Genomic DNA, 115,343 nt, shown 5'->3' on the forward strand with positions numbered 1-115,343 from the left:
CCTCGCCTTATTGGGCCGATTAATTATAAGACAGAAGGTTTAAAATTAGCTTATCAGATAAGCCAGCCTATTGGGTATAACTGGGAATTAACATCTTCAGGTAATATTGGCGGTTACGGGTTTAAAGAGTCGTTATCGGGTACTTTTAAGCTTGGAGTTACTTATAAATTAACGCCGCGGTGGGATGTCTCCGCACTTTATAAAAGTAGCTATTTGGAGTTTGATAGCCGTAATACTGTAGAAAACTACAATTATGAATACGAAGCACTCACCCATGGTCCTGTGATCAGTGCATCATTTCAATTTTAGATAAGTGGCTTTACCCAGCTCATTTTGTTGTTTGTGTCACGGCTTTGGATAATTGTATTATCTGAGCTTTCAACCCCACCTAACTTTGCAAGCCTATCGTATAGCACAACATTGCACGTTGCGGCCAAATTCATGCATCCAATTGTTGGTACATACACCACTTCATCACACCACTTAAGAACATCTTTGCTAATTGACCCATCTTCTGGCCCAAAAACATAAAACGCATTGTCAGGGTGCTTAAATTCAGGCAGCGGCGTTGCTCCTTCTATTAGCTCGATGACAACTACTTTAGCACCTGGAGGAATTGCACTTTTAAGATCATCAACGGGTGTCAGTGGAATACGCTCAACCACATTTTTTGTATCAGTGTGAAATTTTTGGGCATTTAAATAGCGTGTGCCAGTAAAAAAAACTTGTTTGGCGTCATAACAACCCGCGGCACGTAATACACCACCAACGTTAGTTGGGCTTTTAGGGTTAATTAATCCTATTGTTGATACTAACTGAGTCATTAGTCAAAGTCCTGTGTTGGCCATTGAGCAACATATAAATCAAAATCGTCCAACTCTACATCACAATCTTTAACAGTCTTATCACGCACTGATATACCCAGTTCGTGCATCAATTCTTTGCTACCGTTATTGTTTAAAGGATGCCATGAAGCCAAACCACGTCCTTCATGTAAACGCCGGTAACTACAGCTTTGCGGCATAAAGAAAATACTGTCGAGGTTTTCTTTGGTGAGTTTTACACATGAAGGTACAAGTGTTTGGCGGTTTTCGTACTCACTGCAGCCACATGTATTGTTATCTAGGTATTGGCATACTATATTTGTAAAAATAAGCTCTTCGCCTTCACGAAGTTGATCCGTAGCCGTGAACTCGTCTTCATCTTCACTGTCAATAAATGTATTCAAACAGCATTTACCACAACCATCACAAATGGCTTCCCATTCTGATGATGACATTTGCTCAAGTGATTTCTTAAGCCAAAATTGATTTTCTAACATGTTAAAACTCAGCGCCCCTAAGAGCGCGCAGTTTACCGTAAACAACGTCATCGCGCAAAGCCAGTAGCCTTGCGCATAATGTATATTACTGTTGAGAAACCCACCGTTTTATTTTAGCTTCAAGAATAGGCATCGGTAGCGCACCATCAATTAAAATTTGAGTATGGAATGCCTTAATATCAAATTTATTGCCCAATTCATTCTTCGCGTAATCCCTAAGCTCTTGAATTTTAAATTGTCCTAACTTATATGACAATGCTTGACCAGGCCATGCAATATAACGCTCGACCTCTGCGACAATATCACTTTTGGCCATCGATGAATTAGCTAACATATAGTCAATACCTTGCTGGCGAGTCCAGCCTTTAGCATGAAAACCAGTATCAAGCACTAAACGCATTGCACGTAACTGCTCATCAGCTAAACGTCCATACCACATGTAGGGGTCTGTAAATAAGCCCATTTCCTTACCTAGGCTTTCAGCGTATAAAGCCCAACCTTCAGCAAAAACCGTATAGCCGCCAAATTTACGAAATAATGGAAGTCCTTCAATTTCTTGCTGTAATGCGATTTGAAAGTGATGACCAGGTGCCGCTTCATGAATTGATAGCGTTTCAAGTAGAAATTTAGGCTGCGCTTTTAAGTTAAATGTATTGATATAAAAAATGCCTGGACGTGATCCATCTGGCGCAGGCGACTGATAAGATGCCCCCGCCGCTGACTCGGCTCTAAAATCTTCAACCGCTTTTACAACGTAATCAGCCTTCGGGGCAACATCAAATAACAAAGGAACTTGGGCATCTATTTTAACTTTAACTGCTTCATAGGCAGCAATTAACTCCTCAGGAGTGTCGTAATAAAACTCATCTGAGGTACGTAAATGGGTAAAAAATGCGCTTAAGTCACCTTCAAATCCCACCGTCTGTTTAACCTTTTTCATCTCATTTAATATACGTGAAACTTCATCTAAACCTATTTGGTGGATTTCATCAGCCTTTAATTCAAGCGTGGTGTGTTTTTTAATTTCATACTCATACCACGATTTACCATTTGGTAAGTCTGCATAGCCAATTGAATTGCGGCTATTTGGGATATACTCATTGGTTAAAAAGTCGCTCATTTGTTGGTAGGCAGGTACCAAGGTTTGCAAAATCATCGTGTTATAGGCAGCACTTATTTCAACTCGTTGTTGTTGAGTAAAGTCTTCTGGAAGGTTCTTTATTGGTCCCCAAAACAAAGAGTCGGTTGCTTTTGATACAATATGTACTTGGAACTGTGGAAGTAATTTTTGAGCTAGCGGCTTAGGTAATACAACCCCTTGTTTAATCCCTTGTCGCATCATATTTTCAACACTTTGCAACCACGCAGTGTATGCGTGTGCTCGTTCTATAAACGCAATGTAATCTTCTGGTGTATTAAAGGGTTGTGCGCTTTTACCTGAGCCAAAGCCAGCAAATGTGTTATGTGCTCCACCCATTTGGTTAATCGGCATTAAGTGCATAGGAAACTGAGCTCTTTGTAGCGCTAATGCCAAATCACGTTCAAGTATTTCATAGCTTAATAAGTCTTGCCCTTGTAGAGCTGACTTATCAATTTTACTCAATTTTTGTTGGTACAACTTATAAAAGTCACGTTGAGCATCGATATTACTTTGCGTCAATGGTGCGATAAATTGATTATTGTACTCAGCACGCCCTATAAATGTGCCGCCAATGGGGTTAAACGCTAGCCCATCATCAAAATAGTGCGTCAATAACTGGGTTAATTTTTTGCTCTCATTCATAACCTGCTCTGTGCTTGGAGGTGTTTCGTTATTAACACTGAGAGTATTTTCCTTATTTTGACCACTGCATGCACTCAGCGACAATACGATAGCAGCGCTTAACACGGTTAATTTTACTTTTTTCATAATTTATTCCTTGAATGAGAGAGAGTTGATTATGCGGTTTGAGTACATTGTATGGCAAGCTTTGTATTAGCTTTGACATTTTATTTACTTGTTTGGTGTGCATTGCTAAATTAAACGTACTAACAAGCGGCAAAAACTAAAATAATGAAAAATATAAAAGTAATCACACTTAGCTTAAGTGCGTTTTTATTGTGTAGTCCGATGGCACAAGCTACTACTTATATAACTGCTAAAGCAATGGTAGACGTGCAAACAGGCCAGTTAAAAAATCAACCTCTTTTAAGCATTGACGACGGCGTAATTACTCATGTTGAATATGCCAAACAGCCAAATTTAAAACCAGGCGATAATCATATTAAGCTTGATGAATTAACGCTGCTTCCAGGCTTAATGGATATGCATGTGCACTTAACCAGCGACCCTACCGTACCGCGCAGCGAGCGAATTGGTCAGTCAATTCCACGCAAAGCAATTAAAGCGGCCTATTTTGCCAAAAAAACTCTGCATGCTGGTTTTACTTCAGTTAGAAATGTAGGCGCTGACGGTTACAGTGTTATTGCCGTTAGAGATGGTATAAACGCAGGCGATATAATAGGACCACGAATATGGGCAGCAGGCCCCTCCTTAGGTGTTACTGGTGGCCACTGTGATAATAATCGGCTACCACCAGAACTAAAGTACACAGCAACAGGTGTTGCTGATGGCCCTTGGGCTGTTAGAGCAAAAGTACGCGAAAATATAAAATACGGTGCCAATGCTATAAAATTTTGCGCAACAGGCGGTGTTTTTTCTAAAGGCACAAAAGTGGGTATTCAACAATATAGCCAAGATGAAATGAATGCAATTGTTGATGAAGCCCATATGCGAGGTTTAACCGTTGCAGCACACGCACATGGAACCAGTGGCATTAAGGCCGCTATTGTAGCAGGAGTAGACAGTGTAGAGCACGTAAGTTACGTTGATGATGAAGCCATCGCCCTTGCTAAAAAACATGGTACGTGGTTTTCAATGGATATTTATAATACTGAGTATACCCTAACCTACGGTGAACAAAACGGTGTTGCAGAAGAAAACCTTGCCAAAGAGCGCTTAGTGTCTAAAAGACAACGCGACAGTTTTTCTCGAGCAGTTAAGGCGGGTGTAAACATGGTGTTTGGCACTGATGCAGCTATTTACCCGCATGGCGATAATGCAAAACAGTTTTCACGAATGGTAAAATTAGGCATGACTGAGTTACAGGCGATACAGTCTGCAACAATTAACAGTGCCAAATTATTAAAGGTTGAGCAATCTCTTGGTCAGATCAAGCCAAACTTTGCCGCCGATATAATCGCAGTGAAAGGAAACCCACTAGATGATATTACTTACTTAGAACACATTGAGTTCATTATGAAAGGCGGCGAACACATTAAGTAAACCAAAGTGCTATTTTCATTTAAACGTGGGGCCCCTCACCCCACGTAATAAACTATTCATCCCCTCTGCTCATAAAAAGTAAATATATATAAAACATGCCGTTATAAAAATGTAGACAGCCTATTTAATTTTGATAAAAGTTAATTTTTACTTGTAATGCAAATGCAACACATTATCATTGCGAAAAACTTTAATGGCGACTATGTATGACAACACATAAACTTTCTTTAATTACGCTCGCGTGCTTAACTTCATTCAATGCTTTATCAGCTCAAGAGTCTGAACTAGAACACATCACTGTTTATCAAAAGCAAAACCATGTTGTGCTAAATTCCGGCTTAGCAACAAAATCTAATATGTCTCTAATGGAAACGCCTGCCCCAATTGTGGTGGTGGATCAAGAATTAATAAATTCACAAGGGGTTGATAACCTTCAAGACTTAGCGCGTAATATCAGCGGTGTTACCCAAGCAGGTAATAACTATGGTATTGGTGATAACTTGGTTATTCGTGGCTTAGGTGCAAATTACACGTATGACGGTATGTACGGCGGTGCAGGTTTAGGCAATACCTTTAACCCAACTCGCTCGCTTACCAATGTTGAGGCCGTTGAAGTTCTTAAAGGTCCAGCCACGGGTTTATATGGTATGGGCAGTGCCGGTGGTGTTATAAACCTTATTGAAAAAAAACCACAGTTTGAAGCAAAGCATTCAGTGCAAGCTGAGGTTGGTCAATGGAACACTTACTCACTTGCAGTTGATAGTACAGATGCAATTACAGATAACCTAGCCTACCGAGTAAACGCTAAAACAGCACGCAGTGACGGCTATCGTGATTTAAAAGACGATCGTGATGAAATATATAGCTCACTAAAATATGTTCTCGATGACAAACAAGACATCATGCTCTCAGCGGCTTATATAAAAGATGCCATTGCTGTTGACTCTATCGGCCACCCTATCCGTATTTTTAATGCAGAGTCGGTTGGTGGCAAAACAGCGAGTCAGGTAACTGGCGATGATCTAGTAAATGACCAATCATTGGCTGGTTTACAGTTAACCCAAGCACAACGCCAACAACTCGCTGATTCATTAGCCAGTTCAGATGGTTTAACGCCTTATGCATTTGGCCACAACGGGATAATTTCCCCAATGGCGAAGGATAATAAAGGTGAAGAACTGCGTTTTAAATTAACGCATAATTATTACCTTACGGATGATTTATTTTTAAACCAACAACTGCAATATCGTAATTACGAATCTAGCTTTGCCCGTCAAACCGGCGCTTACAATTATGTGTATTGGAACCGCAGAGGTGTTATTAATGCAGACCCACGCGCCCCATTAGTTATTGATGATGTGCTCTATCCGTTTGCTGCACGTCGCCAAGAATATCGCCAAGTTGAAGCGGACGAAAAATCATGGCAGTACTTTGCTGATTTACGCTATGACTTTAGCCTAGGTGATATAGATAATGAGCTATTAGTTAATGCTAATTACGAAGACCGTGATGTCCGCTTCACACAATATTCTATTTGGGATAAAGACTATATTCTCAAAGATAAAAACGGTGATACTACATACCAAGGATCGTTACCTTATATTTTTGACATTCGCACACCAAACTGGGGCGAAGGTCAATTTAGTGATTACGACCCACTTAAAACCAGTAACTACAATAAGAAAGTTCAAGCATGGGGCGTAGGTTTACAACATGTGGCCTATATTCATGACACATTTACCACCCGTGTCGGTTTTGCCTATAACGAAATTACACAAAAATATGAACACTTTGGTGTAGACGCCCGTTATCGTGCAAGCGCTGCAGCTGCAACACCAGAAGCCAGCACCTCCGATAATGGTTTAACCTATAACTTAGGCGCTACTTATAAACCAAGTGATGACATCTCACTGTTTATAAATCACTCAAAAGGCCGCACAGCTTACAGTGTTCTAGGTTCAGTAAAAGGAAATGAAGCTGACCGTGAAGACGCGCAGTCGCTCAGTACTGATTTAGGGATTAGGATGAAGGGCTTTGATGATCAATTACTCGCTTCATTAGTCGTGTTTGATACCGCACGTACTAACTTAGAATATGCAAATCCTGACTATGATGAAGCTACATCGCCTGCATCGGTACCACAAAGTTATTTTGATGGTGAAGAACAAACCCGTGGTGTGGAACTTGATTTAAATGCGTATTTAAACGAGCAATGGAAAGTCAATATTAACGGTGTTTATCAAGATGCCCGCGATAAGAAAAACCCTAACTCAAGCTCATTTGATACTCGTCAAAAAGGCGTTCCCTATGTCACAGCAAGCACATGGGTTACCTATAGCGCTCAATGGTTTGAACTAACAGAGCCATTAAAAATTAGTGTCGGTGTTAAATATGTTGATGACAGAAGCACTAACTCGTCATCATTCGGTATTCCAGATGGCTACGTAGCGAGTTACACCGTTTATGATGCTGCACTGAGTTACAACACCGAACAATGGGGCATACAGTTAAACCTAAATAACCTCTTTAATGAAGTATATTATTCAAAAGCGATGTTTTTGGGTGGAATGCCTGGTGAAGAGCGAAATGCAAAATTAACGTTGAGTTATAAACTGTAAGTTATCAAAGTAGAGCGCACATCGTGTGCGCTCTGAATTATTTTCTATATAGTAACTACAATTCGACCGTTAATATCGCCTTTTAACATGTCGTCAAAAATTTCGTTAATGTCATCGAGGCGTTTTTCTTCAATAATGGCACGCACCTTACCTTGCGCTGCAAACTCTAAACATTCTTGTAAGTCTTTACGCGTGCCAACAATTGAACCCACAACTGAAACCCCATTTAAGACTGTATCAAATATTGGCAAAGGCATTTCCTCTGGTGGCAATCCAACTAAAACGCATTTACCACCGCGCCTTACACTTTTATACGCTTGCTCAAAACCTGGCTTTGAAACCGCCGTACACACTACGGCATGCGCGCCCCCTACTTTTTCAAAAATTGTTTCGCTTGGCACACACTCTTTAAAATCAAGGGTTATATCTGCGCCGAGCTTGGCAGCTAAAGCAAGCTTTTCACTCCCCGTATCAACTGCAATTACGTTAAACCCCATGGCCTTAGCGTACTGCACAGCTAAATGACCTAGGCCACCTACACCTACAATAGCAACCCATTGTCCCGGTTTTGCCTCTGATACCTTTAATGCTTTATAAGTGGTCACACCCGCGCAAAATAATGGGGCTGCTTCAGCAAAGCCAACATTATCAGGTATTTTTACCACGTAATCGCCATGAGCGAGACAATATTCAGCATAGCCGCCATCAATTGAATAACCTGTATTGTGCTGCGACAAACAAAGTGTTTCTTTTCCATCTAAACAAAATTCACAATGCCCACACGCACTGTAAAGCCACGGCACACCCACTCTATCACCCACTTTCAGATGATGTATATTACTGCCTACCTCTTCAATCACCCCAACACCTTCATGGCCTGGAACCAAAGGCATTTTAGGTTTAACAGGCCAATCGCCATGGCATGCATGTAAGTCCGTATGGCAAACACCACATGCTGCAATTTTTACCAGCACATCATTTATACCAACCGTTGGAATAGGTAAATCAGTAATTTCTAAGCGTCCTTTGAATTCAGTATTTATAGCAGCTTTCATATTTAATTCCTTGTGAGAGTTGTCATCGTTATGGGTATAGCTTACGCCAATATAAAGGAATGTGATTTAATCTAAATCAAACTTTGGTCGCACAAAAATCAGGCAGCTCATATTATCAATCACGGTAGTACTTGCTATACAGTTTAAGCGTGCTAGCATTAGTTTCATTGTTTATTGAAACTTAAAAAATATGACATTATCAGACAAAAACTACGCATTTGTAATGCACTGTGGCGAAATGGGCAGTCGTTGGGGGTTTAATCGTACAATTGGTCAAATGTGCGGGTTACTTATTATTACTAAAGAACCTATGACGGCCAATGAAATTGCAGATGCCTTAAGCATTTCTAGGGGTAATGTCAGTATGGGAATAAAAGAATTGCAATCGTGGCGCCTCATTAAGGTGCAGCATATTCCCGGCGACCGTAAAGAATATTATGCTCCAGCTGGTACAATTTGGGACATGGCCAACCGCGTATTTGAAGAGCGCAAAAAACGCGAGATAGATCCAACCCTCAGCTTACTACGCGACAATATTATAGAGCAAGCCCACAACGATGATGAACGTTTCGCTCAGCAACAAATGCAAGAAATTCACGACTTGTTAGAGACCGTAACAAAATGGTCAGCCGAATTACAACGCCTAAGCCCAGAACAACTGCAAAGCTTAATGAAGTTAGGCTCAGGTATAGGTAAAGTACTCGACTTTAAAGATAAAATATTAAAGAAATAGGGTTTGCTAGGAACGAGAGTAAAGTTAGCGAGCTTTATGGTTCTAGGTTCTGACAATACAAAATACAAAATTAGTAGAATCGGACTTTAAAGAAAGATAATATGAATTCATATCGTAAAAGATGCATTAGTAAACACCTTAAATTAAAAGATAAAATTAAAGTTTATCTTGATACAAAATATTGGTTGATACTTAGGGATGTTCAACTAAAACAAAGTATATGCCCAAAGAAGATTAAAATACATAGAACAATCCTAAATCTTGCTGAATCAAAAAAAGTTATTTTTCCAATTTCTCAATATGTACTAAATGAATTAGTAAAACAAAGAGATAGAAGAACTTTAGAAGAAAGCTTTAACCTAATTCTCCAACTTTCAAATAATATTTCAATTAGAACTTATAAAGAGCGCATCTTTGAGGAAGTAATATCATTTATTAAAGATGTTGCAGATAAAAAACTAAATTTTAATTCAGAGGTAAATAACCAACATGTTTGGACATCTATACCATATAGCTTTGGAAAGTTTGTTATAGAAACTGAAAACAATGGCCACTTTGACGAAGAAGCTCAGCAAGTTATTTTTGAATCTGAGTCAATAGACCAAATGTTTCTTAATATTATTCTAGAAGAAAGTGAAGATAGCAGCAACTTTCCAGACCCAACTGATATGCTGAATGCGAAAAAAAGTGATAAATATAAAAACACACTTAAAAATCAATCTTGTGAGTTTCATTCAGAACTTGAAAGGGGCTTAGTAGTAAATGCTTTCATTGAGGCTTTTGACTCTTCCTATAATAACAAAGATGTTGAAACTGCACTCATTGCCTTAAATATCTTAAAATACAAAAATAAGCTGGGTAATGTTTTGCCGACACTGAACACTTATTCGACCTTATTAACAACTTGGATAATTGAACAGAACTCAAAAATCAAGGTGAATCACTATTTTGATATTCACCATGCTACAGCTGCACTGCCATACTTTGATATTTTTCTGACAGAAAACAGCCTGAAAGATGCAATCAAGAGAGTAACGCCAAAATATTTAGAATTTAATAAGTGTAAAGTAGGCTCTACACTAGAGGAAGCTATTGAAATATTAAATTCATTAAAATAAAAGCTATAAGTAAATGCTTTTTGTCATAAATTGTATTAGTTTAGACATCAAGATTTTGACTCTGTGGTTATGTCGAAAAGCAGTCTATTTTCTACCCTGTTACTTATAAATTTTAATGTCTACCCTAAAACCCAGCGCCTCTTAATCTCTTTGTAAATAAATCACTTAAAGAGCTTTAAACACACAATGCAAATGAAAAAACACTTGTTAATGCTGAGCCTAGATGCAGACTGATAAGGTATTTATTCGTTGGGTTTCGTTGCACTCTACCCAACCTACGTTGCCAAATTTAACTCCGAACTTACGACTTAAAGCTTACCGCTCCTAGCTCGCTTATATTCTTTATAAACAAAAGCGCGAGATATACTCGCGCTTTGTGCAAACACCCTAGCACCTAGTTACCTAGCAACTAGTCATCTATTAACTTACTAAATCGCTGGATAACCAATGCGGTCTGATAAGTAACCTACGCTGGTGGCGAAGTAGTATGAACGGTTCCAATGCATGAGTGATTTGTAGTTATCATATGCAAGGTACATGCGCCCACCCATGTCATCTGGCATGACGAGGGCCGCTGTCACATCGACATTTGGAAGATCTGTGCCGTCCATCTTACGCAGACCAAGCGCTTGCCAATCAGCTAATGAACGCTCTGAATCGGCCCAGTACTCTAGCCACTGCTTACGCGTGCGCGTTCCGCGTTTTAATACATAGTTTTTATCAAAGCCATCAGGTAATTTAACTTGGCGTCCCCACGTTAAATCGTCATTCCAACCAGCTTGTTTTAAATAGTTTGCGATTGACGCAAAGGCATCAGCTTGTGTGGTCCAAATGTCTTTGCGACCGTCATTGTCATAATCAACCGCGTAAGCATTAAATGAGGTTGGCATAAATTGCGTTTGCCCCATTGCACCGGCCCACGAACCTTTGAATTTATCGAGTGTAATATGCCCTGCTTTTAAAATGTCCAACGCAGCCCATAGTTGGTTTTTGTACATAGTTTCGCGACGACCATCAAATGCAAGTGTGACAACTGATGAAATAACATTATGACCGCCTTGTATTTTACCAAAGTTACTCTCAAGGCCCCAAAGTGCAACGATAAAGCGCGCTTGTACGCCAAATTCGTCTGCAACTTGTTCTAAAATTTCTTTATTTTCAGCATACAGTTTACGAGCACGGTCTATTTTCCATTGCGGTACACGTTTTGGTAAGTATGTTTCAAGGGTTTCTTTTACTTCTGGCTGGTTTTTATCAGCAGAAATTACTTTTTTCTTAAACTTAGCCGTTGCAAACGCAGCATCAATGAGCTGTTTGTCATAGCCTTTTTGTGTTGCTTCTTGTTTGAGGTCTGCAACATATGCATCAAATTTTTCTTGTGTATTGGCCAGTGCCGATGTGCTTATGCACGCACTACAAATAATAGCAGCCAATTTCGTTAATACTCTTTTAGTCACTCTCAACTCCATTTTGTTTTTTAAACTCAGCAAGTAAATTATCTTGTGGTGGTGGAATCTGCAAGTAAAACCCATTTTCTGTTAACGCTTGCTTAACTGCGTTTAGATCAGCAACACCTAAGTGCTCCCGTTTTGCTAAATTTATTAGCATGACATATACGGGTTTACCAAACATACCCATTAGAGGTTCAGGTACCTTGCTAAAATCATCTCTTTTTTCGACAAAAAGAAAGGTATCCGCTTTTTTCTTACTTTTATATACCGCAGTGAGCATTATGAGCCTATAAATTCTTGCGTAACAGTGCCGCACACTATAACATGAGAGTAATAATAAGTTAGAAAAAATAGATTAGAAATTTCAACTTAATCCATATAATTTAGGCCATTTTAGCCTGTGTATATCTAGGTTTAATTTCTTATCAAACAATACAATTGAGTGTATATGTCGGACCAAATATTTGAGTTAAAGGGAAATCTATTTACGCTATCAGTGTTGCATCTGTACAGCACTGATATAAACCTTTTAGCAGAACAACTTTACATAAAAATATCACAAGCCCCACGATTTTTTGAAGGCGCACCTATCGTTGTTAACTTAATTGAAGTGAACAAAGACCAAATAGACTTTGCACATCTTAAATCTTTAATTGAGCGGCTAAACTTCAATGCTGTTGGTGTGTGTAATGGCTCCGATGAACAACATGCACTCGCTAAGTCAGCAGGCCTGTCTGTTTTAAATTATTCACAAGACGTTAAGAGTGAACCTGTTAAAAAGGAGCCCAACACGTCAATTGTTGAAAAAGCCGTTCATTTACCTGCACAAGTAATCAATGGCACGGTTCGCTCGGGCCAACAAGTCTACGCGAAAGACAGAGATCTTATTGTACTTGGCGCAGTTAGCCATGGTGCAGAAGTAATTGCTGACGGCAATATCCATATATATGGAACATTACGTGGTCGCGCTATTGCTGGCGCGCAAGGTTTAAAAGAAGCGCACATTTTTTGCCAAAAGTTAGAGGCTGAACTTGTTTCAATTGATGGTAATTACTGGATCAGTGACTCTTTACAGGGTGAACACTGGGGACAGGCTGTGCAAATACAACAAAAAAACGAATCTTTAGAAATTTCAGCTTTGGTTAAAGGATAAATCTTATGGCAAAAGTAATTGTCGTTACATCTGGTAAAGGTGGTGTAGGTAAAACTACATCAAGTGCTGCAATTGGCACAGGCTTAGCACTTAAAGGCTATAAAACAGTTATTATCGATTTTGATATTGGCTTACGTAATCTTGATTTAATCATGGGTTGTGAACGCCGAGTAGTTTATGATTTTGTAAATGTAATCAATGGTGATGCAAATCTTAACCAAGCACTTATAAAAGACAAGCGTGTAGAGAAGTTATTTTTACTACCCGCTTCACAAACTCGCGATAAAGATGCGCTAACACGTGATGGTGTTGAGCGCGTGCTTAACGAGCTGAAAAAAGATTTTGACTATATTGTGTGTGATTCACCTGCAGGTATTGAAGCAGGTGCAATGATGGCAATGTATTTCGCTGATGAAGCAATCGTTACAACAAACCCAGAAGTGTCATCTGTTCGAGATTCAGACCGTATTTTAGGCATTCTACACAGTAAATCAAAACGTGCTGAAGAAGGGCTTGAAAATATTAAAGAGCACCTTTTACTTACTCGCTACAACCCTGAGCGTGTTGAGAAGGGTGAAATGCTTTCGGTTGAAGATGTGCAAGACATTCTTTCTATCCCATTACTGGGTGTAATACCTGAGTCGCAAGCTGTGTTGAGCGCATCAAACTCAGGTCAACCGGTAATTTTAGACTCTGAATCTGACGCAGGCCTTGCATATGCAGATGCGATTGAGCGATTATTAGGTGAAACCGTCGATTTTCGCTTCTTAGATGTAGAGAAAAAAGGGTTATTTAAACGGATATTTGGAGGTTAATGTGTCTTTACTTGACTACTTCCGCTCAGAAAAGAAAAACACCGCATCATTGGCAAAAGAGCGATTGCAGATTATTGTTGCGCACGAGCGCTCACAGCGTGGTACACCGGATTACTTACCACAGTTAAAACAAGACATCCTTGATGTTATACGCAAGTATGTCAACGTGAATACAGATGCAGTGCAAGTTCAATTCGACCAAAATGAAGATGACTTAGCAGTGCTAGAACTTAATGTCACGCTGCCTGACGAAGAGAAAAAGTAGCTTTTTATAAAACCATCTATGAATTTAAGGGCGCTTTATTGCGCCCTTTTTGTTGTCATACTGTGCAAGCTCTTTGGATCTACATAAAATCCAACGTTAATAAAACACGCTGGCTGTTGTGTGTAACCGCCGGAGAGCGATGAACTAAGCCGGCTCCCTCTGTATCTTGCCAATTTTCTCCTTTTAATAGTGCAACATCACCTTTCGTTAACTTTTGTACTTGTTCAGGTTTGTTAAATAACCCCGACTCTTCATCTGTCAGACCATTATTGCCAGCGCCTAATTTGGCACGATCAACATGCTCATGTGCAAGCCACTCAGTAGCAACACCTTGATAGGTTGAAACTAACCTACACGGTATTTTATCAACGTGAAAGCGTGGGCACATTGCTTTATCTAGCATGGTTAATCGCAAACCAGCTCGTTTTAAATCAAACAAGGAACAAAACATGTCAACTTGCAACGCAATATCTTTACTCAAAATTGATGCCGCCTCAGAATTACCTAAAATGCGAGTAAGCTCATCGTACGTATTCTCAGGTGCAACGGCTATTTCAAGTGGTTTTAATTGCTTGCTATTTATTAACTCATCGACTGCCGCACAAAGCGTGTTTGCAAGATGCCTTTGCCAAATAACAATATTTACCTCAGGTTGGTAAATAGCTGCAAATATACTGGGCTCAGTACCTACAGCCGCACGTCGCGCTAATTGTTTCTCAGCTACTTTAACTGTTGCAAGGGAATTCATACACTTTCCTCCCACACTGGAAATGGGTCATTTAACGATGCCCAGTGCTCTTTACCTTTGTGCAAAATATCATCGTCTAAAAGACAGGCATCGAGTGCATTTTTCATCGCTGCTTTATCTAATGATTGCCCTATGAATACCAACTCTTGGCGCATATCGCCAAATGGCTCTTGCCATTTTTCATTGATCTCAGCAAGTGTTTCTTTATCTGTCGGCCAATGAGCTTTTGCTAGGGCTTTATAAAACATGCCAGCAAAACCGTAATCAGCAATACCCCCCGCTTGATTCCACTGCCCACAAAAATCAGGGCGTGTTGCTAGCCAAAAATAACCTTTTGAGCGAAGCAATTTGCCATATTGTTCAGTAGTGTGAAGAAATTTATAAAATTTATTAGGGTCAAAAGGCTTATGTGCAACATAATTAAAGCTGCTTATTCCATACTCTTGCGTCTCTGGGATATGCTCACCACGCATTTCTTTTAACCAGCCAGGTGCTTGTTGTGCCTTATCAAAGTCAAATAGTCCGGTATTCAAAATCTCTTCTATAGCAACGTTTCCAGCCGATATAGGAATAATCTTAGCCTGTGTATTTAAGGCTTTTAAGATAGCGGTTAGTTGAGAAATTTGCTTAGTGCTTACTAAATCAGTCTTACTGATCAAAATAATATCAGCAAATTCAACTTGATCGACAAGTAAATCCGTAGTACTGCGCTCATCTTCTTCGCCTAAGGACTCGCCAACATCGTGTAACAATTGTGCTTGCTGATAATCATGCAAAAAGTTGACTGCATCAACAACTGTCACCATCGAGTCTAATATTGCTACATCTGATAAAGAGATATTATTTTCATCAGCAAATGTAAAGGTTTCTGCAACAGGTAGAGGCTCTGAAATACCCGTGGACTCAATAACTAAATAATCGAATAGCCCTTGATTAGCAAGCTTTGTTACTTCTATCAATAGATCTTCTCTCAAGGTACAGCAGATACAGCCGTTACTCATTTGAACCAGTTTTTCATTATGATGATTGAGCGATACCTCGTTTTTAATAACAGCGGCATCGATGTTGATGTCACTCATATCATTTACGATAACGGCCACTTTTAAATTTTCTCGGTTATTTAAGATATGGCTTAGCACTGTGGTTTTACCAGCCCCAAGAAAGCCAGACAAAACTGTGACGGGCAGTTTCTTATTCATTTTATAGCTCTTTAATTGATACGATTTAGCAACGTTATATTATATCAGTTGAGTTTGCTAGCTAACGTGTTTACTAACTTTTTTTACAACCACGTAATATATGTTGAGCTGGGAAATTTTAGTATGATAAGCCACTCAATTAGCCAAAATTGACGTTATTCTATTGCTTACTTGATGACTTCACTGGCCAAAATTAAAATACACTTAATATAATTACCCATATACTTACTAATCCGTTAAGCTCGGATTTAAGCATTTTTTTATTAAGGTAATTTTTTCACTATCACTTAAGCTATATACCCAAACAATAAATGGCGATTTTTAATGAACTGAAAATATCGTTCAGGAGAAAATGGATGAAGTTTCTTATTTTTTTAGGCACTGTGCGCGACAGTACGCCGCCAAAACCTGCTCGTTTAGGGTTGCGCGTTGCAAAGTCATGCCTTCGTTTTTTACAAAATAGTTACCCTAGACATCAATTTGAATTAATTGATCCTTTGGATTACCCGTTAGACCCCGTGTTTAAACCGCAATTTGCCTATGCTAAAGGTAAAGCCCCCGAGCCGCTTAACACTCTTGCAGAAAAAATTGCCACAGCTGATGGCTATATTATGGTGAGCCCTGAATACAATCATTCAATGAGTCCTGCACTTGCTAACTTACTAAATCATTTTGCCAGTTCATCATTTGCCTACAAGCCGAGCGCGATTGTTACTTATTCCGCGGGGCAATGGGGCGGTATGCGCGCAGCGGTTGGTATGCGTACGTATTTAGCTGAACTTGGTTGCTTATCGGTCTCTGCAATGATTCATATTCCTAAAGCACAAGACGTGTTTAAAGAGGATGGTACTCATACAAATACTGATGAGGAAAGCGCATGGATGAACTATTACAACCGCACATTTAATCAGTTAATGTGGTGGGCATCAGCAACACACCAATATAAACAAGAGGTTAATCCAAATGAGATGGTCGGCGACTTTAAAAACTCTCCATCACAACGAAATGCACCTTAACTCATACGATTAGACCCTTTAAAGGTAGAGTTTAGCTCGGCTATTAAATTATTTATTACTCGGGCTAAACCAAGCTACTGGCATTATTCAATGTATCTTCTTGTTTTGATTTAACCGCATAATTAAAGCCTGGTTGAATGCAATATGAGCCATACTCTCCCGCTTTATTTAATGCTAAAAACCCCACCTGAAATTGCTTATAATTACCTAACTTACTTGCAATACGTTCAACAGCTGCCTTACATGCATCTGTTGGCGACATTCCTTGGCGCATCATTTCGACTACAAGGTGACACCCCACCGTTTTCATCATCAATTCGCCCATTCCTGTTGCTGTTGCTGCGCCTATTTCATTATCTACATATAGCCCTGCCCCAATTATAGGTGAATCACCTACTCGCCCTGCCATTTTAAAAGCTGCACCACTGGTGGTACATGCCCCTGATAAGTCACCATAGCTATCAAGTGCTAACATACCTATTGTGTCGTGGTTTTCAATGTTGATAACAGGTGCGTATTTAGATTCCACCAGCCAATCTTGCCACGCTTTCTTTGCTTTTGCTGTGAGTAAATTCTCCTCTACAAATCCCTGTGTTTTAGCAAACTGCAGCGCGCCTTCACCAACCAACATAACATGCGGTGTTTCATCCATCACTAATCTCGCAACTGAAATTGGGTGTTTAATATTTTGAAGATAAGCCACTGAACCACAGTTTTGATTTTCATCCATAATACATGCATCTAGTGTAACGTTACCTTCTCGATCGGGGTATCCGCCATAGCCAACCGTCATCACATCTGGGTCGGCTTCAGGGATCTTAACACCTGCTTCAACTGCATCTATAGCTTTGCCTTTATGAATAAGCACTTGCCAAGCGGCTTGATTTGCAGCTAAACCATGTTGCCAAGTTGACACGACAATAGGCATATTGCGTATTTTTGTTTTGTTGGTATTAACGGCTATCTGCGGCATATTTGCCAGACTTTTATTCGTTAGTGTTGAGGCACCGAACGCGAGTAAAGCTGTAATTGATTGTTTTAAAAATGTTCGTTTAGTATTCATTCTTTAACCTAGCTTTTCATCAATAATAAAAAAGGCCAGAATAAGCTCTGACCTTTGGTCTGTTTAAATTACTGCTCTAACCCTAGTAACTCAATTTCTGCGATTTGGACGAGTCCATCATTGTTTGCGTTTTTACTGATATTCAAACGATAGCTTAAATAGCCAAAACCATTACTGAAATCAAAGGTACGGCGTTCAAAACGGGTATCCCAGCTTTCTCCTACAAAAGCAGCAATTTCTTCCCATGTTTGTCCACCATCATTTGAGCCCAGTAAACTAAAGTTTTCAGGGTCGCGCTCTGGCGCATCATTTGCACTTGTAATAGCTAAACCGCTAACAACTTGTTTTTGAGTAAAATCTACTTGGATCCATGAAGGGTCGTCAGCAGTCGGTGCACCTTGCCAATCATTATGATCAAGCCATTTTGTATTCACATCACCATCAAACGCTTTATCAGCACTTTCACCATCGCCAATACTATAGCGAGCACTGTAACTAGCATCAGGTAAGCGACTTAAGTCTGTGTAGGCATAATCAGGACCAACCGTGGCGATTTCAGCAATTTGTACTAAGCCATCATTATTAGCATTTTTGCTTACTGACAAACGATAATAGCTATAAGCTAAGGTATTACTAAATGTGAGGTTTTTTTGTTCATAACGCTGTTCAAATGTTTCACCAACCCACGAAGCTAAATTAACCCAATCTTCAGCATTATTAGAGCCCATAATACTAAATGATTCTGGGTCACGCTCTGGTGCATCGCCAGCACTGGTTATTGATAATGCATTCACTGCTTTTGCCTGTGGTAACTGGATTTGAATCCAAGCAGGGTCTTCATCAGTAGGTGCACCTTGCCAATCGTTGTGGTCAAGCCATTTTGTATTCACGTCATTATCAAAGGCTTGAGCTGCACTTTCACTGTCGCTAATACTATAGCGCGCACTATACTTTACGCCATCCGCTTTGCTGTGATCTAAACCTGGCTGCACAGGGCCGATTAAGTCGATATTTGCTATTTGCAACAACCCATCATTATTCTTATTTTTACTTATTTCTAATCGATAGCTTGTAAATGCTAATTGATTTTGAAATGTGAAGGCTCTTCTTTGCGCTCGTTCATCAAATGATTCACCTACCCAATTTGCAAGTTTCTGCCAAGTTGTTCCGCCATCGTTTGAAGCAAATAACGTAAAGTTTTCTGGATCGCGCTCTGGCGCATCATTTGCACTTGTTATTGCTAATGTATCTACTGCAACAGCACTGTCAAAATCCATTTGTATCCATGATGGATCCGCTTCGGTTGGTGCTCCTTGCCAATCATTATGATCGAGCCATTTTGTCGATGGGTCGTTATCAAATGCCTTATCTTGGTTTTCTGCATCGCCAATGCTGTACCTAGCCGTAGCAACACCATTTATTACATTGGTATGATCAACACTAGTGAACACCGGCCCAACCATTTGAATGTCTGACAACTGCACTAAGCCGTCATTATTTTTGTTCTTTGTGATATTGATACGATAGCTTTTATATTTTTGGGCATTAGTAAAGCTGAACTCTTGTCGCATGAGACGCTCATCAAATGATGCACCGACAAAGCTGGCAAGGTTTGCCCATGTTTCTCCATCATCATTCGATCCTAAGATTGTGAAGTTTTCTGGATCTCGCTCAGGAGCATCATTAGCGCTTGTAATAAACAGACTGCTCACTGCATGAGGGCTTGGAAAATCAACCTGTATCCACGAAGGCGACTCTTCAGTTGGTGCGCCTAGCCAATCATTGTGATCAAGCCATTTAGTGTCAATATTCGAATCAAATGCTTTTGCTGCATCCTCTGCATCACTTATTGCATTTCGTGCTGTATAAACAGCCCCTGTTAAATTCTCTTGAGTTGTCACCTCTTGTAATGGTCCCGTTGATACGGCTTCATCAAATAATGACAGTGATACATCTACAATGGCATCAGCCGATAATCCAAGTTGTTCTGTTAACGGATGAATACTGATAGCATCAAAGGCTGTTTGACGAAGCGTCTCTAAAGCAACGCTATCCTCTGCAAGTGCCAACTGAATATTCTGCTGGGCAGAATCTAAAACAGTTTTTAATGTTTGGGTGTCATTAAATTGAGCAAATGATGCATTAAGTAAAGATAATTTAATGGTTTTTTCATCAGCATATTCAATTGAACAAACCTGCTCACCAGAGTCATTTTCTTCGCAGTTTTCACCCACGATAAAGTTTTCAAGTTTATTTGCGCCAATAACAGGGGTCGTAAATACATTACTATTGCTTGTGTTCCACCCTAACAATCTTAATAGCAGATCAGACACCTGACTTTGGGCTAATACCATCAACTCTGGTGTTGATACATTCTTACCATCACTTATTTGTTGCTCTAATAATTGTGTTGCGAGTGTGGTAAGTGCATTAGCTTGGAGTATTGCATCCTCTTCACCATTGTTTGTATTACCATAATCAACAGATAATTGACCTAAAGTGGTAAAGGTGTTTCCTGCAATTGCTCCTTCTGCTGTTAACTGTGCAAAGTCTGCCTCACCACACTGCAAAGCATCGCATAACATTGTCGAGCTCTCGCTTGTTACAACATTTAGCTTAACTGTAGTGTTAATTCCAAAACCTGGGGCTGATGCTAACTCAACAAAAAACTTGCCTTCATTGTCTGTAAATTGAGTACCGCTGATTGTTAGCTCAGTGCCATTTAATGCGCTTACTGATATGTCTGCGTTTGCAATCATACCTTTTACTACTGAGCCAGCAATTTCAGCATAGGTTACATCAGGTGTAACAGGAACATCCTCTTTTTGAGGGTCGTTACTTCCTCCTCCACAGCCACTGACAAGTCCAGCAGTGAGAATTCCTGTGCTCAGATGCTTAAAAATTTTTAATTTATTCATAATAATGCCTTAAAGTTCAGGTATCGGTTACACACTAGCTTGCCCAAGTCGTTATTTTTATGGCGTAGGCAATTAATCTTGCTCAGTGTGTAAATACGTACTTATTTATATGGTTTTAAAAGCGATAAGTTATGCCAGCATAATATCTTCGTCCGCTATAACTACTGCTGCGTAGGCGGTCTTTACTATCGTCGCCATAATAAGTTCGCGATTCTTCTTTAGTTAAGTTAATCACCGATACCGACAGAATTAGATTTTCTATAATGTTATAAGATGCGTTCAAATCGACTTGCTGATAAGGTTCTTGTGAAACCGTTAAGCCATCTGCAAGGCCTAATGCCATTTTTCCTCGACGGTTGTAAGACGCTCTAACGCTGTAGTCTTGATTTTCAAAGTACGCTGAAAAATTAAATTGATCGTCTGCGCTACCAACAAGTGCAGACTCACCAACTTTCTCGCCATCCACACTAACATCGGCTTGGTTCGTATCATTTAATGTATAGTTAGCATTGATACCAAAACCATTTTCAAATGAATGTTGGGCAAACACTTCGACACCGCGTGACGTTGCATTTGTACCATTGGCGGTTGTCGTAAATGGGGAAACAGTAATATTGCCGGGCGAGACAATTTCTTCATCCGTAAATGGATTGGTAAAGCCTTCAAATGGGCGCTCTGAGGTAATAATTAAAGGCACTATAAAATTATCGACATCTTTATTAAATATAGCGATACCCACTGCGGAGCCAACTCCGTAGTAATATTCAGCCGATAAATCTAATTGCACTGATTCAAATGGTTCAAGCGCTTTATTACCACCTGAACCACTCCATCCTTGATCCACGGGGTTACCTCTGAACTCAAGGCGATCATCAGCCCACTCTTGCGATATGAAAGTAAGTTGCTCTGGCGCACCTAAATCATTAAATGGTGCTCGTGACATTGTTTTCGCTGCAGCAGCTCTAACAACGAATGAATCATTGGCTTCCCAAACTAGATTTAAACTGGGCAGAAAACGTTCGTCCTTTACGCTGCGCGTGGTCATTGTTTCTACATCAACTAAACGTTCATCGCCTAAGATATCTTCGCCAGTTACGTCGTTAATATCATCTAAAAAATAATTAATCTTATCTGACGACATAATTTGGGTTTGTGTTTCAACATAACGAACACCCACATTTCCTCGGAAATCACCAAACGAAAAATCAGCTTGTAAATAAGCCGCTGTGATTTCTTCCTCTATATCAAACACAAAATCTGGCTCTCGCCTAGTATACTTAGCGTATTCACTAGTAACTAGATCGCGGTACTTTTGCCAGTTAATACTTGGCATCGTATTAACTTCAAAGCCACCTGCAATGTTTTGCTCTGACTCTGCATTAAGTACGTCTTGAAGGCTTGGCATTCCACCAATCCATTGGTAAGCAACTTCGTCAATCGCTCCTTGGCTGAATGGGTCTAAATCTCCACTCTCAATACGGTTTGCGCCTTCTTGCGTAATAAAGAATGTATTATTGGTTTCACGGTGCAAACTTGCTTTTCGATGCTTAACACCCACGCGAATTGTATCTACGATGCCATAAGCTATGTGGTGATCTAAATCTAATTGCGCATAGTCTTCAACTAAGTCGCTAACAATAAAGCTTGAGCCTGTTGAGCCCGGATCGGGGTCCCCTGCAACGCCAGCCTGTAAATTTGCTAGTAGAGCAGGATCGGCATAAAGTGATACACGCTCACCTAAACGCCAACCTGCAAACGATGCGGCATTTTCATTAACACCTGAATCACTTCGGCTTGCTGGCTGTCCACTTTTATACGCTGCATTAAATGACTCAGAAGGCCCTCCACTCGCTTCTGTTCGACCAAATTTACCGCTTAAGTCAAACAGGTCGCCCGCATATTCAAATGCAAAATCATAGGTATCAGAGGTGTCTTTTTCTTTTGTATAGCTTCCTATAATCCAAGGAAATTCTAAATTTCCCTCACTGCCACCTGCCCCGCTTGTAAAGTCCATTCCTGTTACAATAGTGCCGGTTTCATCGAGTAAAACACCTGTTAAGTAATCGGGGTTGTATTTCCATTCTGGGATCATCAATTGAGATGTCGTGCGATCCTGCCCCAGTTCGAAGTGGAAGTGATTAAAGGTAAGTTCTAAATTATCTGATGGGCGCCATTGAAAAGTTGCTTGAATTCCAACTCGCTCGCGGGCCTCTTGCGTAATTCCAACACCAGCAACTTGTGGTGCCCAAACACCATCGTATGTGTTGCCATATGCATCTTCTAATGCATCAAAACGTCTAGTGCTATCCGTTATTTCGTTGCCATTACTATCCGTTGCAGGCAAATCACTGCCCGTTGCCCAGCGCCACCCACCGCCGCCTGACATATTGCCTGTAAGCGATCTGTTTGTACGCTCTTGATTAGTATATCCAAGTAAAAAACCCAGATTTTCATCTTCATTCTTCCAAGAGTAAACACCACTAAAGTTGGGTTCATATTCTTTTGTAACATCAGCGTAAGTATACTCAACATTCAATACACCAGAGTTAGCTTCCATGTCTAAAGGTGTTCGGCTATTTAGAATGACAGTACCACCCACTCCCCCTTCATCTAAGCGAGCTTCCGATGATTTAAACACTTCAACAGACTTAACCATGGTTGATGGCAATAAGGAATAACTAAAGGAACGTGATGGAGAGCCCGGAGACGATGCGATGAAATTACCATTTAACTGGGTAAGTGTTAAATCAGATGAAAGCCCTCTAATACTCACATTTTCCCCTTCGCCACCACTTCTAGAGATCACAACACCGGGTACACGCTGCAAGGAGTCTGCTACATTTTTATCGGGAAATTTGCCAATATCCTCAGCCGTTATAGCATCAACAATTGAGTTTGAAAGACGTTTAATCGCTAGATTTTCTGCCATTGAAGAGCGAATCCCTCGCACCTCTATAACTTCTATGTCATCATCCTGTTCGTTATTTTCATTTTGCGCCAATGCATTACTCGAGCTTGCAATTATCGCTAACATTAATGCTGACTTTCGAAACCGCCGAGCAAGGTTTGGCGATCCTAAACTATTATTATTGTTCATGTTTATCTCCATTCACGGTGTGTGTTCTTGTGCTGTGTAAGCCTTCATAAGGTCAAACAATTAGTTAAACCTAAAAACCAAATAATTAAGTTCAAGGTTAAATTGTTGTTAAATCACAATTCCAGAATAGGGTTTTACAATTAAAAGCGATAATAGAAATTCGGTTAACAATGATACAAAATCGGCGTTTAGTATATTTTAATATCTATTTCAATTTGAATTGGTTTATATTCTTAAACCATAGAAATGAGTTTATTTATTAGTACAGGAACATTAACACTCAATAAAAATACATATAAATCATTAATTAAAAAGAGATTTATAGTTTATTTTTGGTGTCTGACTAAGTGGTAAATAATATATGGCAACTAAATAATTTATTTTAGGAAATGTAGTGACAGGTAAAAATTTAGAAATTTGTTTAAATTCCGACAACCTATTAACGCTCCCTATTAATCTTAATAGTGCATTTATCGCAGGAGCAAATAGAGTTGAGTTGTGCAGCTCTATGCACCTTGATGGATTGTCACCAGACAGTACTGCGATCAAACTGTGTGCGCAACAAATACCAGCACACGGTGAGCTTCTCGTAATGATACGACCTGTTGCAAACACGTTTGTTGCCAATAACAAAATTTTAAACAAGATGATTCGTGAAATAACACGTGCAGCAGATTTAGGGGCAACCGGTGTAGTATTTGGTGCAATATCTAAATCAGAAATAGACATAAACACAACCCAAAAGCTTGTGTTATGCGCACAAAAGAACGGTTTAAAAACAACATTTCATCGCGCATTTGATTGTATTAATGATAAACAACAAGCGATAAAGCAACTAATTGATTTAGGTATTGACCGCGTGCTAACTAATGGAAATCATTGGAATGCTAACCAGCCTATATTGCATAACCTTTATCAATTAGAACAACTTATTGAGGAAGCTCAAAATCAAATTGAAATTGTGATAGGTGGTGGTGTAACTACTAAAAGCGCAGGTAAATTATGGCAACTAGCGGATGGCAATTTAGTATCACTTCATACACACTCAGGCGTACTCAACAATAAAGGGTATATTAATCCATTATTGATAAGTGAAATTTTAGATACTACTGAAAAGCAGGCATTGAATGATTAATAAAAAACCACAGTTTTTTTTAGGTATTGATGGTGGCGGAACAAAATGCCGTGTCAGACTCGAAAACGAAAAAGGCGATTTACTCGCGCAAGCACAAAGTAGCTCTGCAAACATTGCAACGTCAGTAGAAATAGCACAAAAATCTATTGTTGATGCGACCATGCTAGCACTCAAAGAAGCAAATTTACCAGCCTCTGTTCTGCCTTCTATCAATGCTTATGCCGGGCTTGCAGGAGCAAACATTGAAAACGCCAAAGTTGCTATGTCCAAATGGTTACATCCGTTTGCACAATTCAATTTTTCTACAGATTTACATATAGCCTGCCTTGGTGCGCACGGAAATAACAACGGCGCTATTATCATTCTTGGTACAGGTTTTTGTGCTGGTGTCATTCAAAATAATCAAGTAACAGAGCTTGGAGGTCACGGACTACTGTTGAGCGATGGTGCCAGCGGAAGCTGGATTGGCCTTGCTCTTTTTCGCCATACTTTAGAAGTGCTAGATGGCCTTTATCCAAGTACGCCATTAGTTGAGGCATTTTTAGCTCAAACAAAGTTTGCTAATGCACACCTGTTAACTCAACGTGCAATGAACGAAAAACCAGCTTATTTCGCTCGTTTCGCACCGCTGGTATTTACTATGCGTGAAGACCCTATTGCGAAATCCATTATTCAAAAAGCAGCGGATTATACAACCCGTTACATCGAACATTTAGTAAGGCTCGGATTTAAAGATATCACTCTAGTCGGTGGAGTGGCAGATAAAATTAGCCCATGCTTGTCCAGCAATGTACAAAGCTACCTTTGTAATGCTAAATATTCACCAGAGCAAGGGGCTATTCAACTGGCTAGACATTACGCTAACGATTAATGTTTTCACGCATTTGTGAAGGTACTTCACCAAATAAACGTCTAAATTGTTTACTAAAATAACTAGGCTCTGCAAAGCCACATTGGTAAGCTATTTGCGAAATTGGTAAGCGTGTTTCAACTAATAATTTACGTGCATTTTCCAAACGTATTTCGTTAATAAATTGATTTGGTGTTTTAGCTAAATGTTTTTTAAAGCGCCTTTCTAACGCACTCACAGATAAATGAGCAAGGTCAGCTAAGTGTTCTATGTTGATAGGGCGTGAATAATGTTCGCGAATATAATCTACTGGCCCTTCTATTGCCCTAACATGGGACAAAGCTTTAGAGGTCTTTTGAAGGTGACGTGTAACACCATAAGTTCCAACAATTTCTTGATCTAAATAAATAGCCTTTTTAGATGTAGAAAACCAAGCCAAGTCTCCATTTGATGTGTGGTTTAATTCAAGCCTGTCGGTGACAGTTCCCCCCAACATCACTCGCTTATCATCATTTACATATTGAAACGCTAAATGCTTTGGTGAAAAGTCATAATCAGTTTTTAACGCTATTTGCTCAAACGTTTTATAACCCTGATGTTCAATAAAATGCTGATTGGCAAAGAGAACTCGACTTTCAGTGTCTTTTACCCAAAACAAAATATCAGGCAACATATCAAATGCTGATATTAATTGATTGACACCTGCTCTATCAATAATTTGCTGAATATCCAACGCACAAAACCTCTAAAATCAACTTAAAACTAAATATATAAAACGCCGATTTTGTTGCATTGTCAACCGAATTTTTATTACCCCTGATGATTACCATTCTCTATTATTAATAACATGATGTTAACTAAATTCAATAGATTACTATTGAGGTGGTATTTTAGATGAATAACACAAAAATCCGAATGGGAATGGTTGGTGGCGCTGAAGGCGCATTTATTGGTGGCATTCATCGTATTGCAGCTAGACTCGATGGAATGATCAGTCTTGTCGCGGGCTCTTTTAGTTCTAACCCTGAACTGACAAAAAAAACAGCAGCCATGCTGGGGATCGATTCCAGTAGAAGCTATGGCACTTATCAACAAATGTTTGTTGAAGAAGCAAAACTACCTGTTGATGAACGCATTGATTTTGTGGTTATTGTAACCCCCAATCATCTTCATTTTCCTATCGCTAAATTAGCCATTGAAAGTGGTTTTCACGTTTTATCAGATAAGCCTGCCACATTAAATCTCCATGAAGCATTGAGCTTAAAACAAAGTTTAGATAACAGTGATTGTTTATATGGATTAACCCATACCTATACCGGTTACCCAATGATCAAAGAAGCGAAATATCGTATATCCCAAGGCGAGATAGGCACTATTCGTAAAGTCATTGTTGAATACTCGCAAGGTTGGCTTAGTCAAACCGAAGACGAACAGGTAAAACAAGCCCAATGGCGTTTAGACCCACAGCAAGCAGGAATAAGTTGTTGTATTGCTGATATTGGCGTTCATGCAGCTAATTTAACAGAATATGTTAGCGGCCTCGAAATTAACGCACTTTGTGCTGATCTGAATCAGGTTGTGCCAGGGCGAACACTGGATGATGATGGCACTGTTTTGCTGCGCTTTAATAACGATAGTAAAGGCGTGTTACTTGCGAGCCAAGTAGCGCTTGGTGAAGAAAATAATTTATCTCTTCGCATATACGGTGATAAAGCAAGTTTAGAATGGAACCAAATAGAGCCAAACAGCTTATGGCTGAAAAGTCATAACGCACCAACAACATTATTACGTGCAGGGGTTGCGCTTAAAAGTGAAGCAGCACAAAACGCACTGCGTGCACCTGCAGGCCACCCAGAAGGTTACCTCGAAGCTTTTGCCAATATATACGTCAACTTTGCAAATCAAATAAACGCCAAAAAAGATGGGAAATCAGCAACTAATGTTGAGTTCGATGTACCAGGTATAAAAGATGCGATTAGAGGCATGGCATTTATTGAAAATGCAGTAGCGGCTTCTAAAGAAGAGACTAAATGGCACACATTTAAAATTGGATAGAGATAGTATGAAAAAAATAAAAGGCCCAGCAATATTTTTAGCGCAATTCATAAGCAATGAAGCGCCATTTAATAATTTTAAAGATATTTGCCGATGGGCGGGAGAGCTTGGATATAAAGCAATTCAACTGCCAACATCAAATACTGAGATATTCGATTTAGAAAAAGCAGCCCAAAGCCAAGAATACTGCGATGAAGTGACTAGCATTGCTAAACAAGCAGGGCTTACAATCAGCGAGTTATCAACCCATTTACAGGGACAGTTAGTTGCTGTGCATCCTGCTTATGATGAAATGTTTGATAATTTTGCACCAGAGCAGTTGCGTGATAACCCAGAAAAGAGAACTGAATGGGCGATTAAACAATTAATGTTTGCTGCCAAAGCGAGTAAAAATTTAGGACTTAAAAACCACGTAACATTTTCGGGTGCGCTACTTTGGCATACATTCTATCCTTGGCCGCAACGACCGCAAGGCCTAGTTGAAGAAGGCTTTAACGAACTTGCTAAACGCTGGCTACCGATACTTGATTACTTTGAAGAAATGGGCGTAGATGTTTGCTACGAGTTACACCCAGGTGAAGACTTACATGATGGCATTACATTTGAGCGCTTTTTAGCTGCAACAGGCAATCATCCAAGAGTAAATATTCTCTATGATCCGAGCCACCTAGTATTGCAACAGCTGGATTACCTTGCATTTATAGATATTTATCATGAGCGGATCAAAGCTTTTCACGTGAAAGATGCAGAGTTTAATCAAAATGGCCGCAGTGGTGTTTATGGGGGCTACCAAGATTGGCAAGAGCGACCAGGGAGATTTCGCTCGCTCGGTGATGGTCAAATAGATTTTAAATCAATATTCAGCAAATTAACGCAATATGGGTTTGATGGCTGGGCTGTTTTGGAATGGGAGTGTTGTATTAAAGATTCTGAACAAGGGGCTAAAGAAGGCGCACCGTTTATTGAACAACATTTAATAACGCCTGCAACAAAAGCGTTTGATGATTTTAGTGCAATGAATACCAATCCCCACCGTAATAAACGGATATTGGGTATTAACTAAATAGGACAACACAATGAATAACAATAATAATCACAGCCTCATTTTTCGCTTATGCTGTATCGCATTAATTGTCACCTCAATGACGTTTGCGATTCGTGCTGGTATTTTAGGGCAACTTGGCGAGCAGTTTGGCTTAACGAATACACAACTCGGTTGGGTCAATGCAATGGCCTTTTTGGGTTTTCCGATAGCGACTATGCTCGGTGGTATCATCTATAACGCAATCGGGGCTAAAAAATTAGTAGCACTGGCGTTTGCTTGTCATTTACTCGGCTTGTTACTAACAATATCCGCAGATGGTTTTTGGGCCTTACTTATCTCAACTTTTTTAATTGGTTTTGCAAATGGCTCTGTTGAAGCCGGCTGTAATCCGCTTATTGCGCAAATGTATCCAAATAACAAAACAACGATGTTGAACCGATTCCATGTTTGGTTTCCCGGCGGTATCGTTATAGGCGCATTAGCTTCAAGTGCAATGTCAGCATCAGGCTTCAACTGGCAATGGCAAGTCGCTTTGATATTAATTCCTACCGCTATTTATGGCGCAATGATGCTTACAGCGCAATTTCCTAAATTTGATGCACAGCAAAACTCCACCAGCAGTAACGTGAGAAACCTCGTTTCACCTTTGTATATATTTTTAATCATTTGTATGACGATAACTGCGGTAACAGAGTTTGGCACTCAGCAATGGATTGAACAGATATTAGGGTCTTCAGGCGCATCCCCGATGGTTATTTTAGCGCTTATTACTGGCCTTATGGCACTGGGTCGTTATTTTGCAGGTCCAATTGTTCATCGCTTTAGTCCATCTGGCGTGCTACTAGGCTCAGCGGTATTTTCAACAATCGGCATTTTTTTAATGAGCCAAGCTCAAGGAAGTGCAATTTATTTTGCCGCAGCGCTATTCGCCATTGGTGTCACGTATTTTTGGCCAACCATGATTGGCTGTGTTGCCGAATATACACCAAAAACTGGCGCATTAGGGATGTCATTAATTGGCGGGGCTGGCATGTTTGCAATGAGTCTGTGGAATCCAGTGATAGGTTATTGGATAGATGACGCCAAACAACATGCACAAGCGAGCAATATCTCAGTAGAACAAATTGAAATCGTTGCTGGGCAAGCTGTTTTAGAGAACCTATTAATCTTTCCAATTGTACTGATTGTTGTATTTTTTGGTTTTCACCTGTTTATAACAAAACAAAAAAATGTAAAGAAATGCGTTTAATAGCAATAAATAGCAATAAATAGCACACAATATAAGGGGCAACATATGCTTAAATCAATTTCGATTATGTCACTTGCACTGCTTTTCAGTAGCACTGTAATTGCACAGACTCAAGATAATAAATTAACAAAAGAAGAACACGCCACAGGCTGGCAATTACTATTCAATGGCAAAGATATGTCTCATTGGCGTAACTTTAAAAGTGATGAACTTAGCTCAAAATGGAAAATAGATGATGGCGCAATGCTGCTTACTAAAGGTGGTGGTGACATTTTAACAAAAAAAATCTATAAGAATTTTGACCTAAAACTTGATTGGAAAATTAGTGAAGTGGGTAATAGCGGCATATTTGTTCTTGCTGATGAGCTAGGTAGTTATATTTACTCTCACGCCCCAGAAATTCAAATTATTGATAATGAACGCCATGCGGATACCGAAATAGATTCGCATTTAGCGGGGTCAATTTATGATTTACTTTCAGCACCGACTGCTGCACATAAACCAGCAATGCAATGGAATACTGTACGAATAAAAATGCTCGATAATCATCTGCAAGTTTGGCAGAACGGCGTGAGTACCGTCAGTATGGTTATAGGCAGCAGCCCTTGGAACACATTAGTAAAAAACAGTAAATTTGCTACATGGTCTAACTTTGCAACCTCAAAACAAGGCCATATAGGCCTGCAAGATCATGGTGACAAAGTCTGGTTCAAAAATATAAAAATTAAGGAGCTATAACGATGAAAAAATTCAATCATAAAGTACTCGTTGTTGGCTCAGGTGCCGGCGGTGCAATGGCCGCGTATACATTAACTAAGTTAGGCCACAAAGTATTGTTACTTGAAGCAGGTCGTGATTACGACCCAAAAACGGAAAGCCCGATGTTTCGTCGTAACAGTGAAGCCCCGTTAATGGGCGCTGGTAATAAAGATAAAAACTTTGGCTTTTATGACGCAACCGTTGATGGCGGCTGGCAAGTACCTGATGAACCCTATACAAATGCCAAAGGGACTGACTTTTATTGGTGGCGCGCACGCATGCTTGGTGGCCGAACAAACCACTGGGGCCGTTATTCGTTGCGTTTTAGTGAGCACGATTTTAAAGGCAAAAGCCAAGACGGAAACGGTGCAGATTGGCCGTTTAGCTACGAAGATATAGCACCATGGTATGACAAAACTGAAGAGTTAGTGGGTATTTGTGGTACAAACACAGGTCTTGATGATATGCCGCCATCAGCACCAGGTGTATTGCAGCCACCACCAACCCCCAGAATTCCTGAGTTATTGATTGCAGCATCAGCGAAAAAGCTTGGGATCCCAGCAGTCCCCATGCATAGAGCAGTATTAACGCGTCCTAAAGATGACCGCTTGGCGTGTTTTTATGCAACACCTTGTGGCTCTGGGTGTTCTATTGGCGCTGCATTTCAAACAACCACGTCTCTACTACCAATGGCTAAAGCAACTGGTAACTTAGAAATTATAACGGATGCTATGGTTAAGTCTGTTGCAGTGAATGATGATGGTAAAGTGACTGGTGTAACTTATGTTGATAAAAAGTCAATGACTGAACAATCACTAAATGCTGATATTGTTATACTTGCTGCAAGTGCCTGCGAATCAGCGCGTATTCTACTGAACTCAAAACACAAAAAGCACCCTAAAGGTCTTGCTAACTCGAGTGGTCAAATTGGTAAAAACTTGATGGACTCAACGGGTGCGTGGTTAGGTGCTCAAATCCCAGCTTTAAAAGGTCGACCTCGTTATAATGAAGACGGCCATACAGGAAACCATTTATTTATTCCTTGGTGGGGCCATAAAGCTCAAGCAAAAGGTGAACTTGATTTTCCTAGAGGATATCACTTTGAAATAAGCAGTGGTTTCAACCAGCCAGGTTCAGGTGTTTCAGGCGATAAACGGGGTCTTGGTGTAGAGCTTAAACAGCAAGTACGTGATGCTTATGGTTCATATGTAGGACTAGCACTGCGCGGTGAAATGCTACCAAACGATGACTCTTACATGGAAATTGATGAAAATACTAAAGATAAATGGGGTATTCCAGTTTCTAAATTTCATTTTAAATGGTCTGATAGAGAGCTCAAACAGATTGAGCATGGTTTAAAAACAGCAAAGCAAATCCTTGAAAACATGGGTGCTAAGGTTGGTAAATTACCCCCTGCTGAAAAAGCAATTTCAAAAGGAGGTGAAATAATTCACGAAGTTGGCACAACCCGTATGGGCAGCTCACCTAAAGAGTCGGTCACTAATCAATGGGGCCAAACTTGGGATTGTGAAAATTTATTTGTAATGGACGCAGGAACTTTTGCTTCTAACCCACACAAAAACTGTACGCTAACAATTATGACTTTAGCCATGCGCAACTCAACTTGGATCTCCAAACAAATAGAACAAGGAGTACTTTGATATGCATAATGATGATCGTGTTGACTCTTACAAATATATTTCCGGAATGACACGCCGAGAATCCCTTAAATGGCTTGGATTACTAGCTGCGGGCTCAGCAGTGTCGCTCTCAGCTGGTTGCAGTAAAGCGCTTGAAGAAACGATTAGTACAAAAGGCCATTGGCCTACTCTAGATATAAAGCCCATCACTGCGAAAGGCTATGGCACTGATCCTAATTTAGTTATACCACCTGAATCACCTTGGCCGCTTACATTAACGCAAGAACAACTATCGCTAGTGGCTGTTTTAGCGAATTATATTGTACCTAGAGAAGGTGATAACCCAAGTGCAACCGAGGTAAATGTTCCTAGTGTTATCGATGAGTGGGTCAGCTCACCCTATAACGGCCAACAAAAAGATCGCGTTACTATTTTACATGGCCTCGCTTGGATTGATGATGAATCTGTTATGCGATTTAAAACAAAGTTTGTTGCGCTAAACCGTGAAAAACAAACAGCAATATTGAATGATATTGCGTATTTCGATGACACTACGCCAGAGCAGTTTCAGCGAATTGGCAATGCTTTTTTACGTTTAAAGAATCTGGTTCTTGGTGCCTATTTTTGCTCACCACAAGGATGTAAAGACATTGGCTATCTTGGTAATGTACCTATTGCAGGTGATTACCCAGGTCCTTCAGCTGAAGCAAAGCAACACTTAGATAGCGTGTTAAATGAACTTGGTCTAAGCCAATATGCTTATACTGACTAATTTGTAATCTGAGTCCTCTTTTTTCTTAGCCCAGTCCAAGCAGGGATTTATTCCCTGCTTATATTTAGGTGTAGTCTTATGTTTAAATCCTCTCATTCCTTCTTAATTAATTCTATTGCGTACAGTTTGCTCCTGCTTATGATGCTCCCCTTCACAAGTAACGCAAGTACGTTCGAGTCAGCTAAGGTAAGCGTGCAATTGTGGTCAGTTAAGGAGGATTTAAAAGCTGATTTTAATGCAACCGTCACAGCACTTGCGGATATGGGCTTTGAAGGACTTGAGTTTGCTGGTGACTTTGGCCCCTATGCAGATAACCCAGGAGCATTAAAAAACAAACTAAATGATTTAAACTTAGTTGCCAGTAGTGCACATATAGGTTTTGATAAACTTTCAAACACCCAATTAATGGAGACTTTATTATTTTATAAGACACTTGGCGTGACTAATTTGTTCGTGCCGTGGGATGAGCGAGCATGGGATCCTACAGGTATAATGCCATTAGTAAAACAACTAAAAGAACTTAATGAGATTGCACAAAAATATGATATGTATATTGGTTTTCATAATCACAACAAAGAGTTTGAACAATTTAATAATGAAACTTATTGGGATGCATTAGCCAGCAATACACCTAATGAATTGCCACTGCAACTTGATATAGGTTGGCTACATTATGCAGGTAAAGAACCTGTTTATTTTATAAAAAAATACGCGGGCAGAACCTATGCAGCTCATTTAAAAGTACGCACCCACAAAGATGACGGCTTAAATCCTATATTTGGTGAAAACAACTATCCATGGAAAAAAATTATCAATTCTCTTATTACCGATGGAGGCACAAAATGGTTGGTAATAGAACAAGAGGAGTTTCCTGCGGGTATGAGTCCATTGCAAAGCGTTGCTAAATCAAAAGCAAACTTAGATAAAATCTTAAAAGCCATGCAAAACTAAACTGAACTAATGGAACTCGTTTAATGTAAAACGAGTTCCTCAGTCTATTTAAACATCCCATTCCTTGATGGCATCTTTAAGATACTCATAACGCCAAGAATTAAGTAAATCAGGCTTCAAATGGGTTTTACGTTGTTCAGGTGTGAGCTTCCAATTCCAACTAATTAATTGATTAATCTGCTTTTTAGATGCCATGACATCCTCAGGAATGCCCTGCTCTTTTGCAACTTTAGTAATTGTTTGTTTAATGTCTTTTGCCGCTTTTTTATACGTAGGAAAGTCGATTAACCTTTTTAATTGCTCAGGGTAATCAGACACAGGCACTACTTTCGCTTTTTCTATGCATTTTAAAACTTCTACACCTGAGCGATTAACCTCAATATTCTCTACTTCTGGGATATTGCGCAGAGCATTAAGGCTATTTGGCTTACGCTTAGCAATCTCAACAAGGTTATGTTCTTTTAGCACAAAATTTAGTGCAAGATTTTTGCGTATTGCTTTGTTCTTTCGCCACGCAGCAAGCTCTTTTAGAACAACTAGTTCAGAAGGCTTTAACTGCCATGCATTTTTAATATCATTATACAATAACTCATCTGGAGTTTGATAAGCACGCTTTTGAGCAACCAAGTTACTTTCATTTATCACTAACTCAAAATAATTTGCAGCATTGATTTGCTCAATGATAATGTCAAAACAAGGTAATAAATGAAACACATCAGCGGCTGCATAATCAAGCTGACTATTTGTTAGTGGGCGTTGCAACCAGTTAGTTCTTGATTCACTTTTATCAATGTCAATATTAAGTAATGACTTAACCATATGGGCAAACCCCATACAATTTCCATGACCTAGTAATTGCAGTGCAAATTGAGTATCAAATAAAGGGGCTGGAACAAACCCAGCGTATTTTTGAAATACTTCAATGTCTTCTGATGGTGAATGAAGTATTTTTAATACACTTTCATCACGCAAGATTTCCCAAAAATCAAATAATGATAACTCGGATAGAGGATCAATAAGCGCTAAATGCTCACCATCATAGACTTGAATAAGCGCTACTTCAGGGTACAAAGTACGTCTGCGCATAAACTCTGTGTCAATTGCCAGTAACGGTTTGTTGCGAATTTGCTCAACAAACGTGTTTAATTGAATTTGTGTTTGGATCAATTGGTATTGCACTTGTGCTCCTACAATAAAAAAACCGGCAGTTGCCGGTTTTTTTATAGTTGCTAATCTTTTAAAGCTCTTCTGAGTATTTTGCCAACATTTGTTTTTGGCAGCTCATCCTTAAACTCAACGAGTTTTGGAACTTTGTAATTAGTTAAATTATCACGACAGTGCTTTATTATATCTTTTTCAGTTAAAGATGGGTCTTTTTTAACAATAAAAACTTTAACTTGTTCACCACTAACGTCGTGAGGAATACCAATCGCAGCGCATTCAAGTACGCCATCATGCATTGCCACGACTTCTTCTATCTCATTTGGGAAAACATTAAAGCCAGATACGATAATCATATCTTTTTTGCGGTCCACTATGTAGAAAAAGCCTTCATCATCATAGGTCGCAATGTCACCTGTAGCAAACCAGCCATCTTTCAAGCACTCTGCTGTAGCATCAGGACGGTTATAATAACCTAACATAACTTGAGGGCCTTTTACCCACAACTCACCTGGCTCACCTTTAGCTGCTTCTTCGCCATTGTCTAAAATAAGCTTTAGCTCAGTACTTGGTGCAGGTAATCCAATTGACCCATTGTAAGAATCTAAATCATAAGGGCTAATTGTTACAAGTGGTGCACATTCGGTTAGGCCATAGCCTTCCATTAGCTTAGAGTGTGTTACTTTTTGCCATTTTTCAGCAACAGGTCGCTGAACAGCCATACCGCCACCTAAAGACATTTTAAGATGACTAAAGTCTAAGTCTGAAAAACCCGGTGTATTTAGCAAACCATTAAATAATGTGTTTACACCAGTAATGGCTGTAAATTTATGCTGGCTAAGCTCCTTCACAAAACCAGGCATATCACGCGGGTTGGTGATCAGTAAGTTTAATCCACCATATTTCATAAACGTTAAACAGTTAGCTGTAAGAGCGAAGATATGATAAAGCGGTAAAGCCGTAACAACCACTTCTTTGCCACGCTCCAGTACGTTGTCTAAACACCCTGAAACCTGCTCTAGGTTTCCTACCATATTGCCATGACTTAGCATTGCCCCTTTAGATACACCGGTTGTTCCACCGGTGTACTGCAAGAAAGCTAAGTCATTCAAGTTCACATCTGGTTTGGTATAGCGGCTTTCATCGCCCTTCAAAACCTCTGAAAACTTGATCGGGTTTGGTAAGCTGTAAGCAGGAACCATTTTTTTAATATGCTTCACAACTAAATTGACAATGTGCTTTTTAAGGCCACCTACCATATCGCCCACTTGCGTTACGACAATATGCTTTACATTGGTTTTAGATAGCGATTTTTCCAAGGTATCTGCAAAGTTTGCAAGTATAAAGATTGCCTCAGACTCAGAGTCATTTAACTGATGTTCGAGTTCTCGCACAGTGTAAAGTGGGTTTACGTTAACAACAACACAACCTGCACGTAAAATACCCAAAATCGTGACCGGTGTTTGCAATAGGTTCGGCATCATAACCGCGACCTTAGCACCTTTTTTCAACCCTAAATCATTTTGGATATAGGATGCAACACGTTTTGTTGCGCTGTCCATTTCATTATAACTTAGTGTTTTACCCATATTAGTAAATGCGGGTAAATCTTTATAATCCGAGAAGCTCTTCTCAAACACTTCTAGTAACGAGTTGTAGTGTTCAGGGTCGATAGTTTCAGGCATACCTTTTGGGTAGCGCTTAAGCCAGATCTTTTCCACTCTTAGCTCCTGTTCTATTTATAATTTATTTTTATTAAACCTTAAACTATGTAAGGCACTTTAACAATCGAGCAAATACTCTAATGAGTAAATAATCCCACATTTGGGGCAGATATACAATTAACATGCACCATTTTGCTGCATAAACTCATGAACTTGCACTAAACACTGCTGCGCACTTTGCATATGACAATGATGCCCCCCTTTAACTGAAATTACATTTAAACCTTTGAAATATAATTTATATTTCTCGATATTCTCGCTAACAAAGGAATAACCATCATCACCTATAATGAGTTGACAGGGTACATTTATTTTACTTATAACAGCTATACATTGCTGTTCATCAAATCTAAAACCTGAGTGATTTTTAAGCTTAGGGTCCGTTGTTAACATAAACCCCTGACTTGTCGCTGTCAGATTCCTGTTCATTAAAAGAGCAATAAGTGTATGCGGTAAGTCACTCGACATCGCACGCGCTTTAAATACTTGTTCCTTTGATTTATATACACGTTGCGTTCTGCCTTTAACTTCATAACGCTTTAGAATCGCTTGTCTAAGCTGCTTTACAACATCTTCACTTGGCGTTGTAATAACACCAACCCCTTCTATCATAGTTACTGACTTGACCTTTTCTGCAAAACAACTTGCGAATAAGCCAGCAACCATAGCGCCCATAGAATGACCTACCAAATGGACTTGTTCTGCACCAATTTGGTTAATCAAATTATAAACATCGTCAACGTAGTCTACAAAATAGTAATGTGCGTCTTCACTGCGCCAATCCGACAAACCATGTCCTGGAAAATCGATGCAATACCATTTTTCGTTCAAGTTTACGCCTTCAAGCATTGGAATAAAGCTGTGACAATTGTCCAGCCAACCATGCAATGCAATGACGACTTCGTCCCCATCGCCAAATGTTAGGCCACGAAGGGCTAATTTGCCACTTTGGATTGAAAAAGGTTGCACTAAGTTACTCCTCTTTAAATTAAGCCAATTCACCGAAAAAGACGTTTATTTATAATACAGTAGGTATACAATAACAACACATAATGGACAGGGTACAAAAATGAAAAAACAATTAAGCCTATTGGCGTTAATGTGTTCAAGCGCAGTTTATGCTGAACAAACTCCAAAAAACATAATATATATGATTGGTGATGGTATGGGCCCTGCTTATACAACAGCATACCGATACTATAAAGATGATCCAACGACCAAAGAAATTGAAAAAACAGTTTTTGATTCAATATTAACTGGAATGGCCCATACTTACCCAGACGACCATACTGTAGTGACAGACAGCGCTGCAAGTGCGACTGCACTGAGCTCTGGTCATAAAAGTTATAATGGAGCTATCGCGGTTGATACAAATAAAAAGCCTGTAAAAACCATGCTAGAAATAGCCAAAGAAAAAGGCATGATCACGGCACTCGTTGCAACGTCACAAATAAATCATGCCACCCCGGCTAGTTTTGCTGCCCACAATGAATCTCGACGTAATTATGATGAAATTGCTAATGACTACATCGATAATAAAGTTGCTGGGAAGCTGCCCGTTGACTTAATGCTCGGTGGCGGCACACAATATTTTATTCGTGAGGATCGTGATTTAGTCGCTGAATTTAAAGCGGCCGGCTACCAGTACAGTGACAACTTCAGTGAATTAGCAAATATCAAACAAATACCTGCAATTGGCCTTTATGCTCCATCTGGTATGCCTTTTGCTCTTGATGAAAACCCTAATCGCTTATCTAAAATGACCAATAAAGCCTTAAATTTACTCGATAATACAAAAAGTGATGGATTTTTTGTAATGATTGAAGGCAGTCAAATTGATTGGTGTGGCCACGCTAACGACATTGCTTGTGCGATGGCAGAAATGGATGATTTTGCGAAATCAATCGAATTAGCTAAAGCTTATATTGATAAGAACCCCGACACATTATTGGTTGTTACAGCTGACCATTCTACCGGAGGCTTAACATTGGGTGCTCATGGTCAGTATAAGTGGGAAACCGAAGTAATAAAAGGTGTTAAAGCAACGGCAGGTAAGCTCACTAAATTACTATTCGACGCTTCAAATCTTCAGCCTGTATGGGAAGAAAATACTAAAATAGCCTTCACCCCTGAGAACAAAGTCAAATTAGAGCAAGCCAAAAAAATGGGAGTAAAGCCATTAAACCTTGCAATAAAAGATATTATTAGCAAAGCAAGCTTTACTGGCTGGACTACTGGCGGCCATACCGCTGTAGATGTTCAAATATTTGCTTATGGCAAAGGAGCGAATGATTTCGCCGGTTCGATGAATAATACAGATATTGCTGATAAACTTATTCATTACATCGACAAAAATTAATTCTTAGGATTTAACAAAGCCATTGCCACATTAAAGGGCAATGCTTTGTTATATAAAAAGCCTTGAGCAGAATGTATCTGGGCTTTTTTAACAACCTCTTCATGCATTTGGCTTTCAACTCCTTCAGCAACAACATTAAAGCCAAGCTCTTCGCATATCTTAGCTAAATGTTGGTATAACACGACTGATTTATTATTATCACCTTCTGGTAATAAACTTCTGTCTAACTTTATGGTGTTAACATTGAGTCTAGACAAAACAGATAAACAAGAATATCCCGTGCCAAAATCATCCATCGCACATTTTATATGATGTTTATTTAAAAAATTAACAAGCTTAACAGTTGCCTCAAAGTCTTCTATGTAACTAGATTCGAGTATTTCTACTTCAACCTGATCTGGGTATCTAGCAAACGCGTTAACGACACGTTTATAGCCCCCTGCTAACAAGTTTTGTGGCGAAATATTAAAACTGATATTAGGCTTAAACCCTTGAGCTACAAAATTACTTAAGTCAACTTCAAGTTGATCAATCACAAAATCATCAATAATGTACATCAAATTATGTTGTTCTAAGGTTTCTAAAAACCAAGGTCCAACCACCACACCATCGGCCTGAATCAATCTTAGTAACGCTTCAAAACCGACAATGTCTTGCGTTTTTGGATCTATTTTAGGTTGATAATACAAGGATAGAGCACCTGAATTAAGCGCATCAGTTACAGATTTTAAACTGTATTGTTCTAGTTGATTTAACGAGTGCGAACGTGCAAATGATTGCTCTGACTGACCTTCAATGCTTTCTCCTGCACTATAACGTTTAACCAGCATATCCAATGCCTTCCCTGTAATATTATGATGCTTATTGGCTAAAACAAACGGGTAATAAACAATCGCATTTATTAAAATCAAGCCAAGTTGCAGGGCAACCCCGGTCCAACTATGCGTCACCATCCAGCCGCTTAAAATAACAGGTGTAAACCATGGAATATGTTCATTTGTATTTAATATCAGTAAACCACTATCAATCAGCGAATATGAAATTACACCATTTAGAATAGGTGTCAGTAAGAATGGCACTAAAAAAAATGGATTAAAGACTATAGGCAGTGCATAAATCATTACCTCACTGATATTAAAAACGGCAAGGGGCATAGAGATACGGGCTATACTGCGTTCATGCTCTGCATTTTTGATCATAAAACATGCAACAATAAGCCCCCAAAGACACCCTGTTCCGCCTAATAAAACAAAAGTACTAAAAAAATTGTAACTACTTAACCCATTAAATACATCATAGTCTGTGTACGTAACCGGCGTTAAGATATGGTAAGCATTATCGCCATGGATACCCACAAACCATAATAAGTTGGCACTAATCATTTGTAAGCTGAGCTTATCTAATATTGACGGGCTCTGATCTAAATTTATCAAGTAAGCAACGAAGAACTCACCTAAGTTAGTGATAAAAGGAATTAACATTAGTGTGATAATACTTACGAGTAAATAAGGAAATATTAAATTTAAGTGCTTCCTTAAAAATAAGCTTATCGTACTAATACCCACAATTTTTAAGGCGCTAAAAGAAGAAAAGTACTTCAGTAAATAACAACATAAAATAGGCATAAGGATTGAGTACAATACACCTGAACGATTATTTACCAATACATTTTCCATCTGTGCTGTTATATACCCCGTACTAACTGAAAAGCACGTAAGAACTAAAACAGGAGCAGCGATTGTATGCAGTCGTAAGTTTTTTGATAAATAATAACTAAAAGAGATAAGCGTGATCAGTGGTAAAAGGGCCCATATTAGCTGATTAAAATCATTCAAATATTCATGTTCACCACCTTTGTCAGCTAAATTAAACCACTGGTTTAGAAGTGTAATAACAGAAGCGACAATAAAAAATGGAATGAGCGCAATATATCCTTCACGTAAGGACAAAATAACAGTGTTTGATGACACCTTAACTGCGTTTTGATTAAACTGATGAAATACTTTGGAAAACAGCACGATAAATTCTTATTATTTTTTTACTACAATACCTATTTCAGGGAATTTAACAACCTTAAACAGCAAATCAACCACAAAAAATTAACGTTAATTAACCATTTAATTACAAAAAATAAAGTTATCGGGATCAAGATTTTTGGGGGATTTCAATTTGACAAGCACACAATGAGTGAATCTAAATTAGGCGTAAATATCAACACCAATAAGATTTTGTACCTCGGCACGTCGCTCAAGATTTGCAAGCTCTGAGTAGGTAGAAATGGCTTTACTAACTTTAGGAGTTGGTTGATCGTAGATGGTTTGCTGATAATCAGCCGAAGCTTTGGTACTAGCAAATTGAAGCTGTTGAGCAAGTTCAATACCGGCTTGAGTAGACTTTACAAACTCTGGCTTTTTATCGAGAGTAGCAGAATTCTCTAATAAACTTTGTGGTTTATTAGCTATATTCTGTTTTGGTGTAATTTTGCCAGGTATATCACCTGTAAAAAAACCTGAGCCAATGGGTAAAGTCATAGCGGTTTCTCACTAATACGCATTGAATAATTATGTGTCATATTGTGCATCCTTGCAAGTATATAAATTAAACTACGCTTTACAAAAAACAACTAATGTCGATGTAATGAGAAAACATCAGAGTCTGTTGACTATTATTCTCTTCCAGGAAGCTTTTTCCAAGTAACTGTGTCTCTAACATATTTAGGTTGCGCTTGGGCTGCTTCAACTGTATTACCTAACTCAAAATTCCCCGTAACTGAGGCTGACATAAATAACGCATCTGGCAGTGTTATAGTCGAATCAATGGTTATCTGCGAGCATTCAGACAATATTTCTGAGTATGTTTGCCAACCTGTACCAACTGCAACCCCTTGCTTGCCTTGAAGCATTAATTGCTCAGGTTTTAAGACTTGTTCCTCTGCAACGAGTTCCATCGTAGAGTTTTCACCTAATGTATATTCAGCAAAATAAATTTCCCCCATGCGCGCATCAATGGCACTAAAAACGTGGGTAGCGCCTGTTTGCTGATACGCTTGTTGTGCCATCATTTGCAGTGTTGAGACGCCCACAAGTGGTAATTTACAAGCATATGCTAAGCCTTGAGCAATAGCGACACTGATACGAACCCCTGTAAAACTGCCTGGGCCTTGACCAAAGCCAATAACATCCAAATCTTTAAGGTTACACTTTGCTTTCGCTAATAATGAGTCTACAAGCGGCAGAATTTTTTGGCTATGTTGTTGTGGGCACTCTTCAAAATGGTGAAAAACTTCACCATTTACATTTAATACAATTGAAAGCGCCTCTGTAGATGCATCGAGCGCTAGAAAATTGATGGCTGCTGTTTTAGTTGATTTACTCATTATTTATAATCTCTAATTTATCTGTTCTAAAAATTTGCTCGCTTGTTCAATGCTTCGAGTTCTGCGCATTGGCGGTAAACTTTTTAAAAATACTTGCCCATATTGACGAGTAACTAAACGGTTATCACATATTACTAAAACGCCTTTATCGCGATTATCGCGTATTAATCTCCCCACACCTTGCTTAAGCGCAATAACCGCTTGTGGAAGCTGAATATAAGCAAATGGATCATATCCTTGCATTTGAGCATCTTGCATTTTTGCTTGAAGTAATGGGTCGTCAGGTGCTGCAAAGGGAAGCTTATCAATAATAACACAACTAAGTGTACTACCTCTAACATCTACGCCTTCCCAAAACGACGCGGTACCGAGTAGCACTGCATTGCCGTGTCGGGTAAATTTTTCTAAGATTATTCGTTTAGACATTTGTCCTTGCATATAAATGGGGTAATCAATTTGCGTGCTTAACCCCTCAGCAACTAAATGCATCATTCTGTAACTGGTGAACAACACAAAGCATCGCCCTTTTGCTGCTTTTATCAAATCTAATGTTAATTTAATAATTGCATGAGGCATATTTGCAGCATGCGTTTCTGGCAAGTAACGCGGTAAGCACAATAAAGCTTGATTCTGATAATCAAACGGACTATCAACCATCATACTTTGTTCCGGTTTAAGCCCTAAGCTTGCATTAAAATGATCCAACTCATTATCAACAGATAAAGTGGCCGAGGTAAACACAAAGCCTGCACCTGTATCTTTCATCATTTGCGCGAATTTCACTGACACATTAAGCGGTGTTACATGCACTGTTAAATATCGGCGTGTTGTTTCATACCAGTAGCTGTAACCCGTTTGACTTATATCAAAAACTCGCTCTAGCTGGCCTTTAAAAGCAAGTGTGCGTTCAAACGGATGCTCAATCTTTTCGCTTCGATCTAAACAATGTTTGAGTACTTGATATAGAAAATCTAAATCACTAATAACTCGGTGTAGTGCTGCACATACATCTTTGTCAGCAAGCATTTGGCGCCAATCGCCTCGGCTACCGTCCACACCAAATTGTAATCGAAGATCAGCAACACTGGTCTCTAATTTATTAAGTGTTTTTCCCAATTGCAGCATATCAGGTATGTCTGAACGATAAATAGCACGAAGATCAGTGATTAAATCAACTAATTTTTTTGTACTTACACTTTCGCCAAAGTAATCACTGGCAATCTCACTTAATTGATGTGCTTCATCAAAAATATAGGCATCTGCGGTGGGAATAAGCTCTGCGAACCCGGTATCTTTAACTGCCATATCTGCAAAAAACAAATGGTGATTAACGACCACAACATCTGCATCCATTGCCTTTAATCTGGCTTTACGAATATAACACTCTTGGAAGTCTGGGCATTCTTTGCCTAAGCAATTATCAGCTGTTGAACTAACATAGGGTAAAACTTTGGCATCCTCTTCAATACCAATACAATCAGCTAAATCACCTGTATGAGTCTCACTTGCAAACTTAGCCACCATTGCCAATTGATGCATGACATCTGAGTCATCTGTAGGCACATGCGCAACATGCTGATTGAGTCGATAAGAACACAGATAATTACTGCGTCCCTTTAATAGGGCCGTTTTTTTAGATGCACTCAGGGCTTTAACTAATTGGGGTAAATCACGATGGTAGAGCTGTTCTTGTAAAGCCTTAGTCCCCGTCGAAATAATTGTCTTACCTTCAGACTTTAATGCAGGTGCTAAATAGGCATAAGTTTTACCAGTACCAGTCCCCGCTTCGACGACTAATTGAGAACGATTTTTTAATGCCTGACTCACAGCGACAGCCATATCTATTTGAGGTTGACGCGGTGTGTACCCCTCTAAAGATAAAGCTAAAGGACCCGTTGCACTAAAGAGCTGTTTGATAATAACGTCCGCTCGACGAAAAATGATAGACGGATTTTACAAAAGCAACGTGTACAGAGCAAGCGAATACAACTTAAGTAACAGAATAACCTCAAAGTATGTTTGAATTATGAAAAACATGCGGACAAAATAAAGCTAAACTCTACTCAAAAAAAATACCCATTACGCATTTTAGATTAGGGCCTGTTTATCTTTGCGGATTAAAATTTGTTCAAGCTAGGGTGGTTTAATCGCGGCGCGAAGTTTGTAACCCAGTGGAGTAAGTCAAAACAGAGCAAAGCTTGCGCGTCCTGCTCACGCCCTTTAGCTAAATAAATGTAGGCAACAAAGAATAATCCCCCTAAGCATAACCCAAATAGCAGCGCCTGTTTGGCACTGATGCTGCGTTATCGCCTATTTATGGGGTATACCACACCAGATAGGCGCTGCCTTGCCTAAATACCAAACAAACTGCTGCAAATTCAAGCTTGAAAGGTAGACAGACCCTAACTTAAGGCTTGGCAAACAATGAGACAAATTTTTATATAAACTCCAAATGATTAAATCACCTATTAGACTACATTACGTTTTGCCATTTTACACACGTACATTTTGCTGTCCGCAGTCTCTAATAATTTCTCAAGCTCAACAGGAGCAGCAGGATCAAACTCTGCTATACCGTATGAAAATCCGAGTGTTTCGGTGTACGATTGCAATGTTGGTTCAGTAGCAAACGCTTCTTCGATTCGAGAGATAAGTAATTGACATTGTTTATGCGTCACTTGTGTCAACATTATCACAAATTCATCCCCACCAAAGCGCCCATATAGATCCGATTTACGACACGATCGGGCAATAATCGATGCAAAGGTACGAAGTACTTTATCGCCGCAAGGGTGTCCAAAATGGTCATTGATTGATTTTAAAGAGTCTAGATCGATGAATATTGTGATTGCATTGCTTTGTTGGCGAACACATAAATCGAGGTAACGTTCAGCGAGTAGTTTAAACCCTCTTCGATTTGGAATGTCTGTTAGCTCATCACGCGTTGCTAAGCGCATTATTGATAATTCGCGTTGTGTGATAAGCGCTAAATCTTTTAATGCTTGTATATCATTAGCGGAGAAATTACGTGGCTTAGTATCTATTATACATACTGTGCCTATATGAACACCACCCGAAAGAATGATTGGATGGCCTGCATAGAATCGTATTTTAGGATCTCCCACCACCAATGGGTTATCTGCAAAACGAGGATCTTGGTGCGTGTCATTTACAATAAGTGGCGTGCTAGCTAAAATTGCATGGCCACAAAATGATATATCTCGTGATGTTTCATTTACGTTAAGCCCAATGCACGACTTGAACCACTGTCGATGCTCATCAACTAAGCTAACAAGGGCAATAGGTACTTTGAAGATATACTGTGCAAGCCGCGTTACGCGGTCAAAACTATCCTCTGGTTGCGTATCTAAAAGGTTAAGTGACCTTAGCATTGTTAATCTAGCTGTTTCATTTTCTGGGAGCTTGGGCTTTTCCATATAAAACCTTACTATCACATTATTTTTAACTTACTTTATAAACATAGCAGAGTCATTCTGTGAGCTACCTACTATTTTAAAAGTTTAAGCCCATGTATCGAGGTGCTTTTGACCATCCTCATCCGTTGTCACAGCATCTCCCTGCTCTTTAGGCTGGTTTTTTTCTAACATTTTTTTTCGCTCGTAAGCAGCTTTTTTTCGCTTTTCGAGTTCTATTTGCGATATTTTAGAGTCCTTTAAACCAGCAATGTAGAATGCACCTTTGTGCTCGACATCTAACCGAGATATCTTCCCAAGAAAAGGGATCATCATGTCCATACGTACCTCCTATCAATACAGTTAGTATCGGCTGTTATACCTTATTCTTTAATTAATTCAAAAAAGACTTGCCAGTGTTTATAAAAATATGTTTTTCTATATATGAAATTTACTTAAACAGATTAACAACTTTTGTTTCTTATTTGTAAAATTTAGACTTACAAAAAACGAAAGTTTATAGGATTTATAAAATGCGCTTAAACCTGACAACAGTACATCATCACCACCATTCATCGGAATAACCTGTCAGGTCTTTCGCTGAGAGGTTATTCCTAAAAGGAACCTCTGGCGAATCAACATATTAGATTCATTTTCGCCCTGAGGTTCCCTCGGGGTTTTTAGTTTTTAAATTAAAGGAAAATGAATAATGAGTAACAGCAACCGTCTACGTATCGCCATTCAAAAAGGTGGCCGCCTTTCTAAAGATTGCCAAGACTTACTTAAACAATTAGGTGTTAAACTTAATTTACGTGAGCAGCGCTTAATTGCACACTCTACAAACATGCCAATAGACGTGCTACGTGTGCGCGATGACGATATCCCAGGTCTTGTTATGGACGGCGTGTGTGACTTAGGTATCGTGGGCGAAAACGTTTTAGTAGAAGTACAAGCAGAACGCGAGCGCCAAGGCGTACCAAGTGACGTTAATAAACTTGCCAAGCTTGATTTTGGTTTTTGTCGTTTAGCCCTAGCATGGCCGCAAGAGTTAGGCCCACAAGATAAAAGCTGGTTTGAAGGCAAACGCATCGCCACCACTTACCCTGAAATTCTAACGCAATATTTAAAACGTGAAGGAATTAACGCCAGCACTGTAATGTTAACTGGTTCAGTTGAAGTAGCGCCACGTGCAGGACTTGCAGATGCAATTTGTGATTTAGTGTCTACTGGTGCAACGCTTGAAGCAAACGGCTTAATGCAAGGCGACACTATTTTAGAGTCAAACGCATGCTTGATACAAAATAAAGATCTGCAAGACGCTGACAAATTAGCTCTTATTGAAAAGCTTATGCCACGCTTGCGCGGTGTTAAGCAAGCTAAAGAAAGCAAATACATCATGCTACACGCACCAAAAGATAAGCTTGATGAAATTTGCGACCTGCTTCCTGGAACAGGCCAACCTACACTTCTTGCGTTAGCAGGTTCTGATGAATATGTAGCACTTCACATGGTCAGCAGCGAAACATTATTTTGGGAAACGATGGAGCAATTAAAAGCGTTAGGCGCAAACTCTATCCTCGTGATGCCAATTGAAAAAATGATGGAGTAACTCAATGCTGCGCTGGAATGAGGTATCCGCAGACGCACAAGCAGCGGCGCTAATGCGCCCTGCTGTTAGTGCGAGTGCGAAAGTAGAAGAAATTTGCCTAACTATTATGGCAAATGTAAAAGCACAAGGTGATGATGCCTTGCTCGACATGGCAAAAGAATTCGATAATCGCCAAACACCACGATTATTAGTGCCTGTTGAAGAAATAAATAATGCGGCTCAACAACTGAGTCCTGAGCTTAGGTATGCCATTGATACAGCCTATGCAAATGTTAAACGCTTTCACCAAGCCCAATTACCAAAAGATATTCAGTTAACCACACAACCTGGTGTGTTATGCGAACTTAAATATCAAGCAATTGAAGCGGTGGGTATTTATGTACCCGGTGGTAGCGCACCGTTACCTTCTTCAGTGATCATGCAAGGTGTACTAGCCCAATTAAGTGGCGCTAAAACAGTGGTTTTAGCAACACCGGTACAAGGCGATGAGCAAATCAACCCAGCAATTTTATATGCGGCTAAATTATGCGGAATCAATACAATCGTCGAAAGTGGCGGCGCCGGTGCAATCGCCGCCATGGCTTATGGCACTGGCTCTGTACCAAAAGTGAATAAAATTTTTGGCCCAGGTAATAGCTTTGTCACTATGGCTAAGCAATTAGTAGCTCAAACAATACCCGGTATGGCAATTGATATGCCAGCAGGGCCTTCTGAAGTATTAGTGATTGCCGATGAACGTGCGAACCCTGAATTTATTGCCGCTGATTTATTATCACAGGCTGAGCATGGGGCTGACTCTCAAGTTATTCTACTCAGTAATAGTGAGTTGACTATTGAGCGAACCCAACAAGCAATTGAGCGTCAACTTGCTAAACTGTCACGTCAAGATATCGCCGCAAAAGCATTGGCTAACTCGTCGCTAATTTTGGTTGAATCAATTGAACAAGCATTTGATGTTTCTGCACAATATGGCCCTGAACATTTAATTTTGCAATTAGCTGATGCTAATCCTTATTTAGCTAAAGTTAAAAATGCGGGCTCTGTGTTTGTTGGTGATTATACCCCTGAGTCAGCGGGTGATTATGCCTCTGGAACTAATCACGTATTACCCACTTACGGCTATAGTGCAACCTATTCGAGCTTAAACTTACTCGACTTTTTCCGCACATATACAGTTCAAACCATTACCCAAAGTGGCTTAAAAAACTTATCAAAAGCCATTTTACCACTGGCTGATGCTGAAGGACTCGATGCCCACGCAAATGCTGTAAAGGTTCGTTTAGAAGCTATGAATAAAGAGACTGAATTATGAGTAATAATACTTTATTACCCGCTAATATTGATGCATTAGCAGCGTATAGCTCAGCTAAAAGTGAAAAACTCACAGGCACTACTTGGCTTAATGCTAACGAAAGCCCGTATGTGAAAAACATTGATATTAGTATTGATGATTTAAACCGTTATCCAGATCCACAGCCTGCTAGCGTGATAAACCGCTATGCAGAGTATGCACAGCTTAGCACCGAGCGAGTATTAATGACACGTGGTGCAGATGAAGGTATTGAGTTACTGGTACGCACATACTGTGAACCAGCCAAAGACAGCATCGCGTTATTTTTACCCACATACGGTATGTATAAAGTGACCGCTGATACTCACAATGTCGCTATTAATGGTTTAAGCCAAGCTCTACTGCTTGAAGGCTCAGTGGATGATATCGTCAGCGCTGTGGCTAATTCTAAGTTAGTGTTTATTTGTAACCCTAATAACCCAACGGGTAGCTTAACCTCACTTGATAAAATTAAAGCCATTGCTACAGCCCTTGAAGGTAAAGCACTGGTTATTGTTGATGAGGCCTATATTGAGTTTTGCCCAGAGCAAAGCGCCAGTAAACTAATCAACGACTACGCAAATATTGTTGTGCTTCGTACGCTATCTAAAGCATTTGCATTGGCAGGTTTGCGAACAGGCTTTACCCTAGCACAAGAAGCGGTGTTATTACCGATTCGTAAAGTAATAGCGCCATACCCAGTATCAACCGTTGTCGCAAGCATTGCAGCAAATGCCTTAAGCCCTGATGCAGTTACCTCAATGCGCCGTCAAGTAAGCATTTTAAATGCCTTAAAAGAAAAACTAAAACAGTGGCTTAACGCTTCACCGGCGGTATTGAACGTGCTAAGTGGTGAAGGTAACTTCGTTACCTTAAAGCTTGCCAATAAGAACAGCTTTAATGTCGCACTTGATCAAGGCTTAGTGATGCGTGCATTTACCTTATACGGTGAGAACGATTGGTTACGTATTTCAATCGGTAATGAGCAAGAATTAGAACAAGTCAAAATATGGTTAGATGGCCTAAGCCAAGCAACCAACTTAGTAGAGCAGGAAGTATCATGAGTAACCCTTATTTATTTATTGACCGTGACGGCACTATCATTTCAGAGCCTGTTACTGACAAACAAGTCGATAGCCTTGAAAAGCTAGAGTTCTTACCGAATGTGATCCCTGCCCTGCTGCAATTGCAAGCTGCGGGCTACCGTTTGGTTATGGTGTCAAACCAAGATGGTCTAGGCACAGACAGCTTCCCGACGGCTGATTTTGATATCGCTCAAGATAAAATGATGGATATTTTATCTAGCCAAGGGATTAAGTTTGACGACGTGCTAATCTGCCCACATTTTGACGAGCAAAACTGTGATTGCCGCAAGCCTAAAACAGGCTTACTTACCGAGCTTATGCGCTCGGGTAAAGTCGATTTAGCTCGTTCATTTGTTATTGGTGACCGCCAAACGGATATTGGCCTTGCGCAAAACTTATGCTGCGAAGGCATTTTATATGACGGTGATTGGAACGCCATTGTCACTAAGCTCACTACAGCAGATCGTAAAGGTCGTGTTACCCGCAATACCAAAGAAACGCAAATTGATGTAAAACTCAATTTAGACCAAAGTAAAAATGGTGAGATAAGCACAGGCCTTGGCTTTTTTGATCACATGCTGGATCAAATTCGCACTCACGCTAATATCGGCCTCGATATTCAAGCTAAAGGTGACTTACACATAGATGAGCATCACTTAGTTGAAGACATTGGTATTGCGCTCGGCCTTGCTTTAAAAGAAGCGCTAGGTACTAAATCGCAAATTGCCCGTTATGGTTTTGCGCTGCCAATGGATGAATGCAAAGCAGAAGCACAGATTGACTTATCTGGGCGTGCCTCATTTGTATTAAACGCCAACTTTAGCCGTGAAAAGGCCGGTGACTTAGATGTGCAAATGGTTGAGCACTTCTTTAAAAGCTTAAGTGATAACGCTGCAATTAGTTTAATATTATCGGTTAGTGACGGTAACTGTCATCACCAAGTTGAAGGCTTATTTAAAGCATTCTCGCGCGCGTTACGTATGGCGATTGCCGCTGATGCAAGCCAGCAAACAGCCAGCTCTAAGGGGTGTTTATGATTGCCATCATCAATACCGGTTGTGCCAATATAAACTCAGTACGTTTTGCCTTTGAACGCCTTGGCGAAACGCCAGAAGTGATCACCTCACCCGAGCAACTGAAAAACTTTGAGCGTGCTATTTTACCGGGTGTTGGCCATGCCTCTGTCGCAATGAGACGCTTAGTTGAAGGTGGCTGGCAACAAGCAATTAATGAATACCAGCGTCCGCTCATGGGCATTTGTTTGGGCATGCAGTTGTTATGCGACAGCACTGAAGAAGGTAACGTGCAATGTTTAGGTAAAATCCCTGGCCAAGTTAAAGCGCTCGATGTAGGTAATTTAACATCACCACACATGGGCTGGAACAACTTAATGCTTAATCGCGAACATGCATTAACTAAAGGCCTTGATGTAAACGACCAAGTGTATTTTGTGCATAGTTTTGCCCATACCGTTAACGACGCGACACTGGTTAGCGGCGAATACGGCCAAACGTTTTCAGCAATTGTAGCTAACGACAATTACGCGGGCATGCAATTTCATCCAGAGCGTAGCGCAAAAGTCGGCACTAGGTTATTACAAAACTTTTTAGACTGGCAGCTATAGGCTGCTGGCAAACAAAATTAAAAGAGAATTTAACGTGATTATTCCAGCATTAGATGTATTACAAAATCAAATCGTGCGTTTATATCAAGGTAAATACGATACCGCTCAATTTTACCCGTTTGAGCTTGGCGCACGATTACAAGAATATGCACAAAGCGGCGCAGGTAAATTACACCTTGTCGACTTAGAAGGCGCACGCGATCCAAGTAAGAAACAATGGCAACACATTCAAGCGGCCACCAAAGCACTAAACGTACCCTATCAAGTGGGCGGCGGTATTCGCACTGAACAAGATGTAAGTGACTGGCTTAAAGCCGGTGCTAACCAAGTCGTAATTGGCTCTATGGCGGTTGAAAAACGCGATGAAGTGAAAAGCTGGATTGAAAAGTTTGGCGCTAAACACTTTGTGATTGCCCTTGATGTCAATAAAACTGACAGCGGCTGGGCACCCGCGACACACGGTTGGTTAAGTGAATCAGAGTTTGGCTTGTTTGAACTCATCGACTTTTATGTTGCCCTTGGCGTGATTGATTTCTTATGTACGGATATCAGTAAAGACGGCACCATGACCGGCCCTTCGTTTGAACTGTATAAAGATTTAGCGAACCATAACAGCGATATAAAAGTACAGGCATCAGGCGGCGTGAGCTCACTTGATGACATCAAAAAACTAAAAGAGCTGGGTGTGGGCGGCGTTATTTTAGGTAAGTCACTACTTGATGGCGCATTTAATGTTGAGGAGGCGCTGGCATGTTATCAAAACGCATAATCCCGTGTTTAGATGTAAAAGATGGCCAAGTAGTCAAAGGGGTTAAATTTAAAGGCCACGAAATTGTTGGCGATATTCTCACTCTTGCACAAGCGTATAGTGAAGCTGGCGCAGACGAACTGGTTTTTTATGAAATTAGCGCAAGCGTTGAAAAACGCCTACTCGATGTCAATTGGGTGGAAAGTATAGCCCGTCATATTGATATTCCGTTTTGCGTTGCTGGTGGTATAAAATCTGTTGCTGATGCAGCACGTGTACTTGAACGTGGTGCAGATAAAATCAGCATTAACAGCCCTGCTATTGCACGCCCAGAGCTTATCAAAGAGTTACATGATGAATTTGGTAAACAATGCGTTGTTGTTGGTATTGATAGCTTTTATGATGAAGTCACCGGCGAATACTTAGTGTATCAGCTTACTGGCGATCCTAATGCATCAAGCCGCACACGATACAAAACTGAGGAATGGGTTAAACGCGTGCAAGATTTAGGGGCAGGCGAAATCGTACTTAACTGCATGAACCAAGATGGCGTTCGTAACGGCTACGATAACCGGCAGTTAGCTAAAATGCGCGCTTTATGTGATATCCCCCTAATTGCTTCAGGTGGTGCTGGTACCATGCAAGACTTTGTTGATGTATTTAAGCAAAGCCACGTTGATGGCGCACTCGCAGCCAGTGTTTTTCACAAAAACGTGATCAACATCGGCGAATTAAAACAGTATTTAACAGATAACCAAGTGGCGGCACGACTATGCAACTAACTAAAGAAAACCTCACTCAAGTGGATTTCGCTAAAAGCGAATTGATCCCCGCCATTGTGCAAGATGCCCGTACTGGGGTTATTTTGATGCAAGGTTTTATGAACCAAGAATCACTGGAAGTGACTTTTGAAAAGCAAAAAGTGACCTTCTATTCGCGTTCAAAAAACCGTTTATGGACCAAAGGTGAAACCTCAGAGAATTACTTAGAGGTAGTTTCGGTGCATACTGATTGCGATTACGATTCAATCTTAGTGCTTGCCAACCCACTTGGCCCAACGTGTCACTTAGGCACACAAAGCTGTTTTGGCGATGCTGCAAAACCAAGTCTCAGCTTTTTAGCCCAACTTGAGCAAGTGATTGTTGAGCGTAAAAACGACGACCCAGAGAAAAGCTATACAGCGTCATTATTTGCCAAAGATTTAAGCCGCAGCTGCCAAAAAGTTGGGGAAGAAGGCGTTGAAGTCGCCCTTGCCGCGATGAAGCACGATAACGATGAGCTGACTAATGAATCTGCCGATTTGATATATCACTTAATCGTGTTACTACAACGCCAAGGCCTTGAGCTAAAAGACGTGGTAGGCTGTTTGCAAGGTCGCCATAAGTAAAACTTAAACATACCAAAACGCTGAAATTATTCGGTGTTTTGGTTTTTTTAAACCTATTTACTAAGGCTTGCTGATCTTAGCTTCTTGCCCTTACACATGCTTTAGCCTTCTTATAGGCCGTTGCAATGTCTTAATAAACATTATTTAAAAAAGCTTTAAACCTTTTAATATTTATATGCGTCTAATTTAAAAATCGCCCAAATAAAAAAGGAATAAAAATGTTAAAAACACTCTCACACGCTACATTGATAATCGCAGGATTACTGTCTACTCAAGCTTTGGCTTGGAATAACGATATGACATTACAAGAGACTAAACAGTTGAGTTTAGCACAATCAAAGCTCACTACTTTAGCTGTAGAAAGTGGTTCAGGGTTTTTAAACATTATTGGTAGTGACACGGATGAAGTTACCGTTAAAGCAGAAATTTATCAGTATGAACCGCACAATAATTACTGCCTATCTTTAGAGCAAAATGCTAAAACAGCCCAACTGATCGCTAATAATTGTAATAATAAATCCAATAGCAATTATGAAAACCAAACACGTATCGACTTAACAGTTTCTGTACCGTCGTCGTTTATGCTAGAAATTAACGATGGCTCTGGTGCAATTGAAATTGAAAATACCGCCGATACGACTATTCACGATGGATCAGGAAAAATAGTGGTAAACATGATTTCTGGCCCGTTGACAATTGAAGATGGATCAGGCTCTATTGATGCAACAAATATAACAGGCAAGGTTGAAATACATGATGGCTCTGGCAGCATCGACTTGTCAAATAGTAACGCAGATGTTTTGATTCATGATGGCTCTGGCAATATTGATGTCGAACAAACAACAGGCTCAGTTACAATTTCAGATGGATCTGGTGGTATTTATGTTAATCAGGCGCAAAGCTTTAAGCTAGTTGCTGATGGTTCTGGGCGCGTAAAAGTTAAAAATGTGCAAAACACTAAACTGTAATCACTCAAATGTCTGTTGAGCTTTTAGGGTTGTTATTGATTTAATTTAGAACAAAATAATCGCGGCGCCGCGTTACTTACTTAGTTAGCTAAATGATAACGAGCTAAGATGTTAGTTTTATCGTGCGCCGCATTAGCGTTCAAGTTTACAATTTTAAAAAGCTTTTTTATCTACGCTTCACTATTTTATTTTCATTACTTTAATAGCATTTTTTCAAGCCCTTAGGTATCCTTTAGCCTATTATTCAGGAACGGCTATTACAAAAGGATAGCGCACTATGAAAAAGTCTTTGTCTGCAATATTTACCGCCATGGTTTTAGCTGGCTGTACAAGCTTAACTGCTGAGCAACAAGCCCAAATTGACAGCCTCACACCATGCGAAAAAATAAGCGGTTTACTGTCTGCCTATGATAATCGTTTTGAAGGCTTAAAACGTGCACGCGTTAACACAAAATATATGGAAACCTGGACTGCGAAATATAATTTAGTGGGTGATGAATGCCAAATCACAGCTCTTGATAAAGATACAATGACATACCGATGCCAAGATGAGTACAGTGAGCAAAGTGAAGCAGTTGCACTTCATCAAAAAGCAGTTGATTTTACTCGACAGTGCTTATCGACTAAAAACTGGTATGAGCAACAAAAAGAGTCGGCTGATTCACTTCGCACAACCTTTGTGCTTGATGAAACGAAACCAGTGATTTCAATCCATACGGGTAAAACTTTATCTCGCTCTAAGCCTTGGTCTACGTCATTAGAAATAGGTAAACCTGTTGCAGCTAACTAATGACTCAATTGTCATTGAAAGCCAGATATTCTGGCTTTCAACACAAATAAGTTAACATGAAAAATATAAAGCCTGTCACAGCTAAATTTAAGACTGACTGTATTGGTCAGTGCCATCGATTAAAAGGTCACTGCACTGGGTGCGGTCGTTCAAATGACGAAATATTTGATTGGATAATTTTATCTGATGATGAAAAAGCAAAGATTTTACAAACACCGAGGGAACAGCCCCATAAGTAATCAATTTGTATCCATGGTAGGCAAGCTTATTTTTCATTGTTAATATTCGAGTTATTCGTACTCTAGTAGCGTCCCATACAACCTTGATAACTCGATAGGTTTAGGCACATGGGCGTCGAAACCAAGCTTAAGATACTGTCTGACGTCTTCAACCATTACATTTGCAGTTAAGGCAATAATGGGGATTGAATTGTTTAACGTTTTTATTGATTTCAGGGCTTCGACACCATCCATAACCGGCATATGTATATCCATTAAAACCAAATCAAATGGCTGATTTTTAAACGCATCTACGGCCAACATACCATTTTCGACAATAACTAAACTTGATTCTGTTTCCTGCAACATCGTTTTAATTAGCATTTGATTTATCTTATTATCTTCTGCAATTAATATACGTTTCCCACTTAAGGCAGGTGGAGTACACGACTGAGCTTTTACTTTTTTTGGTGCAACATGCGTTTTCTCCAATGGCAAAGTGACGTCGATTATGGTCCCTCTACCTTTGATACTATTTACTGCAATTTCTCCGCCCATCAACTTAACCAAACTAATAGTTATGGACATGCCTAGCCCAGTTCCTCCGTATTCTCGTGTTGTAGATGTATCAGCTTGAGAAAAACGTTCAAAAATACGTCCTTGAGCCTCTTCACTCATGCCTATACCGGAATCTTCTACTTTAATTAGGATTGTTTCTTGGCTTTTATGTTCTATACAATCAACGGCTATTTTTACGCAGCCTTGATTAGTAAACTTGACCGCATTAGAAGCTAAATTTAGGATAATTTGCTTTACTCGAACCTGATCACCTAGCCAGTTATCATGGAAATTTTTACTCACGTCAATTTTAAAATCGATTTGTTGATTGCTTATCAATGCATCTAGATCATATTTTACTGAATTTAGAATATCCACAATAGACAATGGCATTTTTTCTATTTCAATTTTGTTAGATTCTACTTTTGAATAGTCCAGAATATCGTTGATTATAGTGAGTAGGCTTTTAGCAGATGAGGTGGCATTGACTAATATTTTTCGTAAATCTGTAGATAACTCTGCATTATCTAATAGTTGCAGCCCACCAAGTATTGCGTTCATTGGTGTACGTATTTCATGGCTCATATTCGCAAGAAAATCACTTTTAATTTTAGAGGCGTTCTCAGCTGCCACTCTTGCATTTTCAGACGTTTCTATCGCTTGTATTTTATCAGTAACATCATAACTCACACCAATTACTTTTAATGGAGTGCCCCATTTATCGCGTATAACTCGCGCACTCGCTTTCAAAGTTCTTATTTTTCCGTCTGGGTGTACGACCCTAAACTCTGGTTCGTAGAGAGCACCCTTTTCAATTGAATCTTTTAACTGCGCATTCGCAAGCTCAATGTCATCAGGGTGTACAGCTTTAACCCAATCATCATAAGACTCTTTAAACTGCTCTTTTTTCAACCCATAGAGTGTGAGCATAAGCTCATCCCAAAATAGCTTGCCCGTAATGAGATCCCACTCCCAAACACCAATTTGTGCAGATGTATTGGCCAATTGAATTCTTAATGCCAATAAATCTGCTTTTTCAATTGCATTTAATAATTGTTGCTCGGTATTTTTTTGCTCTGATGTATCTTGCACCACTGACCAAATAAGATCATCGCCATTTTCATCCATAACTTTAATACCGGAAAGGCGCACAGGAAATGTCACCCCGCTTTTATTAATATACTCCTTTTCATAAGGGCCATACCGCCCGGTCTCTACTAAAGATAACAGCTGCTTTTCTTCTTGTTCTTTGTATTTGTCTGGGGTGATTTGCCAATAATCAATGGCATTAATTTCATCGACCGTATACCCTGTTATGTGGCTAAATTCATTATTCACATAATGAAATGCGCCATCCTTTAAAGAGTTCACTGCAATACCAACAGGTGCTAAGTTTACAAAACTCTCAAATTTTATTTTTTCTTTTTGATACGCCGCTTTGTAGTGCTTGATATTAGTGTGTGCAGCTTCTAACTGATCTTTAACTTCCATTAAATCAGAGATATCTCTTCCGATCGCCAGTATTAAGTTCTTATTCTGTATTTGCACTGCACTTAAAGAGACTAGGCAAGGAAACTCAGTACCATCAATTTTAGAGTGCGTCCATTGAAATAACTGTGGCCCATCAGAGTGAGCTTTTTCGACATACCTAGTAGCTAATTCTTCAGAAGATTTACCACATGGTTGTATAGGTGGTGAAATGTCTGATGGGGATAAATTTAAGAAGTTATTCTTACTCTCAACGCCATGCATCTTGATTGCTGAATCATTGCATTGAATAAACTTCCCTGAGCTCAAATCGATGATTGATAAAGCATCACCTGAGACCTCAAATAGCTTTTTATATTTGTCTCTTTCAAATGAGACTTTTGCTAATTGCTCTCTTAAGTGCAGATTTTCTTTTTCTAAATCACGCTGATTTTTATTAGACATTACCATCCTGACTTACGAATTATGGTTACTTTATAAACCAAAAGTGTAAGTCAAATTATAATCAATTTTCTGAGCGCGTCTAGTTCTTGAACAACTGAGCATACTATGTCCTTTATAGGTAATACTCCAAAGAGTCAGTTTTACTTTCCTGATGATTTGGGTTTCGTCGTTTAATCTTGGTTTAACAACATTTAAAAATTACGACCTGTAGTTGCTAAAGAAACGACCTCTATGGCGCCTCGTTTTTGCATGGTAATATACAAAACCCTGCCATTTTCGCCGCCAAACGCTACATTAGTAGGAAACTCCCCATTAAGTTCAATGGTATTGATTAACTTTCCTTGTGGTGAAACAACCGCAATTTGTCCTGCCCCATAGCGCGTAATATAAAGGTTTCCTTGTTTATCAGAGCGCATACCATCCATACCAAAGTCAGAAAAATTGATTAGCAATTGTTTGTTAGATACATTGCCAACTTCATCTAAATCATAACGCCAGACATTTCGCTGCACACTTTCATTTACATATAATGTTTTGTTATCAGGACTAACCTCAATGCCATTGGTTGTGCCCATATTTGATTCAAGTAACGTTACTTTACCGTCTTGATTTATTCGCCATAAGTTGCCCGTATTATTTGCCCAATTTGGATCGCTGGCAAATAAAATACCATTACCCATAATTGCAATATCATTCGGTTGATTCATGCTGTTCTCATGGGCAAATACGTGCACAAAATCAGACACATCTCCCCCATTTGTAAGGGCAGAAACCGACACCTTGAGGATATTGTGATTCACATAATCAGCAATATACATATTACCCATGCCGTCAAATTGAATACCGTTACCAATCGAACCATTTTCTAGGGTAAGCAATGTATCCACTTTATTCTTGCCAACAACTCTGCCTATGGTGCCCTGTTGTTTATAATTAACGGCATATAAAACACCATTTTTATCAACAGCTGGACCTTCAATACCCTGTGTGAATAAACCGTCACTAATATAGTCCTCTGACACATGCATAATTTTAGACTGTATTGCTTCACCCGCCATTACATTGGCGGCGCAACTAAATAGTAAACTTGATAGAATTATCGCTTTCATTTTATTCCTTATCCTGCGCAGCAACGCAGTGTAAATATAAATCTCGAACTGGGTAAATACCGGCTATCACAAGCTCATCTGACAAAGACGTTAATGTCAGTAGCTCATCTTCTATTTCTTTAACCGCCTTATTGATTTTACACACCTCAAGTACGGTTTTAGAGTGTGCTATAAACCGCGTTAACTTTTCAAAAACCGGTTGTAATAGTTTCAATTGCTCGCTTTTACTCAGCAAGCCATGCTCAAGAGCTAATGCCCTCTCCCATGTTAAAAGTTGTTTGTATATGTTTTCAGATGCTTTTTTATTGCCTGATATAAATGCATTTACCTGCTGATTCAAATAACGTATTTGGTCACTTTCCACTGCTAAAAAATCAACATAAGAATCAAGTGGTGCATTTTGATGGTATTTGTCATTTAAAAATTTAATATGATGGCGAGTGTAATAGTGACTTGGTTCAAGTAGTTGTGCCATGGTGTTGAGTAAATTTAACGTCCCTATTTGCTCGCGTTCTGTAAGCTTGCTGTTTATTAGCGCCTTAAATCCTGACCGCTGCTGCTTGTTATGTGATAGGTTAATAACCTTATCAGCAAAAACGTTAACTTTTTCTAACCGCTCATACATCGATTGTGGATTGTTTACTCGCGCTTGTGACCAAAGACGCTCAGCAATGGCAAATAGCCTCGGCCATATTCGTAAATCAATATTATCTTCAGTTACCATTTCACTCCAAATTGTAGCCTCAGCCCCTAAAATTGAGGCTTCCTGTGTTTTTGACAATGGTTGCGTAATAGTTACGGGGGCTGGTGATAGTGAATCCTCAATTTTGATCGGGTAGCGACTATTACCAATCAATACAAAACCTGTATTTTTAATAAAGTTAAATTCAAAAGTCAGTGGGCCCATCCAACTATCTAGTTTAGCTGATAGATGTTGAGTAGAAGATGACTCGGTTGTAAGTACAGCTCGTTGATGGTGATTATTATTTAATTTAATCAATAGTTGCGAACCTAATAACAGCAGCTCACCCTTCACAGCTTTGCCTTTTAATCGTTCTATAACAAACTGTTTTGCCAACCTCTTAGGTTGTGTTAAATCGATTGTTGGGGGGAGTAAAAGAGGGTCATTACGATAGTGATAATCTGTATATTGTGGTTGATCGATATAAAACCCAGTTGACAACAATCCTTTGTAGCCAGCTTTAGCAATAGTGTTTAAAGAATCGTGCCCTCGCCAAGATTGCACTACAATGTTGTTAGGTAGTTGAGGATGAAATATTTCATCCCAGCCTACCATTACTCGTTGATGTTTAGCGATGATTGGCTGAACTTTACTATTAAAATAGCTTTGTAAATCAGCCCCCGATTGCAACTTGTATTGTTGCATCAAGTTGTTAATTCTTGAATCCTCAAGCCAGTGTTCTGGGTCAACTTCATCGCCACCGATATGAAAAAAGCGATCTGGAAATAAAGTCACCATTTCGCCAATCAGCGTATCAATAAACTCATACACTTCTGGATTTGCAATATCAAGTAAAGGTTTAAAAACTCCCCAATGGCGCTCCATTTCATAGTGCTTATTTTTGGTCATTAATTTAGGATAAGCCACCGCTATTGCACTGGCGTGGCCTGGCATGCCAATTTCAGGAAGAACTCTTATTCCAAGTAAACTCGCATACTCGACAACCTCTTTGATCTCTTGTTGACTGTAATAATCGCCATCTGATGCTGCAGTTGTCAGACGTGGGTACTGTTTACTTTCAATTCTCCAGCCTTGATCGTCCGTTAGATGCCAGTGGAAAACATTAAGCTTTGCCGCGGCCATACCATCTAGCTGACGTTTAATGGTTTGCAGTGATAAAAAATGTCGCGCACTGTCTATTAATAAGCCACGCCAAGCATAACGAGGTTCATCTTCAATACTGAGTATTGGCAAAGAAATGCCTTTTTTTTCTCTGCGAGCTTCCCCTGTATTTGCAAGTTGTATTAATGTAGTCAGCGCATGCTGGGCACCAAATACACTCATAGCCTGTATGTTCACCCCGCTGTTACTAATTAATATAGTATAGCTTTCATCTTCACCAAATTGAGGGACAGTTAAAGTCGTTTCTGGTTGATGTATGCTAATTTCTATATCAGCAAGCTCTTTATTTCCTGGTGATATTTTTACAGCGCCCTGATTTATTCGCGATAAATGTAATTGCAGACGCTGCAACTGAAAGTTTTGTCGTGATTTACTCATTCCCTCGATATACACCGAAAAAGCTGAGCCGAGATTGAGCTCAGCGCCATTTTGAGAAATGTATTTAGGCATGGGCATAAGAGGTAAGTCCGAATGAGGATGAACCGAGCTAAAAGCCAGACTTGAAAATAATAAACTCAATAAAATGAATATAGCTTTGTAACAACGCATTTAACTTTCCCGAGCAATAAGGTCTGTGAGCACTTTTTTAGGAATAAGTGCACCATGGTATTGAATCACCCTAGCAGCAAGGCGGTGGGCAAACTTGGCTGACTCATCATAATCTTTTGTTTTAAAAGTAGCGGATAAAAATCCCGCCGCAAAAGCATCACCTGCAGCTGTTGTGTCGATAATTTTGCTACTAACAAGTGCCTCTGGTGAGATTCGCAATATACTATCCCCTCCTTTATCTACAACAATACATGGGGCACTTCCACATCGAATAACTAAAGTATCAGGGTGGTTGGGTTGACTAAAATGACATTGTATAATCTCATCTACATTCGTCGTTCCATATACGCTATATTCATCTTCATCGGTTAAAAAGACGAGTTCTGCTAAGGCCATTATTTTTTTAAACCAGCCTCTAGCTTCAAAGGCGCCCCATAATGCAGGACGGTAATTATTATCGAAGATAATTACTCCGCCACGTTGTTTGAATTGAATAAGTGATCTAATCAACAGTTCTCTTTGTGCATCACATAAAACTGCGAGGCTTACCCCCGAAAGATAAATTGCATCAAACTCTTTTTCTCCCAGAGCCTCCAATAAAGCAGGGTGTTGCTCAACGTACTGTTTAACTGGGCTTTTAGAACGGTCAAAATCAAATTGGCGCTCACCACGGTTGTCAAGTTTGATCCAGTATTGCCCTAAATTCATACCTGGTCGAGTCGCTATATATTTTGTTTTTATGCCTGAGCTTTTTAGTAAGTCACTCAACTTGTGACTTGCAGTATCATCACCAATAGCTGTTGCATAATAAATAGCGAGAATAGAGTCATGTTTAATCAATTGTGCTAAATACCAAGCAGTATTGAAGGTATCACCGGCAAAGCTTGTATCGGCATCAGCACGATGTTCCACCATGCACTCACCAAAAAAAACGATGCTTTTAATATTACTTAGGAATGCTTTCTTCATTGTGATTGCTCACTTTTATTATTAGATAAATCAAGCATCTGATGCTGTTGCGTAAGCAAACTTGTTACAATACCTAACAACAATGCACTAACACATGAAGGAATAATTGGATTACCAAATAATTGCAACCACTGGTTATTTGCCCCCACTAGCACACCAGCAAAAGCTCCGCCAAGTAGAGTGGCAAGAGCTCCCTGCCATGTGTAACTAGGCCAAAATCGCCCTAAAACCCCCATCACGCATAAACCACTCATTAAAATAGAAATCATTTTAGTGATATAACTAACAATATCGTTTGACCAAAGAGCTAATAATAAGGCAATTAAAATCGTCACTAACATAGCGAACCGAGAAACTAGCAATTGTGTTGCCTCGTTTTGTACAACATTATTGCCCCTGTTATAGATATCACTAATTAATACACTGACCCCAGCGATTGCATCTGAACTTGCGCTGGACAAGGTTGCCGATATACCTGCCAACAAAATAAAACCACCTAAGTAAACAGGTAGAACATTTAATGCAATGTATGGAAATGCATAAGATGCATTATCTAACGAACTATCGATTAAGTAGGCACTGGTTCCAATTAAAGCGGGTAGGAATGCAAAAATTAAATATAAGATACCTGATAGAATGAAAGAGCGACGAATTGTTTTAACGCTATCTGCAGCATATATTCGCTGACGAAATGACGGCGTAGCCAATACCCCTACTAATACAGCCAGAAACATCGATATAGCAGGTAATAAACCCACATTTTTATAGGAAAATAATCCCTGTTCAGCAATAAGAACACTCTTTTTAAATGAATTAACGCCATCAATAGCCTGTATTGAAAAGTATGCCATTAGTATAAAACCTATAAACAATATAATGGCTTGGAGTGAGTCAGTCCAAATAACTGCTGAGTAACCGCCTAAAATAATGAATACAGCAAGACCAACCCCTATCAGTAATTTAGCTTGTGTATTGCTCAACTCGGTTAACCAAGACAAATACATACCACCACCAATAAGGTGGGCGCCAAGCCAACCTATGCTCGCCAAATAGATCACAACAGCTAAAATCTGTTTGACCCTTTTATGATTATCGACGTAGCTTGCAAGCTCTTCACTCATTGTTGAGAATACTTGCTCTCGAGCAGGTGCAAATAACCACGCTAGTAGTAAAATACCCGTAGCACCGCCAACACCATACAAAGCACCAGCCCATCCATTTTCATATGCATAGCCTACAGCCCCCATCGAGGAGCCTGTGCCGACCATAGTTGCAACGGTCGTACCGAGTGTAAGAAAAAGGGGCACTTTACGTCCAGCCAATAAATAATCACTCGCATTCTTTTGCTTTCGCGATACATACCAGCTAATTAAAATCATGACCAGTAAGTATATGAAAAATGCGAACAGATAATAAGATTGACTTGCAAACATACGTTCTCCCCTGGCTGTGTTAGCTAATCTTGTAACAGGTCACATCAACCTCGACTTTGCAGTCGACAACCAAGTCTGCAACCATACAAATCCGTGCAGGTGGATGTGCCCCAAAAAATTCAGCGAATACCTTGTTAAAAGACTGAAAATATCGGGCATCAGTGAGCACAACAGAAACATGTGTCACATGCTCTAGTCCGTAACCGGCTTCAGACATAATTGCAATACAGTTCTCTATTGCTAAACGTGATTGAGGTACAATGCCTCCTTCTACGATTTCACCGTCTTTCATCGGTGTTTGGCCTGATACTTTAAGCCACCCACCCGCTTCTACAGCCCGTGAAAAAGGTAAATGCTGGCCACCTGTTCCTTTCCCACCTTCGGCACCTATTCTTATTATTGTCATACGTTCCTCATTAACTATGGTTATGTCGATTCAAAAACTGTCCAGCTCGCCCAAATCCTGAATACTCAGTTGAGTTATCACTTGATTGGTAACTTAAAGTCCCATTTACCCAGACCATCTCTATTCCACTCGCTTTAAATTGGGGGTTGCTATAACTTGCATTATCTATAATTTTTTCTGGATCGAATAACACCAGATCAGCAAAAAATCCGATCTCAATTTTGCCGCGTTGACACAATTTAAAATGCTCAGCTGGCAGCGCTGTCATTTTGTGTAAAGCAAGATTTAATGAAAACAATTTTTCTTCACGACAATAATGACCCAACACGCGCGGAAATGTCCCCCACAACCTTGGATGTGGATGAGGATCACACGGTAAACCATCCGAGCCAATCATGCTGTGCTCGTAACCTAGAAATGTTTTCACATCTGACTCCAACATGCAGTGATAAACAGCCCCTGCTGGCTGTATACGGGAAGCTGCTTCAAGTTGCGAAACTTGCCATTGCTTTGCAATATCACTTAGGCTTTGCTGTGCCATATCAGGAAACGATTTAGACCATGTAATAAAAATTTCTGTATCGTCGTTTACTTGCTTTAGGTCTAAGGTACTTGAACTTGCAGAATATGGATAACAATCGCAACCTATATGCTGATGCTGCTTTTGCTGTTCAAAGTGAGCGAGCACTTCTTTTGAACGACCCCAATTCTCTTGTCCCGCGCATTTTATATGAGAAATAACTAAAGGTAATTTAGCCTGTTTAGCAGTCGCAAATGCTTCATCCATAGCATTTATTATTCCCTGAAATTCACTTCGTAAATGAGTGGTATAAAGCCCATCAAATGGCGTAACAACCTTAGCTAATTCATTAATTTCACACTGACTGGCCTCTTTTGCATTGTAATAAGCAAGCCCTGTGCTTAAACCGAGCGCGCCTTGTTTCATAGCAACAGCTAACGCTCTTTTCATTTCATTTATTTCATCAACGGTTGCTTCTCGCTCTAAATTATCCATCACTTGTGCGCGTAAACTGATGTGACCTATTAGCATTGCCAAATTCACACTGGGTTTTACCTCTGCGAAAGCTTTTTTGTAACTCAGCAAATCAGGATAAACAAATTCACTTTGCCCACCAAGTAAGTTAATAGGATCTCGCACAGCACTAATAGCCGTTGTTGGCACTGCGCTTATGCCGCAATTGCCAGCAATGACTGTTGTCACACCCTGACTTAACTTGGCTGACACTGTTGGGTTTCTTAGCACTTCGAGATCATCATGGGTATGAACATCAATAAACCCTGGCGCTAAAATCAAACCTTGTGCGGGAATCGTTTTTCTCGTGTCTATAGTTAGGTTTTTGCCTATAGCTAAAATAAGATCGTTCTTTATTGCAACATCGAGCTGCTCTATTGGACTTTCTTTATCAATAAAGACCCGAGCTCCTTGAATAATTAAATCGGCTGATGTGTTTTGCACGTTCTTAATCCCCTATCGGAAAACGCTTATCGGCAGGTGGCATATCGCTATTTTTGTCTCGATGTTGATCAAGTTGGATCTTCAAGCGACGTAATTTCTCTTTTGAGCGGCGCTGGTTTCTCATCGCCACCTCACTTGAAAGAATATCCAAAGCTGCCATCATTACGTACCTTGCGGCACTTGGTTTAAAAATATAATCGCTTTCCTGTGTTTTAATTGGCAATTGAAAATCAGCGAGTGCTGAAAGCTCACTATCAGGACAAATAGTAATAATCACAGCCCCATACTCTTTTGCAATTTTTGCAGCATCCATCACATCGGGTGAAACGCCACTTAAAGATAAACAAATGACCACATCCCCCTTATTTACTGTTGAGGCAGTCATACGCATCATCATAGGGTCACTGTAGGCATTAGAAAGTACATCAAGGCGAAAAAAGCGGTTTTGGCATTCTTGGGCTAACATACTGCTGCCGCCACCGACACCAAAAATTAAGCAATGCCTAGCATGACAAATAGCATCACTCGCTTGCTCAACAATTGCTTCATCAATGGCACCAGCATTTAATTCTAAAATTTCATGGATAGATGTATATACATGAGATAATTGCTTTTTTTCGATAATTTCTGAATTAGTAAAACGCTCTCCGATGGCCGCGGATTGGGTTAGTCTAAATTTTAAATCACGAACGTTTTCGCAGCCCAAGCTTCGAGCTAAGCGAGTGATACTGGCATGACTGACTTGTGCCTTATCTGCTAGTTCACTGATTGATGCGGTAGCTGAGAAATTCAACTCAGACAAAATTAATCTGGCCACTTTATCTTCAGCTGGACTGAAGTGTCCAAGGCCTTCCTTTATTTTACTTATTATATCCATAAGAAACCTTTCTAGAATTGTGTTGAAATGGTCTTAGTGATAACCCACTCATCTTCAACAATACCTATTTGACGCCATTTATCGAAGGTTAAACAAGGATGAGACGTGGAAAAACTCATCATATCGCCCACTCGAAGTGCTTGATCGTCTGAGTAACGTAACATGCAGTGCTGATCCATTATCTTTTCAACTTTAAATGCACTGTTTACAGCACGTAATTGATTGGTTTTCACTGAGTAAATAAGCTCCGCTGTTGGAAGCCCTGCATCAAAAGCAACATCACGTTTGCCCATACCAATAATAGCAAGGCCAGGCTCAGGGAGTGACAAAACATACGCCCAGATACTTAAACTATTTTCTAGATCGCCAGGGATATCATAGGCTATCTGACTCCTCGCCATTATTGCCTGCTGCGCTTTTTGATAAATGCCAGTGTCATGGATAAGATAGCAGCCGGGTCTAAGTATGATGTTGAAATTGTCCGAGCATAAATTGTCATAAAGTGTTTTCGCTACAATGTCGTACCATGCTGAACCTGCTCCCGTGATAATAGGTTTATCTGTGTTATAGCGATTTTCAACTTGCAGTCTTTTTGCCAGGGTGCTTACTTCATCAACAAAAACTTTCACTTGCTGTGCAGCGTTTTCACCACCTATAACGCCCTCATAAAAAGCAATTCCCATCAATTCTAGGCTGGTATATTGCTCACAGGTAGCAACTAAACTTGATATATCTTTTGCTGAACGCAAGCCACAGCGCCCACCTTTTATACCCACTTCTAATAAAACATTAACACTCAAATTACGCTCAGCAAAAAATTCACCTATGTCTGTTAAGTTTTCTATTGAGTCTGCAAAACAGTAAAACTCAACTTTGCTACTTTCTAACCATTTTGCAATTTGTTCAAAATGAAATTTACCAACCAACTGATTTGCCATAATCACACGCGTAATACCGGCTTCAAATGCATTTATAACTTGCGCAACTGTGGCTAACGTTATCCCCCATGCACCTGCATCTAGTTGTATTTTAAACAACTCTGTTGACGTGGTTGTTTTACCATGAGGGGCAAGCAACATGTTATGTTTAGCAGTAAAGTCTGCCATCCATTTTGCATTTTTTTTAATTTTATCTTGTTTAATAACAGCCACAGGTAAACTAACTTGTTCTTTAAATATATCCCAACCTGTTTGTTGTAATTGCTTTATACAGCCACTACCTTTGCTCAATTCAGACATTTTTATCCTTATATTACTCACAATTCCATTTGACGAAATAAACCTTGTCAGGACTGCTAATAGCTAACGAGCAGCCTTGACAAGGACAGTCCATTAGAAAGTTGCTCTAACACTTAACGCAAAACGTCTGTCTGTTGTAAAGTTTAAAGCTTGAGTTTTGGTGCCCGCTTGATCCATTTGGTATCGAGTCTTGGTTTCAGTATCCAATAAGTTACTAGCTTCAAGTCCCACTTTCCAATGGTCATTTATGCTGTAGTAAATGCTTGCATCCATCATGCCTGATGCCTCTGCATATGCTGGAACATATTCTTCAGATTCACGAAGGGTAAGTAAATACTCTGAACGCCATGTGTAAGCGACACGCATTGATATTTTGTCGTATTCATACATCCCGACTAAATTCATATTCTTATCAGAATAGCCTTGCAATGGCAGCCCACTGAATACACGGAATGTATTACGAGTATCAGTAATTGGATTACCGTTTTCATCAAACGCCAATGTACCCGCTGAGACTTCATTTGGATCTTCCAGTCCATCCTGATCGATCAAGGTAAAGTTAAATTGTAAGCCTAAACCGCTCCAAGCACCTGGCAGCATGTCATAAAATTGTGAGTATGAAAATTCAGCACCTTGAATTGTTCCTGAACCCGTATTGGCTGGGCCATAGGCTGAAATATCGTATTGCTCACCATTAAAAGTTCGCGCCATATTAAATGCTTTATTACGAATAATATTGTCTAATTTCTTATGGAACAAACCAACAGTGACATAGCCTGCTTCTGCAAAGTACCATTCAGTGGTTAGATCTGTATTGATAGACTCTTCCGGCTCTATATTAGGGTTACCCGACAGTGCCGTTACTTCAATATCGTCAATCCCCACAACAGGGTTGTTTGTTTCATCATAATCAGCGCCCGGTGTTTGTAATCTTCGATTATAATCTAAATTGATAATGCTAATATTTCTAGCATCCATCAAGTTAGGGTAAAACAATGCTTTTGATGCGCCAAAACGCACAACAACGTCTTCTGATACACCAAAACTAAGATTTAAACTTGGCAGAATTGTACTGTAGTCAGTGCCATCTACTGTACTTAAAGTGGATTCACCATTAGCAAGATCATAGTAACGTTTGTATTCATCTTGCTGCATAACATTGTTTAAAGAAGTCCCTTCTTCACCTCGCTTAATCGTTGCAGGTTGCACAACTGCTCCTGTCGATTGCAGCTTGTAATTGACGTAACGCAAACCCACGTTACCTACAATGGGCATATCGTTAAACTCGAAATCGAAATCTGTGCGCACATAGAACTCTGTTCGCTTTTCATTACTCGAACTAATATTATGAGCAGCAAATGGGCCTTCTACGCGGTCAAGTTTATCTTCATAAGGAACATAGGTACCTGTACACATACCATTATTTGCTGCACTGTTAGTTGCATTATGCCACCCATCTTTACAACCTTGGCGAAGAGAGTTTGCATAGTTCTTTACTAGGTCCATCTTAGGGAATAGAAAGTTATTTACATTCCCAACTAACACTTGACCATTGTAGTAATCTGAAAAATCAACACGCTCAAATAGTTCTGGACGATTCACTGCTGCTGCGGCATTACGGTCATCTTGCACCCAAGGTGTACCAATAGCAGACCAGCCCTCGTAAGCTGTATCTCTAACTGTCAGATCTTTGTCTGACATATATGCACCGGCACTAATACTAGTTACATTACCATCTAATTCATATTTAAAATCAATTTTGTAACTATCTGCTTCAGCTGTATTATGCTCCACTTGCTCCATGCCACTGCCTAAAAATAAATTAGGTACAGGCCCATTCCAGTCTTCATTAGGTGACCAACCCGCAGTCATAATATTGTCACTCAAAAACTCAACGGTTGGTCTGCTACCGCGCATATCTAAAAAATATGGTGAAACTACATGTACATGGTTACCACGGGTTTGACCTGACATGCTGTAGTTTTGTACGTGCTTATCTGAGTCTATCATTTGATAATCAAAGTCGATTGTCAGCCTATCAACAGGCTTTAAAGTCAATTTAAATGAGGTGTCATTGACCGTATTTTCATTGTAGTTCCAACGACTTCGGTAAAAGAATGGGGTTTCAGGGCTTACACCTAAAGCAATACCCGACGTGACAAAATTATCACTCGTCGTAAGCGGATAACCATTAGCAGCATCATCTTGCCAATTTTGAGATGATCCCATGAACCCTTTGAAGCCCTGTGCAGCCTGGCCTATTTGACGTTCATTCCATTCTAAAGATGCTTTAGATCGAATGTGCTCAACCGTTGCAACGATGGTCTCGTCATCGTTTGCCCACTGTAAAGATGAGGTTAAGCCTTGGCGTTTACGGTCGTTATCTGCTGTGCTCATATGGATGGCAACAGGCACATGCCAGATACTCCCAGCAGGCTGATTAGGAAGCGCTGGGCCATCTACGGGTGAAGAAGGGTCTACCCCTGTGATTCCGCCCCATTGATCGAGCGTTGGGATAAAAGCATCACCTCGTGAATGAAAGTTACCTAAACCAACACCATCCCCGCGGGTTTTATACTCAGATTGTGAAGCGGCAATTAAAAATCCAAACTTACCTGAATTAGTTTCCCACATGTCAGAAAATAAAGCTGAGAAAGACGGCGTTACTTCTTCTCTAAAATCAGCATAGTTTGCTTTTGCATTAACAGAAATAAGTTGCTTATCAGAATCAAAAGGCTTTCTTGTCAACAAATTAACCGTGCCTGAGATACCACCCGAAATCAAGTCAGCAGTTTGGTTTTTTACCACTTCAACCGCACCAAGTAACTCGGCAGGAAAGTCCTCATAACTTAGACCCCCACTTGCATTGGCACTAAATGCATCACGGCCATTTACTTCTGAGCGGACCCTGTCTAGGCCACGAACTAAAACACCTGTTCCTTCATCTGCGTAATGCTTAGGATCATCCGAAGAAGCGAATCGCTCAATTGTTACACCAGGCACACGTTGTAAAGCTTCTGTCACCGATTTGTCAGGCAGTGCGCCAATATCAGACGCGGTAATAACATCTTTCACTGTATCAGCAAATCGCTTAAGGTTTTGCGCGCTATTAATGCTACCGCGTATACCGCTTACTTCGATGACCTCTATGTCTTCATCCGCATTGGCAGCGCTGTCATTTTCAGCCAATGCAAAAGATGAAACAAATAGCGGGCTTAAACCCATTAACGCATAAGTAACTGCAAGGCTTAACCTTGTTCGTTTAGTCTGATTTTTTCCTGTATCGATGACTAGTTTTGACATTTTTATAATCTCTTTATTTTCATAAACCAGTGAGCTAGTAAAACAACAACTAACGTACCCCTTGAATTTACAGCAGACATTACATGGCTTATACAATGCTTTTGCCCGCCGACCCTTTTGTTACTTTGTAACTATTAATAAAAAAGCAACTGTTACTTTTTAACATACCAGTAACTAAAGTAAAACAATTTTTATTAATAAATGAACAAAAATGTAAAATATGAGTTGTATAGGATAAGGAAGGATTTTTATAAGAAACTGAAATAAATAAAAAAGCGCTGATTAATATCAACGCTTTTTGGATAAAAATATATTTTTGCTATTACTTAACGATCTTCATTTCGTCTAGCAAGTTTTGCGCGTTATCAACTTTATCCATTACCCACAACATATAACGTGAATCAACATGAATTGAGCGATTTAATGCAGGGTTATAATCCCAGTCACCAATAATACTCTCGTATACGCCATCAAACAGTAAACCTACAAGTTCCGCTTTACCATTTAGCGTAGGCGATCCTGAGTTACCACCGGTAGTATCAACATTCGATAAAAAGTTAACAGGTACTGTGTTCATGCCGCCAGTGTAGTCGCCATATAATTTAGCTTTAATTTGCTTTTGCAAATTTTGAGGAGCATTAAACGGTTCAACATCGGTATTTTTAGCAAGTAATCCTTCAAGCGACGTAAACGGTGTTGCAACTAACCCATCCTGTGGAGAATAACCACCCACTGTGCCATAGGTTACGCGAAGCGTACTATTTGCATCAGCATACACAGGTTTATTTTTCGCTTTATTAAATGCAATGATCGCTGCCATTAACTTTGGACGTGCGGCTTGAAGTTTACCTGCAAGTGCTTTGTCTTTATCTTCTTGGGCTTTCATTACCTTAAAGATGGCATCAGCATACTGAATAAATGGGTCATCACTTTTCTTAATTTGCGCAAATGGCTTTTCAGCTAATTTTAAACGAGTGTCTTCATCATTAAGTGATGATTTCGCGTACATGCTATCGAGTAGTGCTTTATGTTTTGTTTTATCAAAGCCATTTTGCAACTCAAATGCTTGATCAACTTCAGCAAACCGTTCTTGTTTCGGCAGTGCAGCATACAGCTCTAAAAAGTGCAATAAGATTGCTTTATCAACACCTTCATCAAAGCGACGAGTCATACGCTTTAAGCCTGCTTCTAGTCTTGGTAAGTCACGTTCTTGATAACCAGACTCACGCTCACTATTCGGTTTTTGCTTTTCATATGCTAAACGATATAAACGACGAGCTGTGCTGATCATTTGTGAACGATGTACATATCCCAGCATACGATCACGTTCGTTATGCTGTTGTGACTGTTCAACTAATGCCGAAAGTTCAGCCAATACGCTGCCGTATTGCCTTTTTAATCTTCGGTCGTTGTTTATCCAGTTTGTTAACGCTTGTTCAAACTGCTTTTTACGCTCGTACATCGTGCCTTTATTAAAGCTTTCGATCATTGAGCCGTAGTTTTTAATATAATTGTTATACCCTGCGATAGTACTTTCATACGCAATGCGCGCTTTGCTACCATCTTCAGCATTTTCTTCAATTAATGATACATACTTCGTATTATGGATACGGGCTTTTGGGTAGCTGGTATTAAATACATAATCAACTTCTGCAGCAATGCGATAGCGATTGGTACGCCCAGGGTAGCCTGTCACCATGACAAAATCACCCTCTTGCACGCCTTTTGCACTGACGCTCAGATATGAATCAGGCACGAATGGCACGTTGTCTTCACTGTATTCAGCCGGTTTACCGTCTTTGCCAACATAAGCGCGGTAAAATGCAAAATCACCAGTATGTCGCGGCCACATCCAGTTATCTATATCACCACCGTATTTACCTACACCCATTGCTGGAGTATAGGCTAAACGAACGTCTTTAATTTCTAATGATTTTATTAAGTAAAACTCTAAACCACCATGAAATGAATATACATTACAACGGTAATTATCATCTGCTTCACAGTCAGCTACCAGTTGCTTTTGGTTTTTCTCAAGTGCATCGTAACGAGCTTTTGCGCTAAGCGATTCAGTACCCTTAATGACTTTATCAGTCACGTTGGTCACAGTTTCTGTAACATAGACGCGCGAACCTGGGGCTGCTGGTAAGTCATCAGAAGCTTTTTTAGCTAAAAAGCCATTTTCTAAAATATTGTTCTCTGGTGTAGAGTTGTATTGAATAGAACCATAAGCACAGTGATGATTAGTTACCACTAAGCCTTTAGGTGATACGAACGATGCAGTACACCCACCTAAGCTTATAACTGCATTCATTGGAAATTCGGTTAATTTAGAAATTGATTTTGCATCAATCTCAAGCCCTTTCGCTTTTAATACAGATTCAAGCTCTGGGAGTTGATGTGGTTGCCACATACCTTCATCAGCAAACGATGTGCCAGTAAATGCCAAAGCACACAGTGCAATAAGAGGTTTTAAACGCATTTTTTTAATCCTTTTTTATTATGTCAGAAATAGGGTACGCGCCAATCACTGAACAGGTCAATCTTTCTGCGACTAATAGTTATAATATAACGTCAAAAGGAAATGAACTTACCTTCATTGCAAATAATATGACATAAACTTGCCATAGATGTGTCACATGCCCTCATTAACATATTGCAAAATCTTATCTTATGTTGAATGTGTTTTATGCCACCTATTTTTTTAATTAACCTTGAGCGTTCACCGCAACGCTTGGCAAACAGCGTAATGCAGTTTAACAAGCACGAACTTTCCTTCACCAAAATAGATGCAATTGATGGTGCGACCTTGTCACAAGCCCAGATTAATAAGCATTACTGTGAAACCTTAAATAAAAAAAACTACCATTACCCATTAAGTAGAGGGCAAATCGGTTGTTATTTAAGTCACCGCAAAGCATGGCAAGCAATTGTTGATCAAAAGCTTGATTATGCATTAATTTTTGAAGATGACTTTAACTTAACAAGCGATATACACGCGGCAATTAACCGTATTAATAATTTAGAAATGCAGTGGCAATTAATTAAACTTTGCGCATATAAAGGGCGAAAGCGACGCATTGCTTATCAAAAAACTTTAGATGATGGCTACTCTTTAGTGGTACACAAAAAGCTGATGTCAGGGTGCTGCGCTACGGCAATAAGTTATCATGGCGCGAAACAGCTACTGGCAGCAACAGAAAAATTTGGCAGACCTATTGATTGTGATTTACAGCATATTTGGGAAACAGGTGTATGTGGTTATTCGCTTATGCCCTTTCCTGTCATTCAATCTACAGAACAAGAGAGTGACATTCATGTTAGAAGCGAAAAGCAGGTGAAAAAAGCCTTTTTCAAAAGAAAGTATCAACAATTAATAGCCAATATTAATAATAAAAAAGCAACCAGCGAGTTTATAAACGAAATACACCAAGAACATTTCAAACAAAAAAGGAGCCTGAGCTCCTTTCTATTTGAAAAACCAAGTTAATTATTTAACCTGAACTAGGGTTAAGAGATGTACTAAAGTATTGATATTAATAACGAACTATTCCCTTAGCCTCCAGAGTTCTGGTTACTTAGTCTTATGGGGTGTTCTACACCTATCCATGCTTTAAATAACGCCATTTGTTGTTCTGTTGCATCAGCATTTGCTGTTATCTTTTTCGCTTTATCAAAGCCTTCACTTAGCGTTATTGTCGTCGTTTGCAATGCATCTCGACGTATAAAATCAATCGAAACTGTATCGCCTGCTTTAAACGTTTCTAAGCTTGCTTTTAAATCTTTACCTACGTGCTTTTTTTCAATAGCAACAATTTTATCATTTGTCGTTAAACCAGCTTGCCAAGCAGCCCCACCACGACGAACATGAGTAAGCGTTAATAGCTCGCCCGTATTCTTGGCAAAACTATCAATACTCGCTTGCGGCTTTGCCCCCGCTGGACGGGTGTGATTTAAACCTACTTTTGCTAACAACTTATCAAAATCAATAGCAGCTGGGCTATCTACATTACTAGCCCACCAATCACTATAATCACGACCGGTTAAATCCTGCAAAATTGTTTTTACGTCAGTGGCAGTAAACCCATGAGGCATTTTGTAGCTATTATATAGAGCGCGATGTACATCACGATAACTTTGTTTTCCTTGGCTCTTTTCAAGCAAATCTATATCTAACGCCATCGAAATTAATGCACCTTCTAAGTAAATATTCGTGCCATAATTTCGTGCATGATCGCCCCCCTGATTAATCCATTTATCAAAGCTAGTTTCACTCGCGCTTTGTACTTCGCGCCCTGGCGTAGCCAAGTGACGATTAACTGTTTTACTCAAGGTTTTGAAAAATTCATCGGTGGTTGATATACCTGATCGCACGAGTAAATGATCTTCGAAATAGCTTGTTGACCCTTCCGCAATCCATAGCAATTTATCAAAGTTCATATTTGTGTAGTCGTAAGGCATCAAACCCTCTGGTCTATATGCTTTGACATTCCAAGTATGAATAAACTCATGAGCAGCGGTGCTAATAAAAGCAAGGTAATCATCTCGCGAGCCAAACCTATCTCGAGGACGTTGGATTATAGTTGAGTTTAAATGCTCAGTTGCACCACCAGCACCCGATGTGGCGTGGATCATAAACACATAACGTTCATATGGGTAATTGTCCCAAATAATATTTCCTGTTTTAACCAGCTTTTTAAGGTCAGTTAGCATCAAGTCAACATCGTAGTTACCTTCGCCCCAAATAACTAATTCGTAATCTCGTCCGTCTACCTCAAATTTATGAAGCTTATTAATCCCTGTTTCAATCGGCGAATCAACAAGTACATCGTAATCAGCTGCTTTAAAGCTATTTTTTGAGCCAGCATTGTCCATACCCGACACAGATCGCCATGCTTTAGGTACGTCTAGATTCACGGTAACAGGTTCCTGTCGAAATGATTCACTAAACATAAAAAAACCTGATGCATCGATAAAAGCATGGCTATCATCTATATGGCGAGCTCGTTTACCTAACTCATTGGCATAGACTTGGTAATCAATTTTTACACTGGTTGGATCATTTAAATGAACACGCCACGTACTGGCATTTATTTTTTCCCATTTAAGAGTTTGTCCGTTCTCATCTTTTGCGTCGAAGTAGCGTACACCATTCGCTAAATTTAAAATTTCATAGCGGCCCGTTCGCCATGCAGGCAATTTAATATCTAAATGGGCCTGAGCTGAAACAGGAAACTCAACGCTAACATTGCCTAAATGATGCTCAGGCTCTGAAATGGATAATGAATAATTCACATCAGCCCAAGCTGAGCACGAGAATGCAGTCGCAAGCGACATGGCTAATAACTTTTTCATGGGAACTCTTACTAATTTAAAATTTAATAAGCAAGAGCCTATCAATGAAGTGAAATGATGTGTAATAAAAGCGATAAGATGACCACAGTTTAGGTTCGATGAATAAAAAACAACATCAAATACTAAGTTTTTGACTTAGCACCTACATTTGTGCCAAATTTGTTGTAAACTTACGCTTATAAATGATTAAATTTTATGGCGGTAAGTATTAGTGTCAGGCCAGCTCGAAGTTTTAAATAAAAAGCTTAAACAAGCTATCGATACCAGAAAGGTACTTGAAACTGCTCGAAAGCAACAAGTAGATACTTTGACAAATTTTGCAGCTAAGCTTTCATTAAGTTGCAAAGGTATGGATATCGAATTGGATAACCGTTTAGCCAAATTTAGAAGTGCCCTGAGTAAAGGTGTCGACTTTGAGAATTTAGCACCACTGATCGCTGAAATCCTGAGCCTTTTAAAAAACCAAGAAGCACAGCAACTATCGCATCAACGAGAGCTGCACACGAGTGTTTTAACCGCTGGTAAGTTATTACAAAAAACCAAAGGTTTACCTGATGATACCCGCCGCATGTTACGCCATTTGCTGGATCACCAATTAAATGAAATTCAATCGACTAACGATTTTATACCGATTCTAAATAAGCTGGTATCTATATATAACCAAGCCCTAAACGTTAAACTTTCTGTCAAAAATACTGAGGATTCAATTACTCAACCTAGGTTAGCTAAAGAGCTTTTAACATTGGCCAATGACCTTGTTTTTGAAGATGAAGCCGCTGACAATGTTAAGGCCATTAAGAATAAAATATCAGAAACAGATTCAGTTGAAGATTTACTGACCTCAGCAATTGAAATAATTAGAATTGTTGCCACAAACATTAGCGATGAACGCCAATCTGCGCAAAGTTTTTTAGTATCGCTCAATCAGACACTTGAAGATCTCCATCATTCAATTGTAGCGACTAGCAAACATTCAGAGTCTATGAGTACTGAATTCGAGACGCTTAATAAACGCATTGAAAGCAAAATAGTAAATTTAACAAAACAGACTCAAGATGCGACATCTATTTCATCTTTAAAAGCACTTGTAGATAATGAACTAAAATCGCTAAGTCACGATTTAATTGCAAAAGAGCGCCTTGAGCAAGAAGACCGACAAGCCCTTATTAAAAACTTCCATGATATAAATACCCGTGTTGGTAGTTTAGAAAGTAAACTCTCTAAATACAAAAAACGATTGCATGAACAACGATTTAAAAGTTTACTTGATGGACTAACTAAATTACCAAACCGTGCTGCATTTGATGAAAGGTTTAACCATGAATTTCACCTTTTCTCTGTGCAAGAATCTGATTTTACTTTGGTTGTTATTGATGTTGACCACTTTAAATCAATCAATGACCAATATGGCCATAGTGCTGGTGACAAAACACTGCAGGTGATTGCTAAAGCACTGCAAATGTCGATTAGAAAATCGGATTTTATCGCGCGCTACGGCGGTGAAGAGTTTGTATTACTTATGCCAGGGATGTCTGTGGAGCATGCAACAGCACCACTTGAGAAACTTCGACAAGCAATTAAATCGATTCCGTTCAAATTTAAGAACAAGAGCGTACAGATCACCGTATCAGTTGGAGCCACTCAATTCAAAAAAGGAGATACGCCGCTAATCGCATTTGATCGCGCTGATGACGCTTTATATAAAGCCAAAAAATCTGGCCGAGACAAGCTATGTATCAATTCTTAACATAAAAAGTAATAACAGTCAGCAAGGAGAATGCCTATGTTAATTCAGTTAAACCCTACAGGCGTGTTAGATTTACTGTCGCAATTAGAAGTTGATTTATTAGAGCAATCCTCTGCAAGTGAGCGGTACACTTTATTTAGAAATTGTGTACTCGCTGTATTAAATGTCGGCAGCCATACGGACTCAAGCTCTGAGATATATGATAAATACCAAGATTTTGATATTCGCCTGTTAATCCGCGAACGTGGTATTAAAATTGAGCTCGAAAACCCACCTCAAACAGCCTTCGTTGATGGTCAGATAATCACTGGGATCCATGAACATATTTTTTCAGTTATTCGCGACATACTATTTATTTGTCAAAAATACGAAAAAGACTTAACAGAACAAAAAAAAATTACCCACATGGTATTTGACATGCTGCGTAATGCTGGTGCGTTAAGAGTTAACTCTGATCCTAGTATGATTGTTTGTTGGGGTGGTCACTCTATTAATGAAATCGAGTATAAGTATACGAAACAAGTTGGCTATGAATTAGGCTTACGCGGTTTAAATATTTGTACAGGTTGTGGCCCAGGCGCTATGAAAGGACCTATGAAAGGAGCCACCATTGGTCATGCCAAACAGCGTAATACCGATAACCGTTATTTAGGTTTAACCGAACCAAGTATCATTGCTGCTGAGCCACCTAACCCCATTGTAAATGAATTGGTAATACTGCCAGACATTGAAAAACGTCTTGAGGCGTTTATCCGCACAGCTCACGCCATAATTATTTTTCCTGGTGGTGCTGGGACTGCTGAAGAACTGCTGTACTTATTAGGTATTTTATTGCACCCAGATAATCAGAAACAATCATTACCTGTTATTCTGACTGGCCCTAAAGAAAGTGCAGACTATTTCAAAGAGTTATGTAAGTTTATTGAGTTAACATTAGGAAGTGAAGCACTAGAAAAGTTTGAAGTCATTGTTGATAACCCTGCGCAAGTAGCAATTAAGTTAAAATCATCTATGTCTCAAGTACGTGATTATAGAAAAAGTGTAGGTGATGCTTATTATTTTAATTGGACACTAAAAATTGATAATGACTTTCAGCAACCGTTTGCTCCTACCCACGAAAACATGTCAGGACTTGATTTACACCTTGATCAACCTAAACAATTGCTGGCGGCTAATCTTCGTCGTGCATTCTCTGGAATTGTGGCTGGAAACGTTAAAGATGAAGGTATTCAAGCAATTAAACAACATGGTCGATTTATTCTTAGTGGTGAGCCTGCGCTCATGAAAAACATGGATAAGTTACTTAAAGCATTTGTTGAACAAGGTAGAATGAAACTTCCTGGTTCAAAGTATGTCCCGTGTTACGAAATAAAGGCTTAGAAGAGAAAACCGTGTCAGGACAATTACTTTTAATAGATGCGCTTAATTTAATAAGGCGCATCTATGCTGTTGATAGTAATCAAAATAAATACAGTGAACAGCAAATGATTACCACTTGTTGCCAACGCGTGGCACATGCGTGTAAAAAGTTGCTCCGTGTAACGAATGCCACCCATGCCATCGCTGTTTTTGATGGCAATAAAAGTTGGCGTTATCACTTTTACCCACAATATAAAAATAGTCGTGCCCCAATGCCGACCTTGCTTAAAGAGAACTTAACACAGTTCATAAGTGCAATTGAGCAAATTGGGGTTGTTGTATTTGCACCCGATAACGATGAAGCTGACGATATTATTGCAACTCTAGCTCATAAAGCTGCATTACATGGTGTTTCAAGTACTATTGTATCTACTGATAAAGGCTTTTTACCGGCGTTGAGTGAAAATATTCACATTTACGATTATTTTAAGAAAGAATATATTGAAAGAAATGCCATATTAGAGCGCTTTGCCGTTGAACAGAATAGGTTAATCGATTTTTGGGCACTTGCTGGTGATAAGACCAACGACATTCCCGGTATTAAAGGCATTGGCCTCAAAACTGCACAAGAGGTAATCAGGAAGCATCAAAATATTGCCGATGCAATTTCCGATGAAACTATTTCACAAGCGCTAAGAAATAAGTTGGATGCAGGAATGCAAGACTATATTATATCAAAGCAACTTGTGAGTTTACGAACTGATATACATCTAGGGTTTAGCTTAAAACAATTAAGACTTTGTTAAATGGTTAAACTGGTTCTGGGTTTTACCTACGCGTATACTTTAGTAATTATTGCGTAGTATCTATTCAAGTATTGCTTTAAAGCAACGCATTATTTTAATCATCTTTAAGAGTGCAAAATGTTTAAAAAGGTTATTCGATATATCATATTAGGGCTGGGTGTTTACGCACTTATAGCTGCGTTAGTGATTACCTTTTACAAAGATGACCCACAAGCCATGATATGGCAAGACAGAGAAGCATTTAATAAACGTTACATCACAAAATTAAGCATCAAAAAGCCAACAACTTTGAATACTGTTTTAGACTATTTAGGTAGCCCAGATCTTACTTTCGCAAAGCGCAGTGGCGATGATGTATGGCAAATTGTGTTTTATCGTACTCAACATATAAAATCAGATGGTATAACAACCATGGATGAATGCACCGGACTTCTATTTAATAATGGTGAATTAGTTTTATGGGGCCCAAGTGCTCATGACGCCTTTATGCAGAAAAGTTAAACGAGTACTATGCAACCAACACCCCAGCATTTAGCCAACTTATTTAAACAAACCCATGAAATGTTACGTTTGTATTATAATAAAAGCCAATGGCCCTCAATATACCCACTTTTATCTAAGCAGGCTGAACAGTTTTATAATTTATATGAAACCCATCCAAATGCATTACAGGCTCAACTATGCCTCTATGTTTCTGATTTTGGCTACACTACAAACTTAGTTGTTAATCAGTGTGTTATTGTAGCGGCACTTTGCAAAAGCTTAAATTACAATTCACAAGTTAGCCAACAACTCATAGCCGTTTGCTTAACAAACTACCTATGCGTTCAAACTCAAACTAACAAACTTGCCGCTCAACAGCCTTTAAATAACGAAGAAAAAAAACAGTGGCAGGCACGTCATCAACTTGCTGTAAAATTATTGCAGTCAGCTAACCTGCCCTCTACCGATATAGCCCGAATTTTAGCTCCATTAAACAAATACAAACAAGCATTGCTGAGTGCGCCAAAAATAATGATTTACGATGGTGCTACTACTCTCGTAGCGTTGGCCAATATTATTGCTATGAATATTACTTACAGGGCGGCTAATGACCACGTTAATCTATATAAAGCGATTGCTGATATATATATTAGAACGCCAAATAGTTTCGCACAAAATGCACTTAAAAAGTTAGTAGAAAATATTGGCCCTTACCTACCTGGTAGTCATGTTAATATAGCAGAACAGTCACTCACGTATGTATGCAGCAAAACACATAATAAACATATTCTAATTGATTTAAACGATACTAAAAGAGCAAGATGGCATGGTGTTGCTGCAAAATTAGATTGCAATGCAAAACAACGTCCAACAAAAGATAAACGACTTTTATTTAGTATTTGGTTTAATGAACACATACCTGCAGTGGATAGTGATCCGATTAATGAGCAAGATAATATTCTTCAGCTGATTGGTAATCTGAAAATACAAAAAGAATACTCGTATCGTAATTTAGAAAAGTTATTAAACGGCCACACCAAGACAATTGATATTTTAAAAGAGGCTGTCAAACCCTATAATAAAGAACATTTGGCCGCAAAGGATTTACGCCATTGCTTAACCATGGTGGGAATTGATAACGCGCCTGCAATTATTCAACGAGTGCTTTTTGAGCAGCTCGTTGATATACAACGTCATCCATTAAAAGAACACATAAAAGTGCGCTTAACAGCCATAACGCGCTTATTGTCTTTATTATTAAGTAAACAAACTGAAATACAGTTTGAACAAGTATCACTTCCTTTATATGCGTATATAAATTATCTACTAACCCACTCTAGTAATAAATTGAGTCGCAAAACCTTGTGTGAAAAAGACCCAAAAACGAATATTAGCCTACCAATTTCTTGGCTATTTGGCGTAAATAATCATAATGTAGAAGAGTTAAGCGTGTTTTTGTTACAACTACTGGATGATAACCCATGGACACAAGCGCTACTTGATGCCGAGCAACAGACCAAACAGCACCTTTCAGCAAAAGCAAAACTATGGGTCGCGCTTAAAGTCATTACATTAAACGTTTATCAGCCCCACATGCCTAACAGCAGCTGGCAAAAACAAACGCTAGATAGTATTTTAAAAGATCTTGGCTGGGAGAGCATTACGAATTTTTATGCACAATTGCCACCATTACATTTGTCATCTAGCGTATAATAGACGCACTTTATTAGACATATTGCCTAATTTAGCGGGTTTTAGTGGAAATCTCTTGAATAAATTGCTATAAAAGCCGCTTAAATTTTCAAACTCATTAACGTAAATATCTAACAAGCAGTCGCAAAAACACATGCGATGTATTTACGTCACCGCTTAATAGGAAAAATTCATGGCTAAACAAACCATCACAGTAATCAAAGGCGACGGCATTGGCCCAAGTATCATTGATTCAGCTCTTGAGATATTACAAGCCGCAGGATGCGATTTTGATTACGAATTCGTTGATGCAGGTCTAGCCGCGTTAGAAAAAACAGGTGAATTATTACCTCAGGACACTATCGATACCATTGCGCGTAATAAAATTACTCTCAAAGGGCCATTAACCACACCTGTGGGTGAAGGCTTTACATCAATTAACGTTACTTTACGTAAGCAATTTGGTTTATACGCAAACGTTCGTCCAGTAAAATCATTTGTTGGTACAAAAGCACGCTACGAAGACATCGACATCATTACAGTTCGTGAAAACACACAAGGGATGTACTCTGGCCTTGGTCAAGTCGTTTCAGAAGATGGTACTGAAGCACAAGCAATGTCAATGATCACACGTGAAGGCGCTGAAAAGATCTTAACCTTTGCTTATGACCTTGCTGTGCGTGAAGGCCGTAAAAAAGTAACGGCTGTACATAAAGCCAATATCTTAAAGTCTACGTCAGGTTTATTCTTAAAAGTAGCACGCGAAGTTGCTGAACGTTATCCTGAAATTGAATCAACAGAAATGATTGTTGATGCAACGTGTATGAAACTAGTAATGAGCCCTGAAGAATTTGATGTTATCGTTACAACTAATTTATTCGGCGACATTTTATCAGATTTATGTGCGGGCCTTGTTGGTGGGTTAGGTATGGCACCAGGTGCTAACATTGGTGAAGATGCTGCAATCTTTGAAGCTGTTCACGGCAGCGCGCCTGACATTGCGGGTAAAAACCTTGCCAATCCAACGTCTGTGATTTTAGCGTCAATTCAAATGTTAGAGCATTTAGAAATGGCTGATACAGCAGAGCGTATTCGTAGCGCTGTTGCTGAGGTAATTAAATCTGGGGATCGTACAACGCGTGACTTAGGTGGTAGCCACGGAACAACTGACTTTACACAATCAGTAATTGACCATTTATAATTTAAACATAGATTTAAAATTTGAAAGGCCAGTTTAATAACTGGCCTTTTTTATGACTAAAACTTTACCAAGTGCGTCTACTAACGAATACTAAAACAAATATTAAAGCCCAACCAAGCGAACCACCTCCTGAGCTGGCTTCCTTTTCTTTTACTGAAACAGTCACCGTTTTGTTTACTGATTGGTTTGTTTTAGAGTCTGTTACGGTGAGTATTACTTGATAACTTCCCGCACTGTCATAGGTATAACTTGGTGATTCACTAACGCTTGTTGAGCCGTCTCCAAATTCCCAGCTGTAGGTGTAGTCACCAAAACCACCTGTCGCTTGAGCACTAAACGCTGCAACTAAGTTAGTAGCCGTGAAATCGACTGAGACAGATAAAGGCACAACTGCCGACACATTCTTTGTAGAACTTGTCGTTTGATTTAAACTGTCTGTAACCGTTACTGTAATCGCATAACTGCCGCTAAAACGATAGTTGTGTGTAACAGTATCAGATAATGCGGTGTTACCATCGCCAAAATCCCATTGATAGGTATAAGGTGCTAAACCACCCGACGCAGTGACAAAACCAGTTAAATTACTTTCATTTACTGAAGCCTCGAAATCGTTGAAACCTAAAGGCTGTGTTAGCAGGATTTCTTGGCTCTCAACCGTTTTTTCACCTGATTCCGTGAGTCGGCTAAAGGTAACTAAATAACGTCCATATTCCGTGTAGATTGCGGTAGGGTTTAACTCCTCACTTTTAACGCCATTACCAAATTGCCACTCAAAACTATCTGTTGGTGACAGCTGTAAGCCACTAACCTCGAATGTGACAGCCAAATCATTTGCCGTGTAGGTTATCCCCAGATTTTCTAAGTAGCTTAAATCAACTTCAATCGTTGAATTATCTACAGCCTGATCAGCAATAGAGAAGCCAAAGCCAAATGGTGTCAATTTAACGCCAGACTGTGGCTGCACTGAAAAACTATAATCAGTAGCATCATTAAATTCACTGATAGCGGCAAGATTGTTATCACCTAAGCCTTGGCGTTGCTCATATAGGCTAAACGCTGCATCCCTTAATTGAATTTCTGTATTAGCAGGGCTTTGCGTTGTACCTCTTGCGATCATATTTTGATCAGCATCTACCACTAAAATAAAGCCTTCACCTGGGTGTTCTGAAGTATTGTTGTTTTCATAATCGGTGCTAGATAACCACAGTAACAAACCCGGTGAGTATTGCTCTTTTTGCAAGCCGCTATCTATCCCTTCGTAGTTTCTTAACTGTAAATAATAATGTTTGGCTGTATCGTAAATATAAGCACCGACACGTGAGAAGCCAGCTAACTCAAAGTTAGTCTTTAGTTCAGCATTATCTTCCCAAACCACTTCCCCCTGCTGTATTAATTTTAAGTCATCAAACACAATACCAAAATAATTAACATAGCTATCAGTTACATATCGAAGCTCTAATGTTACCGTTTCGCCAGCGTAAGCAGACAAGTCAAATTGATGTATTAAATAATTGTTAGGAAGCTTTGCATCGCTATTTGATAAAGAATCACCCGTTATGTAGGGCCCTAAATTAAAATAATATGGGTTATTAGTCTTTGTGTATTGTGATGAAATCGCTTCGCCATTTACAATTACCTGAGCATAGTCATAATCATCTTCAATACCATAAAAAGTGGTTAATTCAAGTAACGTTTGTTCACTCGTAGCAGGGATAGCAATTGACTTCCTCATTGTATTAATTAAGTTATTTCCATTGCCTGAGTAGTATTGAAACTTACCCTCAACAGCTGAAAAAAATGATTTTAATTTCGCAGGGAGTTTAACTTTAATTTGATTCAAGTCGTCTGTGGTCGCACTTGTGTGATGTAACACCTGATTTGTTTGTGCATTCACTTCGCTTAGATCAAACGTAAGTTGATTTAACCAATTACCACCGTAACGGTTTTGCAGATACTCCAATGCATAGGGACTAAACATTACGGGCTCAGACCCCCTAGGGTTTCCCGCCCAACTGCCCCCAGACATGACTGACCACGATGCAACCGGTTCTCCAATATCTGAATTATTTAAGTCATACTCATCTGGTAAACCTAAATCATGACCAAACTCATGCACAACAACACCAATACCAGCGTCGAGTGGATTAATTGTATACCCAAACAGATCGATAGGACTGTTTGGCAAGTTACTCGGCTGAAACTGATCATTATAAACATAGAAACGATGTGACCATATCGCATCTGACCCTAACACTCCGCCTCCAGCTTCTTCACCTACGCTTGCATGAAAAATCATTACGTGGTCAATGATACCATTGGGTTCATTTGTAATGCCGTCACCATCTATATCATCTAAATCTGTTAAATCGTATTGCGATAAATCAATATTAAACTTATCAACTGCTTTTTCGACGGCTTCTTTAACTAAACTTGGTGCATCGATGTCTTTATCATCCCCGACCCTTTCGCCGTAAGCTTTGGCATTTTTGTCCGCACGTACCCAACCAAATACTTCACCAGTGAATGAAAGCGTATTACCTGAGGCTTGTTGATAATACTGATAAGCGCTATTGAGAGTTTGACCATCCGGTCCATCATAACCTTGCGTTGAAAATAACATGTGTTGGTAATGCTGTTTATCATACAAAGGGTAAAACATCGCTGTATCTGATTCCTCTAAGCCATTTTCGTCGTAGGGTAAATCAGGGAAATCGACCAAAATAACCAATACCTTTACAGTAGTTGAGATGTCATTTGGTGTTAGTGAAGAAGCAAATGATTTATTAAGATGCTGTGTTTTTTTTAGCGAGGGAGGAATGTTCTTTTGCAGCCTACTTGGATAATATTGCGTTGGGGTGCCTATAAAGCTTGCAATTGCAGCTTCCTTATTATGCAACTCATTCAGCTCACCTCGCTTGTTTAACCAATAAAGAATTCGTTCTTTATTAACTACCCCTATATCGGTTGGGCTAGAATGTTGTGGTTTAGCACTTACATGCCCTACAAACAATGAGATAACGGCAATTACTATCACATATAAACGTTTCATAAAAATTCCTACTGCAGATTATGATGTAATAATAGCAAAGTAAAACCATGTTCACATTAATGAAACGTTGGCAAAGATATAGAAATGCATAAAGACTGCATATAAAAATACTATTCCTTACTTTTAATTTAAAAAACAACCATAAAAAGCTCAATAAAGAAATTTCAATGCAAATTAAACACGTTCTTAGGTTGACATTGAACTACAAAAGCCTTAAAAATAACCTATTAGAACAAAAAATCATATATACGTTATTCGTATAGGTTTATTACCCAATTATTTTATAAAAAGAAATTAAAATGAAACATCAAATTCGCTTTGGAAATGTACTCGTACTGGTCTTAGTCTTAAGTCCAGCGGGGATGTATTGAAAAGTGAAAACGCTTTTTAAAAACCCCCGCTAATAACGGGGGTTTTTTTATGCATTGAAATACGACTTGGTAAATAAAAGACCAAAAAAATACTAGGGTCTGTTGACCTTTCAAGGTTAAATTTGCAAAGGTCAACAGACCCTAGGTACATAGAGGAATGAGGATGAGTACACAGCAATATAATGGTTCTGAGCTAGTTGTTCGGGCATTAAAAGAGTTAAAGGTTAAATATATTTTTGGCTACCCAGGCGGATCCGTTTTAGATTTATATGATGCGCTATTTCAACAAGATGATGTTGAACATATTTTAGTGCGTCATGAACAGGCAGCAACACACATGGCTGACGGATATGCCCGTGCAACAGGAGAAGTAGGTGTCGTACTGGCAACCTCCGGACCTGGCGCTACAAACTGTATTACCGGCATAGCAACAGCTTACATGGACTCAATCCCTATGGTGGTTTTGTCAGGTCAAGTACCTACCAGTTTAATCGGTGATGATGCATTCCAAGAAACCGATATTGTCGGTTGTTCACGCCCTATCGTAAAACACAGTTTTAACTGTCGAAGTGCAGAGGAAATACCAGCTATATTGGCAAAAGCATTTTATATTGCCAGCACTGGACGACCAGGCCCCGTGGTTGTTGAACTGCCAAAAGATATGCTTAACCCTTCTGTTAAATATGATTTTAAGTTCCCTGAATCAACAGAGTTACGCACATATAACCCGAACACAAAAGGTCACTCTAAACAAATACGCAAAGCCGTAAATGCGATTCTTGAGGCTAAGAAGTTAGTTATTTATTCAGGTGGCGGTATTGTTATTTCTAATACATCTGAGCAACTAACACACCTGGTAGAGTCACTAAATGCACCGATAACAAACACTTTAATGGGCTTAGGTGGTATCTCAGGCGTTCACCCTAACTTTATTGGTATGCTAGGCATGCATGGCAGTTTGGAAGCAAATAAAGCGATGGCTAATGCTGATGTTATTTTGGCATTAGGCGCACGTTTTGATGACCGAGTAACAAATAATGTTAAGAAGTTTTGTCCCAATGCAACAATTGTCCATGTTGATGTTGATCCCACTTCTATCTCTAAAACAATAAAAGCACATATCCCTGTTGTAGGATGTTTAGCCACAGTCCTTGAACAACTGCAAACGGCAATTGATAAGAGCTCAATCAATATTGACCGTAGCGCGCAAGAAGATTGGTGGCGACAAATTATAAGTTGGCGAGAGCAAAAATGCTTAAGCTACAGTACTGAAGGTGAAAAAATAAAACCTCAAGCGGTAATTGAAGCAATATATAAAGCGACTAACGGCGATGCATATATCAGTTCAGATGTGGGTCAGCACCAAATGTTTGCTGCTCAATACTACCCTTTTAAAAATCCGCGCCAATGGATTAACTCTGGCGGCCTAGGCACCATGGGGTTTGGTCTTCCTGCTGCTATGGGGGTCAAGTTAGCATTCCCTGACAAAGAGTCTATTTGTGTCACCGGTGATGGCTCGATTCAGATGAATATTCAAGAGCTCTCAACCTGCTTACAATACAATCTTGCTGTTAAAGTTGTTTCATTAAATAACCGTTCTTTAGGCATGGTAAGACAATGGCAAGATATGATGTACAGCGGCCGACATTCATCCTCATATATGGATTCACTCCCTGATTTTGTTAAATTAGCTGAAAGTTATGGCCATGTGGGTATTCGCGTAGACACTTTGGATCAATTACAGCCGGCTATTGAAAAAGCAATGTCTATTAATGACAGGCTAGTATTCCTTGATATCTGTGTTGATGAAAAAGAGCATGTATACCCAATGCAAATAAAGCTTGGTGCAGTAGATGAAATGTGGTTGCGTAAAGGAGTAAAAGCATAATGCGTCGTATCTTATCAATTTTATTAGAAAATGAGCCTGGGTCACTATCACGTATAGTAGGCTTATTCTCGCAACGTGCTTATAACATAGATAGTTTGACAGTAGGCACAACCGATGATCACTCACTGTCACGCATTACAATTACAACACTTGGTGATGACAGAATAGTCGAACAAATTACAAAACAAGTTAATAAACTAGTTGATGTTCTAAAAATCATTGATCTTACAGAAATGGCGCATATTGAGCGTGAATTGTTGTTAGTTAAAGTTTTTGCTCAAGATGAAACTAAACGTGCTGCTGTAACTCGTGTCGTGGATGTATTTCAAGGTGCTATTTTAGACATGGGTAGAAACAGCTATACTTTGCAACTGGTAAGTAGCACAGACAAAATAGAGTCTTTTCTAGATACATTACGACATGAAACTGATGTAATAGAAGTTGTTCGTTCTGGAGCCGTTGGTATTGGCAGGGGAGACAAAGCGCTTAAAGCTTAACAGACACTAAAAAAGGGCTTAACAGCCCTTTTTTATTTGTTCAGATAACTCTATTAAGGGTTAACTTGGTCTTTAAGACCTTTGCCTGCTTTGAAGCTTGGGATAGTGGCAGCTGAAATTTGAATCTCCGCACCTGTTTGTGGGTTACGGCCTGTACGTGCAGCACGCTCTTTTACAGAGAAAGTACCAAAACCAACTAGTGCGACTGAATTACCTTCTTTTAATGAAGTTGTCACTGCACCAGTGAATGCATCAAGTGCACGTGTAGCTGCTGCTTTAGAGATTTCTGCATCAGTAGCGATTTTTTCAACTAATTGAGCTTTATTCATTTGTTAAATTCCTATTCGTTATTATTTTGCCTTCGCAAAACCTATCTTTATGCATTTTTAAACTGATGGCAACAGCAAATTGCCATTTTTGCGTAAATTATTAAAAAATGTGCAAAATTTATAACTATTGTCGTCAAAAAGCGACAATAAACAACAATTCAAAGCAAAATAATGCCTAAATATAACCATATTTAAATTTAAAATTATTCAACTTTTTCTATAACAAGGGTTACTTCACCAACCTCAATGCCAAACTTATCAATTGAAGTACGATTTATCAACCGAGAATCAGTTACCTGATACATCCAATCATCAAAATTAACCTCAATCTGGCTACCATCGACTAAAAGCTCTAACGAATAAGTCCAATGAAATACACTGCCACTACTCGCGCCTTTAGCAATACCCAATACATCACTGGCTGTTCCAGTTAAAGTATTGTCGTCATTTAGTGTAATAGTCCACACACGTCGCTGAGTTTCACCATCATCGTAAATAAAGTCTTCCTCGATGACACCAACATTGCCCTCCCAGCTAGCCTCCATATCAACAACAAGTTTGCGGGTTAACTCTCCTTTGAAGTCTTGTACTACACCGTACGCTTTAAGTTTGCCATTAAAAAACTGTTTAAAAATAAACTCTGGCGAACTACCTTTGTAATGCTCAACATCAGGAGCGGCACAACTGGCTAAAAACAAACACAAAATAAGTAAGATTGCAGTATTCAGTAGTTTCATTTGGACTTCCCTATTAATTGGTTGCGCATAGCAGGCTCTGATGTATTAGGTGATAACCAAATAGCCATAAAGTCATCTGCAAAAGTAGCATCTTCAATTCCACCTAGCTTCTTATCGTTGTGATAAAACGTGCCATTTCCTACATCGTCTGTTCTAAAAGTAAGTGTTTCGCCCTCTTTAATATCAGGCCATAACACTAGTAAAGCATCATCGTATTTATTTATTAAACTTTTTTTGCCTAGGTGTTCCCATTGCTCATTGGTTGCTTTAACAATATCATTCGCAGCAAAATCGCGTAAATAAGTCAAAGATAGTTGCGAGGGGTGTTGCCCAAACTCATAACTCCCTGTGGGTGATAACAGTTTAGCGTCATAAACATCCCAAAAGTAATACTCAAAACGGCCTTCTCCTACTAACTTAAAGTCAGTACTAGCAGCAGAGTTTGCAAATGCTCCAAGTGAGAATAAAGACAAAAAAATAAGTAAAACGCGCATAACAAATCCTTATTTGACAATGGATGAATATTTCTCAGCGTCAGGGGGAATAGCCGTGCTATTTATCTTTGATTTTATGAGCTTGTTTGTTACTAAAATACAATTGAACATTACACCCCATGACAGGCCATACGCCAACCAGAAAAACCAAATTGGCTGTGCAACTGTAATCACATCAAATCTAGCGCCTGCCCAATAACTTGCTGGTGCAAACAAGGCACATACAAAAAGACTTACATACCAAGGTAGCCGTGTTAGAAATTGCATCGATGTATTAATCGTTAAAATAAGAGCACTCCACAGCAACACAAACCAAAGCGGAAATGGATAGGTTTTAAAACCTAGCAACTCAAATTTAACCATTACAAACTCAAAAACCAAGGCAATACAAAGCCCGATAACCAGTAAAAACATATCCTGCTTCTTCTGTTGGGAAAGAAAAAGCATCAAAATAACTATTCCGAAAGTTGGTAATAATGCTTTGTTTTCGAGGAGTAAGGCCAAAAACCAGACCCCTTGAAATAAAACAAAATTAATAATCGAGCGCAATGCCATCACCTGAATGGGTAAAACGTGGCTTTCTAGCAACAAGATGCACAGTACTTGTTACTCGCGTTCTAAATGCCCCTTCACAATAAGCAAGATAAAATAACCACAATCTATAAAAGCGCTGATCGAACTTTGCTTTATCAATTTCAGGCCAGCTTGCAATAAAACGCGTGCGCCAGTCAGCGAGAGTTCTAGCATAATGCACACCAATGTCTTTGACACTGTGCACAACCATATCTGACTGATGCTTAATTTGTTTGTTCATTTCATCAATGCAAGGTAGGCAACCACCGGGAAAAATATATTGCTGAATAAAATCAGAATTTTTTAAATAGTGCTTGTAACGTTGATCTGCAATGGTGATTGCTTGAATCAACATAGCACCCGAATCTTTAAGCAAGTCATTACATTTTTTGAAAAAGCTGGGTAAGTATTCATGACCTACAGCTTCAATCATTTCAATCGAAACCAATTTATCAAATTTACCCTCTAGTAATCGGTAATCTTGCTTTAGTAGGGTTATTTTATCTTTTAATCCAAGCTCATTTATTTTCTGCGCCACGTAAGCGTGTTGCTCATCCGAAATAGTTGTCGTAGTAACATGACAACCATAATGAGAAGCTGCGTGTATTGCAAAAGCGCCCCACCCCGTGCCTATTTCAATTACCTTATCACCTTGCTGTAAATCCACTTGCTGGCAAATCAAATCAAGTTTGTGGCTTTGTGCTTGTTCGAGAGAAGCACTTTGTGAAGGGTAAACTGCACTTGAATAAAGCATTTCAGTGCTTAGAAAAGAAGAATACAGATCATTACCTAAATCGTAATGAGCAACAATGTTTTTCTTAGAACCATCTTCAGAATTTTTATTCCGAATGTGATTAAATCTAAAAAAGATGTTGCTAAAGAAGGCGAATTTTTTCTCGAAGGCATCTAATTGTGATTGATTTATAGCAAAAATCTCAATCAGCTTTGTTAGGTCATCACATTCCCAATGACCCAAAATATAAGACTCACCAGCACCAACACTGCCTGAAAGCGCAAATGACTTATACATTGCCTGATCATTAACAATCACTTTAACCGCTAGTTTTTTTTCATTATCATCACCAAAATGATTAACTTCGTTGCCATCGATTAAAGATATACGACCAGTTTCGATGCTATTAAATGCACCAAACACCAGTTTTTTATAAATTTTTATAAGCCATCCACTGGGTTGACTGTTTGACAAACTGGATACTTTTTCCATTACATCACCTAACTAGTTTGAAGCAGACTTAACTGCCGCTTCCTGAATGACCGATAAATGGCACTCGTTTACAAAACAACTTAAATGCATGAACATAAATACCTCTAAAAATAGTCCAAGTCATTGCAGGGAACTGTTTAAAAATAGCAGATACGTTTTGTTTAGTTAACGATTGCCGTTTTAGCCTAAGTGTTGCATCAAACAACACATTATTGTCTTTTTTATTCTCAATGTGGATTAAAACACTGTCATCATTGATACGCGTTGCCCAGTGGTAATCCATATCTAAATTCATAAAAGGTGATACGGAAAAAACTTTTTTAAAGTTCACTTTCTTTTCAAGTTCTACTAAGTAGTAGTGCCGTTCGTTCCACGGCGTATTACTTACTTCAGCAACCATATAGCTTAACTGGCCATCAGGTTTTTCATAAAAAAAGAAATTAACCGGACTAAAATAAATACCTAAACAACGAAGCTGGCCAAGCATGTACACATTTGCAAACTCATCGTTTACACCTAATTCATTAATTTTATCTAGTGCACGTTTGACTATTTCTCCATTAAGCTCTTCTGTGCCATCTTTCAAATAGTCAGACTGCTTAAATTTTAATGCTTTAAATCCTGATGTGCCTAATTGTGGGTGAATACCATTAAGCATTGAAGGTTGTGATAAATCAACCCACATCATGTAGAGCGGGTACTTAAACTCATGTGATTTAACAGCAAACCTGCGGTGACGCACATCGCCTGTAAAAACAGCACTATTCAAATTCAACACCTAGTTGGCGAGCTACATCGACTGCACTTCTAACCCCATCTTCATGGAAACCGTTATACCAATAAGCCCCACAAAAATAAGTGTTATTTTCACCATCTATACTGTGCTTTTGTTGTTGAGCAGCAATTGAGGCTTCATTAAAGACTGGGTGGTGATAAGTAAATTCACGTAAAATTTTACTTTTATCAATACCTTGCTTGTGGTTCAAAGTTACACAAAATTGAGTATCGCTTTGAATACCCTGAAGAATATTCATTTGGTAAGTAACTACAGCGGCTTTATCTGTGCTGTCGTTCAATAAATAATTCCAGCTCGCCCACGCTGCTTTTCGCTTGGGTAAGATTGATGTGTCAGTGTGTAAAATCACTGAATTTTCAGAATAAGGAATAGCGCCAAGAACCCTCTTCTCATCGATACTAGGGGATGATAATAACCCTAAAGCCTGATCAGAATGGCATGCAAAGACGACCTTATCAAACTGCTGTTGCTCACCATTTTTTAAATGGATAATAATTTTATCATCAAGGCGCTCAACTTCAGCGATATCGCTATTAAGTTTTATCTGCTGTTCAAAACCATTAATAAGAGGCGCAATATATTCTCTTGAACCGCCTGGGATTACATACCATTGGGGTCTGTTAGTGATATCTAATAAACCGTGGTTAAAGAAGAATTTGACAAAAAATTCAACCTCAACATTACTCATTTCTTTTATGCTGGTAGACCAAATGGCGGCGCCCATAGGGAGTATGTAGTGGTAGCGAAAGAAGTCATTAAAACTATGCTCATCTAAAAGCTGTCCCAGCGTTTTTTTCTCGTATACATTTTTACTGTGTAGTGATTTACATAACTTATTAAAACGGACAATATCAGCTAATAATTTGTAAAAGCGAGGACGCAAAATGTTGCGCTTTTGAGCAAATAAGCTTGTAAATGTATGTCCGTTATATTCAAAGCCTGTTTGTTCATTGTGAACACTGAAGCTCATTTGGGTAGGTTTGCGGCTGATGCCAATTCGACTGAGTAACTTTTCAAAGTACGGGTAGGTTCTATCATTAAATACAATGAAGCCCGTATCGATAGCATAATTAGTCCCTTCAATATCAACATCAACAGTTGCAGTATGACCACCAATATAGTCGTTCTTTTCAAATACCGTAACATCGTATTGTTTGTGTAGTAGATGAGCACAGCTTAAGCCTGAGATACCAGAGCCAATAATTGCAATTTTTTTCAACGAGATAATCCTTTTGCTAATTTAAGCCATAATGGTAATGGCAAAATGCGCATGCATTTTAAAATAAGTGTAAATCGGTAGGGAAAGTGAACCTCTTTGCGACGCTTTTTAACACCAGATATAATGTAGTCAGCTGCTTTTTCTGCAGAAACAGCCATCGGCATAGGGAAATCGTTTTTGTCAGTCAGTGGCGTTTTAACAAATCCAGGATGGACCAAAGTGACATCGACATCATTCAAATCGACAGCTAAACTTTTAGCTAAATAACTTACACCCGCTTTAGAAGCGCCATAGGCCTCTGAACGAGGCAAAGGTAAATAAGTCACACTTGAACTGACAAGCACAAGTTGACCACCCGATTTTATTTTTGGCAGTAACGCTTCTAAACAATACCCGACAGACAAAAGGTTTGTGTTTATGACACGAGTAAATAAACTGCTATCAAAATTACGCGCATCATTTATATACTCGCAATTACCCGCGTTTAAAATTACACGGTCAAATTGGGTATAAGCTATTGTCGCACTCTTAATGTCTTGTAAATCAGTCGCATCAAATTTGCATGGCTCGATATTTTGATGTGTCGCAAGCTCTGCCAGCTTATCGGTATTACGACCACATGCAATAACAGTATCGCCTTGCGCTGCATACTGCTTGGCTAACTCCTCACCAATCCCAGATGTGGCGCCTGTAATTAACGTTATCATGACTTCGTTGCCCTTTTGTCTATAAGTTTAATAACAGCACCAACCAAAGGAATGTTACGATACAAAAGTGCCCCTACGTCAAAGTAATCCTGATGCTTAACTATTTTATCGCCATCAAACACAAGGTGACTATGTCCATTGACGCTAATCTCTTTGCCATTTGCTAGTTTTGGATGTCTGTATTTCATAATCCAATAGACAAACGCATCATCCCCTGAGCAATGGTGACTCGTTATGTCAAAACCACACTCTAGAACATTACTATATAAATCTGAGAAGTAATTGTGTAAATCATCAAGACCAGTAACCTCATGAAGAGGATCTGAAAAGTGAATGTTAGGCGCATATATATCACTTAAAAGGTGAAGATTATGCTTATTCAGCTGTTGATATATATTAACGAATGATTCAACTCTTTGCGTACTCATTTTATTCCTTCGTTATACCTTAAACGCGGCTAGTGCTCTTTCTCTTGCAGCTTTATGATCCACTATTGCCGGCCAGTAATCGGCTTCTCGGCCAATACTCGCTAAATATTTATGCGGAAAATGAACGTGCTTATCAGGAACATTTTCAAGCTCTGGTATATACTTACGGATAAATTCGCCTTTCGGATCAAATCGCTCACTTTGCGTTATCGGGTTAAAAATTCTGAAATAAGGCTGAGCATCACATCCTGTACTCGCAGCCCATTGCCAGCCGCCATTGTTAGATGCTAAATCACCATCGATAAGGTGCTGCATAAAGTAACGCTCACCTTTGCGCCAATCAATCAATAGGTGTTTTGTTAGGAAGCTTGCCACAACCATTCGCAAGCGGTTATGCATCCAACCCGTCTCGTTCAGTTGGCGCATCGCCGCGTCCACTAATGGATAGCCTGTTTTACCTTCACACCAAGACTGAAATTCGGCCTCACTCGTACGCCACTTAACCGCGTCGTACTTTTCGTTAAAGTTTTTATATTTATTTAACGACGGGAAAGCGACTAATAAGTGGCGATAAAACTCGCGCCAAACTAATTCATTAACCCATGTAAATAAATTACTTTTTGCACTGGATAGCACATCAACATGACGTTGTTGCACAAGGGCAATAAGCTGATGGGTACTGACAATACCCAGTGCTAGGTATGGACTCAAACCGGATGTGCCTTTTATTGCAGGAAAATCACGTGTTTCTTTATAGTTCGTAAGTTTCTCATCAATAAAACGATGGATAACCTGACTTAAGGCCTCATCATCAACTGGCCACTTATTTGAGCTACCGTCACCTTTAAGCAAATCGTTATCTTGAAATTGAACCGCAGAAAACGTGTTAGGCATTTCTTTAAAATAAAAATGGGTGTCATGATGCTGTTTTAACCATTCGTTTTTGAATGGTGTGAACACCTTATACATCTCACCATTTTTTGTGGTAACAGAACCAGGAGGGGCTATCAAATCACCATCATACATATGAACAGACACATCTAGCTTATCCGCTTCACAAATAAACTGTGTGTCACGATTGTGCTCATTTATTTCGTATTCTGCATTAGCGTAAATATGCTTTACGTTATTTGATGATAAAAAATCTGACAGATCCTTTATGCAAGACGTGTAATTAGTACTTTCGATGACATGAAGTGTAATACCATGTTCGCTTAATAACTTACCTAAAAATGTTACACGCCTTTTTAGTAAATCAATTTGTATTGGCGCAACCTTATGCTGCTCCCATTGACCTGGGGTAACGAAAAAAAGGGCATTTTTACAGCCTGCTTCGATTGCATCGTATAGTGCAAAATTATTAAAAAGGCGCAAATCGCGCCTAAACCAAAAAATTGTGTCCATTAAATTCCGAAACGTAATTTTAGATCATTAGGATAGGGGTTAAAATAAACTTGCTGTTCTAAATACCCATTAGGATGAACTTTTAGGTGATGTTTAACCAAGGTTAAGGGTACATAAAGTGGGACAATGCCTTCTCTGTATTCATCAATGGCATCACGTAATTCTTTCTTCTCTACCTTTGAAAGCACTTTTTTAAAATAGCCCTGTAAATGCATCAAGGTATTGCTGTTATTTTTGCGTGACGCAGGCTTCTTAAGCGCAGTCATCAAACCCAAAATGTATTTATCTGCAAGTGCTTCATAATCATCACCGTCGTATGTCCCTAGTAGATTGCCTAGGTCTTTATAAGCCTGATAATTATGCGCCATTAATAAATATTTGTATTTTGCATGAAACTGCGTCAAACGGTGCACAGTAATTGGCTGCTCTGTAAGTAGCTGCCAATTTTTAAACGTATAAATGCGCATAACAAAATTTTCGCGCAAATGCATATCATTTAAACGGCCGTTTTCCTCACATGGTAATAACGGGTTATGAGCCATTATTTGCTCTGCAAAAAAACCAACCCCCTCAGAAGTATTACCTGTACCCGCTTCGTTATAAATTTTAATACGCTCCATTCCACAACTTGGGCTTTTAGCGCAAAAAATGAAACCGCTTAAAGTAGACGCCTGCTCCATAGCGATTTTTTTTCCATACTCAGTAAGCTTTGGGCCTACATCACCTGTACCATCAGGTCTACAAACCTTAATGGTGTCGCCCACTCTGACTTGTCTGATAGTAGGCCTAGGTATCGGTAAACCTACTGCGACCTCTGGGCAAAAACGTTGATATTCTACGTACTTCCCAAGTTCGTCCATGCAAAAGTTTGATCTTTTGTGACCTGTGTCAAAACGTACTTTTTCACCTGCTAGGCATGCACTAATGCCTAGCTTTATAACCTGTTCTTGCATACCTATCCTAGTATATAAAATTGCCTATTGGATTGAGTAACTTACTTAATCCTTTATTAAAGTGTAGAGCACTACTGACAACAGTAAAGCACAAACATCCTTCTTTCGTAATTGGCGTATGGTTGTGACGACCATCGAGCATCATAAAATCACCTGGTACATACTTTCCAGTTTCATCGCTAAACTCACCATCAAGCAACAGTGTTAACTCAAAACCTGTGTGTGTGTGTTCAGGTATCTCTCCGTCTGCCGCAATATGTAGCAAGCTTGAACGTAATGGGCCATCATCTATAGCAACACGAGAACGAGATAACTTACCCATTTGCATAAACTTACTATGAGGAATACGCGATAAGCTACGAGGTAATTGATAATCTTGCTCGTTTATACTAATCAATTGAGGTTCAACCTCGTACATGTCATCAACTGACTCGTCCATTGTAATGGCATCAAGTAAGTCTGAGATCCCTTCGAGCTCATCTTCAACTAAAAAGTCATTGATAGACTCCTCAGCAAAAACTTGTTCAGCATTTTTAGCCTCAATTGCAGCTACTTTGCTTTTACAACACGGACACATGTCCACGTGTATGGCAACTGCTACGCTGAGACTTGCGGGCAAATCTGCTGAAACAAATTGAGATAAAATTTCATCTGTTGGATGGTGTTTAATCATGACTTTCTCCCATCTCGTTGCGAAGTTTTTGTAGCGCTAAACGAAGTCTGGATTTTACTGTACCAACTGGTATGCCTAATTGGTCTGCCAGTTGCTCTTGCGACATATCTTGAAAATACACGCCACGGACAACATCTCGTTGAGCTTGGGGTAGTTTTTCGAGGTAGTTCTTAATCTGTTTATCTTCTAAGTGGTCACTGAACTCATAGTTTTCAGTCTCGCTTTGTTCAATCAATGGCCAAATATCTTCACTTATGCAATCTTCCTTTGTGCTTTTCATTTTTCTAAGCATATCAAATGATGCATTTCGCATGACTGTGTAAACCCAAGTCGTAGCAGCGCCTTTGTCATTGTTATATAAGTGCGCTTTTCGCCAAACTGAGGTTAACGTTTCTTGCACAAGCTCCATTGCTTGAGCCTCAGAATTAAACTGTTTTATGCCAAAGCGCTTTATCTTTGGAGAGAAGTAAGAAAACAAATAAGCAAATGCTTTTTTGTCTCTGCTTGATGCAACTGCAAATAATGAATCTGCAAGTTCTTTGCTCGGTGTATCCGCCATGGCAGTGAAGTTACCTGTTTTAGGTTTACAACGCGTAGAAGGTTGTTGACTTACCATTGTTAGTTCCCCTTAATATTCACTTCTATCCAATACGTAGAGATAAATAATAAGATCACATTTTTAGGTAAATTCGTTATTAATTACAGTATGGAGGAAATTTTGAATATTCGCAAAGCCTGAATTGAACGCAAGCTGTTGTTTTTTATTATGAGATATTGGAATTAGTTCAAGCCAACGAGCTATAACCCATGGAAGTTCATCAAAGCACGTGGACTTATAAAGTGAAGCGAGTTCATGGTTTTCTGTAAACAATTTTTCAAGTGATTCTCTAAGGATTTGATCGTCAGAATTCAATGGTCGAGGATCACTAAGCCAGCCTGGCCCCTGTAATGGTGCAGTTTCGCCATAGCGCAATTTATTTTTACTGAAAGTAACATTACTAATTGTAACAACTGACTGAGCGCGGATATCAATCAGCAAATTGCCTTGATCGTCCTGATCAAAATCGACTATTTTTACAAGGCAGCCTGTTTCAGGAACATTACTGAATGTATGCGAATCATAATCACAAAGAACAAATTGGGCATCATTTTTTAGCGCCTCTTTAACCATATCCAAATAGCGCGCTTCAAATATCCTAAGTCGCGTATACCCACCAGGTAAAATAAACACAGGTAATGGGAAGATTGCACGTATCATATTGCCCTACTACATTAATTCAACTATGCATTACTTTACGTGCATTGCAGTGTATAAGATCAACATCAAAAATTGTTTTAATCTATCAGCCTACATTTAACCATTGAGCGATATTTCTTAACAGTTCAAATGAAGCGTAAGCACTTAATAAGCTAAGAACAGGTGCTAACATTAAAACAAATAATCCTAGTTCACTGCTCATCTGATTAACCCTCTACTTTTGCTGTTTCAACTGAAACAACTTGCTCTTTAGTATTGGTTTTAGCCACATTAGTTACATTATCTGCCTGCTCTGAGATCAGGTTATTTAACATATTTTGTGAATCAACTAATAATGATTGCTTTAAGTTTTTTTGCAATTCATTACTGGTTTTTTCTATATATGAAGCAATATTATTTGATAGTGTCTGTGTAAGGTCTAATTGACCATCATTTGCACTTACTTGTGTAGAGCCAACAACCAATAGTGCCGCAACAGATAGTTTCATTAAGCTTTTCATAATGGTATTCCTTATTGAGTTATTAAGTTAGTCGCTATAACTTAATCAAAGGTTGTGCCAACTGAAAAATAAAAATTAACTCACTGATATATATAGATATAAATAAATACACTTTCAGTGAAGATTCAGGGCATGGTTTTTTTAACCATCACAGTTAGTTAAATTAACCAAAATGTTGTCTCTTATTTTGTATTGAAAATTTCAGCGTACACTTGTACACTGAAACTATATTTTCCCCCTTAAGAGTGTGATATGAGTGTTATCCCTGCTTATTCAAAAAAAGAAGAGCAATTAAATGTGGTGACGCATGGTGCTGGCGTTATTTTTTCGATTTATGTGCTTTGGCAGCTGCTAGTAAAATCTGAAAACGTAGTACAAGGTGCAAGCGCACTGGTGTACGGTGCGAGCCTTTTTTTATTATTTTTAGCATCAACGCTTTATCACAGTAGTTCATCTGAGCGAGCGCGTGCTGTTTATAAAAAGTGTGACCATTGCGCTATTTATATTTTAATTGCAGGCACTTACACACCATTTTTAGTGCTTTCTTTGTCTGGTTTAGTCTCGGTTTTAACTTTGGTATTTATTTGGTCTTTAGCTTTAGGTGGGGTTTGCTATAAATTATTTGTAAAAAATCAAAATAAAAGAGTGTCACTAACCACTTACTTATTAATGGGATGGTTTGCTGTCGCTATTGTATACCCACTCTATTTAAAAGTGGATATCAATGCACTGTGGTGGTTACTCAGTGGTGGGCTATTTTATAGTTTAGGCACCATTTTTTACAGTGCCAAAAACCGCCAATTCAGCCACGCAATTTGGCATGTATTTGTGATGTTAGGATGTGTTTGCCATTATATTGCAATCAGCCAATACGTTTATTAGCAACTTAATTTATTGCCACTGATATATCCGCATATTGACTTTGCCATTTTTAAACACAACCCCTTCAGCGAGCAATAACTGATATTGTTTTATGTATTGCGCTGTACCTTCTGCAAAAGAGATTTTCCCTTGGCTATTCATCACGCGGTGCCAAGGGATAGTTGAATCTTTTGGCATTAGTTTTAATAGCCGCCCGACCAAACGAGCATTATTAATAAGTCCAGCCATCGCTGCAACCTGCCCATAACTTGCAACACAACCTGGTGGAATGTTTGCGATTACAGTAAAAATTTTTTCTTCTTTGGTTGCCTGATTATCTTTCATTTTTAAACTGTTCACTTGCTTGTTTAAAACCTTGCCATATTGCTCGAGCAACAGGGCCATGATGCGTTGCATGCTGCCTAAAAACGCGAATTTGAGCGCTGAACATGTGCTCTCTGTCTAGCACTTCAACCTGTTGTAATAAACCTGCGTCAAGCTCTGCTTGGCAGTGACCTATACTGATCATTGCCCAACCGGCCCCTGAGACTAAAAAAGATTTTAAGGTAGCAATGTCGTCAATTTTCATAATTGCTGAACCTTTCGAATAAGAAAGTCGCTCAGAGTCAAAGCTCATTTCACTTTCAAACATTGCAAGGCAAGGATAGTGCTGTAGTTGCTCGTAGTTAATTTGTTTTGGTACTAAGTTATTTGCGCACACAATGCCAATATCTAACTTTCCGATGGGTAGACTTTCTAAATCACCAGTCGCATGAAAAAGGTCAAACCAAGGCCCTATTCCTAAATCAGCTAGACCTTTATTCACTTGCTCTAAAGACGCAAATCGCTTACCGCTGCTTACGCTAAACTCAGTACTTTGAAACTCAGTAAATGCTTCACAGATAATATCGTTATATAACGGCGCATGACAGAGCTGTTCATAACAGATTTTAAAATTTGACTCATTTCCTAATGCAAGCTCACTCGCTAACTGACTTAAATGTGATTGAGCAATCAATAATTGGACCGCTTCCCGGTGAAACAGCTTTCCTTTTTCAGTGAGAGTTAATCTGTATTGTGTACGATCGAGCAACTCAAAACCGAGCTCTTGCTCTAGTTTTTTTATAGCAAGCGTTAGCGCGGGCTGCGTTTTGTGCAATTCATTTGCAGCTTTAGATAAGCTTTGCGTTGAAACAATCGCATCTAACATTTTTAGCTGAACAAGGTTCATTTTGTATCCTTGTTAATAACCATAATTTTTATTTATGATCTTTTTAAAATTTAATAATTTTTATTTTATATGTTTGCGGCGTATGCTGCATCTAATTTATGTTTTCATAGCCACGGAGAAGACCATGAAACTGTTGTCAGTTTTGATTTTATCATCACTCATGCTTAGTTTAGTTGCGTGTAAAGAAGCAGCCAAGAATACGACAATAGAGCAGCCTGTTCGCCCAGTGAAATTATTTGCTATTGGCGTTAATTCGGATGAAACAATACGTAGCTTCCCTGCTGAAGTTGTTGCTAATCAGGGTTCTTATTTGGCCTTTCGGGTAAATGGCGAATTACTTGAATTTCCCGCCTTAGCAGGTCAACATGTAGAAAAAGGTCAACTGCTCGCAAAACTTGATCCAGAGGACTTTCAACTCCAGTATGATGAACGCAAGGCTCGTTTTGAACTAGCTCAGTCACAGCTACAGCGGGTCAAAAAGTTATTTGATAAATCCATCACCAGTCAATCAGAACTTGATCAGGCACTAGCAAATAAACAAGTTGCTGAATCAGCATTAAAAATAGCTAAAACTAATCTCGATAACAGTGAATTACGTGCACCATTTAGTGGTACCGTTGCAAAAGTATTTGTTAAAAATTATGAGAATATTCAAGCTAAACAAAACATCTTGCGCTTAGAAACACGCGATTTAATGGATGTTGTTATTCAAGTACCAGAGAAGCTTATCGCTCGTATCGATAAAGACGCGAACTACCAACCAACCGTTGTATTTGATGGCTACCCTGATAAATCATACACCCTCACAATCAAAGAATTTGATACACAAGCTGACCCTGCCACATTGACATATAAAGTGGTGTTTTCATTGCCAGTGCCAAAAGATTTCAACCTGCTTGCAGGAATGACTGGCCGAGTAGATATTGATTTAAGTAAAATTACACATTCACAATCGAGTTATATTTTATTACCCGTAGAGGCTGTTTTTTCTGAGCCAACAGAACAAGCTAATAGCAGTTATGTTTGGGTGTATGATCAACAAACAGGCAAAGTTAATAAGCACGCTGTTAAAGTGGGCCAATTACACAAGAGTGGTATAGAAGTACTTTCTGGGCTTGAACAAGGTCAAACCGTGGTAGCAGCTGGTGTGCATTATTTAAAAGAAGGCATGCAAGTTCGTCCATGGCAAAAAGAGCGAGGCCTATAAAATGAGCTTTGCAGAGGTTGCTATTAAGCACAAAGTGGTTAGTTGGATGTTTGCACTGCTTTTATTGATCGGTGGTGCAGTATCTTACTTAGGCCTTGGTCAGTTAGAAGACCCTGAGTTTACACTAAAAAAAGCCATGGTGATTACACTCTATCCGGGGGCATCACCGCAGCAAGTTGAAGAAGAAGTCACTTTTCCCATTGAAAACGCAATTCAACAATTACCCTACGTTGACTACGTAACAAGTATTTCATCACCGGGTAAATCGCAAATTTCCGTAGAAATGAAAAGCACTTATCGAAAACAAGACTTGCGCCAAATTTGGGATGAACTGCGCCGCAAAATTAGTGACAATGCATCCTCTTTGCCAAGCGGTGTATACCCAAGCACCGTACTGGACGATTTTGGTGATGTATATGGTGTAATGTACGCAGTGACGGGTGATGGTTACTCTTATGATGAGCTCAAAGATTACGTTGATTACCTAAAGCGTGAGCTAGTCTTAGTGGAAGGCGTAAGTAAAGTAACCGTCAATGGAGAACAACAAGCACAAGTTATGGTCGAAATTTCTACCCGTAAACTTGCGCAACTAGGGATTGCTCCAAATCGAATTTATCAGTTATTACAATCACAAAACACCGTCTCTAATGCAGGTAAAGTACGCGTGGGTGATGAATCAATTCGGCTTCACCCTACGGGCGAGTTTAAGGATGTGTCTGAGCTTGAAAATCTACTTATTTCAAAACCTGGCGCAAGTGAGCTTATTTACTTAGGTGATGTAGCAACGGTATATCGCGAATACGCCGAAGTACCCAATAATGTAATGCGGTTTAACCAACAACAAGCTTTATTAGTCGGTGTTTCTTTTAGTACTGGCGTAAATGTGGTGGATGTTGGCGATAATATTCAAGCTCATTTAGCATCGCTAGAATACCAACGCCCACATGGCATGGAGATTAATACTGTATATAACCAACCCGTTGAAGTAGAAAAGTCTGTAAGCGGATTTATTATCAGCTTAGTTGAAGCCGTTGCCATCGTCATTATTGTTTTGCTGGTGTTTATGGGGCTTAAAAGTGGCGTTTTGATTGGCGTAATATTATTGCTTACCGTGTTGGGTACATTCATTTTTATGAAGCTGTTCGCTATTGATTTACAGCGCATTTCACTTGGCGCCTTGATCATCGCATTGGGTATGCTGGTCGATAACGCCATCGTTGTCACCGAAGGTATATTAATCAACTTAAAGCGTGGGCAAACCAAAGTTAAAGCCGCGGCTAATATTGTGCAGCAAACAAAATGGCCTTTACTCGGCGCAACAGTCATTGCAATCACTGCTTTTGCACCTATTGGTTTAAGCTCTGACGCCAGTGGTGAATTTGCTGGCAGCTTATTCTGGGTGTTACTTATTTCATTACTTTTAAGTTGGATAACAGCTATAACGCTAACGCCATTTTTTGCTGATTTAATGTTTAAACAGTCTGAGTTTAAAAACCAAAATACCGAAGAAGACCCTTACCAAGGCTTCATATTTAATATTTATAAAAGCCTATTAGGCAATGCAATGCGTTTTCGTAAAACGACCTTGCTATTAATGGTGGTATTACTGGTAGGCTCGGTATTTGGCTTTAAATTCATTAAACAAGCATTCTTTCCTGCATCAAATACGCCCATGTTTTACGTAGATTATTGGCACACACAAGGCGCTGATATTCATGCGACAATGGATGGCGTTGCTAAGCTTGAAGCCTTTTTACAAAAAGATGAGCTGGTCGAAGAAGTTACCTCAACCATAGGCCAAGGTGCGCCACGCTTTATGTTGACCTATGCACCTGAAAAATCATACCCAGCCTATGGACAATTAATTATTCGGGTAAAAGACCGTGAAGCCGTCTCCACTATGATTGCCAAAGTACGTGACTATGAGTACAGCCATGTGTTTGATGCCAAACTTAAAATCAAGCGGATGGAAATTGGCCCATCGACCGATGCTAAAATAGAAGCACGCTTCTCTGGTGCAGACCCAGTCGTGCTTCGAAAACTTGCAAAAAAAGCGAAAGAAGTTTTAAGCCAAGATGCTGGCGCGTTTAATATTCGTGATGATTGGCGCGAGCGCTCAAAACTAATTCGCCCTCAACTAAATGAGCAAAAAGCGCGGCGCTTAGGTATTGCTAAAACAGACTTAGATCAGTTATTACTGACTAGTTTGTCTGGTAAAAAAGTCGGCGTGTATAAAGATGGCACTCAGCAATTACCGATCATCGCACGCTCCCCTGCAGAAGAGCGCTTGAATGTTGAAAGCTTGCGCGACTTACAGATATACAGCCCGGTACTTGGCGTGTTTGTGCCCGTTACCCAAGTGGTGGATGACTTTGTTGTTGAATGGGAAGACAGCCTAATAATGCGCCGCGACCGCAAGCGCACCATCACCGTTATGGCAGACCACGACGTCATTGGTGATGAAACGCCTGCTAAGCTGTTTGCTCGCGTAAGAGTTGGTATTGAAGCTATAAAACTCCCTCACGGCTATGAGCTGCAATGGGGCGGCGAATATGAGTCAGCAACAAAGGCACAAAAAGCCATATTTGGCTCACTGCCTCTAGGTTACCTTGCCATGTTTGCAGTGACGGTGTTGTTATTTAATTCTGTTAAAAAGCCACTCGTGATCTGGGCCACTGTGCCATTGGCCATCATTGGTGTCAGCGCGGGTCTATTATTAATGAATGCCGCATTTAGCTTTATGGCTCTGCTTGGCTTATTGAGCCTAAGCGGCATGTTGATAAAAAATGGCATTGTGTTAGTTGATCAAATAAACCTCGAACTCAGTGAAGGCAAAGACCCCTATCAAGCCGTATTTGATTCTGGTGTTAGCCGTGTCCGCCCCGTGGCTATGGCTGCTATCACTACTATTTTAGGCATGATCCCACTGTTATTTGATGTATTCTTCCAGTCAATGGCGGTCACCATCATGTTTGGTTTAGGCTTTGCTACCATACTCACCTTAATCGTTGTGCCAGTGCTTTATACTGTACTGTTTAGAATTGAGGTGCCGAAGAACAGTTAACGAAAAAAGGCCAAGTAATTCACATTACTTGGCCTTTTCAAAGTTCATATGGTTACTTTTTTAAACTGAGTGTGCCTGTTCTTCGTTTTGCAGTTGCACGAGGTTTATTAAAGGTCTTATTGGCTGTTGCTGACTGTTGTGACTTAGCTTTTTCAACGTGCTTTTGAAAGTCGCGTTTTTTAACATCGGCTGTAGCTTGTTTATTTTCATCAATTGAGCGTTCTTCTGTTTTGCCAGAATCCGCAATTGAGTCATTAATTAACGCCATTTCATGTTCAGTTAAATGACGCCATTGCCCTACTTTTAACCCTTTTAGCGTCACGTTCATAATACGCGTGCGCTTTAATGTGACTACTTCGTAGCCAAGGTATTCGCACATTCTACGTATTTGGCGGTTCAAGCCTTGAGTCAAAATAATAGTGAACTCTTTAGCGCCGGTTTGGGTGACTTTGCATTTTTTTGTGACTGTATCAAGGATGGGAATCCCCCCGGCCATCTTATTAACAAACTGGCGATTCAGCGGTTTATCAACAGTCACTACGTATTCTTTTTCGTGGTTATTACCAGCGCGAAGAATTTTATTAACGATGTCCCCTTCGTTGGTTAAAAATATAAGTCCTTCAGAGGGGCGGTCAAGACGACCAATAGGGAAGATTCGATCAGGATAATTAACTGCTTTGACAATATTACTTTGAATTTTACGCTCAGTAGTACAGGTAATGCCTACGGGTTTGTTGTAAGCAATGTACGCGCGTTTAGGCACTTTTTTAAGTGATTTACCGTCAACTAATACATCATCAGTGACCGCAACTTTTACACCCATTTCAGGGCGTTGACCGTTAACAGTGACACGACCGTCTTCAATATACTTATCAGCTTCACGTCGCGAGCAAAAACCAGTGTCACTTATAAATTTATTTAATCGTTTTAAATCTGTCATGGCCAATTCGTCTTAATTTTAAAGGCCGATATTGTATACCCAAACCACCCTAAGATGCGAGTTACAGTTGGAATTAAAAGCGATTTGGGCAAGGCATTGATTTTAGATAATAGAGGTTCTTTTGTTAAAATCCGTAATGCAGTATACATTGCTTTAAAACCCACCTTAAGGACGCTTTACAGCACTTAACTCATAGAGGCTATTTAAATGGTTGACATTGTTGCAAAGTAGCGTCTAAGTATCGAGCCTCTGTGAAACGCTAAATTCTATATCTTGGGTGACTTAGGTATAAACCAGCGCTAAAACTTTTGCGCGGTTAATTTTCATTTTGGCTGTTGTCTTTACGTAATTGAGACACATCAAATACATAATTAGCCTGTTTAGTGCGAAATAAGGAGAGCTGTTTAAAATCTAAAAAAGTCCAATCCGCAATGTCTATAAGGTAATCATACTGGTGAATATTGTCTTGTGTTATTACACCCAGTTCAAATTCAACCTTGGTGTTGTTTTGCCAAAAAGGATGTCCATTATGATAATCAACCAAAGTAGTGAGTGCCCAACCTCCCATCATATAGTGGCCCCCTACACTGGCAGTGATTTTGTTTTGCTTTATTAAATTTAAATTATCTCTGAGCCAATCAAACCCACCTATTAAATAAGGATGAGCATTTTTATCTTTTACCGCTGTATAAGAGCCTAATGCCATTAAATCAGATGCGCTCCAAATGATATTTGTATCTGGATACCTTTTAAGTAACTTTTTAGTTTTTTCCATCGCCTCTGGTTTAGACCAGCCAGCATACACTGTTTGGCTAAGGCTTAAGTCATGCTGCTGCAAATAAGCTTTGAGCCCATCGTTTCGCGCATCAGACTCTGTACCATAATGGCCATTAATAGCGACCACATGAGGTGTGAGCGCCTTTGCAGTTGCTTTTTCAATTAATGCCTTTGCTAGCATAAAGCCTGCTGTGTAGTTATCGTGATAAATTTCACCCAGCCAAAATTTAAACTGCTCTTGAGGGCCTGAAATTGCTGCACGCTCTTCGCCGGTTATTGTTTGCTCTAAAGTAATAAACTTTACATTAAATTTTTCAAGCAATGACATGGATTGCTCAGCACCCCCGGGGTAATTGAGCAAGACAACGTAATCTGGGGTGGCTCGATACTGGAGGTATTTCTTAAGTTCGGCTAATTGGATATAACGATTACCTTCACCATAAATTACATCAAGGTTAACATTATATTGTTTTGCTGCGACTTCCATTACAGCCTGAACCTTGGCCCAAAAGGGTTCTCCCTCAATTGATGGATTAACAAATAAGATTGAAATCGCATTATTTGCCGCGGCTTGTGAGCTCACGCTTAAACACAGTATTAACACCAGAATTTTCATATCGCAGCTTAATCTTATATACCAGAATTTAAGCATAGCCCACAAACTTTACCTTGACAGTTTTCGCCATACTAATTCAAGTGGCCCTAGTTTAAAGTAACAACTATAAAGCCAAAAACTAAAATATTGGATCAGCGCAAGTACTGTAACTAAATACAAATAATCAATCCGATTAAAGCTTAATACCCAGTGTGGATACACTATTTTGAAAAGCAAAAACAAGCAAACCGTTTGAGAAATATAAGCGGTTAAAGACATTCGACCTAACCGCATAAATCCGATTGTGATCCAATTATCTTTATGTACAGCTTTCACGATGATGTGAATTAATAGTAAGGCGGTAAATAATGCCGCTAACCAATTTAACGGCTCTTTCAGCACGTGTGCCAATTGAAAATGTTGGTACTCCAATAGCACTCTCAAACAGGACAGTAAAAAAGCAATACATCCAACAGTGCGAACTGAGGCAGCCGGTAAGCCATCATCGAAAACTTTTAATTTATAGATATACACGCCTACCAGCATTACAGCAGCGCTCATCCAAAGCGTAATTAACGGGACAGCGATAATCATAATGACAAACATCAGTGCATTTGTGCCCAGTATATTGCCTAAACTCGACAATGTTTGCTCATAACTTTGTAAAAATGCACTATCAGTGCGATTGATAACAATATAAGGCTCCACTAGCATTAATACCATGCTCATCAATGCGCCTATGAACAAAAACTGCCACGCACGCCTTATAATGATTGAATTGTCCGCGTTTAAATATTTACACGTCAACCAACCCCCGCAGGCATAAATAAACAAAATATCACCCGCCCAAAGTAAAAAACCATGCAACAAGCCAAATACTGCCAACACTTTTAATCGTTTCTTAAGTATCGTAATATTTTGATAACGCTGCCATTGTATATATAGGCCTGCGCCAAATAATAAGCAAAACAAAGTGCGGAAGCGGCCATCAATGAAAAAGAGGTTTACAGTCTGGATTACATCATCTGACAAAGGAGGGGTTGGTTGCGGCACATAACCGAATTCAAATAAACCAAAAAAATAAACATTCATGTACATCAAACCTAAAACGGCGATGCCACGAACTACATCCATGTTTTTATTTCTCATTACTGTGCTCTGGGGTCTGCTGACCTTTTAAGGTTAAATTTGCAGCAGTCTATTTGGTATTTAGGCAAGCCGCCTATGTGGTATGGTTATTCCCCATAAATAGGTGATAACGCAGCATCAATGCCAAACAGGCGCTGCCCTTCGGGTTCTGCTTAGGGGCGACTTACTCTTTGTTGCCTACATGAGTGGTGGTAAGAGGCGAGAGCAGGACGCGCAAGCTTTGCTCGGTTTTAACTTAGCCCACTAGGTTACAAACCTCGCCCCGCGATTAAACCGACCCTAGTTTGAACCAATTTTAATCCACAAAGGTCAATAGACCCTAATGATATTTTTGAGTATTTGACCAGCTTAACGCATTTTCATATAACTTAGGTAAACCATCACTTGAAGTATTTAAAAACACCACTGCTTTTTCCAATGCCCACCAGCTTCCAGACTCATACGCTTTAACTGTTTCTAATATATAGAAAAGTGTATTTTTTTCCGCCATCAGTGCCAATTTAATCTCTTCTGGGAAAGGTAATTTATCCAGCAATTGTGCCATCGGCCTGTCTAAGATAGCGTCCAGTAAAGAAAATAAACCGGTTAAAAATGCACTGTTAGCATGGCTAGGTGCCACTTTCTGAGCGACTAGTTCGCAAAATCTAGCGCGAATGATGCACATCTTTACTAATTCAGCGGGTTTAGATTTAGACACGTGTGCAGTAATAATTAAACTAACAAATTTTCGAATATGCTCATGCCCTAAATAAACTAAAGCCTGCCTGATGGATTCAATTTCTTTTTGCACCGGAAAGACACCGCTATTTATCAACCTTAACAATTTAAACGCAAGCGCGGTGTCTAACTGGAATAAGCTTGCAATCGTGTTGATATTTGGGTTTTCTTTCATCGCTTGCGCATAAATAGACAAAGCCAGCGCATGATTCATATCAATGTCTTTTTGTTCAATTAATTTAGGTTTAGCAAAAAAGTAGCCTTGGAAATAATCAAAGCCCATTTTATGCGCTAATTGAAAGTCATCAATGGTTTCTATTTTCTCTGCTAACAGTTTAATTTTTTTATGTTTTTTGAGTTCTGTAATTAAACCATTTAATTGTTTAAGTGGGGTGATTTGAATATCAAATTTAATTAGTTTTATAAACTTTAGGAAACGATCCCACTTGGGCTCGTAGACAAAATCATCGAGTGCTAAAATATAATTTTTATGAAACAAGTCACGGCAAAGCTGATAGTTTTCTTCTGTTGGCTCTATATCTTCTAGTAGTTCAAGAACAACATCATTGGAGGGTAAAAATGTACATAAGTCCATTTTTAATGAATCGGGACCAATATTTATTAATGCCTTCTTACCTGAAGTAATGTGACGAGTGCCAAAGTTAAGCTGATTTTCCATAATAAGCTTTGCAGTAGCGACACTTTCGTCGATATTAGGAAAAAAATTGTCTGTACTATTACGAAACAACAATTCATACGCAACAACATGTTGGCGACGATTGAATATTGCTTGACGCGCAACAAATACTTGCACTAGATTGCCCTTCTTCTGGATTTTTTACTACTTACAAAATAAATAGTAAAAAATCATTAAATCACTTTATGTATCCAAACATTATAACTAGTAAAATTATAAAAAGTAATCTTTTTAGCCTATTTGTACATAGTCTCTATGTATTGTTGTGCGACATCATCCCAGGTAAATCGGGCATTGCGCGCATTATTAACAATATGCTGCCATTTCTTTGGCTCTTTACTATATAGTGTAAGAGTCTCAATAAAGCAATTCAGTAGATTTTTACATTGCAGCTCTAGCGTGTTGCCATCAAAACAGAAGCCGTTTTCTAAATGTGTCACCGTGTCATTAAGTCCACCAACTTGATGAACTAAACATGGCTGTCCCGCACGCATAGCTAACATTTGACTAATACCACACGGCTCAAATGAACTAGGCATTAAAAACAAATCCCCTAGTTGATAAAGTAATTCGCCAATCTTCTGCCCATAACCTTTTAAAAATAAAAGATTAGTATTTCTTGCCATGGCTTGAGTAAACACATCTTCTAATTCACTGTCACCAGAGCCTAGAATAATGATCTTGCCATTAAACTTTGACAACTCTTTACATAGTTCATCTACAAGTAGTTTGTTGTTATATGGTTGGCGTAATAATAATACTTTCTGATCGGTTAAGCGCCCTACACTTGTCAGCAGTGGCCCTTTGTCATCATGTTTAATAAACGATAATAAACGTTGATGTGCAATATAATAACCTGACTCTAATTGCTTATTTTTAGCTAGCCATATAAACAGTTCTGTTTCTATAGCGTTATACAAGGCTTCGAAGCTAGGGGGATTTTCATCGTTTGGTGTGTACTCGCAACCATTTAAAACACCCACGACTTTATCCATATCAGCCGCTTTTTGTAAGTCTTTTTCCAACCCCTCACCGCCAAAGAACCCTTTATCTGGTTCACTAGGTAATACTACCTCTTTAGCATAACTAGGTGATACTAAGTGAACTTTGTCAGCGAGGTTTATGGCACTACGCATTGGATTAAAACAATGCGGATAACGTGGGTCGCATATCACATGACCATCATAACCAAGTGATGGAAACCAAGCCTCTAAACTTGATTCATCGCCTTTAAAGGGTCTGATCCCTTGTAATGCAATATTATGCACAGTGAACACAAGTTTTGTTTGCAGCAGAGTTTCATAACGTTTATCAAACTTTAATAGCAAAGCAACACATGCACTGTGCCAATCATGTAGATGAATAACATCAGGGCATGGAATAATCCCTTGCAGTAATCCTTCACACACCGCCGCGCCAAAGAACGCAAATTTAGTCGCATCTGTTGCAAAAGGTCGACCAGGTTCATCATTACAATACACATTGCCATTGTGTTGGCTAAAATAATGATGCGACAAAACCAGTTGCCTTGATGATGAATTCGCAATATGTACTTGCCATACATCAACTTGATGGCTTTGACCTGCAAATGCCACGTTCAGTGTCCCTAACCGTTCTCTGTCTAGTTGACTAAACCCATAATCTGGAATTATTACATCAACAAAAATCCCTTTATTACTTAATGCGTTTGGGCAGTCGCGTATTACATCAGCAACTCCCCCAACCTTGGCATTAGGTAACGCGTCATTTTCGGCCGCAACCATCAATACATGCATTATTTATTTACTTCCTACAACTTAAGCTAATCGTTTTTTTTCTTGCTCTTGGCGTTCTATTTTTTTGGCAAGCTCTGTCAACATATCTCTTGTAACAAGCACAATACCTTTATTAGACACCCTAAAGCCATTTTCTTTATCCGCTTTTTCGTCAAAACCAATTTCCACACCTTCAGGAATTTCACAGCCACGGTCAATAATGGCACGGCGTATTCTACAGTTACGATGAATAATTGCCCCAGGTAAAATGACTGACTCTTCAATTTCGCAATATGAACGAATATGAACATTAGAAAACAACAAGGATTTTCTGACTACTGAACCTGAAATTATGCAGCCACCTGATACGGTTGAATCAACAGCCATACCTCTTCTATCGTCATTATCAAAAATAAATTTAGCCGGTGGTAATTGCTCTTGATAAGTCCAGATAGGCCACGTTGGATCATATAAATCTAATTGTGGTTCTGGCATAACAAGTTCCATATTAGCTTCCCAAAATGAATCAAGTGTACCTACATCACGCCAATAAGGTTGACCTTCATGTGCGGGATCTCTAAATGGGAAAGCAAAAACGTTATGTTCCTCAATAATTGATGGAATTATATCATGACCAAAGTCACGTCCAGATCCTTCATTTTCAGCATCTTTTTTCAATTGCTCAAACAAAAAATCGGTATTAAATACATAATTACCCATTGACGCTAAACACGTGCCAGGTTTACCCG

General features: G+C 39.3%; 99 protein-coding genes (2 of these 99 only partly in view). 42 read left to right on the forward strand and 57 right to left on the reverse strand.

All coding sequences use genetic code 11. From position 1 onward, the window contains the following. On the forward strand, positions 1-309 hold the final stretch of the coding sequence (locus CSC79_RS01720) for a hypothetical protein (RefSeq protein ID WP_099293328.1). The gene continues 375 nt to the left of window position 1, outside the view; the window shows 309 of its 684 coding nt (coding positions 376-684); its start codon lies off the left edge, out of view; it ends in the stop codon at positions 307-309. Here CSC79_RS01720 and CSC79_RS01725 read toward each other — a convergent pair. From CSC79_RS01725 to CSC79_RS01735, 3 genes are all read right to left on the reverse strand, one after another. Further along, the gene (locus CSC79_RS01725) at positions 306-824 is read right to left on the reverse strand and encodes an RNA methyltransferase (RefSeq protein ID WP_099293329.1); all 519 of its coding nucleotides are present in this window, start codon (positions 822-824) and stop codon (positions 306-308) included. The genes CSC79_RS01720 and CSC79_RS01725 overlap by 4 nt on opposite strands. Continuing rightward, positions 824-1,321 carry a YcgN family cysteine cluster protein gene (locus tag CSC79_RS01730; protein ID WP_099293582.1) on the reverse strand — a complete coding sequence of 166 codons (498 nt, stop codon included), beginning with the start codon at positions 1,319-1,321 and terminating at the stop codon, positions 824-826. Before CSC79_RS01730 ends, CSC79_RS01725 begins: the two co-directional genes overlap by 1 nt. An 85-nt stretch (positions 1,322-1,406) precedes the next feature. Beyond that, positions 1,407-3,230, reverse strand: coding sequence for a DUF885 domain-containing protein (locus CSC79_RS01735; RefSeq protein WP_099293330.1), 1,824 nt, complete (start codon positions 3,228-3,230; stop codon positions 1,407-1,409). 144 nt (positions 3,231-3,374) lie between these two features. Here CSC79_RS01735 and CSC79_RS01740 point away from each other — a divergent pair, with 144 nt between their 5' ends. Then, positions 3,375-4,646 (forward strand): amidohydrolase family protein, encoded by a 1,272-nt coding sequence (locus CSC79_RS01740; RefSeq protein WP_099293331.1) that lies wholly within the window; start codon positions 3,375-3,377, stop codon positions 4,644-4,646. Positions 4,647-4,852: 206 nt separating this feature from the next. Next, positions 4,853-7,264: a TonB-dependent receptor gene (locus CSC79_RS01745; protein ID WP_099293332.1), complete on the forward strand. Its 2,412-nt coding sequence runs from the start codon at positions 4,853-4,855 to the stop codon at positions 7,262-7,264. 44 nt (positions 7,265-7,308) lie between these two features. On the opposite strand, the gene adhP is transcribed toward CSC79_RS01745, so the two are convergent. Further along, the gene (gene adhP, locus CSC79_RS01750) at positions 7,309-8,319 is read right to left on the reverse strand and encodes an alcohol dehydrogenase AdhP (protein ID WP_099293333.1); all 1,011 of its coding nucleotides are present in this window, start codon (positions 8,317-8,319) and stop codon (positions 7,309-7,311) included. A 190-nt stretch (positions 8,320-8,509) separates the two neighbouring features. Between adhP and CSC79_RS01755 the strand changes: the two genes are divergently transcribed. Both CSC79_RS01755 and CSC79_RS01760 read left to right on the forward strand, forming a co-directional pair. Beyond that, a complete protein-coding gene (locus CSC79_RS01755; RefSeq protein WP_099293334.1) occupies positions 8,510-9,052 on the forward strand; it encodes a MarR family transcriptional regulator in 543 nt (180 codons plus the stop codon). Positions 9,053-9,153: 101 nt separating this feature from the next. After that, on the forward strand, positions 9,154-10,170 hold the full coding sequence (locus CSC79_RS01760; RefSeq protein WP_099293336.1) for a hypothetical protein: 1,017 nt from the start codon (positions 9,154-9,156) through the stop codon (positions 10,168-10,170). A 428-nt stretch (positions 10,171-10,598) separates the two neighbouring features. Here the strand turns inward: CSC79_RS01760 and CSC79_RS01765 are convergent, their stop codons facing one another. After that, a complete protein-coding gene (locus tag CSC79_RS01765; RefSeq protein WP_099293338.1) occupies positions 10,599-11,639 on the reverse strand; it encodes a lytic murein transglycosylase in 1,041 nt (346 codons plus the stop codon). Continuing rightward, positions 11,620-11,901, reverse strand: a complete 282-nt coding sequence (locus CSC79_RS01770; RefSeq protein WP_099293340.1) for a YcgL domain-containing protein — start codon at positions 11,899-11,901, stop codon at positions 11,620-11,622. Before CSC79_RS01770 ends, CSC79_RS01765 begins: the two co-directional genes overlap by 20 nt. A 168-nt stretch (positions 11,902-12,069) precedes the next feature. On the opposite strand from CSC79_RS01770, the gene minC reads away from it, so the two are divergent. From minC to minE, 3 genes are read left to right on the forward strand one after another with little or no spacing between them, the layout of a single operon-like run. Continuing rightward, positions 12,070-12,774 (forward strand): septum site-determining protein MinC, encoded by a 705-nt coding sequence (gene minC / locus CSC79_RS01775; protein ID WP_099293342.1) that lies wholly within the window; start codon positions 12,070-12,072, stop codon positions 12,772-12,774. A 5-nt stretch (positions 12,775-12,779) separates the two neighbouring features. Then, a complete protein-coding gene (gene minD / locus CSC79_RS01780; RefSeq protein WP_099293344.1) occupies positions 12,780-13,589 on the forward strand; it encodes a septum site-determining protein MinD in 810 nt (269 codons plus the stop codon). A gap of 1 nt (position 13,590) precedes the next feature. After that, entirely contained in the window at positions 13,591-13,854 is a 264-nt protein-coding gene (gene minE / locus CSC79_RS01785) for a cell division topological specificity factor MinE (RefSeq protein WP_087531477.1), read from the forward strand. A 79-nt stretch (positions 13,855-13,933) separates the two neighbouring features. On the opposite strand, the gene CSC79_RS01790 is transcribed toward minE, so the two are convergent. Both CSC79_RS01790 and zigA read right to left on the reverse strand, forming a co-directional pair. Next, positions 13,934-14,602, reverse strand: a complete 669-nt coding sequence (locus CSC79_RS01790; protein WP_099293346.1) for a DUF1826 domain-containing protein — start codon at positions 14,600-14,602, stop codon at positions 13,934-13,936. Continuing rightward, complete coding sequence (gene zigA, locus CSC79_RS01795; RefSeq protein ID WP_099293348.1) at positions 14,599-15,801, reverse strand: zinc metallochaperone GTPase ZigA; 1,203 nt, start codon at positions 15,799-15,801, stop codon at positions 14,599-14,601. The genes CSC79_RS01790 and zigA overlap by 4 nt, the downstream gene beginning before the upstream one ends. Positions 15,802-16,157: 356 nt before the next feature. Here zigA and CSC79_RS01800 point away from each other — a divergent pair, with 356 nt between their 5' ends. Then, positions 16,158-16,817 (forward strand): NAD(P)H-dependent oxidoreductase, encoded by a 660-nt coding sequence (locus CSC79_RS01800; RefSeq protein ID WP_099293350.1) that lies wholly within the window; start codon positions 16,158-16,160, stop codon positions 16,815-16,817. A 64-nt stretch (positions 16,818-16,881) separates the two neighbouring features. On the opposite strand, the gene CSC79_RS01805 is transcribed toward CSC79_RS01800, so the two are convergent. From CSC79_RS01805 to CSC79_RS01815, 3 genes are all read right to left on the reverse strand, one after another. Beyond that, positions 16,882-17,880 carry a N(4)-(beta-N-acetylglucosaminyl)-L-asparaginase gene (locus CSC79_RS01805; RefSeq protein WP_099293352.1) on the reverse strand — a complete coding sequence of 333 codons (999 nt, stop codon included), beginning with the start codon at positions 17,878-17,880 and terminating at the stop codon, positions 16,882-16,884. Between the two features lie 68 nt (positions 17,881-17,948). Further along, positions 17,949-20,798, reverse strand: a complete 2,850-nt coding sequence (locus CSC79_RS01810) for a discoidin domain-containing protein (RefSeq protein ID WP_099293354.1) — start codon at positions 20,796-20,798, stop codon at positions 17,949-17,951. A gap of 115 nt (positions 20,799-20,913) precedes the next feature. Continuing rightward, complete coding sequence (locus tag CSC79_RS01815) at positions 20,914-23,895, reverse strand: TonB-dependent receptor (protein ID WP_099293356.1); 2,982 nt, start codon at positions 23,893-23,895, stop codon at positions 20,914-20,916. A 394-nt stretch (positions 23,896-24,289) separates the two neighbouring features. Between CSC79_RS01815 and CSC79_RS01820 the strand changes: the two genes are divergently transcribed. Both CSC79_RS01820 and CSC79_RS01825 read left to right on the forward strand, forming a co-directional pair. Continuing rightward, a complete protein-coding gene (locus CSC79_RS01820) occupies positions 24,290-25,030 on the forward strand; it encodes a copper homeostasis protein CutC (RefSeq protein WP_180270369.1) in 741 nt (246 codons plus the stop codon). Continuing rightward, the gene (locus CSC79_RS01825; protein WP_099293360.1) at positions 25,023-25,901 is read left to right on the forward strand and encodes a BadF/BadG/BcrA/BcrD ATPase family protein; all 879 of its coding nucleotides are present in this window, start codon (positions 25,023-25,025) and stop codon (positions 25,899-25,901) included. The genes CSC79_RS01820 and CSC79_RS01825 overlap by 8 nt, the downstream gene beginning before the upstream one ends. Here CSC79_RS01825 and CSC79_RS01830 read toward each other — a convergent pair. Further along, positions 25,891-26,613, reverse strand: coding sequence for an AraC family transcriptional regulator (locus tag CSC79_RS01830; protein WP_099293362.1), 723 nt, complete (start codon positions 26,611-26,613; stop codon positions 25,891-25,893). The genes CSC79_RS01825 and CSC79_RS01830 overlap by 11 nt on opposite strands. A gap of 161 nt (positions 26,614-26,774) precedes the next feature. On the opposite strand from CSC79_RS01830, the gene CSC79_RS01835 reads away from it, so the two are divergent. The 7 genes from CSC79_RS01835 to CSC79_RS01865 all read left to right on the forward strand — a co-directional run bounded on the left by CSC79_RS01835 (position 26,775) and on the right by CSC79_RS01865 (position 34,351). Continuing rightward, a complete protein-coding gene (locus tag CSC79_RS01835) occupies positions 26,775-27,935 on the forward strand; it encodes a Gfo/Idh/MocA family oxidoreductase (RefSeq protein ID WP_099293363.1) in 1,161 nt (386 codons plus the stop codon). Positions 27,936-27,942: 7 nt separating this feature from the next. Beyond that, entirely contained in the window at positions 27,943-28,998 is a 1,056-nt protein-coding gene (locus CSC79_RS01840; protein ID WP_099293364.1) for a sugar phosphate isomerase/epimerase family protein, read from the forward strand. Positions 28,999-29,011: 13 nt separating this feature from the next. Then, entirely contained in the window at positions 29,012-30,229 is a 1,218-nt protein-coding gene (locus CSC79_RS01845; RefSeq protein WP_099293365.1) for an MFS transporter, read from the forward strand. A 45-nt stretch (positions 30,230-30,274) separates the two neighbouring features. Beyond that, positions 30,275-30,967 (forward strand): DUF1080 domain-containing protein, encoded by a 693-nt coding sequence (locus tag CSC79_RS01850; protein WP_099293366.1) that lies wholly within the window; start codon positions 30,275-30,277, stop codon positions 30,965-30,967. Positions 30,968-30,969: 2 nt separating this feature from the next. After that, positions 30,970-32,649, forward strand: a complete 1,680-nt coding sequence (locus tag CSC79_RS01855; protein ID WP_099293367.1) for a GMC family oxidoreductase — start codon at positions 30,970-30,972, stop codon at positions 32,647-32,649. A 1-nt stretch (position 32,650) separates the two neighbouring features. Next, positions 32,651-33,400, forward strand: a complete 750-nt coding sequence (locus CSC79_RS01860; protein WP_099293368.1) for a gluconate 2-dehydrogenase subunit 3 family protein — start codon at positions 32,651-32,653, stop codon at positions 33,398-33,400. Positions 33,401-33,592: 192 nt separating this feature from the next. Beyond that, positions 33,593-34,351, forward strand: coding sequence for a sugar phosphate isomerase/epimerase (locus CSC79_RS01865; protein ID WP_237113937.1), 759 nt, complete (start codon positions 33,593-33,595; stop codon positions 34,349-34,351). Positions 34,352-34,399: 48 nt separating this feature from the next. On the opposite strand, the gene rnd is transcribed toward CSC79_RS01865, so the two are convergent. From rnd to CSC79_RS01880, 3 genes are all read right to left on the reverse strand, one after another. Next, positions 34,400-35,530, reverse strand: a complete 1,131-nt coding sequence (gene rnd / locus CSC79_RS01870; RefSeq protein ID WP_099293370.1) for a ribonuclease D — start codon at positions 35,528-35,530, stop codon at positions 34,400-34,402. A gap of 50 nt (positions 35,531-35,580) precedes the next feature. After that, entirely contained in the window at positions 35,581-37,233 is a 1,653-nt protein-coding gene (gene fadD, locus CSC79_RS01875; protein WP_099293372.1) for a long-chain-fatty-acid--CoA ligase FadD, read from the reverse strand. 120 nt (positions 37,234-37,353) lie between these two features. Next, positions 37,354-38,205, reverse strand: a complete 852-nt coding sequence (locus CSC79_RS01880; RefSeq protein ID WP_099293374.1) for an alpha/beta hydrolase — start codon at positions 38,203-38,205, stop codon at positions 37,354-37,356. Between the two features lie 100 nt (positions 38,206-38,305). On the opposite strand from CSC79_RS01880, the gene CSC79_RS01885 reads away from it, so the two are divergent. Then, positions 38,306-39,595: an alkaline phosphatase gene (locus CSC79_RS01885; protein ID WP_099293376.1), complete on the forward strand. Its 1,290-nt coding sequence runs from the start codon at positions 38,306-38,308 to the stop codon at positions 39,593-39,595. Here CSC79_RS01885 and CSC79_RS01890 read toward each other — a convergent pair. The 6 genes from CSC79_RS01890 to CSC79_RS01915 form a co-directional block, all read right to left on the reverse strand. Continuing rightward, on the reverse strand, positions 39,592-41,613 hold the full coding sequence (locus tag CSC79_RS01890) for an EAL domain-containing protein (RefSeq protein ID WP_237113938.1): 2,022 nt from the start codon (positions 41,611-41,613) through the stop codon (positions 39,592-39,594). The two genes, CSC79_RS01885 and CSC79_RS01890, sit on opposite strands and share 4 nt — an antisense overlap. A gap of 180 nt (positions 41,614-41,793) precedes the next feature. Beyond that, positions 41,794-42,126, reverse strand: coding sequence for a hypothetical protein (locus CSC79_RS01895; protein ID WP_099293378.1), 333 nt, complete (start codon positions 42,124-42,126; stop codon positions 41,794-41,796). 134 nt (positions 42,127-42,260) lie between these two features. Then, positions 42,261-42,971: a tRNA (adenosine(37)-N6)-threonylcarbamoyltransferase complex dimerization subunit type 1 TsaB gene (tsaB, locus tag CSC79_RS01900; protein WP_099293380.1), complete on the reverse strand. Its 711-nt coding sequence runs from the start codon at positions 42,969-42,971 to the stop codon at positions 42,261-42,263. Positions 42,972-42,983: 12 nt separating this feature from the next. Further along, positions 42,984-44,810 (reverse strand): ATP-dependent DNA helicase, encoded by a 1,827-nt coding sequence (locus CSC79_RS01905; protein WP_237113939.1) that lies wholly within the window; start codon positions 44,808-44,810, stop codon positions 42,984-42,986. 629 nt (positions 44,811-45,439) lie between these two features. Further along, positions 45,440-46,408 (reverse strand): sensor domain-containing diguanylate cyclase, encoded by a 969-nt coding sequence (locus tag CSC79_RS01910; protein WP_099293384.1) that lies wholly within the window; start codon positions 46,406-46,408, stop codon positions 45,440-45,442. An 84-nt stretch (positions 46,409-46,492) separates the two neighbouring features. Beyond that, positions 46,493-46,726 (reverse strand): hypothetical protein, encoded by a 234-nt coding sequence (locus CSC79_RS01915; RefSeq protein ID WP_099293386.1) that lies wholly within the window; start codon positions 46,724-46,726, stop codon positions 46,493-46,495. A gap of 367 nt (positions 46,727-47,093) precedes the next feature. Between CSC79_RS01915 and hisG the strand changes: the two genes are divergently transcribed. The 11 genes from hisG to CSC79_RS01970 all read left to right on the forward strand — a co-directional run bounded on the left by hisG (position 47,094) and on the right by CSC79_RS01970 (position 56,164). Continuing rightward, positions 47,094-47,993 (forward strand): ATP phosphoribosyltransferase, encoded by a 900-nt coding sequence (gene hisG, locus CSC79_RS01920; protein WP_099293388.1) that lies wholly within the window; start codon positions 47,094-47,096, stop codon positions 47,991-47,993. A gap of 4 nt (positions 47,994-47,997) precedes the next feature. Next, on the forward strand, positions 47,998-49,305 hold the full coding sequence (gene hisD, locus CSC79_RS01925) for a histidinol dehydrogenase (RefSeq protein ID WP_099293390.1): 1,308 nt from the start codon (positions 47,998-48,000) through the stop codon (positions 49,303-49,305). Then, on the forward strand, positions 49,302-50,387 hold the full coding sequence (gene hisC, locus CSC79_RS01930) for a histidinol-phosphate transaminase (RefSeq protein WP_099293392.1): 1,086 nt from the start codon (positions 49,302-49,304) through the stop codon (positions 50,385-50,387). The genes hisD and hisC overlap by 4 nt, the downstream gene beginning before the upstream one ends. Next, positions 50,384-51,445: a bifunctional histidinol-phosphatase/imidazoleglycerol-phosphate dehydratase HisB gene (hisB, locus tag CSC79_RS01935; RefSeq protein WP_099293394.1), complete on the forward strand. Its 1,062-nt coding sequence runs from the start codon at positions 50,384-50,386 to the stop codon at positions 51,443-51,445. The genes hisC and hisB overlap by 4 nt, the downstream gene beginning before the upstream one ends. Continuing rightward, positions 51,442-52,032 (forward strand): imidazole glycerol phosphate synthase subunit HisH, encoded by a 591-nt coding sequence (gene hisH, locus CSC79_RS01940; protein ID WP_099293396.1) that lies wholly within the window; start codon positions 51,442-51,444, stop codon positions 52,030-52,032. The genes hisB and hisH overlap by 4 nt, the downstream gene beginning before the upstream one ends. 34 nt (positions 52,033-52,066) lie before the next feature. Further along, on the forward strand, positions 52,067-52,801 hold the full coding sequence (locus CSC79_RS01945) for a 1-(5-phosphoribosyl)-5-[(5-phosphoribosylamino)methylideneamino] imidazole-4-carboxamide isomerase (RefSeq protein WP_099293398.1): 735 nt from the start codon (positions 52,067-52,069) through the stop codon (positions 52,799-52,801). Beyond that, entirely contained in the window at positions 52,783-53,562 is a 780-nt protein-coding gene (gene hisF / locus CSC79_RS01950) for an imidazole glycerol phosphate synthase subunit HisF (protein WP_099293400.1), read from the forward strand. The genes CSC79_RS01945 and hisF overlap by 19 nt, the downstream gene beginning before the upstream one ends. Beyond that, positions 53,553-54,167 (forward strand): bifunctional phosphoribosyl-AMP cyclohydrolase/phosphoribosyl-ATP diphosphatase HisIE, encoded by a 615-nt coding sequence (hisIE, locus tag CSC79_RS01955; RefSeq protein ID WP_099293402.1) that lies wholly within the window; start codon positions 53,553-53,555, stop codon positions 54,165-54,167. Before hisF ends, hisIE begins: the two co-directional genes overlap by 10 nt. 218 nt (positions 54,168-54,385) lie before the next feature. Continuing rightward, positions 54,386-55,135: a hypothetical protein gene (locus tag CSC79_RS01960; protein ID WP_099293404.1), complete on the forward strand. Its 750-nt coding sequence runs from the start codon at positions 54,386-54,388 to the stop codon at positions 55,133-55,135. 277 nt (positions 55,136-55,412) lie between these two features. Beyond that, positions 55,413-55,925, forward strand: coding sequence for a hypothetical protein (locus tag CSC79_RS01965; protein ID WP_099293406.1), 513 nt, complete (start codon positions 55,413-55,415; stop codon positions 55,923-55,925). 56 nt (positions 55,926-55,981) lie between these two features. Continuing rightward, positions 55,982-56,164, forward strand: coding sequence for a DUF1289 domain-containing protein (locus CSC79_RS01970; RefSeq protein WP_099293408.1), 183 nt, complete (start codon positions 55,982-55,984; stop codon positions 56,162-56,164). A 51-nt stretch (positions 56,165-56,215) separates the two neighbouring features. Here the strand turns inward: CSC79_RS01970 and CSC79_RS01975 are convergent, their stop codons facing one another. From CSC79_RS01975 to CSC79_RS02025, 11 genes are all read right to left on the reverse strand, one after another. Next, complete coding sequence (locus tag CSC79_RS01975) at positions 56,216-58,633, reverse strand: PAS domain-containing hybrid sensor histidine kinase/response regulator (RefSeq protein ID WP_237113940.1); 2,418 nt, start codon at positions 58,631-58,633, stop codon at positions 56,216-56,218. 191 nt (positions 58,634-58,824) lie between these two features. Continuing rightward, positions 58,825-59,691, reverse strand: a complete 867-nt coding sequence (locus CSC79_RS01980) for an SMP-30/gluconolactonase/LRE family protein (protein ID WP_237113944.1) — start codon at positions 59,689-59,691, stop codon at positions 58,825-58,827. Between the two features lie 52 nt (positions 59,692-59,743). Then, positions 59,744-62,155 carry a family 20 glycosylhydrolase gene (locus CSC79_RS01985; protein ID WP_099293414.1) on the reverse strand — a complete coding sequence of 804 codons (2,412 nt, stop codon included), beginning with the start codon at positions 62,153-62,155 and terminating at the stop codon, positions 59,744-59,746. After that, the gene (locus CSC79_RS01990) at positions 62,156-63,124 is read right to left on the reverse strand and encodes a PfkB family carbohydrate kinase (protein WP_099293416.1); all 969 of its coding nucleotides are present in this window, start codon (positions 63,122-63,124) and stop codon (positions 62,156-62,158) included. Further along, complete coding sequence (locus tag CSC79_RS01995) at positions 63,121-64,557, reverse strand: sodium:solute symporter family protein (protein WP_099293418.1); 1,437 nt, start codon at positions 64,555-64,557, stop codon at positions 63,121-63,123. Before CSC79_RS01995 ends, CSC79_RS01990 begins: the two co-directional genes overlap by 4 nt. A 19-nt stretch (positions 64,558-64,576) precedes the next feature. Continuing rightward, complete coding sequence (locus tag CSC79_RS02000; RefSeq protein WP_099293420.1) at positions 64,577-64,963, reverse strand: RidA family protein; 387 nt, start codon at positions 64,961-64,963, stop codon at positions 64,577-64,579. A 10-nt stretch (positions 64,964-64,973) separates the two neighbouring features. Then, on the reverse strand, positions 64,974-66,440 hold the full coding sequence (locus tag CSC79_RS02005; RefSeq protein WP_099293422.1) for a D-aminoacylase: 1,467 nt from the start codon (positions 66,438-66,440) through the stop codon (positions 64,974-64,976). 4 nt (positions 66,441-66,444) lie between these two features. After that, positions 66,445-67,317 (reverse strand): MurR/RpiR family transcriptional regulator, encoded by an 873-nt coding sequence (locus CSC79_RS02010; RefSeq protein WP_099293424.1) that lies wholly within the window; start codon positions 67,315-67,317, stop codon positions 66,445-66,447. Between the two features lie 11 nt (positions 67,318-67,328). Next, on the reverse strand, positions 67,329-68,555 hold the full coding sequence (locus CSC79_RS02015) for an amino acid deaminase (RefSeq protein ID WP_099293426.1): 1,227 nt from the start codon (positions 68,553-68,555) through the stop codon (positions 67,329-67,331). Positions 68,556-68,648: 93 nt separating this feature from the next. Next, positions 68,649-71,858, reverse strand: coding sequence for a TonB-dependent receptor (locus tag CSC79_RS02020; RefSeq protein WP_099293428.1), 3,210 nt, complete (start codon positions 71,856-71,858; stop codon positions 68,649-68,651). Between the two features lie 322 nt (positions 71,859-72,180). Further along, on the reverse strand, positions 72,181-74,340 hold the full coding sequence (locus tag CSC79_RS02025) for a S46 family peptidase (protein WP_099293430.1): 2,160 nt from the start codon (positions 74,338-74,340) through the stop codon (positions 72,181-72,183). A gap of 207 nt (positions 74,341-74,547) precedes the next feature. On the opposite strand from CSC79_RS02025, the gene CSC79_RS02030 reads away from it, so the two are divergent. Then, complete coding sequence (locus tag CSC79_RS02030; protein WP_099293432.1) at positions 74,548-75,348, forward strand: glycosyltransferase family 25 protein; 801 nt, start codon at positions 74,548-74,550, stop codon at positions 75,346-75,348. Between the two features lie 65 nt (positions 75,349-75,413). On the opposite strand, the gene CSC79_RS02035 is transcribed toward CSC79_RS02030, so the two are convergent. Then, entirely contained in the window at positions 75,414-77,213 is a 1,800-nt protein-coding gene (locus CSC79_RS02035; protein ID WP_099293434.1) for a PDZ domain-containing protein, read from the reverse strand. A gap of 211 nt (positions 77,214-77,424) precedes the next feature. Between CSC79_RS02035 and CSC79_RS02040 the strand changes: the two genes are divergently transcribed. The 6 genes from CSC79_RS02040 (at position 77,425) to CSC79_RS02065 (ending at position 84,501) form a co-directional block, all read left to right on the forward strand. Next, a complete protein-coding gene (locus tag CSC79_RS02040; RefSeq protein ID WP_099293436.1) occupies positions 77,425-78,960 on the forward strand; it encodes a diguanylate cyclase in 1,536 nt (511 codons plus the stop codon). Positions 78,961-78,996: 36 nt separating this feature from the next. Next, a complete protein-coding gene (gene ppnN, locus CSC79_RS02045) occupies positions 78,997-80,340 on the forward strand; it encodes a nucleotide 5'-monophosphate nucleosidase PpnN (RefSeq protein ID WP_099293438.1) in 1,344 nt (447 codons plus the stop codon). A gap of 11 nt (positions 80,341-80,351) precedes the next feature. Beyond that, complete coding sequence (gene xni / locus CSC79_RS02050) at positions 80,352-81,125, forward strand: flap endonuclease Xni (RefSeq protein ID WP_099293586.1); 774 nt, start codon at positions 80,352-80,354, stop codon at positions 81,123-81,125. A gap of 117 nt (positions 81,126-81,242) precedes the next feature. Next, entirely contained in the window at positions 81,243-81,626 is a 384-nt protein-coding gene (locus CSC79_RS02055; RefSeq protein ID WP_099293440.1) for a DUF3192 domain-containing protein, read from the forward strand. Between the two features lie 9 nt (positions 81,627-81,635). Beyond that, positions 81,636-83,321 (forward strand): hypothetical protein, encoded by a 1,686-nt coding sequence (locus CSC79_RS02060; protein ID WP_099293442.1) that lies wholly within the window; start codon positions 81,636-81,638, stop codon positions 83,319-83,321. 172 nt (positions 83,322-83,493) lie between these two features. Continuing rightward, complete coding sequence (locus CSC79_RS02065) at positions 83,494-84,501, forward strand: isocitrate dehydrogenase (protein ID WP_099293444.1); 1,008 nt, start codon at positions 83,494-83,496, stop codon at positions 84,499-84,501. A 64-nt stretch (positions 84,502-84,565) separates the two neighbouring features. Here the strand turns inward: CSC79_RS02065 and CSC79_RS02070 are convergent, their stop codons facing one another. Then, the gene (locus CSC79_RS02070) at positions 84,566-87,550 is read right to left on the reverse strand and encodes an immune inhibitor A domain-containing protein (protein WP_099293446.1); all 2,985 of its coding nucleotides are present in this window, start codon (positions 87,548-87,550) and stop codon (positions 84,566-84,568) included. A 534-nt stretch (positions 87,551-88,084) separates the two neighbouring features. Between CSC79_RS02070 and CSC79_RS02075 the strand changes: the two genes are divergently transcribed. Both CSC79_RS02075 and ilvN read left to right on the forward strand, forming a co-directional pair. Then, positions 88,085-89,809, forward strand: a complete 1,725-nt coding sequence (locus CSC79_RS02075) for an acetolactate synthase 3 large subunit (protein ID WP_099293448.1) — start codon at positions 88,085-88,087, stop codon at positions 89,807-89,809. Next, positions 89,809-90,306, forward strand: a complete 498-nt coding sequence (ilvN, locus tag CSC79_RS02080) for an acetolactate synthase small subunit (RefSeq protein WP_099293450.1) — start codon at positions 89,809-89,811, stop codon at positions 90,304-90,306. The genes CSC79_RS02075 and ilvN overlap by 1 nt, the downstream gene beginning before the upstream one ends. A gap of 53 nt (positions 90,307-90,359) precedes the next feature. Here ilvN and CSC79_RS02085 read toward each other — a convergent pair whose 3' ends face one another. The 15 genes from CSC79_RS02085 to CSC79_RS02155 all read right to left on the reverse strand — a co-directional run bounded on the left by CSC79_RS02085 (position 90,360) and on the right by CSC79_RS02155 (position 101,602). Then, positions 90,360-90,635 (reverse strand): HU family DNA-binding protein, encoded by a 276-nt coding sequence (locus CSC79_RS02085; protein WP_058559313.1) that lies wholly within the window; start codon positions 90,633-90,635, stop codon positions 90,360-90,362. A gap of 203 nt (positions 90,636-90,838) precedes the next feature. After that, positions 90,839-91,372, reverse strand: a complete 534-nt coding sequence (locus CSC79_RS02090) for a DUF3833 domain-containing protein (RefSeq protein WP_099293452.1) — start codon at positions 91,370-91,372, stop codon at positions 90,839-90,841. Continuing rightward, a complete protein-coding gene (locus CSC79_RS02095) occupies positions 91,369-91,866 on the reverse strand; it encodes a chalcone isomerase family protein (RefSeq protein ID WP_099293454.1) in 498 nt (165 codons plus the stop codon). The genes CSC79_RS02090 and CSC79_RS02095 overlap by 4 nt, the downstream gene beginning before the upstream one ends. A 9-nt stretch (positions 91,867-91,875) precedes the next feature. Continuing rightward, complete coding sequence (locus CSC79_RS02100; RefSeq protein WP_343254851.1) at positions 91,876-92,370, reverse strand: DUF2878 domain-containing protein; 495 nt, start codon at positions 92,368-92,370, stop codon at positions 91,876-91,878. A 28-nt stretch (positions 92,371-92,398) separates the two neighbouring features. Next, positions 92,399-93,664: a cyclopropane-fatty-acyl-phospholipid synthase family protein gene (locus CSC79_RS02105; protein WP_099293458.1), complete on the reverse strand. Its 1,266-nt coding sequence runs from the start codon at positions 93,662-93,664 to the stop codon at positions 92,399-92,401. A 28-nt stretch (positions 93,665-93,692) separates the two neighbouring features. After that, positions 93,693-94,433, reverse strand: a complete 741-nt coding sequence (locus CSC79_RS02110) for a DUF1365 domain-containing protein (RefSeq protein ID WP_099293460.1) — start codon at positions 94,431-94,433, stop codon at positions 93,693-93,695. Next, entirely contained in the window at positions 94,426-95,679 is a 1,254-nt protein-coding gene (locus CSC79_RS02115; RefSeq protein WP_099293462.1) for an FAD-dependent oxidoreductase, read from the reverse strand. Before CSC79_RS02115 ends, CSC79_RS02110 begins: the two co-directional genes overlap by 8 nt. Then, positions 95,676-96,386, reverse strand: coding sequence for an SDR family NAD(P)-dependent oxidoreductase (locus tag CSC79_RS02120; RefSeq protein WP_099293464.1), 711 nt, complete (start codon positions 96,384-96,386; stop codon positions 95,676-95,678). Before CSC79_RS02120 ends, CSC79_RS02115 begins: the two co-directional genes overlap by 4 nt. Continuing rightward, complete coding sequence (locus CSC79_RS02125; protein ID WP_099293466.1) at positions 96,383-96,814, reverse strand: nuclear transport factor 2 family protein; 432 nt, start codon at positions 96,812-96,814, stop codon at positions 96,383-96,385. Before CSC79_RS02125 ends, CSC79_RS02120 begins: the two co-directional genes overlap by 4 nt. 12 nt (positions 96,815-96,826) lie before the next feature. After that, complete coding sequence (gene phrB, locus CSC79_RS02130) at positions 96,827-98,218, reverse strand: deoxyribodipyrimidine photo-lyase (RefSeq protein ID WP_099293468.1); 1,392 nt, start codon at positions 98,216-98,218, stop codon at positions 96,827-96,829. Continuing rightward, positions 98,218-99,171, reverse strand: coding sequence for a DUF523 and DUF1722 domain-containing protein (locus CSC79_RS02135; RefSeq protein ID WP_099293470.1), 954 nt, complete (start codon positions 99,169-99,171; stop codon positions 98,218-98,220). The genes phrB and CSC79_RS02135 overlap by 1 nt, the downstream gene beginning before the upstream one ends. A gap of 7 nt (positions 99,172-99,178) precedes the next feature. After that, on the reverse strand, positions 99,179-99,844 hold the full coding sequence (locus CSC79_RS02140) for a ChrR family anti-sigma-E factor (RefSeq protein WP_099293472.1): 666 nt from the start codon (positions 99,842-99,844) through the stop codon (positions 99,179-99,181). Continuing rightward, positions 99,837-100,460 carry a sigma-70 family RNA polymerase sigma factor gene (locus tag CSC79_RS02145; protein WP_099293474.1) on the reverse strand — a complete coding sequence of 208 codons (624 nt, stop codon included), beginning with the start codon at positions 100,458-100,460 and terminating at the stop codon, positions 99,837-99,839. Before CSC79_RS02145 ends, CSC79_RS02140 begins: the two co-directional genes overlap by 8 nt. Before the next feature lie 63 nt (positions 100,461-100,523). Then, positions 100,524-101,102 (reverse strand): LON peptidase substrate-binding domain-containing protein, encoded by a 579-nt coding sequence (locus tag CSC79_RS02150; protein ID WP_099293476.1) that lies wholly within the window; start codon positions 101,100-101,102, stop codon positions 100,524-100,526. Between the two features lie 206 nt (positions 101,103-101,308). Further along, on the reverse strand, positions 101,309-101,602 hold the full coding sequence (locus CSC79_RS02155) for a hypothetical protein (RefSeq protein WP_099293478.1): 294 nt from the start codon (positions 101,600-101,602) through the stop codon (positions 101,309-101,311). 252 nt (positions 101,603-101,854) lie between these two features. Between CSC79_RS02155 and CSC79_RS02160 the strand changes: the two genes are divergently transcribed. Beyond that, complete coding sequence (locus CSC79_RS02160; RefSeq protein WP_099293480.1) at positions 101,855-102,484, forward strand: hemolysin III family protein; 630 nt, start codon at positions 101,855-101,857, stop codon at positions 102,482-102,484. Positions 102,485-102,493: 9 nt separating this feature from the next. Here the strand turns inward: CSC79_RS02160 and CSC79_RS02165 are convergent, their stop codons facing one another. Beyond that, complete coding sequence (locus CSC79_RS02165; protein WP_099293482.1) at positions 102,494-102,808, reverse strand: MGMT family protein; 315 nt, start codon at positions 102,806-102,808, stop codon at positions 102,494-102,496. Further along, the gene (locus CSC79_RS02170) at positions 102,798-103,694 is read right to left on the reverse strand and encodes a LysR family transcriptional regulator (RefSeq protein WP_099293484.1); all 897 of its coding nucleotides are present in this window, start codon (positions 103,692-103,694) and stop codon (positions 102,798-102,800) included. Before CSC79_RS02170 ends, CSC79_RS02165 begins: the two co-directional genes overlap by 11 nt. 124 nt (positions 103,695-103,818) lie before the next feature. On the opposite strand from CSC79_RS02170, the gene CSC79_RS02175 reads away from it, so the two are divergent. Next, positions 103,819-104,901 (forward strand): efflux RND transporter periplasmic adaptor subunit, encoded by a 1,083-nt coding sequence (locus CSC79_RS02175; RefSeq protein ID WP_099293486.1) that lies wholly within the window; start codon positions 103,819-103,821, stop codon positions 104,899-104,901. A 1-nt stretch (position 104,902) separates the two neighbouring features. Then, the gene (locus tag CSC79_RS02180) at positions 104,903-107,965 is read left to right on the forward strand and encodes an efflux RND transporter permease subunit (RefSeq protein ID WP_099293488.1); all 3,063 of its coding nucleotides are present in this window, start codon (positions 104,903-104,905) and stop codon (positions 107,963-107,965) included. Between the two features lie 52 nt (positions 107,966-108,017). Here the strand turns inward: CSC79_RS02180 and rluF are convergent, their stop codons facing one another. From rluF to glgC, 6 genes are all read right to left on the reverse strand, one after another. Then, a complete protein-coding gene (rluF, locus tag CSC79_RS02185) occupies positions 108,018-108,905 on the reverse strand; it encodes a 23S rRNA pseudouridine(2604) synthase RluF (RefSeq protein ID WP_099293490.1) in 888 nt (295 codons plus the stop codon). Positions 108,906-109,221: 316 nt separating this feature from the next. Further along, positions 109,222-110,298: an ABC transporter substrate-binding protein gene (locus CSC79_RS02190; RefSeq protein WP_099293492.1), complete on the reverse strand. Its 1,077-nt coding sequence runs from the start codon at positions 110,296-110,298 to the stop codon at positions 109,222-109,224. Between the two features lie 48 nt (positions 110,299-110,346). Next, positions 110,347-111,426 (reverse strand): DUF418 domain-containing protein, encoded by a 1,080-nt coding sequence (locus tag CSC79_RS02195; RefSeq protein ID WP_099293494.1) that lies wholly within the window; start codon positions 111,424-111,426, stop codon positions 110,347-110,349. A 319-nt stretch (positions 111,427-111,745) separates the two neighbouring features. Further along, the gene (locus tag CSC79_RS02200) at positions 111,746-112,957 is read right to left on the reverse strand and encodes an HDOD domain-containing protein (protein WP_099293496.1); all 1,212 of its coding nucleotides are present in this window, start codon (positions 112,955-112,957) and stop codon (positions 111,746-111,748) included. 119 nt (positions 112,958-113,076) lie between these two features. Further along, the gene (locus CSC79_RS02205) at positions 113,077-114,615 is read right to left on the reverse strand and encodes a glycogen/starch synthase (RefSeq protein ID WP_099293498.1); all 1,539 of its coding nucleotides are present in this window, start codon (positions 114,613-114,615) and stop codon (positions 113,077-113,079) included. Positions 114,616-114,636: 21 nt separating this feature from the next. Beyond that, a protein-coding gene (gene glgC / locus CSC79_RS02210) for a glucose-1-phosphate adenylyltransferase (protein WP_099293500.1) crosses the window boundary here: on the reverse strand, positions 114,637-115,343 show its 3' portion. It continues 595 nt past the right edge of the window; only the last 707 of its 1,302 coding nucleotides appear in the window; its start codon lies off the right edge, out of view; it ends in the stop codon at positions 114,637-114,639.

The organism is Pseudoalteromonas sp. 3D05, from assembly GCF_002723455.1.
Lineage (GTDB): Bacteria > Pseudomonadota > Gammaproteobacteria > Enterobacterales > Alteromonadaceae > Pseudoalteromonas.

Excerpts from the sequence above, each read along its gene's own strand:
- CSC79_RS02150 (WP_099293476.1), bottom strand. The coding sequence starts at position 101,102 with ATGATACGTGCAATCTTCCCATTACCTGTGTTTATTTTACCTGGTGGG.
- CSC79_RS02145 (WP_099293474.1), bottom strand. The coding sequence starts at position 100,460 with ATGGTAAGTCAACAACCTTCTACGCGTTGTAAACCTAAAACAGGTAAC.
- CSC79_RS01770 (WP_099293340.1), bottom strand. The coding sequence starts at position 11,901 with ATGCTCACTGCGGTATATAAAAGTAAGAAAAAAGCGGATACCTTTCTT.
- CSC79_RS01805 (WP_099293352.1), bottom strand. The coding sequence starts at position 17,880 with ATGAATACTAAACGAACATTTTTAAAACAATCAATTACAGCTTTACTC.
- CSC79_RS02190 (WP_099293492.1), bottom strand. The coding sequence starts at position 110,298 with ATGAAAATTCTGGTGTTAATACTGTGTTTAAGCGTGAGCTCACAAGCC.
- CSC79_RS01725 (WP_099293329.1), bottom strand. The coding sequence starts at position 824 with ATGACTCAGTTAGTATCAACAATAGGATTAATTAACCCTAAAAGCCCA.
- phrB (WP_099293468.1), bottom strand. The coding sequence starts at position 98,218 with ATGGACACAATTTTTTGGTTTAGGCGCGATTTGCGCCTTTTTAATAAT.
- CSC79_RS02010 (WP_099293424.1), bottom strand. The coding sequence starts at position 67,317 with ATGGATATAATAAGTAAAATAAAGGAAGGCCTTGGACACTTCAGTCCA.
- CSC79_RS01740 (WP_099293331.1), top strand. The coding sequence starts at position 3,375 with ATGAAAAATATAAAAGTAATCACACTTAGCTTAAGTGCGTTTTTATTG.
- CSC79_RS02165 (WP_099293482.1), bottom strand. The coding sequence starts at position 102,808 with ATGAAAGATAATCAGGCAACCAAAGAAGAAAAAATTTTTACTGTAATC.
- CSC79_RS01885 (WP_099293376.1), top strand. The coding sequence starts at position 38,306 with ATGAAAAAACAATTAAGCCTATTGGCGTTAATGTGTTCAAGCGCAGTT.
- CSC79_RS01985 (WP_099293414.1), bottom strand. The coding sequence starts at position 62,155 with ATGCGTTGTTACAAAGCTATATTCATTTTATTGAGTTTATTATTTTCA.
- CSC79_RS01765 (WP_099293338.1), bottom strand. The coding sequence starts at position 11,639 with ATGGAGTTGAGAGTGACTAAAAGAGTATTAACGAAATTGGCTGCTATT.
- CSC79_RS02020 (WP_099293428.1), bottom strand. The coding sequence starts at position 71,858 with ATGTCAAAACTAGTCATCGATACAGGAAAAAATCAGACTAAACGAACA.
- CSC79_RS01745 (WP_099293332.1), top strand. The coding sequence starts at position 4,853 with ATGACAACACATAAACTTTCTTTAATTACGCTCGCGTGCTTAACTTCA.
- CSC79_RS02070 (WP_099293446.1), bottom strand. The coding sequence starts at position 87,550 with ATGAAACGTTTATATGTGATAGTAATTGCCGTTATCTCATTGTTTGTA.
- CSC79_RS01975 (WP_237113940.1), bottom strand. The coding sequence starts at position 58,633 with ATGTCTAATAAAAATCAGCGTGATTTAGAAAAAGAAAATCTGCACTTA.
- CSC79_RS02105 (WP_099293458.1), bottom strand. The coding sequence starts at position 93,664 with ATGGAAAAAGTATCCAGTTTGTCAAACAGTCAACCCAGTGGATGGCTT.
- hisD (WP_099293390.1), top strand. The coding sequence starts at position 47,998 with ATGCTGCGCTGGAATGAGGTATCCGCAGACGCACAAGCAGCGGCGCTA.
- CSC79_RS01760 (WP_099293336.1), top strand. The coding sequence starts at position 9,154 with ATGAATTCATATCGTAAAAGATGCATTAGTAAACACCTTAAATTAAAA.
- CSC79_RS01990 (WP_099293416.1), bottom strand. The coding sequence starts at position 63,124 with ATGAAGAAAGCATTCCTAAGTAATATTAAAAGCATCGTTTTTTTTGGT.
- CSC79_RS02170 (WP_099293484.1), bottom strand. The coding sequence starts at position 103,694 with ATGAACCTTGTTCAGCTAAAAATGTTAGATGCGATTGTTTCAACGCAA.
- ilvN (WP_099293450.1), top strand. The coding sequence starts at position 89,809 with ATGCGTCGTATCTTATCAATTTTATTAGAAAATGAGCCTGGGTCACTA.
- hisB (WP_099293394.1), top strand. The coding sequence starts at position 50,384 with ATGAGTAACCCTTATTTATTTATTGACCGTGACGGCACTATCATTTCA.
- CSC79_RS02000 (WP_099293420.1), bottom strand. The coding sequence starts at position 64,963 with ATGACAATAATAAGAATAGGTGCCGAAGGTGGGAAAGGAACAGGTGGC.
- CSC79_RS01980 (WP_237113944.1), bottom strand. The coding sequence starts at position 59,691 with ATGGCGGGTGAAGCAATACAGTCTAAAATTATGCATGTGTCAGAGGAC.
- CSC79_RS01810 (WP_099293354.1), bottom strand. The coding sequence starts at position 20,798 with ATGAATAAATTAAAAATTTTTAAGCATCTGAGCACAGGAATTCTCACT.
- CSC79_RS01905 (WP_237113939.1), bottom strand. The coding sequence starts at position 44,810 with ATGGCTGTCGCTGTGAGTCAGGCATTAAAAAATCGTTCTCAATTAGTC.
- CSC79_RS01970 (WP_099293408.1), top strand. The coding sequence starts at position 55,982 with ATGAAAAATATAAAGCCTGTCACAGCTAAATTTAAGACTGACTGTATT.
- CSC79_RS02085 (WP_058559313.1), bottom strand. The coding sequence starts at position 90,635 with ATGAATAAAGCTCAATTAGTTGAAAAAATCGCTACTGATGCAGAAATC.
- CSC79_RS02125 (WP_099293466.1), bottom strand. The coding sequence starts at position 96,814 with ATGAGTACGCAAAGAGTTGAATCATTCGTTAATATATATCAACAGCTG.
- CSC79_RS01835 (WP_099293363.1), top strand. The coding sequence starts at position 26,775 with ATGAATAACACAAAAATCCGAATGGGAATGGTTGGTGGCGCTGAAGGC.
- CSC79_RS02025 (WP_099293430.1), bottom strand. The coding sequence starts at position 74,340 with ATGCGTTTAAAACCTCTTATTGCACTGTGTGCTTTGGCATTTACTGGC.
- CSC79_RS02075 (WP_099293448.1), top strand. The coding sequence starts at position 88,085 with ATGAGTACACAGCAATATAATGGTTCTGAGCTAGTTGTTCGGGCATTA.
- CSC79_RS01825 (WP_099293360.1), top strand. The coding sequence starts at position 25,023 with ATGATTAATAAAAAACCACAGTTTTTTTTAGGTATTGATGGTGGCGGA.
- CSC79_RS01755 (WP_099293334.1), top strand. The coding sequence starts at position 8,510 with ATGACATTATCAGACAAAAACTACGCATTTGTAATGCACTGTGGCGAA.
- hisC (WP_099293392.1), top strand. The coding sequence starts at position 49,302 with ATGAGTAATAATACTTTATTACCCGCTAATATTGATGCATTAGCAGCG.
- CSC79_RS01790 (WP_099293346.1), bottom strand. The coding sequence starts at position 14,602 with ATGAATTCCCTTGCAACAGTTAAAGTAGCTGAGAAACAATTAGCGCGA.
- CSC79_RS02195 (WP_099293494.1), bottom strand. The coding sequence starts at position 111,426 with ATGAGAAATAAAAACATGGATGTAGTTCGTGGCATCGCCGTTTTAGGT.
- CSC79_RS01850 (WP_099293366.1), top strand. The coding sequence starts at position 30,275 with ATGCTTAAATCAATTTCGATTATGTCACTTGCACTGCTTTTCAGTAGC.
- rluF (WP_099293490.1), bottom strand. The coding sequence starts at position 108,905 with ATGACAGATTTAAAACGATTAAATAAATTTATAAGTGACACTGGTTTT.
- CSC79_RS01910 (WP_099293384.1), bottom strand. The coding sequence starts at position 46,408 with ATGGAAAAGCCCAAGCTCCCAGAAAATGAAACAGCTAGATTAACAATG.
- CSC79_RS02180 (WP_099293488.1), top strand. The coding sequence starts at position 104,903 with ATGAGCTTTGCAGAGGTTGCTATTAAGCACAAAGTGGTTAGTTGGATG.
- CSC79_RS01730 (WP_099293582.1), bottom strand. The coding sequence starts at position 1,321 with ATGTTAGAAAATCAATTTTGGCTTAAGAAATCACTTGAGCAAATGTCA.
- ppnN (WP_099293438.1), top strand. The coding sequence starts at position 78,997 with ATGTTAATTCAGTTAAACCCTACAGGCGTGTTAGATTTACTGTCGCAA.
- CSC79_RS01965 (WP_099293406.1), top strand. The coding sequence starts at position 55,413 with ATGAAAAAGTCTTTGTCTGCAATATTTACCGCCATGGTTTTAGCTGGC.
- CSC79_RS01995 (WP_099293418.1), bottom strand. The coding sequence starts at position 64,557 with ATGTTTGCAAGTCAATCTTATTATCTGTTCGCATTTTTCATATACTTA.
- CSC79_RS01845 (WP_099293365.1), top strand. The coding sequence starts at position 29,012 with ATGAATAACAATAATAATCACAGCCTCATTTTTCGCTTATGCTGTATC.
- CSC79_RS02120 (WP_099293464.1), bottom strand. The coding sequence starts at position 96,386 with ATGATAACGTTAATTACAGGCGCCACATCTGGGATTGGTGAGGAGTTA.
- minC (WP_099293342.1), top strand. The coding sequence starts at position 12,070 with ATGTCGGACCAAATATTTGAGTTAAAGGGAAATCTATTTACGCTATCA.
- CSC79_RS01960 (WP_099293404.1), top strand. The coding sequence starts at position 54,386 with ATGTTAAAAACACTCTCACACGCTACATTGATAATCGCAGGATTACTG.
- CSC79_RS02090 (WP_099293452.1), bottom strand. The coding sequence starts at position 91,372 with ATGAAACTACTGAATACTGCAATCTTACTTATTTTGTGTTTGTTTTTA.
- CSC79_RS01860 (WP_099293368.1), top strand. The coding sequence starts at position 32,651 with ATGCATAATGATGATCGTGTTGACTCTTACAAATATATTTCCGGAATG.
- CSC79_RS02135 (WP_099293470.1), bottom strand. The coding sequence starts at position 99,171 with ATGCAAGAACAGGTTATAAAGCTAGGCATTAGTGCATGCCTAGCAGGT.
- CSC79_RS02035 (WP_099293434.1), bottom strand. The coding sequence starts at position 77,213 with ATGAAAAAGTTATTAGCCATGTCGCTTGCGACTGCATTCTCGTGCTCA.
- CSC79_RS01735 (WP_099293330.1), bottom strand. The coding sequence starts at position 3,230 with ATGAAAAAAGTAAAATTAACCGTGTTAAGCGCTGCTATCGTATTGTCG.
- CSC79_RS01800 (WP_099293350.1), top strand. The coding sequence starts at position 16,158 with ATGAAGTTTCTTATTTTTTTAGGCACTGTGCGCGACAGTACGCCGCCA.
- hisF (WP_099293400.1), top strand. The coding sequence starts at position 52,783 with ATGTTATCAAAACGCATAATCCCGTGTTTAGATGTAAAAGATGGCCAA.
- adhP (WP_099293333.1), bottom strand. The coding sequence starts at position 8,319 with ATGAAAGCTGCTATAAATACTGAATTCAAAGGACGCTTAGAAATTACT.
- CSC79_RS02015 (WP_099293426.1), bottom strand. The coding sequence starts at position 68,555 with ATGTCTGAATTGAGCAAAGGTAGTGGCTGTATAAAGCAATTACAACAA.
- hisIE (WP_099293402.1), top strand. The coding sequence starts at position 53,553 with ATGCAACTAACTAAAGAAAACCTCACTCAAGTGGATTTCGCTAAAAGC.
- CSC79_RS01840 (WP_099293364.1), top strand. The coding sequence starts at position 27,943 with ATGAAAAAAATAAAAGGCCCAGCAATATTTTTAGCGCAATTCATAAGC.
- CSC79_RS02175 (WP_099293486.1), top strand. The coding sequence starts at position 103,819 with ATGAAACTGTTGTCAGTTTTGATTTTATCATCACTCATGCTTAGTTTA.
- CSC79_RS01855 (WP_099293367.1), top strand. The coding sequence starts at position 30,970 with ATGAAAAAATTCAATCATAAAGTACTCGTTGTTGGCTCAGGTGCCGGC.
- CSC79_RS02205 (WP_099293498.1), bottom strand. The coding sequence starts at position 114,615 with ATGCATGTATTGATGGTTGCGGCCGAAAATGACGCGTTACCTAATGCC.
- CSC79_RS02065 (WP_099293444.1), top strand. The coding sequence starts at position 83,494 with ATGGCTAAACAAACCATCACAGTAATCAAAGGCGACGGCATTGGCCCA.
- CSC79_RS01815 (WP_099293356.1), bottom strand. The coding sequence starts at position 23,895 with ATGAACAATAATAATAGTTTAGGATCGCCAAACCTTGCTCGGCGGTTT.
- hisG (WP_099293388.1), top strand. The coding sequence starts at position 47,094 with ATGAGTAACAGCAACCGTCTACGTATCGCCATTCAAAAAGGTGGCCGC.
- zigA (WP_099293348.1), bottom strand. The coding sequence starts at position 15,801 with ATGAATAAGAAACTGCCCGTCACAGTTTTGTCTGGCTTTCTTGGGGCT.
- CSC79_RS01915 (WP_099293386.1), bottom strand. The coding sequence starts at position 46,726 with ATGGACATGATGATCCCTTTTCTTGGGAAGATATCTCGGTTAGATGTC.
- hisH (WP_099293396.1), top strand. The coding sequence starts at position 51,442 with ATGATTGCCATCATCAATACCGGTTGTGCCAATATAAACTCAGTACGT.
- CSC79_RS02055 (WP_099293440.1), top strand. The coding sequence starts at position 81,243 with ATGTTTAAAAAGGTTATTCGATATATCATATTAGGGCTGGGTGTTTAC.
- CSC79_RS02140 (WP_099293472.1), bottom strand. The coding sequence starts at position 99,844 with ATGATTAAACACCATCCAACAGATGAAATTTTATCTCAATTTGTTTCA.
- CSC79_RS02160 (WP_099293480.1), top strand. The coding sequence starts at position 101,855 with ATGAGTGTTATCCCTGCTTATTCAAAAAAAGAAGAGCAATTAAATGTG.
- CSC79_RS02095 (WP_099293454.1), bottom strand. The coding sequence starts at position 91,866 with ATGCGCGTTTTACTTATTTTTTTGTCTTTATTCTCACTTGGAGCATTT.
- CSC79_RS02155 (WP_099293478.1), bottom strand. The coding sequence starts at position 101,602 with ATGAAAAGCTTAATGAAACTATCTGTTGCGGCACTATTGGTTGTTGGC.
- tsaB (WP_099293380.1), bottom strand. The coding sequence starts at position 42,971 with ATGAGTAAATCAACTAAAACAGCAGCCATCAATTTTCTAGCGCTCGAT.
- CSC79_RS02030 (WP_099293432.1), top strand. The coding sequence starts at position 74,548 with ATGCCACCTATTTTTTTAATTAACCTTGAGCGTTCACCGCAACGCTTG.
- minD (WP_099293344.1), top strand. The coding sequence starts at position 12,780 with ATGGCAAAAGTAATTGTCGTTACATCTGGTAAAGGTGGTGTAGGTAAA.
- CSC79_RS01895 (WP_099293378.1), bottom strand. The coding sequence starts at position 42,126 with ATGACTTTACCCATTGGCTCAGGTTTTTTTACAGGTGATATACCTGGC.
- CSC79_RS02060 (WP_099293442.1), top strand. The coding sequence starts at position 81,636 with ATGCAACCAACACCCCAGCATTTAGCCAACTTATTTAAACAAACCCAT.